This is a genomic window from Flavobacterium aquaticum, from assembly GCF_003259835.1.
GTDB classification, from domain to species: Bacteria; Bacteroidota; Bacteroidia; order Flavobacteriales; family Flavobacteriaceae; genus Flavobacterium; species Flavobacterium aquaticum.
Genome location: NZ_QLMI01000005.1, coordinates 115,344 through 230,686 on the forward strand (window position 1 = coordinate 115,344; position 115,343 = coordinate 230,686).

Here is a 115,343-nt window from a genome sequence, read left to right on the forward strand (position 1 = left end):
CAAACAGCTTCTCCATTGAAAGATAGAGAGATTGTAGCGTTGATTGCATATTTACAAAGATTAGGTACAGATACTCAAGTTAAAAAATAAAAAGTTATGCTAAAGTTCATTAAACATAATTTGGAAACTATTACAGGAGTAGATATTTATCCAATCATTTCGTTGACTATTTTCTTTACAGCGTTTGTATTGTTCACAATTTGGGCATTTACTTACAGCAAAGAAAAAATCAAAGAAATTAGTGAAATGCCTTTAAACGACGAGTAGTTATAATTATAATTAGCGAGAAACTGAAACAACCATGATGTTTGTAAATATTGGGTAGTTTCATGGTTGTTCAGATTCTCATAACATCAAAATTTTCAACAAATGAAAAAATTAATTCCATCATACGTAAGAGTTCCATTACTGTTTGCAGTAGTATTTGCAGCTTTGGAATATTTTATCGATTCAGGAGACAGGCCAGCATTTATAAAGTTTCCTATGGTAGCTTTATTTTTAGGAGTATTCCTTTTCTTATTAATCGCAATCGAAATTGTAATCGATGCCGTTGATAAAGTAACATACCATTTATTAACAGACGAACAAAAGAAACAATTAGCAGATGCTCAGTCGGTTTCTTTTACAGAGAGTTCATGGTATCAAAACATAGTTAGTAAATTAACTCGCTCTAAAGAAATAGAGAGAGAAGAAGATATCATGTTAGAGCACGATTACGATGGTATCAAAGAGTTAGACAATGTATTACCACCATGGTGGGTATATTTGTTCTATGGAACCATTATTTTTGCTTTAGTTTATATGGTTCGTTTCCATGTAATGAATGAGTACGATCAAGAACAAGAGTTTAAAAACGAAGTAGCATTAGCAGAATTAGAAAAATCTAAAATGCCAAAAGATCCAGCTGATGAAGTAAGTTACGAAACCGTTGTTGCAGTTACAGATGCTGCAAGTTTAGCAAAAGGAAAAGAAATTTTCAATAACGCTTGTGCTGCATGTCATAAAGCTGATGGTGGAGGTTTAGTTGGACCTAATTTAACGGATAAAAACTGGATTAACGGTGGAGGAATTAAAAATGTCTTCAAGTTAATTTCTGAAGGAAGTAAAAATAACCCTTCAATGGTAGCTTGGAAAGCAAATTTATCTTCTAAAGATATTCAAAGTGTAGCAAGTTATATTTTAACATTAGAAGGTTCTAATCCTCCAGGAGCAAAAGCCGCTGAAGGAGAAATATGGACAGAAACTGCAGCTCCAGCAGCTGAAGCAGTAGTAGACTCTACTAAGGTAGAAGCTCCTGCAGAAAAATAAAATTATGAAAAAGGTTTTGGGAAATTCTCAAAACCTTTTTTAAACTAAAAATTGCATAATTATGTCAAATTTACCAGACGAAAGTTTTAGAGATACCATTGCAACTATTAATGCAGAAGGAAAAAGAAATTTTATCTATCCTAAAAAGCCTTCTGGACCTTTTTATGATAAAAGAAAATTATTGAGTTATTTTCTTTTGGTATTCTTAATTGCTTCACCATTTATTAAAATTGGAGGAAATCAATTCTTGATGTTTAATGTAATGGAAAGACGTTTTAGTATTTTCGGATTTGCATTTTGGCCTCAAGACTTTCATTTATTTGTTATTTCAATGATTGTTGGAGTAGTAGGGTTGACTTTATTTACAGTAGCATTCGGACGTATATTTTGTGGTTGGTTTTGTCCGCAAACTATTTTTATGGAAATGGTTTTCAGACGTATCGAATATTGGATTGATGGTGACAGAGGAGCTCAAATGCGATTAGCAAAACAAAAATGGGATGCTGAAAAAATAAGAAAAAGAGTTACAAAAGGGACTATCTTTTTTATTTTTTCATTCTTCATTGCCAATGTTTTTCTAGCGTATTTAATTAGCAGCGATGAACTTATCAAAATGATTACCGAAGGACCAACAAGTAATTTAAGTACGTTAATTGCCTTATTAATTTTTACAGGAGTATTCTATTTTGTATTCGCGTGGTTTAGAGAACAAGTTTGTATTATTGCTTGTCCTTACGGAAGAATGCAAGGTGTTTTATTGGATAACAAATCCATTAATGTAACTTATGACCATGTAAGAGGAGAAGGAACAAACGGAAGAAAAAAATGGAGAAATGGTGAAGATAGAGCCGCATTAGGTCACGGAGATTGTATCGATTGTAACCAATGTGTGGTAGTTTGTCCAACCGGAATTGACATTCGTAATGGTACTCAGTTAGAATGTATCAATTGTACTGCTTGTATTGATGAATGTGATGTGATTATGGAAAAAGTAGGATTACCAAAAGGATTAATCCGTTATGCAAGTGAAGATGAAATTGTCAATAAAGAGAAGTTCAAATTAACACTTCGAATGAAAGGTTACATCGCTGTTTTAACATTGTTAGTCGGCGTTTTAATAGGAATGTTGTTTTTACGAAATGATGTAGAAGCTAATTTCTTACCAATGTCGGGGCAATTGTTCCAACACAATAGAGAAAACATTCGAAATTTCTACACGTATAAAATCGTTAATAAAACAGAACAAGAATTTGATAATGTGACGGTTAAAATAGTCAATTACAAAGGAGAAATAAAATTAGTAGGAAGTCCAGTAATTAAAGTACCAAAACAAGGTTTAGTAAGTGGAACATTATACATTGATATTCCTGAAAGTTTGCTAAAAGAAGAAAAGGTACATTTAAAATTAGAATTATATAATGGTGATAAGTTGATAGAAGAAACTTCAACTAATTTCCAAGGACCAAGAAACTTTAATTAAAAAAAATACAGCTATGAAATTTAATTGGGGAACCGGAATCGTTATTGCTTTTGCACTTTTTATGACATTTATTTTGTCGTATGTGTACAAAGTACAATCTAATGATAAATACGATCACGAACTAGTTGTTGAAGATTATTACAAAAAAGAAGCATTAGTTCAAGGTGATATTGAAAAACAAGAAAATGCGAATGCGTTAACAAATAAAGTAACAATCGAAAAAACAGCAGACGGAGTTAAAATTCAATTCCCAGCCGATTTCGATTATTCAAAAATTAATGGAAAAGTGTCCTTATATAGACCGTCTAGTCAGAAATTAGATTTTGAAATTCCGATTTCACTATCTAGTCCACATTTGCTCATACCTAAAAGTAATTTGGCTGACGGTCTTTGGGACATTTCTATCGATTGGGAATATGATGGTGTGAAATATTTGAACAAAGATTCGTTTAGAATGGAATAATTCTTATTTACACAGAGATTCACAGAGATAAATTTTTAACTTTATGTTGAGTTGAGTTTCACAGAGTAATTTTTTTAAATTTTTGTTTCACAATTTGAACTTGAACTTATTCTTGAATTTGTAATTGATGTTATATTCAGCTTTTATATTTGGTTTAATCAGTAGTTTTCACTGCATAGGAATGTGCGGTCCAATTGCTATGATGTTACCCGTAGATAGAAGTAATGAAGTCAAAAAAATCGCACAAATTATAACGTATCATATTGGGAAATTAACGGCTTACGGAACATTAGGTTTAATATTCGGACTTTTAGGAAGAAGTTTTTATTTAGCCGGAATGCAACAACAACTATCTATAATCGTTGGGATTTTGATGATTTTAGTAGCAGTAATTCCGGAACGAGTATTTGCCAAATACAATTTTTCAAAACCAATTTATAGAATCATTACAAAAGTAAAATCAAGTTTAGGGCAACAGTTTAAAAATAAAAGCTATAAATCGTTATTTACTATTGGATTATTGAATGGTTTTTTACCATGCGGAATGGTCTATGTAGCACTGTTTGGAGCTATCGCAATGCAGAATGTTTCTTTAGGAATTGGGTATATGATACTTTTTGGAATCGGAACAATTCCTATGATGGTAGCAGTTGTTTACGCTTCTGGATTGATTTCATTTTCATTCAGAGGAACGATTCAAAAAGCAATACCGTTAGTAGCGGTAATTATTGGAATGTTATTTATAATAAGAGGTTTAGGGTTAGATATTCCATATTTATCACCAAGTAATATGAGTTTATTTGTGCAACCCGAAGCCAATTGTCATTAAATATTTTAGTTAATAGGGTAGAAGAGTGATGGAGTTTTATACTTTATCACTCTTTTTGTTTTTCTGATTTACTGAATACTTTTTGAAGAAAATAAGACATACTAATTGTTAGTAACGCTCCAATAAAATTCAGCCATAAATAACTAACTACATCTAAGTAAAAGATGTAAAAAATAGTTAGTTGACTAATGCAAGCCCCAATAAAAGCAGCTTTTCCTTTGATATATTTGATATAAAATCCAATTAAGAAAATACCTAAAACAGTTCCGTAGAAAATCGAACCGATGATGTTAACTAGCTGGATTAAATTTTCAAATAAAGAACTTATACAAGCAAATCCAATCGCTACAATTCCCCAAAATACCGTGAAGTATTGAGTAGCTAACACATAATGTTTGTCTGATTTATTGCTAACATTTCTTTTGTAAATATCAATAGCAGATGTAGCACCAAGAGAGTTTAATCCAGATGCGCTAGATGACATAGCTGCGCTGAAAATTACGGCTAACAATAATCCTAAAAGGCCTTTAGGTAAGTAATTTAAAATGAAATATAAGAAAACATAATCCTTATCATTGGTTTCGGTTTTTCCATCAGCTTTTTTAATCACATCTTTTGCGTCTTCTCGTAAATCTTTTTCTTTTAAGGAAAGTGTGACCATTTGTTTTTTCAAGATTGGATTATCAAATTCGTTGTGCTTTAATTGTTCAATATAAATTTGATTTACAATCTTTTTATCCGTGTTGATTTGGGATAGTTTTTGTTCCAAATTTTCATAATCGACTTTGTATTCCGAAGCTTTTACTTTTTCAACATTCGTTGGGTTAAAATGCAATGGAGCATCATTAAATTGAAAGAAAACAAACACTAAAACTCCAGTTAAAAGAATAAAAAATTGCATTGGAACTTTCAACAATCCATTCATTATTAATCCCATTTGGCTTTCTTTAATTGATTTTCCTGATAGATAGCGTCCAACTTGAGATTGATCAGTTCCAAAATAGGAAAGCATTAGGAAGAATCCTCCTGTGATTCCACTCCAAAACGTGTAACGTGTTTCAGGGTTGTAAGAGAAATCTAAAATATCCATTTTGCCATTAGCTCCAGCAATATGTAATACATTTGAAAAATCAACTTCTTGAGGCAAATTCGCTAAAATGTAAAAGAAAATGATAAACATTCCCGACATAATCACGAACATTTGTTGTTTTTGGGTAACGTTCACGGCTTTTGTTCCGCCAGTTACGGTGTAAACAATTACTAAAATTCCAATGATGATATTCAGCATATTCAAATTCCAACCCAAAAGTGCTGATAAAATGATAGAAGGAGCATAAATTGTAATTCCAGTTCCTAATCCTCTTTGAATCAAGAATAAGATAGCGGCTAAAGTTCGGGTTTGAACATTAAAACGTTGTTCTAAATATTCGTAAGCTGTATATACTTTTAATCGATGGTAAATTGGAATAAAAGTATATGCAATTACAATCATCGCTAATGGAAGACCAAAATAGAACTGCACAAACCCCATTCCGTCATGATAGGCTTGTCCAGGCGTAGACAAAAAAGTAATCGCACTTGCTTGCGTAGCCATGACTGAAACACCAACCGTAAACCAAGGTGTTTCGTTGTTATCTAACAAATAGTCTTTTACATTGGCGCTTCCTTTGGTTTTCAAAGCACCATAAATCACGATAAAAAATAGGGTAGTGGATAATACAATCCAATCTAAAATTTCCATATTAGTTGTATATTTCCATTAGTAAATAGAAAATTAAAATGTATATAGCATTTAGTATCAATACGATGCTATAACTTTTTTTCCATTTGTGTTTTTGTTTATCCATCTCTATTTTATTTGTCTAAAGCAATCATATTTGCTAATAATCTATAAGCGCCACTAACGCCTTCTGGTAATTCTCTAAAGAAACTCAAACCTGTATAAATATAATTTCCTTTACCAAATTTGGCAATTACTAAACCACCTGTTTTTGAAGATTCACCTTCGTCATTGGAAGCTAAAATAGGAATAAATTCTGGACTCCATTTGTTTGGATAATATAAACCTTGTTCTTGTACCCAACCTGTGAAATCTTTTTCAGTGATTTTGTTGGGTTGATTAAGAACTTTATGATTTGGTGCTAAGAAAGAAACTTTTGCATTTTCATCAGTAACTCTATCTCTTGATAATTCTAAATTGTACGGTGCTATTTCTTTGGTAACCAAATTATTAGTAGTGTTGTATTGAATGATTAAATTACCACCTTTTTCTACATATTGAAATAAAATTTTATTCTTGTATTTTAATTCATCAACTACATTAAAAGCTCGAATTCCTAAGATTACAGCATCAAATTGTTGCAGTTTTTCTGTTGAAATTTCGTTCGGATTAATCGTAGAAACTTTAAATCCGAGATTTTCTAAATTCTTGTTTACTTCATCGCCAGCGCCCATAATGTATCCAATATTTTTGCCTTTAGTTTCAATGTCTAATTTTACTAATTTAGATTCAGAAGGCACTAAAATGGTTTGTTTTGGAATATGTGGATATTGAATCGTAATTAATTTATTATCGAATGTTTGATTGCCTATTTGAGCTTTTGCACTCAACTTTGTAGCAATTTCAGCTTTTGTTGGATAAAGTGTAAATGTGAACTTTTTCTCTTCGTTTTTGGTGGTAATTTCAAACGGAATTTCTTTTGGATTTACTTTCCAATCATTCGGAATATTCAACGATAAAATACCTTTTGCATTGGCTTTATGCGCTTTTACAGAAACTGTAATTTCTTTTGCTTGTGTTCCATTGAAAATAATTACTTCAGGTTCAATTTTAGTAGTAACATCAGGTAAAACTGTAAACGGAACATAAGTTTCTCCATCATCAGGATTATTGAATTTGTAGCAAATATTTTTTACGAATTCAATTGTTTTTCCTTCAATTTCGATGGTGAAAACAACTGGAAAATTAGATGAAACTTCAGGAAGAATACGAATTGATTTATCCGAAACACGATACATTCCTTCAGTTTGTTTTTCTTTTAACCAAAATAAATTGGAATAATCAACACTTTCGCCAATGACCACATTTTTAAGTTGGAAACTTGTTTTCTCGTTGTTTTTTAAAACAGCATTTTTTGTTTCTATTGGAAGTTGTAAGGCTTTCACAGAAATCAATTTTGCATTCGATTGACTTCTGTTAATGACTTCAATATTGATGTTGAAATTACTATCTTTTGTTGTGGTTTCAGTATCGGCAACGGCTTCCATAAACAAACCGCTACACGCTTCAATAATCTTAATAATTTGTTTTGATTTAATTTCTTTCCAATGCGAATCTTCTAAATTCTGAATCAAATCATACGCTTTAATTAAATTCGGAATATGAACTGATGGATTTCCAAAGTTGAAATTCTTTTCAATTTCGTACAGAATTTTTCCAATTTCATTACCGCCTTTTACTCGATTCCAAGACGTATCAATTCCTTCAAAAAGATTGGTATTACTTGGTAAATTGCCTTTTAGCAATTCTAAATATTCGGTTTCATCGCCACGACTTCCAAGCGTTCCAAAGCCTTGACATTTGTGCTGACTGCGGCTCAAAGCAGCAATTTCGTTATTGCTTTTTCCTTTCAACGGATAAAATACATTGGAATTAATAGCCAATAATTTTGATTTATCGGCAGCATCAAACGCTTCTTGACTTCCGTAAAACCACCAAGACGTGTTGAAAAAAATGCGTTTTGGTTGGTGTTTTACTAAATCATACGCTTCTAAACTCAACATAGCCGAAGCCGTGTGATGTCCGTGTGTAGTTCCCGGCGTATTGTGACTAAAACGATTTACAATAATATCTGGACGGAAAGTTTCAATGACTTGAATAACATCTTCCATAACTTCGTTTTTGTTCCAAATAGCGAAAGTTTCGTTCGGTTCCTTTGAAAATCCGAAGTCGTTTGCACGGGTAAAAAACTGTTCTCCACCGTCGATTCTTCTGGCTGCTAATAATTCTTGAGTTCTTATTGCTCCTAATTTTTCTCGTAGTTCGGTTCCAATTAAATTTTGTCCGCCATCACCACGAGTTAACGATAAATAAGCCGTTTGTGCGTGATAATGATTTGAAAAATAGGTGATAAGTTTCGTGTTTTCATCATCGGGATGTGCAGCAACATATAGTACTTTTCCTAGGAAATTTAGTTTTTGAACTTGTTCATAAATTTCAACTGAATTCAGTTTTTGTGGCGCTTGAGCGAATGCTATTATTGAAATAAAAAATATAAAAATTGAAGTAAAGCTTCTGTTCATTGCAATGGTTTTGTTTCAAAAATAAGGAAATAAAAAAAAGGAAGTTTTAATTACTTCCTTTTTAACAGATTTTTATCAATTGATTTAATCAAAAAACTCTTTTTCTTCTACAGGTTTATTTACTACTGAAATTCCTTTTTGCATCAAAAGGTTGTTGGGATACGTAATTAATTCACCATCACTAGTTTTTAATACCACGTAAAATGCTTTAATATCTTCAATTTCGCCTTCAATTGGATATTCTTTGTCGTGAATTTTTATTTTATCACCAATTTTAAACGGATAAGAAAAAAAGATGATAATTCCAGCGGTAATATTACTTAGAATCGACCATTGGGCAAACGAAGCCACACCAACCACCGCAAAAACCGAAGAGATGAAAAGTAAAATTTGGTCTTTCTTAACTCCCCAAATGATTGTTATAGAAATCAAAGCTAAAATGCCAAGTAGTAAATTTATGTATTTGATAATCAGGTTGGTGCGATGTTCTAAAACTTCATTTAGTCGAGCAAAACGTCTAACAACTTTAGCAATACTAATTCGTAGAATTACATATAATAGAATAACTACTAATGTTGCAATTTCTTCGTGTAAATACGGATTATCAATTAGTTTCAGCATAATTCATTAATTTTTGAAATAACATTTCGGTTGGTAAACCTACTACATTCGTATAAGAACCTTCAATTTTTGAAATTCCAATTAAACCTATCCAATCTTGAATTCCATAGCTTCCGGCTTTGTCAAAAGGTTGGTAATTATCTAGATAATATTTGATTGCTTCATCAGATAAATTGGCAAAAGTAACCTTAGTTGTACAATGAAAAACATCAGTTTTATCAATCGATTTCAAGCAAACCGATGTGATTACTTCATGCGTTTGGTTGGCTAATTGCTGCAGCATTTTAAACGCATCTTCATAATCTTTTGGTTTGCCTAATGCTTTTTCATTCAGCCAAACAATAGTGTCACTCGTAACTAAAACATCGTTTTCTTTCAATTCATTTTCGAAAGCACTTGCTTTTAATTCGGCTAAGAAATTCGTGATTTCTTCCGCTTGTAAATGTTCGGGATAAATTTCTTCAATTTCTTTTAGGCGAATGGTATAATGCAAATCCATTTCCTTAAAAAACTGCTGTCTTCTCGGCGATCCTGAAGCTAAAATAATATTGATTTTATTTAGTTTTTCTTTAAGCATTGGCTAATTTTAAATTGAAAACAATTACCGCAACTGATAAAATTCCGAAAAATAATATGATTTTCAAAACCAAACTCAAGTGATGGAATTCTTTTTTAGTTGTAGCATTTAGTAATTTCACTCCGAAATAAATTAGTGGTCCAACAATTAAAATCATCGCATAATACACTACGTAATCCAATTCGAATAAATTAGAATTTACATAATAGGCCAAAATTCCAATTGAAATTACAGTTAAAACTCCAACAATTATTTTTGTTTTTTGAATTCCTATAGCTATAGGTAAAGTATTAATTCCTGATTGATAATCGCCATCCATATCTTCCATGTCCTTAACGATTTCTCGAATTAAATTAATGATAAAAGCAAAAATGGCATAATGCATTAAAATATCGAAAGCTTCTTTCATTCGGAAACGATTATCCATATCAATTGCTGGTAAAATATCAAATAATCCAATGATAATAATGCTTGTAGAAAGCATCAATGCCACTACAACATTTCCAAGAACTGGAATTTGTTTAAAACTCGTAGCATACATATAAAGCAATGTAGCTACTAAGATAAACATCGAAGCAAATGTAGCTTTGTAAATAACATTTGATAAATAAAATCCAATTCCAACACCAACAATGGTTAACCCAATGTACCAATTATAAGCCATTGTTTCCGAAATAGAAACACCAACCACACGATTTTGAGGTTTTGCAATTTCGTCGGTATCTTGATCCATAATATTATTTATGACATAACCTCCTGCGGCAATACAAACCGTTGCAATGACTAACAAAATGTAATTAAAATCGGTTAAAGCTAAATCTACATACGATTGTGCTAAAAATAAATAACGAAATACCAATTGCATAAAGGCTAGCATTAGTAAATTTTGGAATCGAATTAGTTTTAAGTATTTCATGTTTGTTTTTTTGTTTCAAGTTTCAGGTTTCAAGTTTTTTACACAGAGATTCACCGAGTTTTTTGTCCCGATGCTTCGGGATTTATTGTGTTGAAAGAGATACACTGAGTCCGAAGCGTCGGACGTTTCACTTTTTTAAGAAAAACTTCCATCTTCCAGCATCCAACTTCCATCACTTAATCAAATTTGGCATCAAAATGTTCCATCCATTTGCCTTGTACTTTCATCACTTGTTCGATGACATCACGAACGGCTCCTTTTCCGCCTTCTACGTGCGAAATGTATTTGGATATTCCTTTGATTTCTGGAACTGCGTTTTGTGGACACGTTGGTAAACCTACTAATTGCATTACGTGATAATCTGGAATGTCATCACCCATATATAACACATTTTCAGGTTGGATATTGTAAATGTCTGTGAATTCTTTGAAGGTTTCTACTTTGTTTGGAACGCCTAAATGGATATCTGTAATTCCTAAATTTCTCAAACGAACACGAACACCTTCGTTGCTTCCGCCTGATATGATACAAACAGTGTAGCCATTTTCAACAGCGGCTTTCATAGCATAACCATCTCTAATATTCATATTACGAAGCATTTCGCCTGTTGGGGTTACGTGAATAGTTCCGTCAGTTAACACTCCATCTACGTCGAAAATGAAAGTGGTGATTTCGTTCATGAGTTCTTTATAACTTTTTGACATGTTGAATCGATTGTGTAAGTAATTGATATAGGTTTTTATATTCAGGATTTTCTAAGAAATCCAAGTGTTTTTCAATGGTTTTGGTATCGTTTCGTAAGGCTGGTCCCGTTTGTGCTTCTTTTGGAGAAAGTTCCATGATCTTGTGAGCCGTTTCCTGAATTAACGGATGTAATACTTCAAACGGAACGTTGTTTTCTTTGCAAATTTCATTTCCAATTTGGTACAAATGATTCACAAAATTACAAACAAAAACAGCAGCTACGTGTAAGCTTTTTCGTTGTTCGGAAGAAATATGAACAACTTTTTGTGAAATGCAATTGCCTAATTTTTCTAAAATTTGGTAATCTGATTCCTTTTCAGCTTCTAAACAAATGGGAATAGGAGCGAAGTCGATTTCTTTTCCTTTAGTAAACGTTTGTAATGGATAAAAAACGCCTTTTCTGTTCTTGTCATTCAAAACAGAAATATCTGAGGAACCCGAAGTATGCACTACCAAACGATTTTCAAATGGTAATTGCGCAGAAACTTCCGTAATAGCATTATCCGAAACTGAAATAATATACAAATCTGCTTCTGTAATTTTTTGATAATCAGCTGTGATTTTAGTTGCAGGAAGTAAATACGATAAATGACTTGGGTTACGAGCAAACGCTTGTACCAAATCCACTTCTTTAGCCTGCAACAACACCTGAATTAAGTGTTGTGCCACATTTCCTGAACCGATTAAAACGACTTTTATCATGGGGTAAAAATAGTGAAATTTGAGGAATTTTCCTTCTTAAAATATTTTTAGATTATGCTTTGATATTTAGTGATTTATCTTACTTTTACTTCTTTAATTTCTTACAAATGAAAAAACTTTACTTTTTGTTATTTTTGATAATTGGTTTTTTAGCTAATGCACAGATTGTGAATATACCTGATGCTAATTTTAAAGCGAAGTTGTTGAGTGCGAGCCCGAGTAATCAGATTGCGTCAACAAGTTCATTAGTTTACAATTCGATGAATGGTACTTGGGGTGTTTATAGTTACAATGTTATTGATTCAAATAATGATGGTGAGATACAAGTGAGTGAGGCTCAGGCTATAAAATGGCTAGATGTTTCAAATTCAAATATTTCAAATATTTCAGGAATAGAAGCATTTATTAATTTGGAACATTTATCTTGTTTAAGTAATCAATTAACTTCAATAAACATTCAAAATTTGACTAATTTAGTACAGTTTAATTGTTCTAACAATCAATTAACTTCATTAAATTTACAATCTTTAACTAATCTAAAATCTGTATGGTGTTCTGATAATCAAATTTCAAACTTAAATCTTCAAGGATTACTAAATCTACGATTATTAAACGCAAATAATAACCAATTAGCACAGATTAATATAGAAGATTTAGAAAGTTTGGAAATCCTTTTTATTCAAAATAATTTACTAACGAATTTTAGTGCTCATGATTTAACCAATTTGAACTCTATAATATGTAGTTATAATCAAATTAATTCTATTTCTGTTCAAGGATTGTTAAATTTAGAATATTTTAGATGCAATTCAAATCAATTAACATCATTAAATGTTGATGAATTAACAAAACTTAAAGAATTGGATTGTGATTCAAATTTTATTACAACTTTAAATATTGAAAACTTGTCAAAGTTAGAATATTTAAAATGTAGTTCAAATCAATTACTAAGTTTATTTTTAAAAAATGGAAATGAAAGTTCGTGTACTTTAGATTTTTTTAGTAACCCAAACTTAAATTTTATTTGTGCAGATGCTGAAGAAATTGATTATGTGCAACAACAATGTTTATATTCATTTATTCCTGATTGCAACGTAAACGATTACTGCTCTTTCACACCAGGAGGAACATTCTATGAAATTTCAGGAAATACCAAATTAGATTCAAACAACAATGGTTGCGATGCTTCGGATATCAATTATTCCAATTTAAATTTTTCAATTACTGATGGAACTAATGCTGGTTCTTTAATTGTAAACCAAACAGGAAATTATAATATACCAGTTTCCGCAGGAAATCATACTATAACTCCAAACCTTGAAAACCCTAGCTATTTTAATATTTTCCCAACTAGTTTTACTGTTGATTTTCCAACACAAACAAGTCCGTTTACGCAAGATTTTTGTGTAACAGCAAATGGAGTTCATCATGACGTTGAAGTAGTGTTGATTCCAACAGTTCCAGCTCGTCCAGGTTTTGATGCTAATTATAAACTGATTTATCGTAACAAAGGAAATCAAGTTGAGAATGGTAGTATATCTTTAACATTTGATGATGCTAAATTAGATTTTGTTTCTTCTAATCCGGTTTTTAATAGTACAGCTGTAAATAATTTAACCTGGAATTATACTAATTTACAACCTTTTGAAACCAGAGAAATTGCATTAGTATTAAACGTAAATTCTCCAATGGAAATACCGGCAGTTAACAATGGAGATCAAATAAATTTTTTAGCTGAAATTACTCCTTTTACCAATGATGAAATACAATACGATAATATTTTTGCTATAAAGCAAATTGTAGTTGGTTCATACGATCCAAACGATAAAACGTGTTTAGAAGGTACAACTATTACACCTAGCGAAGTGGGTAACTACGTTCATTATGTAATTCGTTTTGAAAACACAGGAACTTTCCCTGCAGAAAATATTGTGGTGAAAGATATGATTGATTTGGCTAAGTTTGATATTACAACGTTAGTTCCATTAAAAAGTAGTCACGATTTTTATACGAGAATTAATGGAAACAAAGTGGAATTCATTTTTGAAAACATCAATTTAGATTTTAATGATGCCACTAATGATGGTTATGTGGTGTTTAAAATTAAAACGAAACCTACGTTAGTTGTTGGAAATACTTTCACTAATAATGCTAACATTTACTTTGATTACAATTTCCCGATAACAACGAATACGTACACAACAACTGTTGCTGCTTTAAGCACGCAAGATTTTGATTTTGGAACTTATTTTACTTTATATCCAAATCCAGCAAAAGATGTTTTGAATATTCAAGCTAAACAAGGTTTAAAAATCAATTCTATTGAAATTTATAATCAATTAGGGCAAATTGTTATGGCAAGTACAAATACTTTAAATACAATAGACGTTTCTAACCTAGCTTCAGGAACGTATTTCGTAAAAATAAATACCCAAAAGGGTAGTGCTAATGTGAAATTTGTGAAGGAATAGTTTTTAGATAATAATATAAAAACAAAAACTCCCGATTCAAATGAATCGGGAGTTTTTTATACTGTAAACTGTGACTGTAAACTGAATACTAACGCAAGCTTGCTCCTAACTGACTTTCAAAATTACCTTGTAACTTACTCATAATTTTATCAATTTGAGTGTCGGTTAAGGTTTTTGAATCGTCTTGTAAAATGAAACTTACAGCGTATGATTTTTTACCTTCAGGTAAGTTGTTTCCTGTGTAAACATCGAATAAATTTACGTCTTTTAACAAGCCTTTTTCAGTTTGTTTGGCGATGTTATAGATTTGTTCGAATGGGACGTTTTCGTCTAATAATAACGCTAAATCTCTACGAACTTCAGGATATTTTGGAATATCGGTAAATTTAATTTTCGTAGAAACGTATTTTTGAATTTTATCCCAAGCAAAATCAGCGAATAACACTTCTTGTTTGATATCGAAATGTTTTAAAACTGATTTTTTAACTGTTCCAAATTCTACAATTACTTCTTTTCCAACTGCTAAAGCTAAACCTTCTGCGAAAATATCATTTTCAAATGGTAATGAAGTCACTTTTTTATCTAATCCTAAACGACTTAAAATCGTGTTGATATACCCTTTAAACAAGAAGAAATCAGATTTCGTTTGTGCGTTTGTCCAACTTTCGTTTTGTCTATTTCCAGTTACTAATAACGTTAAGTGTTTGTTTTCATCGTGACCATTAGCCGTTTTGTGATAACTTTTTCCAAATTCGAAGAATTTTAAATCGCTTCTTTTTCTGTTGATGTTGAAAGAAACCGCTTCTAATCCAGAAAACAATAACGATTGACGCATCGCTGATAAATCGCTACTCAACGGATTTAACATCATTACATTGAATTCTTCTTTCAAGTTTTCCGAAAGTTTCACGTAATCTGGCGTAGTTAGTGAATTCGCCATCATTTCGTTGAAACCTAACGAACACAATTGGTTGGCAATGATATTTTGTACTTTATATTCTTCCGTTCTTGATGAATAAGCTGTTGTTGCATTTACTTTTGAAGGGATTTTGATATTGTTATATCCGTAAACACGTAAAATTTCTTCAATAACATCTATTTCGCGAGTAACATCTACACGGTAAGAAGGAATGGTTAATCCTAAACCTGCTTCGGTGATACTGTTAACTTTGATATCTAATGAAGCTAAAATTTTCTTAATCGTTTCTGGTTTAATTTCTTCACCAATGATTTTATTCACTTTGTTAAAATGAATAAATACACTGAAATCCTCAATCTTTTTAGGATAAATATCTACGATGTCCGAAGTAATTTCTCCACCCGCTACTTCTTGAATCAATAAAGCAGCACGTTTTAAAGCGTATTCTGTAATACTTGGATCGATTCCTCTTTCAAAACGGAAAGAAGCATCAGTACTTAACGTATGTCTTTTCGCAGTTTTTCTAACTGAAACGGGATTGAAATAAGCACTTTCTAAGAAAATAGCCTGAGTTTTTTCAGATACTCCTGAAGTTTTTCCTCCGAAAACACCTGCAATACACATTGGACCACTTTCGTCACAAATCATTAAATCTTCTTCGTGAAGTGTACGTTCGATATCATCTAAAGTAACAAATTTAGTTCCAGCCGGAACCGTTTTTACTACTACTTTATTTCCTTTAATTTGAGCCGCATCAAAAGCGTGTAACGGTTGACCTAATTCATGTAAAACGTAATTCGTAACGTCAACAATATTATTTTTTGGAGTTAAACCAATTGCTTTCAAACGGTTTTGTAACCAATTTGGAGATGGTTTCACTGTAACTCCAGAAATCGTAACCCCACAATATCTTGATGCTAATTTGTCGTTTTCAACTTTTACATCGATTTTTAACGTACGTTTTTCTACTTTAAATTTACTTACCGATGGCGTAATTAATTCAGAAGTAGTTCCTTTTTGAAGGATACCAGCACGTAAATCGCGAGCCACACCCATATGTGACATAGCATCAGCACGGTTTGGCGTTAATCCAATTTCGAAAACTTCATCGGTTTCTATTTCGAATACTTTTGAAGCTGGAGTTCCAGGTTTTAAATCTTCGTTCAAAATCATAATTCCGTCATGACTTTCGCCAAGACCTAATTCGTCTTCAGCGCAAATCATTCCGTGACTTTCTTGTCCGCGGATTTTTCCTTTTTTAATTTCGAATGCGTTTCCTTCTTTATCAAATAACTTGGTACCAATAGTCGCCACAGGAACTTTTTGTCCAGCCGCCACGTTTGGAGCACCACATACAATTTGAACAGGCGCGTTTCCATCACCTAAATCAACTGTTGTGATTTTTAGTTTATCAGCATCAGGATGTTTTTCACATGTAAGTACATGACCAATCACAACGCCTTGTAAACCTCCTTTTAAACTTTCGTATTTGTCAACGCCTTCTACTTCTAAACCTAAGTCGGTAAGAATGTCGGCAATTTCTTCAGATTTTAAATCGGTTTTAATGAATTGTTTTAACCAATTGTAAGATATACGCATTTTGTATCGAATTTTAAACGGCAAAGATACTTTATAAAATTAGAATTTAGAAATTAGAATTTAGAAATTTTGAACAGCCTTTTGGTGATAAGTTTAGAAAGGAAATATTATTAATTCGATAAATAATTGAGTAAAAAATTAATAGAAATGTAATTTTTAGATGTTAAAATTGAGACAATATCAGTTTTGTGCTATTAAATGAAATAATTGTGCTATTCTATGATAAGAATTGAATCTAATTTTGAGAAACAAACCAAAAATCAAAATTATGAGTAATTTAATTCAAAGACCACAACTAAAAGAAAAGTACGATAATTATATTAACGGAAAATGGACAGCGCCTTCAACAGGGCAATATTTCGAAGTACTTTCTCCAGTAGATGGAAAATTAATGGCAAAAGCAGCGCATTCGGCTAAAATGGATGTTGAAATGGCTGTAAATGCAGCTGACGAAGCCTTCAAAACATTCAGTCAAACTTCGGCTACAGAAAGAAGTATAATGTTGAACAAAATCGCTGATAGAATTGAAACTAATTTAGAATACATCGCTGCGGTTGAAACGTTAGATAACGGTAAAGCCATTCGTGAAACTATGGCTGCCGATATTCCATTAGCAATTGACCATTTTAGATATTTTGCAAGTGTAATTCGTGCCGAAGAAGGTTCAATTACCGAATTAGATAAAGATACGGTTTCTATCATCGTTCATGAGCCAATTGGAGTTGTAGCACAAATTATTCCTTGGAACTTCCCAATTTTAATGGCCGTTTGGAAATTAGCTCCAGCTTTAGCCGCAGGAAACTGTGTAGTGTTGAAACCAGCAGAAAGCACGCCAATTTCAATTATGGTTTTGATGGAAATTATCGGAGATTTAGTTCCAGCAGGAGTTATCAATGTTATCAATGGTTTTGGAGCGGAATTAGGAAGAACTTTGGTAACCAATCCAAAAGTTTGTAAAGCAGCATTTACGGGTTCGACAGCGACAGGTAGAATGGTAATGCAATATGCTACAGAAAACATTATTCCGGTTACGTTAGAATTAGGTGGAAAATCACCAAATATTTTCTTCCCATCGGTAATGGATGCTGACGATGAGTTTTTAGATAAAGCTCTAGAAGGAGTTGCTCTTTTTGCCCTAAATCAAGGAGAAGTTTGTACCTGTCCATCAAGATTATTAATTCACGAATCGATTTATGATAAATTTATCGAAAGAGTATTGGAAAGAGTAAAATCAATCAAAATGGGTAATCCATTAGATCCAACGGTGATGATGGGAGCTCAAGCTTCACAAATTCAAAAAGACAAAATTCTTTCGTACATTAATTTAGGTAAAGAAGAAGGTGCTGAATTGTTATGCGGTGGTGATGTAAATCATCTAGGTGGCGATTTAGAAGGCGGTTATTACATCCAACCAACTTTATTCAAAGGGCACAACAAAATGCGTATTTTCCAAGAAGAGATTTTCGGACCAGTTTTAGCGGTTACGACTTTTAAAACTACAGAAGAAGCTTTAGAAATTGCTAACGACACCATGTACGGATTAGGAGCAGGTGTTTGGACGCGTGATGCACATGAATTATATCAAGTACCAAGAGCTATTCAAGCAGGACGTGTTTGGGTAAACCAATATCATGCTTATCCAGCTGGAGCGCCATTTGGAGGTTACAAACAATCAGGAATTGGTAGAGAAAATCACAAAATGATGTTAGACCATTACCGTCAAACTAAAAACATGTTGATTTCTTATAACAAGAACAAATTAGGTTTCTTTTAGTAGATGATAAACGAACCCAGTGTAATGCTGGGTTTGTTTTTTATAAACACATAGACACAATAGATTTGCTTTGGGTTAAGTTTTAGGCGTTTCACTTTACATAGTACGCATAGAATTTAACGTAAATGGTAAAAAAACTTCGTGTTGTACTTTGTGAAACTTTGTGTAATCTTTCAAAATATGGAAAAAATAAAACGATTAGAAGCTACCGAAAAAGCTATAGAATTAATCAAAATCCTTTCGGATAAATTTGGCGATTTGATGTTTTATCAAGCAGGCGGTTGTTGCGAAGGAACGCAACCACAATGTTTTGAAAAAGGCGGATTTTATTTGCGCTATGGCGATGTTTGCATTGGAACCCTTCAAGGATTTGAATTTTGGGTGGACAAAGATTTGTTCGAATATTGGAAACACGCTCATTTTACTTTAGATGTAACCGATGGAATAGGCGCAGGTGGTTTTTCATTAGAAACCCCTTACGGAAAAACATTCAAAGTAAATTATAGATTATTTACAGAAGAAGAAGTTCAGAATTTAGAAGAAATTAGGTTAAATGAGTAAAAATCAACTTGAAACCTGAAACTAAAAATCACCCATTATAATTCATCAACTGATATTGCTTCGGAGTAACACCTTCATATTTTTTAAATAACCTTATGAAGTAATTGCAGTCTTCAAAACCGGTAGCATATGAAACTTCATTGACTTGAATGTTGGGATTGCTCAATAGTTTTTTGGCGTATTTTATCTTTTCGTTCAAGATATATTCAATTGGGCTCATGCCTAATTCTCTTTTGAAATAACGATAAAATGAAGTGGTGCTCATACACGCTTTATCGCTTAAATCTTTCAAATTGATGGTTTCTCGAATATTACTTTTAATATATTCAATCGCTGGTGTAATCGGACTATTGCTATCGATAAATCTTTCGTTTTCAAAACGTTTTGTGGTTTGCGTTTGAATAATTCGGATTATCAATTCTTGAAGCGTTAAATCGGCAAGAACGTCTTTGGTTAGCGAATTGCCCATGCATTCTTTAATCAACTTGTTGATGGTTCCAGCTAATTCTACATTGTTGTAAAAGAAATAATTTTCGTGGTCTAATTTCCACAAATTACTTTTTCCTTCTTTCGGATATTTCTCGTTTAAAAAATCCAAAGTATTCGTAATAATTTGATTGTCGATTGCCAAAGCGATACACTGCGTCGGATTCTCTTTTGAAGCTTCGGGAAAATCGATTTTCATTTCGGCATTAGAAGGTACAATTACGGTTTCGCCGGGTAAATATTCAAAACTTGGATCTTCAAATAAATGCATCACTTTTTTTCCACGCAACATACTTGTTACCACCAAATCATTAAACTTCAAAGGAACCAAATCTGATTTTTGATAGGTTTCAAAAATATTCAATTCGCAATGATCTAAAGAAAAAATGGTCCGATTTTCCACCAAAGTTTTTAACGACTTTTCGTGGGTTAAAGCAGGAGTAAAAAGTAACGCTTTGTTCGCCATTTTGAATTTTGAAATAGAAATCTAAGATACAAAAAAAGCAACTACTAAGAGTCGCTTTTTGTTTATTTTTTCAAGAACGAAATCAATCCACTAAAATACGTTTTTTGATCGTCGTAAAATGCCATGTGACTTCCTTTTGGACAGAATAAATACGAACCATTTGGTAAGATTTTTGAAATCTCTTCCATGTGTTTTGGATCCATTGTATCGTGTTTTGCTCCGATTACTAATGTTGGAATTTTTACGTTTTTCAAATCGGCTTTTCTATCCCATTTTTCTAATTTTCCTGAAATTCCAAATTCACTCGGACCTTGCATGGTTACATATAATGATTGATTCATCTTTGCAAACGAACGATTTACAGGTTCTGGCCAGTCTTTAGCAGGGAAACGAAGAATGTGTTTTTCATAGAAATTTGGAAGCAATAATTCCATGTATTTTGGATTGGAAAAATCGTTATTAGCTTCTATTTTCATCAATTCTGCCAACACTTCTGGATTCATTTGTTTGGCTAATACTTTATTGGCGTATTTATCATATTCTGGGCAACTTGCCATCATGTTGGAAATGATTAAGCCTTTCATATTGTTTTGATATTTCAAACTGTATTCCATCGCTAAAATGCCGCCCCAAGAATGTCCTAACAAATAAAAATTGGTGTTGTCTAGGTTCAAAGCTTTACGAACTTGTTCTACTTCTTCCACATATCTTGGCAAATCCCACATTGAAGTATCGTTAGGATTATCTGCATTTCCGCAACCTAATTGATCGTAATAAATGAACTCGATGCCTTCTGCTGGTAGGAAATTCTCGAAACATTCAAAATATTCGTGCGTAGCACCTGGACCACCATTTAAAAGCAATACTTTAATTTTTGGATTGTTTCCAATGCGCTTCGTCCAAACATTAAAAGTACCTTTTGGAGTTGTAATTGGAATGACTTTTACCCCACCATTTTGAATGCTATCAGCAGATTGTGTAAAATACTCGTTTTGAGTAGCTACCGTTTCTTGTTTACAGCTTGTTAGTAAAGCTATAGTGAAGAGTAGGAGTGTGGCTTGGAATAGGTTTTTCATGATATAATTTTTTTAAAGAATAGTAAAAGTATTATTTTCAAATATACCAAATTTCCTCGAAACCCTTATAAAATCTCTTCCACATGCTTCTTAATATTTGAAGCTATTTTCGTCATCGGTAAATCGTTGGCATCGTTGCCAAATGGGTCTTCGATTTCTTCGGCGATTAATTCTAAACTCGCTAAAACATAAAAGATAAAAATCACCACTGGAATTACGTAGTAACCCAAACTAAATACAAATCCGAAAGGTAATGTCATTACAAAAAAGAAGATGAATTTTTTAATAAACGAACTGTAAGAGTAGGGAATTGGCGTGTTTTTAATACGCTCGCAAGCACCACAAATATCGGTAAACGATTGTAATTCGGAATTGATGATGTAAAATTGGTCACCCGTAATTTTTCCTGATTTATACAAATCATTCGCTTTTTGAAACAACATTTTTGCCACTTGATTCGGGCGGTGTTTGTGATGATCGATTTCCAAATCTAAACCTTCAAACAACATTTTACTTACCTCTTCATTCAATAAATGTTTCGCAAGCACCGAAGCATAAGCCGGAATCACTTTTCTGTAGAAATTTCTATCATTTTCATCAGACAAATAAGCGGAAAGTTTTAAGGCTAAATTTCGACTATTGTTTACTAATGAACCCCATTGTTTTCGACCTTCCCACCAACGGTCGTAAGCCGTATTGGTTCGGTAAGCCAATAATAACGACAACACAAAACCTACGGTGGTGTGCATGATATTCAGGTTCTTTACATGACTAGTTTCGGAAAGTTTCCAATATTCTATTTCCAGATACGCTATTCCGTAGGAATATAATCCAATGAAAAACATCATAGGAATTAGTTGACGAAACGTATCCGATTCGTGAAAACGAAAAATAAAAGTAATCCAGTCTTTTGGGTTGTATTGGACCATTTTTTAGTGATTAGTGAAAAGTGATTAGTGAAAAGCGGATTCTCAATTTCACAGTTTGACAATTAAACATTTTAACAAATCTAAAAATATTAATTCAATTTTAATGTACCGGCTAATTCTTTTAAGTTAATTTCTGAAAGTTTGGTTACATATTGTGCATTTGAATAACGAACAGAAGCTTCTACAAAGTTTTGTTGAGCGGTTCTGAATTCGATAGTGGTAATGGTTCCAATTTTGAATTTAGCTAACGTAATATCTAAGTTTTGTTTGGCGATTTCTAAGTTTTTTTCTTCCACTTTTACCAACTCTAAATTGGTTTGATAACTCGCAAATAAAGAAGATAATTGTGAGCTTAGCGATAATTTTTGTTGTTCTAAAAGTAAACCTGCATTCTCTACTTGATATTTCGCTACTTTTTCGTTTCTGTTTTGAAGAAAGCCATTAAAAATAGGCACAGAAGCCGTTACTCCATAAACAAAACCTTGTCCAGAAGATTGCGTGATGAATCCTAAAGAAGCTTCTGAACGTGTGAAATTATAACCCGAAGTAATTCTAACTGTAGGATAGCGATTCCCCTTAACTTGTTTCAAATTCAAATCGGCTACTTTTTTAGAGAGAATTTGCGCTTGTAATTGCGGATTTTGTTTTTCGGCTGTCGATTTTAAATCGTTGAAATCTAAATTTTGTTCGAATGTAACTTCGTTAGCGACTTTAAAATCAGTCTGAATATCACGAACTAATAATTCATTAAGTCTTATTTTACTGATTTTGATGAGTTCTTTTTGCCTCAATTGCAAACTTAAATCACTGTTTAAATCTACTTGTGCATTCAAAACTTCTAATTTCGAAGCTTTTCCAATGCTAAAACGATTTTGAGCTGTTGTCAATCTTTGGTTTGAAATTACAATCGCCGTATCAATCGAAGCCAAAACTTGTTGTTGTTGCACTAAATCGAAATACGTTGTATATACATCGCTAATTCGGGTTAAAATGGCGGTTTGTAATTCGGCTTTTCCTTGTTGTTCCAAAACGTTTAATTGCTCTTTTCTTGCAAACATGCTTAAACCGTCGAAAATCGTCCAATCTAAACCAATTCCATAAGTTAAATTCATGTTTTTGGCATTGTCTAATTCACGAACAGTTCCATCACCTTGCGTTTGTTTGGTGTCTAATTGACTGTTATTGTTGGTAAAATTCGCATTCAATGATGGCAACATTCCGGCATTGGCTAAATTGTTATTGGTAGCATCAATTTTGGAATTATTTTCAGCAATTTTAATGTCGTAATTGTTTTCTAAAGCAATTTTTACCGCGTCTTCAAGCGAAAGCAATTCTTGTGCTTGTGCTGAAAATCCAATGATGAAAAGGAATACTATTTTATATAAATTTTGCATAATATTATTTTTCTAAAGCGTCTAAATTATCAAATTCTGGTCGGTGTTTTTTGGCTCTTGACCACATTAAATAAATGGCTGGAATTACGAATAAAGTTAAGATTAACGAGAACATCGTTCCACCTACAATAACAACTCCCATTCCCATTCTACTTGCCGAAGCAGCTCCAAGTGACAAAGCAATTGGTAAAGCTCCTAAAGCAATGGCTAAACTCGTCATTAAAATCGGTCGTAAACGAGCTTCCGAAGCTTCTAAAATGGCATCGTATTTCGATTTTCCTTGTTCTCGAAGTTGGTTGGCGAATTCGACTATTAGAATTCCGTTTTTGGTAACGAGTCCAATCAGCATAACGGTTCCAATTTGACTAAATATATTCCATGTTTGCCCGAATAGCCATAGTGAGAATAACGCTCCAGCTACTGCCATTGGTACGGTTAAGATGATAATAAAAGGGTCAATGAAACTTTCAAACTGAGCGGCTAAAATCAAATAAATCAATAGTAAAGCCAATCCAAAAGCAAAAGAAGTATTCGAACTACTTTCTACGAAGTCACGAGATTCTCCACCTAAATCGGTTGTGAAAGTATCGTCTAACACTTTTTCTTTGATTTCGTCCATTGCATTGATACCGTCAATCATACTTTTTCCAGGTGCTAAACCTGCAGAAACCGTTGCCGACATATAGCGATTGTTATGGAATAATTGTGGCGGATTACTTTGTTCTTCTACCTCAACTACGTTGTCTAATTGAATTAATTCGCCCGCTTTGTTTTTTACAAACATCGAAGTTAAATCTAATGGAGCATCGCGGTCTTTTTCGTCAAATTGTCCAATAACTTGATATTGTTTTCCATTTTGCATGAAATAGCCAAAACGTTGTCCACTTAACGATAACTGTAATGTTTGTGCAACATCTATCACAGAAATTCCTAAACTCTCTGCTTTTTCACGATTAATTGTTACGTTGATTTCAGGTTTATTGAATTTTAAATTCACATCGACATTGGAGAAAGTTTCGTTTTTACTTGCTTCTTCCATGAATTGTGGAATTTTTTCTCTTAATTTTTCAAAATTCGGAGCTTGAATAATGTATTGAATTGGCAAACCACCACGTCTGTTTACAGAAATAGTAGGTTGTTCCGAAACATTTACTTTGGCTTGTGGATATTTTTTAGTCCATTTGTTTAAATCGTCAACAATTTCTTTTTGCGATTTTTCTCGTTCACTTGGGTCAACCAAAGCTAAACGAACTCTTCCTGCATTTACTGAGGAAGATAAAAATCCTGGTGAAGTAATTACCAATGCTACTTTCTTTTCAGGAATCGAATCGTTGATTAATTTAGATAAATCGTCCATAAAACGATCGGTATATTCGTAAGTAGAACCTTCTGGAGTAGTTACGCTGACAATTCCTAAACTTCTATCGTCGTAAGGAGCGGTTTCTTTTGGAAGAATCGCAAAGAACAATACAATTAATCCCAAACAAATAATGATGATTGGAAAACTTAACCATTTTCTTTTTAGGAACTTAGTTAAAGAATTTGCATATCCGGTATTTAAACTCACAAAGAAAGGTTCTGTGGCTTCATAGAATTTTGTTTTCTTTTGTTCGCCACCTTTCATTAAATACGCATTCAACATTGGAGTCAACGTCAACGATACAAAGGCAGAAATCAGTACGGCGGCACCTATGACAACTCCAAACTCTCGAAACAATCGTCCAACGAATCCTTCTAAGAAAATAATCGGTAAGAAAACGGCAGCTAACGTTACTGAAATCGAAATTACAGCAAAGAAAATTTCATTAGAACCTTTGATGGCTGCTTCGATTGGAGACATGCCTTCTTCGACTTTTTTGAAGATGTTTTCGGTAACAACAATTCCGTCATCGACTACTAATCCAGTGGCTAAAACAATTGCTAAAAGTGTTAATACATTGATGGAAAAACCACACAAATACATGATGAAAAAAGTAGCTATCAACGAAACTGGAATATCAATTAAAGGTCGGAATGCAATGGACCAATCTCTAAAGAATAAAAAGATAATGATGATTACCAAAACTACCGAAATGGCTAATGTTTCAGCAACTTCAACTACTGATTTTTTAATGAAAACAGTATTATCCAAAGCAATATCTAATTTGATGTCACTTGGTAAATCTTTCTTTAATTTATCAACTTCGGCATAAAATTGTTCGGCAATTTCTAAGTAATTCGTTCCAGGTTGTGGAATAACGGCAACAGCCACCATCGGATTTCCTGATTCTGTGAACTTGGTTTCTAAATTTTCAGAAGCTAAAACTGCATAACCAATATCGCTCAAACGAACGGTTTTATTCGCATCAGCTACAATGATAATATCGTTGAATTCCTTTTCTGTAGATAAATTTCCAAGAGTTTTTACCATTAATTCGGTATTGGCACCTGTTAATTTTCCTGAAGGTAATTCTACATTTTGTTTGTCTAAAGCATTTCGAACATCGGCAACTGTGATTCCGTAAGCATTTAATTTGATAGGATCCATCCAAATACGCATCGAATAACGTTTTTGTCCCCAAATCTGTACGCTACTCACACCAGGAATCGTTTGAATTCTCTCAGAGATTACGTTTTCAGCATAATCACTCAACTCCAAAGCATTTCTAGTTTGACTCTGAACGGTCATCGAAATAATGGCATCTGAATCGGCATCTGCTTTTGAAACAACTGGTGGCGCATCAATATCTTGAGGTAAACTTCTAACAGCTTGCGAAACTTTATCACGCACATCGTTAGCAGCTTCTTCCAGGTTTTTCTCTAATTTGAATTCGACTGTAATATTACTCGAACCTTGATTACTCGAAGACGTAATATTTCTGATACCATCAATAGAGTTAATAGCTTTTTCAAGTGGTTCTGTAATTTGCGATTCAATAATATCGGCATTAGCACCAGTGTAATTCGTTCGAACATTAATTACGGCAGGATCAATCGAAGGGAATTCGCGAACACCCAAATAACTAAATCCTAAAATACCAAAAAGGATAATCAATAAGTTGATTACAATGGTAAATACGGGTCTTTTTATACTTAAAGTAGATAAACTCATTTTAAATTTAGAAGTTTGAAATTAGAATTTAGAAAAGCTTATTTTACTTTTACTTTGATATCAGCTTCGTCTTTTAAAGCCATAACGCCAGAAGTTAAAATCGTATCTCCTGATTTAACGCCTTGCGTAACAATTACATCTTTATCCGTTCTAGCAATCGTTTCTATTTTTACTTCTTTTGCTTTTCCGTTATTAGCAATATAAACTACTTTTCCATTTTGAACAGGAACAACAGCTTCTGAAGGAATTTGAATAGCGCCTTTGATATTTTTTAGAGGAAGTTCTATAGTAGCAAAAGTCCCCGCCAAAAGTTTTCCATTCGGATTTTCAGCAATGGCCCTGATTTTTAAAGTTCGAGTAGAAGTTTCAATTTCAGGTTCGATAGCGTAAATTTTTGCTGTAAATTTTTCAGGATTATTCGGAATCGTAAATTGAATTGCAGTATTATTTTCAACTTCCGAAGCATATTTTTCAGGAATTGAAAAGCTAATTTTAACTTGATTTGAGCTTACTAATTTGGTGATTAGAGTCGTAGGAGTTACATACGTTCCAGGAGAAATGTTTCGTAATCCAATTTTTCCAGAAAAAGGCGCTCTTACAGTTGTTTTAGCAATTTGTGCTTGAATTAATTGCGTTTGTGCTTTAAGACTTCTGTATTCAGCACTTGCAATATCATATTCTTCTTGAGAAATCGCTTCTTTTTGTAATAGTAATTTAGCTCTTCTTTCGTTTTCTGAAGCTAAACTTTGACGGGTTTGGGCTTGCGAAAGTTGGGCACGAAGTTCAATATCGTTTACTTTAAATAAAACTTGACCTTTACTTACGTTTGTTCCTTCTGTGAAATAGATTTTTTCTACGATTCCCGAAACTTCACTTCTAATTTCTACATTTTCATTGGCTTCAATAGAACCAGAAAGTGAAATAGTATTCGCAAAATTAGTTTCAGAAACTACAATGGCATCAACCATCATTGGAGGTTTTTTATCTCCTTTTCCACCACCATTTTCAGATTCGGCACTGTTTTTTGTAATTCGATATCCAATTAAACCAACAAGAGTTAAAGTGATTAGCGTGATGCTTATAGTTTTTATTTTCATAATTACGGGACTAAACTTAAGATTTTATACAAAACTAAGTTTTACTATATAATTATGCCAAAACCTTACCATTTATTTAACATTGTTGTAGGTACAAATGTTTTAAAAATTTGAGATTTATTTAAAAAAGTTACGAAATAGGTGTTGAAATTTACTTTTTGTTATAATTTTTCTAAGCTTCGTTACATTAAATGAAATTTAGCTAATGTAATTCCAAATTGTCTTCTTTTTGCTTAATTCAATAAAAGCTTCTCTTAATTTAGCGTGTTCTGATTTTTCCATTGGAGCATCATCTTTTAATAGTTTTATGGCATGATGTCTTGCCAATTGTAGAATGTCTTTGTCTTTAACTAAATCCGCAATTTGAAGATTTAAAACGCCACTTTGTTGTTTGCCCATAATGTCACCTGGACCACGCAATTTTAAATCGACTTCCGAAATTTCGAAACCATCATTGGTACGCACCATCGTTTCCATTCGGATTTTACTATCGTTACTTAGTTTGTGACTCGTCATTAAGATGCAATAACTTTGTTCGGCACCACGACCTACGCGACCGCGTAACTGATGCAATTGTGATAAACCAAAACGTTCCGCACTTTCTATAACCATTACAGAAGCATTCGGTACATTTACCCCAACTTCAATCACAGTAGTCGCCACCATTATATTGGTTTTTCCTTCCGCAAAACGACGCATTTCTTCGTCTTTATCCGCTGGTTTCATTTTTCCGTGAACTATTGAAATTGAATATTGAGGTAAAGGAAAATCTCTTGAAATACTTTCGTAACCGTCCATCAAATCCTTGTAATCCATTTTTTCCGATTCTTGAATCAACGGATACACAATATATACTTGACGACCTTTTGCAATTTCATCTTTTAAGAATTTCCAAACTTTTAATCGGTTTGAATCATAGCGATGTACGGTTTGAATCGGTTTTCTGCCAGGTGGCAATTCATCAATAACAGAAATATCTAAATCGCCATACAAACTCATGGCTAAAGTTCGAGGAATAGGAGTAGCGGTCATTACCAAAACATGAGGTGGAACATCATTTTTCTTCCAAAGTTTAGAACGTTGTTCCACACCAAATCTGTGTTGCTCATCAATAATCGCTAGGCCTAAATTATGAAATTGTACTTTGTCTTCTAATAACGCATGCGTTCCAATTAAAATATCCAAAGTACCATTTTCAAGTTCTTCATGGATGATTTTTCTATCTGAAGTTTTAGTTGAACCAGTTAATATTTTTATATTGATATTAAGTTCTTTAGCTAATTCAGTAATTCCGTTAAAATGTTGATTGACTAGAATTTCAGTTGGCGCCATTAAGCAACTTTGAAAGCCATTATCTTTTGCCAAAAGCATGCACATTAAAGCAACAATCGTTTTTCCAGAACCAACATCACCTTGCAACAAACGATTCATTTGGGCGTTGCTTCCTAAATCATTTCGGATTTCTTTTAATACTCTTTTTTGAGCATTCGTTAAATCGAAAGGCAAATGATTTTTATAGAAATTATTGAAGTTTTCACCCACTTTTTCAAAAGGCATTCCTTTGATTTTGTGTTTGCGAATGAGATTTTTCGTAATCAATTGCAATTGAATGAAAAACAACTCTTCAAACTTCAATCGGAATTGCGCTTTTGCCAATAAATCTTGACTTTTCGGAAAATGAATATTGAACAAAGCAGCATTTTTTGGAGTCAATTTCAATTCGTCTAAAAGATAATTCGGTAAATTTTCAGAAAACAAAGCTTGCGTTTCCATAAACAATTGTTGCATCATTTTATTGATGACTTTGTTCGAAATTCCTTTATTGGCTAATTTTTCCGTACTTGGATAAACTGGTTGCATAGCCGAACGAAGACTGGCTTTGTGTTCTTCTAACAATTCCATTTCTGGATGTGCCATGTTATATGTAGCGCCAAATTGGGTGACTTTTCCAAAAATCACATAAGGAATATTAATTTTGATGCTTTCGCGAATCCATTTTTGACCTTGGAACCAAACCAATTCCATTTGGCCAGTATCATCTACAAAAGTGGCTACTAATCTCGATTTTCCTTTGCCTTGTTCAACCGTTTTGATGTTGATGATTTTCCCAACAATTTGTACTTCGGAATTGCTGTTTTGCAGTTCGTTTATCTTGTAATAACGCGTTCTATCAATATAACGATTTGGAAATAAATTTAGTAAATCGGCATATTTATGAATACCCAACTCCTTGCGCAATAAATCGCCACGCTGCGGACCAACGCCTTTGAGATATTCTATGGGAGTTTCGAGTAAATTCAAATTCAAGTGCAATTACAAGTTCAAAATTTAATTTTGGAACACTGATTTAAGAAATTTTAAAAATTTATATAATTACTTTAATCTGTGTTCCTAATGTAAAAGCGAAGATAGTTTATAATTTGTTAATTTAGAAATTAGAGAAATTGAAAATGTTTATATTCGTACCTTATTAAAATCCATCAAGATGTTTCGTATTCTTTTAGCCTTGTTTTTTATTAATGTATCTTTTGCTCAACAAATTGATAAAGTTGATTTTATAAGTTGTGAAGCTTTATTATTTCCGGATGCTTCTAATCAATCGATTACTGGAAATGTTACTTACATATTTGAAATTAAAAATGAGATAGATTCTATTAAAATTGATGCAAAAAATATGGAGTTTTTTGCTGTTTATTTGAATGACTCTAACAATAATCAGTTGAAGTATACTCACACCAATACTCATTTGATTTTACATGATGGATTAAAAAAAGGATTAAATGCTGTAAAATTAAAATACTCTGCAAAGCCGAAACAAACACTTTACTTCACAGGGAAAGATGAAAGTTTACAGATTTGGACACAAGGTCAAGGACGTTATACGAGTCATTGGTTACCAAGTTTTGATGATGTAAATGAAAAAATAATTTTTAAAATAAGTGTTTATTTTGATAATAAATTTCATGTATTGTCTAATGGAAACTTAGTAAATAGAGTAGCTCCTGTAAAATCGGATGAAAAGAAAATACTATGGGAATATGAAATGCAAAAACCAATGTCATCTTACTTAGTAATGTTGGCTATTGGAAATTTTGAAAAACAAACTGCAAAAACTAAATCAGGAACGCCATTAGAATTTTACTTGGATGAAAATGATGTTTCGAAATTTGAACCAACATATCGTTATTCCAAAGAACTATTCGATTATTTGGAACAAGAAATTGGCGTCAAGTATCCTTGGGGCATTTACCGACAAGTTCCGGTTCGTGATTTTTTGTATGCGGGAATGGAGAATACCACTTCTACGATTTTTGCACAAGATTTTGTAGTAGATGAAATTGGTTTTAATGATAGAAATTATGTAAATGTCAACGCACATGAGTTGGCGCATCAGTGGTTTGGGGATTTGATTACGGCGCAGTCTGGAAAACATCATTGGCTACAGGAAGGTTTTGCGACTTATTATGCGTTATTAACAGAACGTCATTTGTTTGGCGATGATTATTTCTACGAAGAATTAAACGATTATGCCGAACAGTTAAAACGTGCTTCTAAAACCGATACGATTCCAGTAATGAATGAAAAGGCGAGTTCGTTATCGTTTTACAAAAAAGGCGCTTGGACATTGCATGTGATGCGAGAAGATATTGGAGCAAAGAATTTCCAAAAAGCGGTTAAAAAGTATTTAAAGAAACACCAATATAAAAACGTAAATACTGATGATTTCTTAAAAATTGTAAAACAGGTTTCGGGTTATGATGTGGAAAATTTCAAAAGGATTTGGTTAGAAAAGCCTGGATTTGAAATGGAAATCGCTCAAAAATATCTATCTAAAAACAAATTCATTCAAGACTATTTTGCTCTAAGGAAAAGTAAAAAATCATTATCTGAATTAACAGAAATTTTAAAATCAAATGCCTATTATCCTATCAAACAATACATAGTATATCAAACGCGAAATGTTCCTTTTGATGAACGAAAAGTGATTTTAGAAAACGCTCTAGCTACAAACGATATTTTAGTTCGAAGAGCGGTTGCAGAATCCACACCAGTAATTCCAGAAGCTTTTAAATCGCAATATGAAACATTGTTGGATGACAATTCGTATCAAACGAAAGAAATAGCTCTAACTAATCTTTGGAAAAACTTTCCTGATGAGCGTTTGCATTATTTGGAACAAACAAAAGAAATTGTTGGGAATAATGATAAAAGTTTTCGCTTGACTTGGTTGGCCTTGGCTATGAATACGGAAAATTTGCCTGAGCAAGTGAAAGCTACTTCGTACAATCAATTATTAGATTTTGCTTCTGAAAACTATGAAAGTTCTGTTAGACAAAATGCTTTAGAATTGCTATTGCAGCTAAATCCAAATGATGAAAAAGTGATTGAATTATTGTTTAAAGCAACGGTGCATCACAAGTGGCAGTTCACTAAGTTTGGAAGAGATAACGTTCGTTTATTACTTAAAAAACCGGAATACAGAACACTAGTTGAAAAATTAGCATCAACTTCGGATGAAACCATGAAAGAGTTGTATTGGAAGTTTTTAAACGAAAAATAAAAAAATCCCGAGCTTCAACTCGGGATTTGTATTTAAAAAACTCTTTTCAATTCTTCTTTCAAATAGCTAATTGCAATATTACTTGGCGCTTCGGTTTCGGTTAACTCAATCATAATGGCTTCTCTTAGTTTATCTGCATCAGCTACATCATCGCGAAGTGCATTTTTTCGAATCATTTGAACCGTACTATTTTTAGCTTTCAATATGATATCCCAAGTTTCTGCTGTTAAATAAATTTGTTGCGTCAAATTATGCTCAAATTCAGTTTGAATGTGGTGCGATAATAAAGTTGCATAATCATCTTTACTTTTTCCTGTTGGTGCCACACGAATTAGTAATTGTGTTGGATTGATTCGTTCCAACAATAAAACCATTCGCTCATACGCTTGCAAACGAATTGGTAATGCTTGTTTTTGATTTTCTCTTAGTAATTCAAATTTGCGTTTGCTTTCTTCGCTATTATAAAATTTTTGCATCATTACAAAAGCTACACCACCCGTAATAAAAGCAGGTAAAGTGTAAGCAGCAATTTCTAATAATTTATCTTCGATTGTCATTTTTAAGTTGGTTTAATTTCATCGCAAATTAAGATTAAAATTATCAAATATCAAATTCAATTTCAAAAATCAAATTCAAATTTCTAAACGCCTTCACCCATCATCCATCATCCGACATCCATCATCTAAATTTTTTAAAAACTTGTATTAACCCTTTTCATGATGTATTTTTGTAAATTAGTTAAAAGTTATCGAATCCTATGAAAGAAATGCAGCGATATATCAGCCAATTAAACGAAGCACAGCAAGCACCTGTTTTGCAGAAAGACGGTCCCATGATTGTAATTGCAGGCGCTGGTTCTGGTAAAACACGTGTGTTAACCGTTCGTATAGCTAACTTGATGAGTCAAGGGGTAGATGCATTTAATATTTTGGCCTTAACTTTTACCAACAAAGCCGCACGTGAAATGAAAAAACGTATTGCAGATATTGTTGGAAATAATGAAGCTAAAAACCTTTGGATGGGAACTTTTCACTCGGTTTTTGCTAAGATTTTAAGAAGTGAAGCCGATAAATTAGGTTATCCGTCTAATTTCACAATTTACGATTCTCAAGATTCTTTACGTTGCTTAGGCGGAATCATCAAAGAAATGCAGTTGGATAAAGATATTTACAAACCAAAGCAAATCTTAGGGAGAATTTCATCCTATAAAAACTCGTTAATCACAGTAAAAGCATATTTCAATAATCCCGAATTACAAGAAGCCGATGCGATGAGCAAAAAACCACGCATGGGGGAAATTTATCAACAATATGTAGAACGTTGCTTTAAATCGGGTGCGATGGATTTTGATGATTTGTTATTGAAAACCAATGAATTATTGAATCGTTTTCCAGATGTGTTAGCGAAATATCAAGATAGATTTCGATACATTTTAGTAGATGAGTACCAAGATACGAATCATTCACAGTATTTGATTGTTCGTGCGTTGTCGGATAGATTTCAGAATATTTGTGTGGTGGGCGATGATGCGCAAAGTATTTATGCTTTCCGTGGAGCGAATATCAATAATATTTTGAATTTCCAGAAAGATTACGAAAACGTACAATTGTACCGTTTGGAGCAAAATTATCGTTCGTCTAAAAACATCGTAGAAGCTGCGAATAACGTAATCGATAAGAATAAAACCAAGTTAGATAAAATCGTTTGGACATCCAACGATGACGGACCAAAAATAAAAGTCCACCGAAGTTTAACCGATGGTGAAGAAGGTCGTTTTGTAGCAGCAACTATTTTCGATCAGAAGATGCAAAACCAAATGTTAAACGGACAATTTGCTATTTTGTATCGAACGAATGCGCAATCTCGAGCTATGGAAGATGCGTTGCGTAAACGCGATATTCCGTACCGAATTTACGGTGGTTTGTCGTTTTATCAACGTAAGGAAATTAAAGATGTTTTAGCGTATTTGCGTTTGGTGATTAATCCAAAAGATGAAGAAGCCTTAGTTCGTGTCATTAATTATCCAGCAAGAGGAATTGGTGATACGACGGTTGAAAAATTAACAGTTGCGGCCAATCATTACAAGCGTTCTATTTTTGAAGTGATGGAACACATTGATAAAATCGATTTGAAACTAAACGCAGGAACAAAAGCAAAATTGAATGATTTTGTGACGATGATTAAGAGTTTCCAAGTTATCAATGAAAATCAAGATGCATTTTTCTTAACTGATCATGTAACTAAGAAAACTGGATTAGTTCAAGAACTCAAAAAAGACGGAACTCCAGAAGGAATTGCGAAGATTGAAAATATAGAAGAACTTCTAAACGGTATCAAAGATTTCACTGAAGGTCAAAAAGAAATTGACGGAGCAAGAGGCGCGTTAGCTGAATTTTTAGAAGACGTAGCTTTAGCCACCGATTTAGATAAAGATACTGGCGATGACGATAGAGTAGCTTTAATGACGATTCACTTGGCAAAAGGATTAGAGTTTCCGCACGTGTTTATTGTGGGATTAGAAGAAGACTTGTTTCCAAGTGCGATGAGTTTGAATACTCGTAGCGAATTAGAAGAAGAGCGTCGTTTATTCTACGTAGCCTTAACTCGTGCCGAACATCAAGCGTATTTGACGTATGCGCAATCGCGTTACCGTTGGGGAAAATTAGTAGATAGTGAACCTTCGCGTTTTATTGAAGAAATCAACGACCAATATTTAGAATATTTGAATCCAGTAGATTCAGGTTATCGTTACAAACCGGTTATGGATATTGATGTTTTTGGCGATATTGATAAATCAAAATTACGATTAGCAAAGCCAACCGCAGGAACACCACCAAAATATTTAACACAAGACCAACCAAGTCCAACAGCAAATATTAGACGATTAAAACCTGTTTCAAGCAATTCAGGAAGTTCTAATGTTGTCGATGCGAATTTAAATGTTGGAAATATCGTAATGCACGAACGTTTTGGAAAAGGACAAATCGTAAACATTGAAGGAATAGGAGCGGACAAAAAAGCAGAAATTCGCTTTGATGTAGGTGGTTTGAAGAAGTTGTTGTTGCGTTTTGCGAAGTTGGAAGTGATTGGGTAAAAAAGTTTCAAGTTTCAGGTTTCAAGTTCTTCTTGTTAACTTGAAACCTGAAACAAAATTAACTTTAAACAAAAATTAAGATGTCAGAATTCATAAAAATATACGAAGACAAACCAAGTGAAGCCGCAATTAAAAAAGTGGTTGAGGTTTTAAAAAATGGAGGTTTAGTCATTTATCCAACCGATACGGTTTATGGTTTAGGTTGTGATATTACCAATTCTCGTGCGCTTGAAAAATTAGCTAAAATCAAAGGAATTAAGTTGGAAAAAGCGAATTTCTCTTTCGTTTGTTCGAGTTTGAGTAATCTTTCTGATTATGTGAAACAAATTGATACTTCGACTTTTAAAATTTTAAAACGCGCTTTGCCTGGACCATACACGTTTATTTTACCAGGAAATAACGATTTACCAAAAGAATTCAGAAAGAAAAAAACAGTCGGAATTCGTGTTCCAGCTAATAATATTGCATTGCAAATTGTAGAAATGCTTGGAAATCCTATTGTTTCCACATCCATCCATGATGAAGATGAGGTAATTGAATATTCAACCGACCCAGAACTAATCTTCGAAAAATGGAATAACAAAGTAGATTTGGTTATCGATGGTGGTTACGGAGACAATGTAGCTTCAACAATCATTGATTTAACAGGACATGAACCTGAAGTCATTCGTGAAGGAAAAGGAAGTTTGGATGTAATATAAAAAAAACGCCTCAATCACTTGAGGCGTTTTTTTTATATTTTAAAGGTAAATTATTTCCCTTCTAAGTTTTTCATTTCCTTTTCTAACATATCGTAGAATTGGTCAATTTTTGGCATAATGATAATACGAGTTCTTCTGTTTTTTGCTCTGTTAGCAGGAGAATCGTTTTCCACTAAAGGAATATAAGAGCTTCTTCCAGCTGGAATTAATTGTTTTGGACTAACGCCTAAATCTTTATGTAAAACTCTTACGATTGATGTTGCTCTTTTTACCGATAAATCCCAGTTGTCTAATAAAACGGCATTTTTGATTGGCACATTATCGGTGTGACCTTCAACCATACATTCGAAGTCTGGTTTGCTATTGATTACTTTAGCCACTTTAGCTAAAACACCTTTTGCTTTATCACTTACTTCGTAACTTCCTGATTTGAATAATAAATTATCAGCAATCGAAATCATCACGACTCCTTTTTCAACATTGATGTTAATGTCCGGATCATCGATTCCTACTTCGCGTTTTAAACTTGTAACTAAAGCCAATGTTACACTGTCTTTTTTAGTTAAAGCGTCTTGTAAACGTGTGATTTTTAAATCTTTCTCTTTTAAACTTTCTAAAGATTTTTCCAGATTTTCAGCACCTTTGGTAGTTAACGTTGTTAAATTTCCCATGTTGTTAATTAAATCGGTATTGTTTTTCTTTAAGAAGTCAACTTGTTGTGCTAAAGCTTCTCTTTCAGTCAAACACGTATTTAATTTTACGGTTGCTGTGTTTAATAAATCTTGAATTTCTTTGTTTTTAGCTTCTAATTCCGTGTATTTCTTTTTTGAAACACAAGAACTTAATGAAATAGCAGCTACTGTGGCGAATAACATTACTCTTCCCATACGATAATTATTTTTTTACAAAATTAAATGGAAATTGTTAAAAAATAGCTTTTTTAAACCTAAACTATTGTTAAAAAAGGTCAGCAAAGACCTTGCCATTCTTGATAAAGTAACGATAAACGATGCTGTTTATTTTATAGTAATTTGATTTTTGAATTACACCTCGTTTTTTATAAAATTGATTTACAACACCATAAAAAGCAAAATGTGCCTGAATAATAGCAAAACAATGTTTGAATTTTCCTTTCAAAATAAATTGAATTCCCGCCAATCCATCTAAACACAATCGCATAAAAATGATGGGGAACAATTTATTTTTCGGTAAATTCTTAGTTAACATCAACAATGAATTTCTGAAATTCAAAAAGGTTTTTCTTGGATTTCCTTCGTTTAACGTCGCACCACCAACGTGATACACTATTGATTTTGAAGTGTATTTTATTTTATAGCCCAAATTAAAAGCTCTCCAACACAAATCAATCTCTTCTTGGTGGGCAAAGAAATCATCATCAAAACCATTTAATTTGCGATAAACATCTTTTCGGATAAAGAAACAAGCTCCGGTTGCCCAAAAGATTTCGATTTCATCATCGTATTGATTATTATCTTCTTCAACCGTATCGAAAATTCTTCCACGGCAAAACGGATAACCAAATTTATCAATAAAACCACCAGCACCACCAGCATATTCAAAATGCGTTTTCTTTTTGAAGTCTAATAATTTAGGTTGTATGATTGCAGTTTCAGCTTGATTTTCAAAAATTTCTAAAATAGGGGCCAACCAATTTTCGGTAACTTCAATATCCGAATTTACTAAAGCGTAATATTCTTCTTCAACAAATTTTAATGCTTCATTATAACCTTTTGCAAAGCCAAAATTACCTGTATTTTGAATGATTTTAACCGAAGGAAATTGGTTTTGAATCACTTCAATAGAAGTGTCAGTAGAAGCATTATCAGCAACATAAATCGTAGCTTCATCTGAAAAAGCAATTACTGAAGGCAAAAACTGTTCTAACAATTTGGCTCCATTCCAATTTAATATGACTACTGCTATTTTTTTCAAGTGATTTTTTGTTTCAGGTTTCAAGTTTCAGGTTATTTGGAGTTTCAAAGAATAAATTCTTTCATCATCCAGCTTTCATCATTTATATTCTGGAAGTTCTTTCAAGAAAACATATTTCTCATTTTCAAAATCCATTTGGCAAAAATAATGATTTAGTCCGTTGGTAACCATTAAATATTTAGCTTTCAAAACTAAATTATAACGCGCAATTTGATCAAACGTTTGTTGGGAAATGGGAACTTCTGGAGCTTTGCACTCAATTAATAAAAATATTTCACCATTAGGTTGAAAAACAACACCATCATATCGTTTGCTTAAATCGTTAATTTTGATTAATTTCTCAACGTTTATATAGGATTTTGGATAATTTTTATCCTGTAACAAAAAATGAATTACGTGTTGACGTACCCATTCTTCTGGTGTAAGAAGAATAAATTTTTTTCTAATTTCATCAAAAATAGACACTTTATTTTCACTATTTTTGAACCGAAAGGAATACGTTGGAAAATTCAATTTTTGCATAGTTCAAAATTAGTTAAATATTACAAACTGCCAACTATTTACTGACCACTGAATACTAAATTATGGATGAAGTAATTCAAATTACAAAAGATATAAAAGCCGGAAACATCAAACCCATTTACTTTTTTATGGGCGATGAACCTTATTATATTGATAAATTAACTGAATTTATTGAGCAAAATATCTTGCAAGAACACGAACGCGATTTCAATCAAACGATTTTATACGGTCGTGATGTTTCTATGGAAGATGTGGTTGGAAATGCAAAACGTTATCCAATGATGGCTGACCGACAAGTAGTGGTGGTTAGAGAAGCTCAAGAATTATCAAGAACTATTGATAAATTAGAAGCTTATGCCGAAAATCCACAACCAACAACCGTTTTAGTTTTTGCATACAAATACAAAACGTTAGACAAGCGTAAAAAAATCACCAAACTTTTAGATAAAGTCGGAGTAGTTTACGAAAGTAAAAAAATGTACGAAAATCAGGTGGGCGATTGGATTAAGCGTGTTTTATCTGGACAAGGTTATAGTATTGAACCTAAGGCAGCTGCTATTTTAGTAGAATTTTTAGGAACGGATTTATCTAAAATCAATAATGAATTAGAAAAACTAAAAATTATACTTCCAAAAGGACATACGTTTACACCAAAAGATATTGAAGAAAATATCGGTTTTAGCAAAGATTATAACAACTTCGAGTTACGAAAAGCCATAGGTGAAAAAGACCAACTGAAAGCCTACAAAATCATCGATCATTTTTCGCAAAATCCAAAAGATAATCCGTTGGTGGTTACTACGGGATTGGTGTTTGGTTTCTTTTCACAATTATTACAATATCATGGATTAAAAGATAAATCGCAGTTCAATGCGGCTAAAGTTTTAAAAGTGAGTCCGTATTTTGTTAAAGATTACGAAGTAGCATTTCGAAATTATCCAATGAAAAAAGTGAGTGCTATTGTTGCAGCTTTGCGAGATACGGATGTAAAAAGTAAAGGAGTAGGCGCTTCCTCTATGACACAACACGATTTATTGAAGGAAATGTTGATTAAAATTTTCAATTAATACAAAGCATAAAAAGTTTTAAAATTTGTACCTTCGCAGTCCTAAATTTTACAAAACTTTAGTTAAAAATACTTAATTATGGGAATGAATAAAAATACAATTTTGGCTTGGGCAACTTTCATTATGATTTTAATGGGATTACTTTTAATCGGATTAGGAATCTATCGTTATGCCGATGTAGCAGGTTGGGGATTTTCAGCTGTTGGAGTTGGTTTCTTTGCCATCGCTTGGGTTTTCAATGCATTAAAAGGAAGAGTATAACAAGTTACAATACATTTTAACAATTAATAAAACAAACATACGATTATGTCAGATGATAAGAAAGTGATTTTCTCAATGCAAAAATTGAGTAAAACCTATCCAGGAGCAGATAAACAAGTACTAAAAAATATTTATTTAAGTTTCTTTTACGGAGCAAAAATTGGTATTCTTGGATTAAATGGTTCGGGAAAATCTTCATTATTAAAAATTATTGCTGGAGTTGATAAAAATTACCAAGGAGATGTGGTTTTTCAACCAGGTTATACAGTTGGATATTTAGAACAAGAGCCTTATTTGGATGAAACTAAAACGGTAATCGATATTGTTCGTGAAGGTGCGGCTGAAACGTTTGCTTTATTGGAAGAATTTAATAAAATTAACGACGATTTTGGTTTGCCTGAAGTATATGAAGATGCTGATAAAATGGACAAACTAATGGAGCGTCAAGCGGTTTTACAAGATAAAATCGATGCTTGTGGTGCTTGGGAAATCGATACTAAATTAGAAATCGCTATGGATGCGCTTCGTACACCAGATGCAGATACGCCAATTTCAGTTTTATCGGGTGGAGAAAAACGTCGTGTAGCTTTATGTCGTTTACTTTTACAACAACCAGATGTCTTATTATTAGATGAGCCAACGAATCACCTTGATGCTGAATCGGTACTTTGGTTAGAACAACATTTAGCACAATATTCAGGAACTGTAATTGCTGTAACGCACGATAGATATTTCTTAGATAATGTTGCGGGTTGGATTTTAGAGTTAGATAGAGGAGAAGGAATTCCATGGAAAGGAAATTATTCTTCTTGGTTAGAACAAAAATCAAACCGTATGGCGCAAGAAGAAAAAGTAGCGTCAAAACGTAGAAAAAATTTAGAGCGTGAGTTGGATTGGGTGCGTCAAGGAGCAAAAGGGCGTCAAACCAAACAAAAAGCACGTTTACAGAATTACGATAAATTATTAAACGAAGACCAAAAAGAACTAGACGAAAAATTAGAAATCTACATTCCAAATGGTCCTCGTTTAGGAACCAATGTAATTGAAGCTAAACATGTTTCAAAAGCATTTGGAGATAAATTACTATATGATGATTTAAATTTCGTTTTACCACAAGCTGGAATTGTTGGAATTATCGGACCAAACGGAGCTGGTAAATCTACAATATTCAAAATGATTATGGGTGAACAACAAGCCGATTCAGGAACATTTGAAATTGGTGATACGGTTAAAATCGCCTATGTTGATCAATCACACTCTAATATTGATCCAAACAAAACCCTTTGGGAAAACTTCTGCGATGGTCAAGAATTAATTATGATGGGTGGAAGACAAGTAAATTCTCGTGCCTACTTATCTCGTTTTAATTTTGGTGGTGGTGAACAAAATAAAAAAGTAGCTACTTTATCAGGAGGAGAAAGAAATAGATTGCACTTAGCCATGACGCTAAAAGAAGAAGGAAACGTATTACTTTTAGATGAGCCTACTAATGATCTAGATGTGAATACATTACGTGCTTTAGAAGAAGGTTTGGAAAATTTTGCAGGTTGTGCTGTAATTATTTCGCATGATAGATGGTTTTTAGATAGAGTTTGTACGCACATTTTAGCTTTTGAAGGTGATTCTCAAGTGTATAGCTTTGAAGGAAGTTTTACAGAATATGAGGAAAACAAGCGTAAACGTCTAGGAAAAGATGTAACGCCAACTCGTATTAAATACAAAAAATTAACACGATAAACATTTGTTAAAAAATCCTGATTAAGTCAGGATTTTTTTTTACATTAGTAACTCCTTTTCAATGCACTTAAATGATAACGTATAAGCATTTTTATTTAGTTTTAGTATTCTGGCTTTGCTCACTTTCAGGAATAGCACAGCATACTGATTTATCTAATAAAGAGGCGAAACAGTTGTTGAAAAAGGCGGGGCAAAGTTTTTTAAAATTAGAAACTAAAAAATCGCTCGATTTTGCTCAAAAAGCTCTAGTTATTGCTACAAAAAATGATAACGATTTATTAGCTGCTAAGGCTTATAATATTATTGGTTTAAACTTCGAAGAATTTGCTGATTATAAAAAAGCAATAGAATTTTATTCTAAAGGACTTATTTTAGCTAATAAAGTTGATAACGACACTGTAAAAGGTTGGTTAAATAACAATTTAGGTAACCTTTATTGTTACCGAAAAATCGATTTTCGAAAAGGTATTAAACATTATAAAGAAGGCTTAAAATATTCTATTCAACATAAAGATGAATATGAAATTATGTTTTCTAAACTTAATATTGGAAGTGCCTATTTTGCTGTAGAAGACTTTAGTTCTGGAATTCAATATTTTAATGAAATTAAAGATTATGTAGACAAAGAAGGAGATAATGAAGCTAAAATATCATTAAACTCAAATTTTGGTGCATACTACAATCACTTGAATAACAATCAAAAAGCGGAAGAATATTATTTAAAAGCGGTTCATTTTTGCGAACAAAATGATATTGAGTTAATCAAGTCTAACGCAAGTGATGTTTATAATGATATTTCAAATTTTTACTATAAAATTAAAAACTTTGAAAAAGCACACTTCTATCTCTTAAAACATGACGAATTACAAGATAAAATTTATAACGAAGAGCGATTAAGTGATGTTAAAATAGGAGGGTTGCAAATTGAGCATGACGAGATTAATAGAGAGATTGATCAAATTAAAAAAGAAAAAGAAATTCAAGCTGAAAAATTACAGGCCAATCGTGTTTTCGTTATTCTTTTAGCTATTATTTTCTTCATTTTGGTGTTGTTGCTATTGTCTTTAATTAGAAATAACAAGTTCAAAGCAAAAATTAATGAAGAATTAAAACGAACCAATAATGAATTATTAGTTGCAAAAGAAAAAGCTGAAGAAGCATCTCAATTAAAAACCCAATTCATTTCAACTATTAGTCACGAACTAAGAACGCCTCTTTATGGAGTTGTTGGAATTACAGATATCATTTTAGACGAACACAAAGAATTAAAAAACAGTCCGCATTTAAAATCATTAAAATTTTCAGCTAAGTATTTATTGTCATTGGTAAATGATATTTTAAAAGTCTATAAAATTGAAGAAAATCAGGTAGTTCTTGAAGATATGGTTTTTAATATCCATGACGAATTAACGGTTATTAAAGATTCACTTCACTTTTTAGCGATTAAAAATAACAACCAAATTTTTATTGAAGTTGATAATTCAATTCCAGAAGTTTTGGTTGGCGATAAAATTCGATTATCTCAAATTTTTATTAATTTGATGAGTAACTCTCTTAAATTTACCGAAAACGGAAAGGTATTAGTTAAAGCGCATCTGATTGAAAAAATAGGAACAAAATGTTATTTGAAATTTGAAGTAATTGATAACGGAATTGGTATTGCAAAAGAAGATCAAAATAAAGTTTTTGAGAAATTTGTTCAAGTATATCGTAAAGAAGACGATTATCAAGGAACAGGCTTAGGATTAACCATTGTTAAAAAATTAGTTGAATTGTTTAATGGAACCATTCAATTAGAAAGCGAAGAAGGAAAAGGAACAACCATTACTTTTACTTTGCCACTAGAATCAGATGATTCGAAAGCAAAATCAATTATTGATAATTTAGATGTTGATCTTTCGGTAAGAAAAGAATATAAAATTTTAGTGGTAGAGGATAATAAAATTAATCAAGTGGTAACTAAAAAACTTTTGGAAAATAATCGTTTTAAATGTCAAATTGTTGATGATGGTTATGCAGCTTTAGAACTTGTGACTAAAACTCATTTTGATGCTATTTTGATGGATATTAACATGCCTTTAATCAATGGATTTGAAACCTCAAAATTAATTAGACAAAAAGGAATTCAAACTCCAATTATTGCTGTAACGGCTTTTGATAAGCAAGATATTGAAGATAAAATTATTGACGCTCAAATTAATGAAGTTATCGTAAAACCGTTTGAAAGTCATAAACTTTTCGAAACTATAAAAAGATTAGTAGATAAATAAAAAAAACGTTGGCTTAGTACCAACGTTTTTTGTTTTTCTTTGAAGCATCCGACTTTCTTGATTTTGAATTGGGATTCATCTTATTTTTATTTCTTAAGTCAGGTTTTGCATCTGGATTTTTAACTTCATCTTTCCATTCATATGGATGATCTGTGATTACTTTGACTTTCATTCGAATTAATTTCTCAATATCCTGCCAGTATGGTTTTTCGTCTTTTCCACAAAATGAAATGGCTAAACCAGAATTTCCAGCGCGACCTGTACGACCAATTCGGTGAACATACGTTTCCGAAATATTTGGAATATCAAAGTTTATTACAAATGGAAGTTGCTCAATATCAATTCCTCTAGCTGCAATATCGGTAGCAACTAAGATATCGATTTCTTTATTTTTAAATTGCTCTAAAACACGTTGACGTGCATTTTGCGATTTATCTCCGTGAATAGCTTCAGCTTTTATGCTTGCTTTTTTCAACACTTTTACAATGTTGTCGGCTCCGTGTTTGGTTCTAGTAAACACTAAAGCATTACTCAAACTTTCTTGAATAATTAACTGTTTTAAAAGTAAACGTTTTTCGTCTTTGTTTACGAAATATACTTTTTGTGTCACATTTTCTGCTGTACTCGAAATTGGTGTAACCGAAATGTATTTTGGTCTTGTTAAAAATGTATCCGCTAATTCTCTAATCGCTAAAGGCATCGTTGCCGAAAACAACAACGTTTGACGATTTTCAGGAGTTAATTTGATGATTTTTTTTACATCATTAATAAACCCCATATCCAACATTTGATCGGCTTCGTCTAAAACCAAATGATGCATGTGATTCAAATCGATAAAACCTTGTTTGTGCAAATCTAAAAGTCTTCCTGGAGTTGCGATTAAAACATCAACTCCCATTTTTAGTTCATTAACTTGTGGAACTTGATTCACTCCACCAAAAATCACTAATGATTTTACATTGGTATATTTTCCATACGTTTTAAAACTTTCGTCAATTTGAATAGCTAATTCTCTTGTTGGCGTAACTACTAAAGTTCTAATATGTTTTGCTTTTTTTGCCGAACCTACAATTCGATGAATCAAGTTTAAAATTGGAATTGCGAAAGCACCTGTTTTTCCAGTTCCGGTTTGCGCGCATGCAACTAAATCTTGTCCTGCTAATATTTCAGGAATTGCTTGCTCTTGAATTGGAGTAGGGTTTGTGTAGCCTTCTTCTTCTAAAGCTTGTTGTATATTGTTAAATAATTTTAATTCGTTAAATGTCATAAATAGTAAATTTTCCTATCAAATAAGTTTGATAAGGGTACAAAGATAGTGTTATTTTGAGGAATTTGGTTTTACCCAACTTTTGCCTTCATAAAATCAGTAATTAAAGAAGCTATTAATTTACCGGTTAAATGATTGTTTTTTGAATCATCAAGAGCTGGAGCTCCTTCACAAATATGAAAATAAGAAGCGTTCTGATGTTTTCCAAAAAAGTAAGTAAAATGACGCGCTTTATCCACACTAAAACCACTCAAAGTCATAGCACTGGAAGGAATATTAGGAATTGCATCTAAATCTAATTCCACGCCAAAAGGTTCATTTTTAATAAAGTTTAGTGCGTTTTCTAATTCAGTTTCGAAGTTTTTCTCTCGTTTTACTTCCACTTCTTCATAGGTAACGTATTTTACTCTAGAAGTCAATTCTTTCAACGTATTGAAAACACTTTTTGAAACGAAGTTTTCATGTAATCCAAAAACGAAATATTTCTTTAAAAAGCCGTCTTCAAAAGCATAACTGAATCCATTTCCAGAATGTCTTCCTTCTAAAATTCTAAAATCGGTATGAGCGTCAAAATTTACTGCATTTACGGGTTTTCCTTTAGCTAAAGCTAAACCTTTGATGTTTCCGTATGCATTATTATGTCCGCCACCTACAATGATAGGAATTTTTCCTGCAGAACAAATTTGGTGAATAATATGAGAAACCTCTACATCTAATTGTTCTACCAATTTAAAAAGTTCTTTTCTGTCTTCTTTATTAGAAATATTTAAGTTTTGAGCTTTTTCCATTTCATTTGAAACGTTAAGCTGTCCTAAAACGATAAGATTACTTCCTTTACAAAATTTATTATGTTGAATATTTGCTAAACTCTGCAAAGCACTTTCGTATGCCGAAGCAGCTCCAGCACGTCCTAAATTTGCACGAACACCTATGTCTTCTGGGATTCCTAGAAGAACAAACTTAGCTTCACTGTTGGTTATGAAATCAACAATATCTGCATCTTTTGGTATTGTGATGATTTTTTCTCCAAATTTTACTTCACCACTTCTGTGGTTGGTTATTTTGGCTAATTCGTTTTGGCTTAAAAGGGTAATATTCTCCATAAAATTATTAAATGCAATCAAAAGTACTATTTTTAAATAAAATTCGTTTAATATTTAGAAAATACTTTAAAAAGTGTATTTTTGAAAAAACTTATAAATAACCCAATCAAAACTAACCCATGGAAAACAAATCAAACAATTCTGGATTAAAAGCTGCAATAGTTGTTTTAGCATTACTTTTATTAGGAAGTATCGGTTATATTTTTAAATTATCTTCCGATAATAAAGAAACGGTAACTACATTAACTGCTGAAAAAAATACTTTGTCAGAAGAACTAAAAGCTAAAATTGCAGAATATGACACAATGATTGCTGATAATACAGCATTAAAAGAAGAATTGCAAGCAGAACAAGCTAAAATGGTTGCTTTATTAGAGCAAGTTGAAAAATCTAAAGGAGATGAAGCTGCAATGGCAAAGTACAAAAATGAATATTTCCGTTTAAAAAGAGAAATGGATAATTTAGTAGCTGAAAACAAAATTTTAAAAGAACAAAATGTTGCTTTAACTTCAAGTTTAGATAGTACTAATGTAGTTTTATCAGATGCTAAAAAATTCAACGATACTTTGTTAACTCAAAATGAAAGTTTAACAAAAACAGTTGAAAAAGGTTCTAAGTTAGCCGTTTTAAACCTAAAAGTTTTAGCTGTTAAACAAAGAAGTTCTGGAAAACAAATTGAAACAGACAAAGCAAGTAGAGCTGATGTTTTAAAAGTAAGTTTTTTAATTGCTGAAAACCAAATTGCAAAAACAGGAGCAAGAGAGTACTATGTTCAAATTATTGATAGTAAAAACAATATTTTAGGCGAAAAGAAAACAATTCCTGCTGGAGATAAAACATTAACGTATAGCTTTATTTCAACTGTAAAATATGAAAACAAAACAGTTCAGGTAAATGAAGAAGTACCAGGAAAAGATTTTGCAAAAGGAACTTACTTTGTAAATGTATTTGACAAAAATGCAGAATTAGTTTCTAAAACAAGTTTCGAATTGAAATAATCGTTTTATAAAATTTTAAAAGTCCAATGAGAGTAATTTCATTGGACTTTTTTTTATATGTATTTTGATAAGTAACTTCCTAATCCAACAGCTGAAATGGTTAAAATTATGGAAGTTGCCATATAGATGTAAGCTGTAATTTGGTTGTTATTCTGAAGTAAATTGTAGTTTTCTAATGCAAAACTTGAAAAAGTGGTAAATCCTCCGCAAAAACCAACAATCAATAAAAATTTCAAAGGATGATTTTCTGGGAAATATTTTCCTAGGTAACCAATGAATAATCCAATAAGTAAACTTCCTAAAATATTCACTAAAAAGGTACTTAAAGGAAACGAACCTTGAAAATATTTTGTTGTCAACCAATGGGTTAAATATCGAAAAATACTTCCGATGGCGCCTCCAAATCCAACAAGTAAAAGAGTTTTTATCATATTAAATAAATTTGCCTTCAATCATTACTTTATCAATTAAATTCGTTCCAAAAGCATACGGCAATTGGTAAAAACTCATAATTGGTTTTGTGATGATGAGATTTGCTTTTTTTCCTTTTGTGATACTTCCGTGAGATTCAGAAATTCCCATAGCATAAGCTCCGTTGATAGTTGCTGCATTGATAGCTTCTTCTGGAGTCATTTTCATTTTGATGCATGCCGTAGCCACCACAAAATTCATATTTCCTGATGGAGTAGTGCCAGGATTATAATCGGTAGCCAAAGCTAATGGTAAACCTGCATTCATCATTTTTCTTGCAGGTGTGTATGGAATGCTAATAAAATATGAACAACTTGGTAAAGCAACTGGCATTGTTTTGCTGTTTTTCAACACTTCAATGTCTTCATCGGTTACGATTTCTAAATGATCAACCGATAATGCTCCGTTTTCTACACAAGCTTTAATTCCGTCGATAGCGGTGAATTGGTTCACATGAATTTTTGGTTCTAAACCATATTTTCTTCCAGCTTCCATGATTTTTATGGTTTCTTCAACTGAAAAATATCCTGTTTCAAGGAAAGCATCAATATAATCAGCTAAGTTTTCGGAAGCAATTTTTGGTAACATTTCGTTGATAATCAAGTCAATGTAAGCCGAATGATTTTCTTTGTATTCCATTGGAAAAGCATGAGCGCCAAGAAATGTAGCTTTTATAGCAATTGGATAATTTTCTTTTAAACGTTTGATAACGCGCAACATTTTCAATTCGCCTTCAACAGTTAATCCGTATCCCGATTTAATTTCTACTGCACCCGTTCCTTGTTGCATAACTTCTTCTAAACGTAATTTCGATTGCTCATAAATTTCATCTTCTGAAGTTTCGTTTAGTTTTTTAGCTGAATTTAAAATTCCGCCACCACGATTCGCAATTTCTTCGTATGATAAACCGTTAATTCTATCTACAAATTCTTGAATTCGGTTTCCTGCGTATACAATGTGAGTATGACTATCAACCCAAGTTGGTAAAATCACTTGTCCAGTGGCATCAATGATTTCAACATCAGAAAGTTTTGGACAGTTTTCCATCGGACCAAAATTGGAAATAATATTGTTTTCTATTAAAAGATAAGCATTATCAATTTTAGGTAATATTGCCATATCTGATCCCGAAATTTTATCAATTCCTACTTCTCTAATTTGTAATAGTTCTTTTATGTTGATGAATAAGGTTTGCATTGAAAATAAATTTCCGTAAAAATACTTCTCATTTTTAAAAACTCCTATCTTTATATAAAATTTGTTTGTTTTGAGAAAAATTAAATACAAGAAAGGAAGAAAAGTTCATCCAAGTACGTTAGAATATACAGGTATTCACAAAGATACACCAACAGAAATGCAAATGTTTGTGTATGATACTGATGAAGTTATTGAATTTCAACAATGTGAACCTCACGACTTGGATACTAATATTGATGCTTTAAAAGTGAATTGGATTAATATTCACGGATTAAATAATCATGCTTTTATTGAAAAAGTAGGCGCTAAGTTTGGTGCTGACCATTTCATTATTGGTGACATTTTAAATACAACCAAACGAACTAGAATAGAAGAGTATCACGATATTTTATTTTTCAATGTGAAATCGCTTTTACCTCAAAAAGAGTCTGATAATATTAGTGTAGAGCAAATTAGTTTTTTGTTGAAGGATAATGTTTTGATTTCTTTTCAAGAGAAAAGAAGTGATTTTTTTACACACATCAGAGAACGAATTAGAACCAATTCAGGAGTTGTACGAACAAAAAAAGCCGATTATTTATTGTATTTGTTATTAGATGCGATAATTGAAAATTTCTATATAACTATTGAAAGTGAGGAAAATAAAGTAGATGAATTGATTGATTTATCTAAGATTAATACCAATCCAGAAGTTTTAGAATTGATTGAGAAACATCGGGATAATTTTAATTTTTTGAAACGTTCCATTATTCCATTACGAGATTGTTTATATTCCATTAAAAGTATTAAAGACGATAATGTGTTTAATGATATTCAGCCTGAGAATTTTACTTTCTTCTCCAGATTACATCAAAAGTGTTTAGAATTATTGGAACAAATTGATTCTGATTTAATAACATTAGAAAGTGCTTCCAATTATTTCTTCTCGGCACAGAACCATAAGATGAATCAAGTGATGAAAACATTAACAGTGGTTTCGATGTTCTTTTTACCTTTAACTTTTATCGTAGGTGTTTATGGTCAGAACTTTAAGAATTTACCTGAGTTAGAGTGGGAGTATGGCTATTTTATTATTTGGGGAATTATGTTGTCCGTTGTTGCGGTAATGTTTATTTATTTTAAAATCAAAAAGTGGTTTTAGCTAAAAATAATAGCAATTCTATTGTCAAAAATAAATATTACTATTATCTTTGACGTGAATTCATAAATTCCGGAAAATATTATGTTTGAATTTCAACAGTACCTAGGTTTTTTACTTTTCTTAACCATATTAACTATTGGTTTTTGGTTGATGATATTCTTAGTAGGATTTGTTCACTATTGGTTGGGCGGAGCTATCATGGAATTGATTAAAGAGAAAAGAGCAAAAAAACAAGCTGAATTAGAAGGATAATTTTCTTTTAATTTTAAAAATAAAAAGTCCCGATTTAATCGGGACTTTTTTTATTTGTTATGGTTTTTGAAATTATGGTCTTCCCATAAAATCTCCTTCACCACCATTGTCTTCTCTACGAGGTTGTCTGTCTCTTTCGTTTTTCTGTTTGTTGAAACGATATGTAAAAGTTAGCATAACTTGTCTTTCTCTCCATTGCATTTCGCTATATGAACTAACTACATTAGGAATTTCAGTTTCCATGATTCTTTTTCTTGAATTGAAAACATCACTAACATTTAAAGCAATTGTACCTTTATCTTTTAAGATATCTTTACTAAATGCTAAGTTCATTGAGGCAACACCTAATGATTTACCTTGAGCATTTGTTTGAGGTGCATTGTATGTTCCGTTTGTTTGCCAATCTATTTTATAAGGTAATGTTACTTTTGAATTGATTCTTGCAAACCAAGTAAAAGCTACGTTATCAAAGTTTTGATTTATTGTATTTCCTAAATAGTCAACATAAGAATAATCACCTTGAGTTTCGCTTCTGAATGCATTAAAGTTTCCATTCAATCTCCACCATTTGTATGGTGTATAGTTTAAATTGAACTCAAAACCAGCTCTGTATTCCTTAGCTAAGTTAATTGGTGTGCTTAGAATTACCGGAGTTCTAATATCAGTTCCTCCAATAGGTGTTACATCTCCTGTAACTGGATCAACAATATCTTCTCCATCTACAATTGTAGTTGCAAATAAACCAGATTCTCTTCTAATAAATTGGAAAGAATCATTTGTTATATTTATATAAGCCGATGTATTGAATGTTAATTTATTCCATTTTTTCAAATAACCTAAATCAATTGCGTCTGTCATTGAAGGATCTAAATCTGGATTTCCTTGAAAGATATTAATGTTACTTGACAATGAAGAAACTGGATTTAAGAAACGACCTCTAGGACGATTAATTCTTTTACTATAACTTAAACTAACAGAACTTGATTCTGAAAACTCATAGTTAAATGTAGCAGAAGGGAATAAATTGTTATATTTTTTTGTGTTGTAATCATTCTCAGTTAAAGAATTTACTTCAATATTACTATCTTCAAAACGTAATCCAAAGAAATAAGAGAATTTATCAATTTTTGAACCATATTGCATGTAAAGCGCATTTACATTTTCAATATATTCAAGTGTGTTTGAGAAATTTGAATCGTCAGGAGTTACTGTAAAATCAGTTAAATTGTTTAAGAAACTTCCTCTATATCCTGCTTCAAAACGACCGTTTTTACCAATTGGTAACACATAATCAGCTTGAATTAAATTTCTTTGCTGTTTTTGTGTATTAGAAGTTTCTTCTGTATCTAAACTACTTGGGTTTCCTAATATTTGGTCTGAAATAGTTGCAAATTCATTTTCTCTATTTTGAGAAATTGCAATATCAACTGTTAATTTGTGATCGTCTTTTTTGAATTTTTTTACAAAATTAGAGGCATATTCAATACTAAATTCATCACTTCTTTGATCATTAAAACGATTTCTAGTTGATGTTGGGTTAAATCCAGAATCAAAATTATAGAAAAACACATTATCAGGATTTTTTCCTCTGTTTTCTCTGAAAGTTAAAGCATTTGTCCAAGTTAAAGATTTTGAAAGATTAAGATCAATACCAAAATTAGCATTAAAACCTTCGCTTAATCTATCGTTTGTTCTTCTTTCGTTTATAAAGTTTTTTGTAGTTCCATCAGAATTATAATATTCTGCATCTACCATTGAGTTTCCAGGATTGTTTCTGTAGTTGTAACCAAAGTTAGAAAACAAGTTATAATCGTCACTTTTTTTGTTTAAGTTAATGCTTGTTCCATAAGTTTCAGGATCACCAGCGTTTACCATAATAGAACCATTAACTCCATTTGCTTTACCTTTTCTAAGAACAATATTAATGATACCTCCACCACCTTCTGCATCATAACGTGCAGATGGATTTGTGATAACTTCAACTTTTTCTACAGCATCTGCAGGTAATAATTTTAAAGCATCTGCAATATTAATTCCAGCTAATCCAGAAGGTCTTCCATCTATTAAAATTTTTACATTTTCATTTCCTCTTAGTGCTACTGTTCCTTCTGCATCAACAGTTACAGATGGTACATTATCTAAGACATCGCTAACAGTTCCGCCTTTTACCATCATATCTTTACCAACGTTGTAAACTCTTTTATCGAGTTTAATTTCAACTGTTGATTTTTCAGCAATTACTTCAATTTCATTTAATTGAGCCACATCGGCAGCCATTTGAATTACTCCTAAGTTGGTATCCGTATTAAATTCTTTTTGTTGTAATGGTAACGTCTTAAAAGAAATAAATTCGACTCTAACATTGTAGTTTCCAGCCGATACTTCAAACTTAAAATTTCCATTTTCATCGGTAATTCCACCAGAAAGTTGTTTTGTTTTAGCATTTTCAAAAACAATGGTAGCGTATTCTAAAGGAAAATCAGTTCCTTTTTCAATTACTTTTCCCGAAATGGTTACTTTTTTAGCATCTGGTCGTTGTGCAAAGGCTGTTAAACTTAAGAATAACGATAGTGTAGCAATAAGAATTTTCTTGTTCATAAATATTTTTTTTGCAAATAAGACTGCAAAAGTAACTTTTGGTTTAGCCGTTAATTGCTAAATCTTTGTTAAAACTACTAGAGGATTTCGTTAATCTTTTCTTTGGGTCTTGCAATTACGGCTTTGTCTCCATTTACAATTATTGGACGTTCAATTAACTTTGGATTTTCGAGCATTGCTTCAATGATTTGAGCATCACTTAAATCTTTTCCTTTATAATTTTCTATCCAAATAGATTCTTTGGTTCTGATTAATTCTATTGGCTTGATATTGAGTTTTTTAATAATATCTTCAAGCTCTAGTTTTGTAAAAGGCTCATCTAAATATTTTCGAATTTCAAAGGGTTGATTCAAATTTTCAATTTCGCACAAACCTTCTCTCGATTTGGTACATCTTGGGTTATGGTAAATAGTTATCATATTTTCTTTTTTACAAAGAAATAAAAAATAGTACTTTAGTGGCAAACTTAATTCGTTTAAAAGTTATGTATATAGAGCAATTAAAATCTAAAAAAGTTAACTTATTTTCTTATTTACCAATTCCTTTGGGCTTTATTTTATTGATGTTTTTCAACTTTATTATGTCTGATGGAGTAGATACGAATGAAGTTATACAACAGACAATCAAATTAATAGGAGTTAATTTAACTTTTGTAATACTTGTAGGTCCTTTAGCCTTCGGTTTATTGTTAGTTCTTTTTTGGGTTAAATTTGTTCAAGGGCAATCAATAACTAGTTTGACCACCTCACGTCAAAAAATAGATTGGAAACGCGTTTTTTTCTCTTTTTTCTTGTGGGGAAGCATTACGACTTTGATGATTTTAGCACTTTATTTTACCCAACCTGAGAATTTTGTTTGGAATTTTAATTCTGAGAAGTTTTTTGTTTTCTTAATTCTGGCAATAATTTTAGTACCGATGCAAACTAGCTTTGAAGAATATCTTTTTAGAGCTCATATGATGCAAGGAATAGGATTAGCCACTAATAGTAGATTAATTCCTTTGATTATTACATCTGTCTTGTTTGGTTTAATGCACATAGCTAATCCAGAAGTAGGAAAAATAGGTTATATCATTATGGTGTATTACATAGGAACTGGTTTTTTCTTAGGAATTATGACTTTAATGGATGAAGGTTTAGAATTAGCATTAGGTTTTCATGCTGCCAATAACTTAGTAGGAGCTTTACTCTTAACAGCTGATTGGACAGCATTTCAAACTAATTCTATTTTAAAAGATTTATCAGAACCATCAGCAGGTTTTGATGTTTTAACACCCGTTTTTGTAATATTTCCAATCTTGCTTTTAATTTTTTCTAAAGTTTATGGATGGAATAATTGGAAAGAAAAGTTAACAGGAAAATTAATTGATACTAACAAAGAAATCGATTTCAATGATTCCAAATTATAAGAGCATTCACAATCGTTTTAAAATAAATGATTTTCATTTTGATAAAGAAGCGCTATTTCAATTGGCTTACAGTTTAATTAAAGAAGGAAAAGAACATGAAATAGACTTAGGTGTTTTTTTGTTAGATTGGTTAGATGATAAAGAAACGATTGAGTTAACTACTTCAGGAACCACTGGAGTACCAAAAGTTATTACAATTAAGAAGCAATCCATGGTGCATTCAGCTATTGCAACAGGTAATTTTTTTAATTTGCATCCGCAAGACAAAGCATTATTATGTTTACCAGCACGTTATATTGCTGGAAAAATGATGATTGTTCGTGCTATGATGCTAGGTTTAGAATTGGATATTATGGTTCCAAGTTCACACTTAGATGATTTATTGCCTCACAAAGCGTATGATTTTGTTGCAATTGTTCCACTTCAGGCAGAAAATAGTTTAGATAAATTACATCAATTTAAAAAGATAATTATAGGAGGAGCAAAAGTTTCTGATGATTTAGCCTCAAAATTAAAGAATATAAAATCAGATATTTATGAAACTTATGGAATGACTGAAACCATTACTCATATTGCAGCCAAAAAAATAGGCGAGGCGTATTTTAATGTTTTAGAACATGTTTCCATTTCTAATGATGAAAGAAATTGTTTAGTAATTGATGCGCAAAGTGTTTCAGATGAGAAAGTAATTACAAATGATATTGTTGAAATTCTAAATGAGAAACAATTCAAATGGATAGGTCGCTATGATAATGTAATAAATAGTGGCGGAATTAAGTTATTTCCTGAGCAAATAGAAGCCAAATTAGCCTCAAAAATTGACAATAGATTTTTTATAACAAGTCTTCCAGATGACATTTTAGGTTCAAAAGTAGTTTTGGTTGTTGAAGGATCGGAACAAGTAATTGATACAACAATTTTTAATTCCTTAGATAAGTTTGAAAAACCAAAAGAAATTTTGTTTGTGTCTGAATTTGTTGAAACTGAAACAAAAAAGATCAATCGTATCCGAACTTTAAAAAAAATAAAGGTTGTATAAATCAAAAATAATATAATACATATTTTGAATGGATTATGAAGTATAAAGTAAGTACTATATTAAAATTTTTATACAACCTTAAGTAGTTATTCTTCCATTTTTAAATAATAATCTGCAGAATGTTTTCCACTGCCAAAGAAGATAAAAAATACACTAGTAGCAAAAGCTAACAAGGATTGAATAAAATCTGACGGGTTAAAGACTCCAATAAAATTTATTGTAAAAGCACCTAAAAGTATAGGTAACTGTACCCAAATTGACCAACGTGTTAAGAAGCCAATGATAATCATTACTCCTCCTGCCATGTGTGCCATTGCAACATAATGAATTAGCAACATTTCGCTACCAAAACTTCCCACCGAATTTAAAATTTCATGTAAGTACTTTTTGTCTACGATGAAAGAAACTCCTTTTAATAGTAAAAAAGTACCTAAAGAAATTCTAAGAATATCTATAGGAATACATGTGTTTGCATTAGCCCATTTGTTTAATTCTCTAATTCTAGCCATAAATAAACGGATTAAAATTACACAACGCTAATTTACTAAAAATTAACATATTATGATTTTGTGGTGCGTTAATAAAAACATAAATTAATAAAAAAAGAAGACTAATTGTCTTCTTTAATTTTAACAAAAAATTGATTATCATAAATTTGAAAACTTTTTTTACTAAGCTTTTTCAGTTTAATTTTTTGTTCTTTTAATGTAGGATTTAATCTGATTTTTTTGTCTTCAAAACCAATATCTATTGGCATGTTGAAATCTTCGTTTACATTGTCCCAAGAATAGTATAAATAGTCACCTTTAATTTTATAGATAAAAATAGGAAGTTGATTGGTATATAAATATTGTCTAAATATTGGTGTTAAATCTGTATCAGAAGCCTTGTTAAAGTAGTCAATTACCGTATCTGAAGTAATGATTTTCTTTTTGAAAGTTTCTGAATAATCATAAAGCATTTTCCACCATTTTTCGTCATCAGCAATTACGTGTCTTAAGGTGTTTAATAATAACGAACCTTTATAATACATATCGCCAGAACCTTCATTGTTTACACCGTATTGTCCAATAATAGGTTTGTCATTTCTTACATTTCTTGCTTGACCGTTGATGTATTTCATCGCATCATCATATCCTTTTATACACTCTATAAATACGGTTTCTGAATACGTTGTAAAGCCTTCATGAATCCACATATCGGCAATATCTGTACTTGTAATACTGTTTCCAAACCATTCGTGACCCGTTTCGTGAATTGTAATGTAATCAAAAAACATTCCAACTCCAGTTCCTGACATGTCAAATCCCATATAACCTTTTTTGTACTTATTTCCGTAGGCAACAGCACTTTGGTGTTCCATACCTAAGTAAGGCGTTTCAACTAATTTATAACCATCTTCCCAAAATGGATAACGTCCAAACTTCGACTGAAAACATTCCATCATCGGTTTTACTTCTGCGAAATGTTCGCGAGCTTTCGCTTCGTTTTCCCTTAAGACATAATAATCTAAATCCAAATCGGGCATTTTATCCTGAATGTGAACGTAATCAGCAATATTTACCGTTATAGTGTAATTGTTAATTGGGTTTTTCACTTCCCAATCCCAGCGAGTGTATCCATTTTTCAAGTCTTGAGAACCTAAAAAACGTCCGTTAGACACATTCATCAATCCATTTGGAACAGCAACTTTTATTGAAGCACCATTATCAGGTTCATCTGTTTGTGAATCTTTTACCGGATACCACAAACTTGCTCCCGTTCCTTGAACCGCAACTGCGATGAAATCTTTACCCGCTTTGTCTTTTGAAAAAACAAAACCTCCATCCCAAGGAGCATTTCGGGCAATTCTTGGATTACCTGAATAATAAAATTTTAGTTTATGATTCGATTTTGAAGCTAATTTTTCAGGAAAATCGATAAAAACAGCATCGTTATCGCGAACGTATTTCAATTTTTTAGCATTCCAAACAATCGAATCTACTTTCATATTGTCAAATAAATCCAATTGAATTTTTTGAGTTGGAACCATCACTTCAAAAGTAATTTCATTAAAACCTTTTATACTTTTTTGCTCTGGATTTATGGTAATATTTAAATCATAGCGTTTAACATCATAGGAGGTTCTTTCAATGCGTAAACCACCTTGTAAAGAGTCGCGACGGGTAAATTGAGCACTAATTTGTTGGATTCCTAATATCGCTAGGATAACTAAAAAACTGTTTTTCATAAGGATAGTTTTCAAAATCTAAATATAAGAGTTTGAATTTAAAAACTTATAATTTAAATAAAATAAAATCGTAATTATAAAGTAAAAAATAAGAGAACTATGTTTTACCAATAAAGGATAATGAATTGTTAAATTTTTTTTTGTCGTATGAAATAGTTATAAATTTGAAGATATTTATTTGAAATGAATCAGTCTACTTTTTTTAACATACTTATAGTTCGAAGTTTCATTACTTTGAATTATTTGCATGATGATTCTTTTTTAAAAAGTTCAAAAGTCTTCATTAAATAATCCCTGTCAAGCCCAAGACAGGGAAATTTCTATTTTCTTACTCAAAATAAATAATAATTATTTGCCTTTTTTGATGCTTTTGTGCTGAATTCATGCTTGAATTTGGTTGGGTATTTCTTTAGGTTTCATTCAGGCATTTATAAAAAAATAAAAAAATGAATCAAGATATTATATTAACAACAGGAATTTATGATTTAATTAAAGATTTACTAAGAAGAAAAAAAGTGACTCCGTTTGTGGAAGATCAATTAGTAGTGCAATTAAAGCGTGCGAAACAAATTAGACGCAGAGAATTACCAAATAATGTGGTTACCATTGATTGCAGAGTTACTATTAAAGATATTCTAACAAATGAATTGCAAGATTTTACTTTTGTAGCACCATCAAAAGCTAAAAGAAGAAATAATACAGAATCAATTGTTGGTGATGTTGGATTAGCTTTAGTTGGAAATAAAACTGGAGATCAAATAAAATGGGATTTTGGATCTGGTGAGAAAAATTTTGAAATAATTAAAGTAGAAAGATTTTAGAATTAAAATTATAAAGTCTTGATTGTAAATTCAATTAAATAAAAAGTGGGTTTCAATTATAAGAAACTCACTTTTTTAAAATGTTGCTTCTTTTGTAATTGTCATTTTTTCTCTCGAAATCGGATGTTCAAAAGTCAAACTTTCCGCATGTAAGTGTAAGCGATCAGCTTTTTTTCCATACAAATCATCGCCAACAATTGGAGTTTTTAATCCTAATTCGTGTGAAGCATGCACTCGTAATTGATGTGTTCTACCCGTAATAGGGTAGAAGTACACTAAAGTTTGATTGTTTCTTACTTCAATCTTTTCCCATTTAGTTTGCGCTGGCTTTCCGTGTTCGTAGCAAACCAATTGTCTTGGCCTGTCATCTAAATCTACACGAAGCGGTAAATCGATAAAACCTTCATTTTCTTCTAAAACACCATCTAACAAAGCAACATAGCGTTTTTTAATCGTTCTTTTGATGAACTGACTTTGCAGTTTTACATACGTTTCTTCGTCTTTTGCAATCAACATTAAACCTGAAGTCGACATGTCTAGTCGATGTACAATTAATGGTCCTGTTGCATTTGGATATAATTCTTTGACTCTTTGGTAAACAGAATCTGATATTATTTTTCCTGGAACAGATAGAAATTCTGCGGGTTTATTTATTACCGCTAATACTTCATCTTCAAAAACGATTTCAATATTTTTCCCTTCCGCTGGATTTTCCTGAAACGGATTTGCTTCCATATCCAAACCTTTTAGCATGTGTGACATTAATATTGGTTCACATTTACTTTTGCAAGCTGGATAAAATTGTTTATGTTTTCTAATTTCCGATTTTGGCGATTGTCCCCACCAAAATTCAGCCATTGCAATTGGCTTTAATTGGTTTTCAAAAGCGTAATGTAATAACTTTGGAGCAGCACATTCTCCAGCACCAGCTGGCGGATTATTGTTGAAGATTTCTCCAATGCTTTTTCGTTCGCCAAATTGATTTAAAAAAGAATATTCAGCAAATAATTTTTGTTGCAAAGCACCTGATTTTTGACGGCGTTCTTCTTTAAGTTGGTTGATTTCGTCTAAAAGTAAATTAATTTCTTTTTGAGCATTTTCTGTTTGAAAATTCCAATATTTCGTCATTTTTTTGAGTAAAATGCTTTCTTTTTTACTTTCTTCCGAAAGTTCTAATTCTAATTGTTCTATTTCAGAGGTAGTTAAATTGTTGAATGAATTTCGCTTTTCATCGCGTTCAATTTTCAGTTTTTTGATTTTATCTTTTTGATTTTGAATATCGGTTAAAGCTTCTATTTTAGTAACGTCTAATTGATTTTTCTTGTTTTGAAGTTCGTCTGAATTTTCTAAAATTTCAATTTTACGATTGATAGCATTTAAAACTTCTTCCTCTTTTCTGAAAAACCCATCTTCGTGCAACATATCAAAAATCGTTGGAACAAAATAAGGAAGGTGATTCACACCAGCCAATTTCCCAGAAAAAGCCCATAAATAACCTAATTCTCCTTCTTGATTTTGACAAACTAAAACACCAAACATTTTTCCAATTACTAAACCTTCTTGATTTTCTTTCAATCCGAAATTGTGTTCAAAATCGGTTTGTGTTTCTAAATACGATTGCAATTCAGTTGTTGCAATTCTACTTAATTCATTAGGTTCGTAATAAAAAGGGAATGTGAATTTTTCGGGTAACGAAATATCTAAAATATTGGTTTTGAAAGGTTGGAAAAGTGATTTCTTCATTTTGTATTGTTTGAATAAAAAATTTCCCAAACATTTTTGATTAATGAATAACTTATGAATATACTGAAAAGAAGAGTTAAAACTAAATTTAATAAAGTAGCTTCATAATGATAACCTTCATAAAATAAACTAGTATGTTTTCTAATTTTGTAAATCTAAATTCAAATCCAAACGGAGTTTCTTTTATGAAGATTGTTCCTAATGTATAATACAATATGTTAAACATTATTAAACTTGTCAATAATGTCAACATATAAATATTAGTTTTATTTTTCAAAATATTAAACTTGAATCACTCCTAAATTAAATTGTTTCTCAATAGGAGCGTGGTTAGCTGCTTCAATTCCCATAGAAATCCAATTTCTGGTTTCTAATGGATCAATGATAGCATCTGTCCACAAACGAGAAGCAGCGTAGTATGGTGAAACTTGTTCGTCATATCTTGCTTTGATTTTATCGAATAACTCTTTTTCTTTTACTTCATCGATGACTTCGCCTTTTGCTTTTAAAGATGATGCTTCAATTTGTGCTAATACTTTTGCAGCTTGTGTTCCGCCCATAACCGCTAATTCTGCACTTGGCCAAGCGAAAATTAATCTTGGATCATACGCTTTTCCACACATCGCATAATTCCCAGCACCGTATGAATTTCCAACAATTACAGTGAATTTTGGTACAACCGAATTTGCCATCGCATTTACCATTTTAGCTCCGTCTTTGATAATTCCACCATGTTCTGATTTGGAACCTACCATAAATCCGGTAACGTCTTGCACAAAAACTAATGGAATTTTCTTTTGGTTACAATTGGCAATAAAACGTGTCGCTTTATCCGCAGAATCGGAATAAATTGCTCCACCAAATTGCATTTCGCCTTTAGCGTTTTTCACTATTTTACGTTGGTTAGCTACAATTCCAACCGCCCAACCATCGATGCGAGCGTAAGCTGTGATTAAGGTTTTTCCATAACCACCTTTGTATTCATCAAATTCTGAATTATCTACCAAACGTTTGATGATTTCATACATGTCGTATTGATCAGCTCTTGATTTTGGTAAAATTCCGTAAATATCTTTTGGTTCTAAAGCTGGTTTTTCGGCTTTCACACGATTATATCCTGCTTTATCGAAATCACCAATTTTGCCTACGATACTTTTAATTCTATCTAAAGCATCTTTATCATCTTTAGCTTTATAATCCGTCACACCTGAAATTTCGCAATGTGTTGTTGCTCCTCCAAGAGTTTCGTTATCAATTGTTTCACCAATTGCGGCTTTTACTAAATAACTTCCGGCTAAGAAAATACTTCCGGTTTTATCTACAATCATAGCTTCATCGCTCATAATAGGTAAATAAGCACCACCAGCAACACAACTTCCCATAACAGCGGCAATTTGAGTAATTCCCATGCTGCTCATAATGGCATTATTTCTAAAAATACGACCAAAATGTTCTTTGTCTGGAAAAATTTCGTCTTGCATTGGTAAATAAACTCCAGCCGAATCCACTAAATAGATAATTGGTAAGCGGTTTTCCATAGCAATTTCTTGCGCACGAAGATTCTTTTTTCCAGTAATTGGAAACCAAGCACCCGCTTTAACAGTAGCGTCATTAGCTACCACGATGCACTGTTTTCCAGAAATAAATCCGATTTTCACAACAACTCCTCCAGAAGGACAACCGCCATGTTCTTTGTACATACCATCTCCAACAAAAGCACCAATTTCAATGCTTTTTGCCTTTTCATCTAAAAGATAATCAATACGTTCACGAGCTGTCATTTTGCCTTCAGCGTGTAATTTTTCGATACGTTTTTGTCCGCCACCTAATTTAACTTGGGCAAATCGGTTTTTTAAATCGGAAAGTAAAAGTTTGTTATGATCTTCGTTTTTATTAAAATTAATGTCCATTTGGGTTTTGTTGTTTTATTGGTTGGCTAAAATACAAAATCCATCTGAAAAATAAATTCTTTAGATGGATTTGAAATAAATTTAACTAATGTTATTTTTTATTGTTGTGAATTAGTATCTCGAGCTTGACTATCTCTTGTGTTTTTTTGTACTGTTATGGCTCCAAAAATGGAAAGTAGAAATGAAAAGGCATAAAATCCTTTTTCACTCGGAAGTAAAGTGGCATTCCACAATCCTACAATTAGTAAAACAATTGATAATATGGTGGCAAACCAGCAAATTCCATAATATAAATCGGTTACAGGAATATTTTCTAAGCGGTCTCTAACACTTTTTTGTAAAGAAACCACAGCGAAAAGTCCGAACATTAAAACGGTGAAGTAATATCCTTTTTCGTTTAATAGCATATCAGCTCTGAATAATCCGATTAAATAACCAATCATTCCAGTTCCTAATGCAATCCAAGATGCAGCAATAAACGCCGCAGAAGGTTTTTGATACATAGATTTTTGTTTTATAGTTATTACAATATTACTTTATTTTTTTGAATCGTTTACCATTCTTTTTAAAATTGCCCATTGTCTTAAAGCGTCTTTGGCATCAATTGCAGGATATCCTAACACTGTCTTTCCAGCTTCCACATCTGCAGCAACACCAGAACCTGCACCAATCATAGCACCATCACCAATAGTTGTGTGGTCTTTGATAGAAGCGCTTCCGCCAATGATTACACCATTTCCAAGTGTTACAGAACCCGCTAATCCACTATTTCCTGCCATAATACAGAACATTCCTAATTTAGAATTGTGTCCGATTTGAACCAAATTATCAATTTTACAGCCATCACCTAAAATAGTTGAACTGAATTTTCCTCTATCTACAGATGAATTAGCACCTATTTCTACATTATTTCCGATAATTACATTTCCAATTTGTGGAATTTTTACCAAACCTTTTTCAGGATCAGGACGGAAACCAAAGCCATCAGCTCCAATAGTTGCATTTGGATGAATAATACAATCGTTTCCAATATGACAACGTTCTCTAACCACAGCACCAGACCAAAGTGTAGTATTTTTACCAATGGTACATTCGTCTAGAACAGTCACATTTGGATATAGAATAGCGTTTTCTCCTATAGTTACATTTGGACCTACATAACAATTTGCACCTATTTTTGTGCCAGTTCCGATTTTAGCGGATTCATCAATTGTAGCTGTTGGATGAATATCAGTTTTGAAAACAGGTGGAGGAGGAGCAAAAAGCGTTAAAACTTGCGACATAGCTAAATCGGCATTTTTAACTTTGATGAAGGCTCTGTTTTCTCCTGGTTCGATTGAAATATCTTCGTTTACAACTGCTACACATGCTTTTGAAGTAGCCCAAAATTTTTCGTATTTTTTATTCCCAATGAACGATATTTCAGTTTCATTGGCTACTTCTAATTGTTCGGGTGCTGTAATTTTTGTAGTTATTGAACCAACGATTGTTCCTTTAAGAATTTCGTTGATTTCTTCAATTGTAAATTGTTTCATTAGTTGTTTATTGGGTTTAGTTTTGCCTAATATATAAAAAGATTTTAGTTTTTTTAAATATTGTATAAAAAAATCCGAATTTCAACAATTGAAATTCGGATTTTTAATACTCGGATTCATCTGAATTATTCCTCTTTTTGTCCCATCATCATTAAATAGGCTTTCAAGAAATTATCGATTTCTCCGTTCATAATACCTTCAACATCACTTGATTCGTATCCTGAACGAACGTCTTTTACTAATTTATAAGGATGCATTACGTAATTTCGAATTTGCGAACCCCATTCGATTTTCATTTTTCCTGCTTCAATATCGGCTCTTTGTGCTAATCGTTTGTTTAATTCGATTTCGTATAACTGCGATTTTAACATTTGCATGGCACGTTGGCGGTTATCTTGTTGCGAACGCGTTTCCGAACATTGAATTTGAATTCCCGTAGGTTTGTGAAACAATTGTACTTTAGTTTCAACCTTGTTTACGTTTTGTCCACCTGCACCGCTCGAACGAGAAGTTATAATTTCAATATCTGCAGGATTTATTTCTACTTCAATAGAATCATCTACCAAAGGATATACATAAACTGATGCAAATGACGTATGACGTTTCGCATTACTATCAAAAGGAGAAATTCGCACCAAACGATGCACACCATTTTCACCTTTTAAATAACCAAAAGCAAAATCACCTTCAAATTCTAACGTAACCGTTTTAATTCCAGCTACATCACCTTCTTGAAAGTTTAATTCTTTGATTTTATACCCTTGTTTTTCTCCCCACATTAAATACATTCGCATTAACATAGAAGCCCAATCACAACTTTCGGTTCCACCAGCTCCAGCCGTAATTTGTAAAACCGCACTCATGCTATCTCCTTCGTCGGAAAGCATATTGCGAAACTCTAAATCTTCAATGTGATGTAAGGTTTTTTGATATTGTTCTTCGACTTCTTCCTCGGTTACATCGCCTTCTTTGAAGAAATCCATCATAATTTGAAGTTCCTCAGAAAGTTCAACCCCTTTATCATAATCTTCTACCCATTTCTTTTTTGAACGTAGGTTCCTAATAATGATTTCGGCTTCTTTGGCGTTGTTCCAAAAGTCAGGAGCGAAGGTTTTTTCTTCCTCGTTAGTTATTTCAATCGTTTTGGCATCAATGTCAAAGATACCTCCTTAACGCACCAAGGCGATCAATAATATCTCTGACTTGTTCTGTATTTATCATAAATATTGTAGTTTTGTTTTGAAATGGGATGCCCTAGCCCCGATAGTAACGACATCCTTTTAAACCTGACAGGTTTCCAAAACCTGTCAGGTTTGAAAAGATATAGTGCATAGCGGGAATAAGCTCCTAAAAATTTTATCAAAAATAAGGTATCTGATTGATATATGGAAATAAATTTAGTTAGTGATACAGTGACCAAGCCTTCTGTGGAGATGTTAAACGCAATGTTTAATGCAAAAGTTGGTGATGACGTATATAAACAAGACCCAACAGTCAATGAGTTAGAGGAAACTTTGGCAGATTTGTTTGGAATGGAAGCCGCTTTGTTTTTCCCTTCGGGAACGATGGCAAATCAGACGGCGATTAAGTTGCATACACAGCCAGGCGAACAAGTGATTTGCGACAAATATTCACACATTTATCATTATGAAGGTGGCGGAGCTTCTTTTAACAGTGGTGTTTCGTGTTGTTTAGTTGATGGAAATAGAGGGATGATTACGGCTGATTTAGTTAAAAATGGAATCAACGACCCAGAATTTTATCACGCCCCATTAACTTCATTAGTAAGCATTGAAAACACAACCAATAAAGGTGGTGGTGCTTGTTATGACTTACAACCTTTGCAAGAAATTAAGCAAGTTTGTATCGACCATAATTTGAAATATCATTTAGATGGTGCGCGTTTGTGGAATGCTTTAGTAGCTAAAAAACAACATCCAAAACATTTTGGTGAATTATTTGATACGATTTCAGTTTGTTTATCGAAAGGTTTGGGCGCACCAGTTGGTTCGGTTTTGCTAGGAAGTAAGGCGGATATGCATCGTGCTTTGCGTATTAGAAAGATTTTTGGAGGGAATATGCGTCAATCTGGATATTTGGCTGCCGCTGGATTGTTTGCGTTGCAAAATAACATCAGTCGTTTAGAAATTGATCATAGAAGAGCGAAAGAATTAGGCAGTTTATTAGAAAAAATGCCTTGGGTTGCTAATGTGGAACCAGTGGAAACCAATATTTTGATTTTTGGTTTGCAACCTTTTGTAGATGAAAAACTTTTCATGGAAAAATTAAAGCAAAAAGGCATTGCAATTAGTTCGATGGGACATGGAAAACTAAGAATTGTAACGCATTTAGATTACAAAGAAGTTATGCATGAATATGTGATGGAAGTGTTTTCTAAATTGACTTTTTAATTTTTTGGAACACAGATTTGAAAAATAATAGAAATTAAGAAAATCTAATTTGAAAACTGAAACTTCAAACTTGAAACCTGAAACAAAAATTCTATGGAAATCATAATCATATCATTTGTAGCCTTTTTAACCGCCATTCTAACCTTTTTCTCAGGTTTTGGATTGGGAACTTTATTAACCCCGGTTTTTATGCTCTTTTTCCCAGTTGATATTGCCATAGGTTTGTCCGGAATTGTGCATTTTGCCAATAATTTATTCAAGTTTTTCTTGGTTGGAAAGCATGCGAATAAAGAAGTTTTAATGAAATTCGGAATTCCAGCCATTTTTGCGGCTATGATAGGTTCGTGGTTGTTGTTGCAAATTTCGGATTTGCAACCTTTGTTTAGTTATTCGCTTTTTGGAAAAGAGTGGGATGTTTTACCAGTGAAATTCATAATTGCCATTTTATTAGTAATTTTTGCGCTATTAGATTTGATTCCATATTTAAGTAAGTTGGAATTTGGGAAAGATAAGTTGCCTTTAGGTGGAATTCTAAGCGGATTTTTCGGTGGACTTTCGGGACATCAAGGTGCTTTGCGAAGTGCGTTTTTGATTAAAGCCGGTTTATCCAAAGAAAGTTTTATTGCTACAGGAATTGTAGTTTCGATGTTTATTGATTTTACTCGATTGAGTGTTTACGCTTCAAAAATCACAACTTATACTTTGTATGAAAATAAAGTATTATTGATTTCGGCAACGCTTTGTGCTATTGCAGGAGCGTATTTGGGTAACCAACTTTTAAAGAAAGTTACCCTAAAATTTCTCCAAGTTTTTGTCGCTGTTTTATTGCTTTTAGTAGCAATTGCTTTAGGAATGGGAATTATTTAAACATATCCATTCCTGGAATGTTTGGCATGCCTTCTTTGGCAACAGCTGCTAATTCCGTTTCGTGAACGTTTGTTGCTTTTTCGATAGCTTTGTTTAAAACATTAACTAAATAATCTTCAAGCATTTCCTTGTCGTTAAGTAAATCATCACTTACGGTAATGTTTTTGATTTTTCGGTTAGCGGTTAAGGTAACTTCAAGTAAGCCATCACTACTTTTTTCATCGATTAAAACAAAGTCTAAACGCTTCTTTGTTTCTTCAACTTTTTGTTGGGTTTCTTTTAATTTACCCATCATTCCCATAATATCTCCAAACATAATTTTTATTTTTTTATTTCAGCAAAAATAGTAAATTAGCAGTTAATAATTATTGTAAAACTTCATGAAAAAAATCACGTATTTCCTTTTAGGTTGTGTTATTTTTGCTCCAGTTCACAGTCAAAATAAAACAAAAAAAATGTCTGATAAATTACAGCCACCAGTTGCTAAAATTGTTCCAAAAACATTAGAAAAGCACGGTGATAAAAGAATTGATAACTATTATTGGTTAAACGAAAGAGAAAACCCAGAAGTTATTGATTATTTGAATAAAGAAAACGAATATTATCAAAAATCAACAGCTCATACCAAACAATTACAAGACGATTTGTTCTTGGAAATGAAAGGTAGAATTAAGGAAGATGATAGCTCTGTTCCTTATTTTTACAATGGATATTACTACATTACACGTTATGAAACAGGTAAAGATTATCCAATTTATGCTCGTAAAAAAGGCAGTTTAGACGCTAAAGAAGAAGTTTTGTTTGATTGCAACGAAATGGCAAAAGGACATTCTTATTTTAATTTAGGTGGTTTAAATATTAGTGAAGATAACAAATGGGCTGCTTTTGGAGTGGATTTGGTTTCAAGAAGACAATATACTATCCAAATTAAAAATTTAGAAACAGGTGAAATTCTTCCAGTTAAATTAGAAAACACTACTGGTGGTTCTACTTGGGCTGGTGATAACAAAACGTTGTTTTACACGCGTAAAGATGCACAAACCTTACGTTCTGATAAAATTTACAAACATACTTTAGGAACAGAACCTTCGGCTGATGTAATGGTTTATCATGAAAAAGATGATACATTCAATACGTTTGTTTACAAAGAAAAATCTAAAAAATATTTGGTTATTGGTTCGTCAAGTACGTTGACTTCTGAGTACCAAATTTTAGATGCGAAAAATCCGAATGGAGAATTTAAAGTTTTCCAAAAAAGAACGCGTGGATTAGAGTATTCGATTTCTCATTATGGCGATAGTTTTTACATCGTTACTAATAAAGATAAAGCAACCAACTTCAAATTAATGAAAACGCCAGAAACTGCTACTGCTGCTGAAAACTGGAAAGATTTAATTGGACACAGAAAAGATGTTTTATTAGAAGGAATCGAAATTTTCAAAGATTATTTAGTGGTTGAAGAACGTTCAAACGGATTAAATAAGATTCAAATTCGTCCTTGGAATGGAAAAGGCGAGTATTATTTACCATTTGAAAGCGAAACTTATACAGCTTACACAACTACAAACGTAGATTTTGACACTGAAATTCTTCGTTATGGTTACCAATCAATGGCAACACCATCTTCAGTGATTGATTTCAACATGAGAACTCAAGAGAAAAAAGTGTTGAAAGAACAAGAAGTATTAGGTGGAAAATTCGACAAGAACAATTACATTGAAGAAAGAGTTTGGGCAACCGCAACTGACGGAACTAAAGTGCCAATCTCTATGGTATATAGAAAAGGAATTGAAAAAAACGGTAAAAACCCATTGTTGTTGTATGCTTATGGTTCGTATGGTGCTACTATGGATCCTTATTTTTCATCTACTCGTTTGAGTTTATTGGATAGAGGATTTATCTATGCGATTGCGCACATTAGAGGAGGAGAGGACTTAGGAAGAGAGTGGTATGAGAACGGAAAACTTTTAAAGAAAATTAACACTTTTACCGATTTTATTGACTGTTCAAAATTTGTGATTGCTGAAAAATATACGTCGCCAGAACATTTATATGCAGAAGGTGGTTCGGCAGGTGGTTTGTTAATGGGAGCTATTGTAAACATGAATCCAGAATTATATAATGGAGTTATTGCTCAAGTTCCTTTTGTGGATGTCATTACAACTATGTTAGATGATACGATTCCGTTAACAACTGGAGAATATGACGAATGGGGAAATCCGAATGATAAAGTGTATTACGATTATATGTTATCCTATTCACCGTACGACCAAGTGAAAAAGCAAGCTTATCCAAATATGTATGTATCTACTGGGCTTCACGATTCGCAAGTACAGTATTGGGAACCTGCAAAATGGGTAGCAAAATTGCGTGTTATGAAAACAAATGACAAACAATTATTCTTAGATACAAATATGGATGCTGGTCACGGAGGAGCTTCGGGTAGATTTGAAGCATTGAAAGAATTAGCTAAAGAATTTGCATTTTTGTTAGATTTAGAAAAAATTAAGAAGTAGTTAAACTTTTTTTGTTAAATTTGCAAGGTTTTAGAAGTGTCAAATTAGACAATTTTAAGATATTAAATAAGTATAGAATACTATAAATGCTAGTAATGCATAGTATTTTGGAAACATTAAAACAAACAGTATCTTCATATGAAAGAAGAAATAAAAGCCTATAATAGTGTATTAGATTTAATTGGGAATACACCATTAATCAAACTGAATAAAGTTTCAGTTGATTTAACAGGTAATTTCTATGCAAAAGTTGAAGCCTTTAATCCAGGTCATTCTACAAAAGATCGTATTGCGTTATATATTATTGAAGAAGCAGAAAAAAGAGGTATCCTAAAACCAGGAGACACCATTATTGAAACTACTTCAGGAAATACAGGTTTTAGTTTGGCAATGGTGAGCATCATCAAAGGATACGATTGTATTTTAGCGGTGAGTTCAAAATCATCAAGAGATAAAATCGATATGTTACGTTCAATGGGAGCAAAGGTATATGTTTGTCCGGCTCACGTTTCTGCAGATGATGAACGTTCGTATTACAATGTTGCTAAAAGATTGCACGAAGAAACCAAAGGTTCCGTTTACATCAATCAATATTTTAATGAGTTAAACGTTGATGCACATTACAAATCTACAGGACCAGAAATTTGGGAACAAACAGGCGGTCAAATTACACACTTAGTAGCTTGTAGTGGAACTGGAGGAACTATTTCTGGAACAGCACGTTTCTTGAAAGAGAAAAACCCAAACATTAAAATTTTAGGAGTTGATGCTTTTGGTTCAGTTTTGAAAAAGTACCACGAAACAAAAGAATTTGATAACGCTGAAATTTATCCATACCGTATTGAAGGTTTAGGTAAAAACTTAATTCCAACGGCTACCGATTTTGATATCATTGATAAATTTATCAAAGTTTCAGATGAAGAAAGTGCGCACACTACAAGAGAATTAGCTAAGAAAGAAGGTTTATTCGTAGGATATACTTCTGGAGCCGCTTTTCAGGCCGTGAAACAATATGCTGAAGAAGGAGAATTTGATGCTAACAGTAATGTAGTTATCATTTTCCCAGATCATGGTTCAAGATACATGAGTAAAGTATTTAGCGATGATTGGATGAACGAACAAGGTTTCTTTGATTCGGTTAACCAAGAAGAAGCTTTAAAAATTGAAATTATCAAGTAATTGATTTTAGATATAGAAGAAATCCTGAGTGAAAGCTCAGGATTTTTTTATTTGACTAAATTTTATAAAAGTTTTTATATTATATCAAAATAAAAATTGTAAATTTACGCTATTAGTAAAGTAAAATTACAATTATGACAACTAAAACAACTGTTTCAAAATCTAAACAAGTTTCAAAAGGAACTGTTTCGCCGAAAGTTAAATCAACTGATGCTTTTGTCAAATTTTCTCCTTCATGGGTGGTGTATCATATAAAAGATGCTCCAGGTTTTAAATTGGAATTAATTGATAGAATTAGAACTGGTGTAAAAAAAGATGATTGGAAACAATTGATTGAAAGCATCGGAGCCAAAGAAAAAGAGTTTGAATTTATATTGCCAACTTCTATCAGTAGTATGCAGAAGAAAAAAGTGTATGGAAGAGAAACATCTGAAAGAATTTATGAAATTTCACGTTTATTTGGTCTTGGATATGAAGTTTTTGATTCTCCAGAAAATTTTAAAGAATGGCTTTTAACTCCTTCAAAAACTCTTGGAAACAAAAAACCTTTTGAATTGTTAGACAGTAGTTTCGGTTTTGAATTAGTTGAAAATGAAATTGTTAGAATACAATATAACGTTTATAGCTAATGATTGTTTACAGAGTTGCAAATTTAAAGTATAAAGACGCCACACTAACCGGCATAGGGGCTGAAAAAGTAGGTGGTAGGTGGAATCAAGTAGGAACTCGTGCAGTTTATTGTTCAGAAAATATTTCTTTAGCACTTTTAGAATATTATATTCATTCCGAAAATAAAGCCTTTTTACCAAAAAAAATATTAGTAGCAAAAATTGAGTTTCCAGATGAATTTTTAGTAAAAACTTTAGAAATGCTTCCTGAACGATGGAATCAATATCCTTACTCATCCAAAACAACAGAAATTTTTTCAAATTTAGCAAAGAGTAACGATTTTTTTGCTTTGAAAGTGCCATCAACCATAGTACCATTAGAATACAACATTATCTTAAATCCACTATTTAAAGAATTTGGAAAAGTAGAAATCATGGAATTTTTAGAGTTACCAATTGATAATAGATTGAAAACTGATAGTCATGAATAATTTTCAAACATATAAGAAATCCTGAGTGAAAGCTCAGGATTTTTTGTTTTGTGGGCACGGAATGCAATTCCGCGCTATCGTTTTTTTTGTTTTAAACAGCACCTCTTCTTGGGTATTGTGGTTTCCAAGGTTTAATTTGAAGAGATTTTTTAAACATAATTATACTTGTTTTTGATTGAATATTCACCTTAATTTCATACGAATCTGAATCAGTGTATAATGTGTCTACTTTAAGATTAAAAGTTCCATTTAGTGACTTTTCTTTTGATGATAAATGAATCAAATGATTTCCACTTTTATTTTTTTGAATTTGAAAGCTTGAAGTTATTCTTTCTTTTCCATCTACAATATAAAGAGAATCGTTCCATTCACTTATAACAACATGTTTTGAACGAATTCCTCTTAAAAGGCTATCAATTTTGGTCGGAAAAAGAATTTTATTATCTAAAACTATTTTTTCTGGTTCCCAAGTGCCCTCAATATTAACAGTATCTTCTCGATAAAAAGCCAACGCAAAAATTGAAATTATCACAATACTTATGATGATGATTTTTAATGTTTTCATTGGTCAGTTCTTAATTTTTGTTTTTTTAACGCAAAAAGATTTTTACGATTATCAATGTTGTTATTTAGCTGTTTTTATAATTTAGCTTTTAACCATTTGAATAAAATATTTCTTCTTCTATTGTCTACATCATCTAATTGAACACTTGTAATATCTTCGATTTTAAAAATAGACATTCCTAAATCTTCTCCATTTTTTCCAACACAATTAATAATGAAATCAGTTTCAGAAACTTCTAAAATGTAACCTGAATAATATTCATCATTTGAAATCTCAAAACTTGTAATAACATTTTTATTTCCTTTAAGTTGTTTTAATACACTTTCGTAATAGCTTTCTTCTTGAAGAAAAACAAAATTTATTGGGTTTGGTTTGTAAATTTCATCACTATAATCAATAACGCATTCCATTGCTTTAACGTAATCGTCATTAAAATCGATTCTTTCAAAACGTTCTATAGGATGAACTATTATTCCATCTTTTTTACCAAATTTTGTAAAATGTTGTATCGCAACAAAATCTTCTGAATAATCAACAACATAACCACACCAAAATTTGGAATCATCGTTGTAAACTGTAAAATTTAAAAGTTCTTTATTTTGTTTAGATTTTTCTAATTGTTCGAGTAGTAGATTCATTTTTTTATTTATTTGTTTTGTGGGCACGGAATGCAATTCCGCGCTATCGGGTTTTTAGCTACTTTTTTTTTGCTCTACTAATTCATTCATTTTTTCTAAACATTCAGTTGCTTTTTTTATGTCTAAAAAAATTGGATAAAATTTCTTTATAAATTTAATATCTATTTTTCTTAAATAATCAGTAATTATAAATTTACTAATCAACATTGTTGGAGGTGTTAAGCCTAAGAATAAAACTAGGAAAAGTGCTAATGTTTCTTCTTTGCTTTTAGTTTCAAAATGAGTAAAAACATATTCACCGAAGACAGACTTTAATTCATTAGGAAGGTCTTTAGAAATAGAATTTGAAGAAAAATCTGGGGTATACATTATTACTCCATTATCAAGACTAACAATTAAATCAGGAAGTTCATCGATTTTGTATTCACCATTTTCGACTTTTTTCTGAATGAATTCTATCGTTTTTTTAGGTTCTGCTGATTTATGACTAAAAATGATAGAAGGGATCTTTTTATAATAATCAGATTTTTTAGCTTTATTAGTAAACTGATTAAAATCCAAAATATCAGTTTCTCTTGATAATTTTTTAACAGATTTAATTTGAGATAAACCTCTATTAAACTCACTTTTATCTGTTAAAACAGTTATGTCTGGTTTTACTTCGATTGCTGCATATACTCCTTCAGCTAAAATGACTTCTCTTATTGGAGTGTTAAGTGCAGGATGATTTGGAGCTAAAACAACACAATCGATATTTTTAGATGCACCATCTAAAGAGTAAATAATTCCTTTTTTTACTTTGTAATCTGCAGGTAAATATCTTTCAATAAATTGACTAACCGTAAGTTCTTTAGAATCTCCAGTATTAGTTCGGTCTTTTGTGAAAACAGGAATAGTTGAAATTTCAACTATTTCTATTGCTCGAAGATTCTCTAAAATTGTTCCAAATACTGCATTCATAATTTTATTCATTTAATGTATAACTAAATATATAATTATATTATATTTTTTTTTTGATTACGCTAATATATAAAAAAATCCTCACAATTTCTTGCGAGGATTTCGTATATAAGATAGAAAAAGAATTACTCAGCGCTTTCTTGCATTGTGTGATAAACGTTCATTACGTCATCGTCTTCTTCAATTTTTTCTAATAGTTTTTCAACATCAGCTACTTGGTCTGGTGTTAATTCTTTTGTTACTTGTGGTATTCTTTCAAATCCTGAAGATAAGATTTCTAAACCACGAGATTCTAATTCTTTTTGGATAGCTCCAAAGCTTTCAAAAGGCGCGTACATTAAAATTCCGTCTTCGTCAGCAAAGATTTCTTCTACACCAAAATCAATCATTTCTAATTCTAATTCTTCCACATCTTGTCCTTCTGCTGGAATTCTAAAATTGCATGTATGATCAAACATAAATTCCACCGAACCTTGTGTTCCGAACGTTCCGTTGCATTTATTGAAATAACTTCTAATGTTAGCAACCGTTCTGTTGTTGTTATCTGTAGCCGTTTCAATTAAAATTGCAATTCCGTGAGGTGCATACCCTTCAAACAACACTTCTTTAAAGTTAGCCGTGTCTTTATCTGATGCTTTTTTAATAGCGCGTTCTACGTTATCTTTTGGCATATTCGCAGCCTTCGCATTCTGAATCACCGCTCTTAAACGGGAGTTGGTTTCAGGATTTGGTCCGCCTTCTTTAACGGCCATTACAATATCTTTTCCTATACGTGTAAACGTTTTTGCCATTGCTGACCAACGTTTCATTTTACGGGCTTTTCTAAATTCAAACGCTCTTCCCATTTCTATATAATTTCAATATTCTTAATTCGTTGTTCAATATTCAAAATTTCAGTGCAAATGTAAAAAATCAAGTTTAAAAGTCAAGTACAAATTTAAACGCAAAGCTCGCAAAGTTTTTCGCAAAGTTCGCAAAGCGATAATCTAAAAATCTTTTATGAACTTATATTCGCAATCTAAATCAACTTGAAACTTATATGACTTATATGTTTTAAAATTTAAAAGTGAAACGCTCTGAGAATCTCTGAATCAACACAATCTAATTCAAAAACAACTCTGCGAATCTCTGTGTAATTAAACTTGATTATTTCTTGTAAAACGGCATTTTAACCACTTTCGCTTTAATATCTTTATTTCTAATTCTGATGTAAATTTCAGAATCTGGTGTAGCTAAAGCTGTTGGAACATATCCCATTCCAATAGCAATTCCCATAGAAGGTGATTGTGTTCCAGAAGTTACGATTCCAACTACATTACCATCAGCATCCGCAATTTCGTAATCGTGACGAGGAATTCCTCTTTCTACCATTTCGAAACCAACTAATTTACGAGAAACACCTGCTTCTTTTTGTTTCTTTAAGTTTTCTGAATTGGTAAATTCTTTGTCAAATTTGGTAATCCATCCTAAACCTGCTTCTAATGGCGAAGTCGTATCGTTAATATCGTTTCCGTATAAACAGAATCCCATTTCTAAACGTAACGTATCACGCGCTGCTAATCCAATTGGTTTGATTCCGAAAGCTGCTCCAGCTTCAAAAACTTTGTTCCAAATGTATTCTGCATCTTCGTTTTTGAAGTAAATTTCAAATCCTCCCGAACCAGTATAACCTGTAGCAGAAACAATTACATCACTTTTTCCAGCGAAATCACCAATTTGGAACGTGTAATATCCCATATTTGATAAATCGATAGAAGTTAAAGATTGCATCGCTTCAGCAGCTTTTGGACCTTGAATCGCTAATAAAGAATAGTCATCCGAAAGGTTTTGCATGTCCACACCTAAATCATTGTGCGAAGAAATCCAATTCCAATCTTTTTCAATATTAGAAGCATTCACCACCAACATATAGTGATTATCAGCAACTTTATAAACGATTAAATCGTCAACAATTCCGCCTTCGTTATTTGGTAAACAAGAATATTGTGCTTTTCCATCAACTAATTTAGAAGCGTCATTTGAAGTTACTTTCTGAATTAAAGCCAACGCATTTTCTCCTTTTAAGAAAAATTCTCCCATGTGAGAAACGTCAAAAACACCAACGCCATTTCTAACGATTTCGTGTTCTGCATTTACTCCTTCATATTGCACAGGCATATTGTATCCTGCAAATGGAACCATTTTAGCTCCTAAACTTTCGTGAATGTGCGTTAACGCTGTATTTTTCATGATTTGATGTTGTATTATTAGAGAGCGCTAATTTATTGAAAATTCTTAAAAATGCACCCAGATTTCCCTTAAAATTTGAGAGATATTTATTTTTTGTTAATAATGCTGATAAATCTTGCATTTTAACAATTGTTTGCAGAATTTTGGACTTTTAAAATTAACCAAATGGAAACTACACATTATATAAGTTCAGATTTATTGTCGATTGATATGATTAACGAGATTGTTTTTCAAGGAAAACAGTTGGCATTATCAGAGGAAGCTATCGTAAACATTGAGAAATGTAGAAAATACTTAGATGATAAAATGAAATCAAACTCCGATCCAATTTACGGAATTAACACAGGTTTTGGTTCGTTGTGTAATGTGAAAATTTCGAATGAAAATTTATCAAAACTTCAAGAGAATTTAGTAAAATCGCACGCTTGCGGAACAGGGGAGGAAGTACCACATGAAATTGTAAAAATCATGTTGTTATTGAAAATCCAATCGTTAAGCTACGGACATTCAGGTGTTCAATTAGTAACCGTGCAACGTTTGATTGATTTTTACAATAATGATATTTTTCCAGTAATTTACACACAAGGTTCGTTAGGAGCTTCGGGCGATTTAGCTCCGTTAGCGCATTTATCATTACCATTATTAGGAGAAGGCGAAGTTTATGTTGATGGTTTCAGACAACCAGCTTCAAAAGTATTAGCAAAATTTGGTTGGGAACCAATCGTTTTACAATCGAAAGAAGGATTAGCTTTATTGAACGGAACGCAATTCATGAGCGCTTACGGTGTTTACTGTTTGATTAAAGCAGAGAAAATTTCGTATTTAGCAGATGTAATCGGAGCAGTTTCGTTAGAAGGTTTTGATGGAAGAATTGAACCATTTACTGATTTAATTCACTTAGTTCGCCCACATAAAGGTCAAGTGCAAACGGCTGAAAGAATGCGCGATTTGTTAGAAGATAGCGAAATTATTGCACAACCAAAAGTACATGTGCAAGATCCATATTCATTCCGTTGTATTCCACAAGTACACGGAGCTTCAAAAGATACAATTGATTATGTAAAGAAAGTATTCCGTACTGAAATCAACTCGGTTACTGACAATCCAAATATTTTCGTAGGAGAAGATTTGATTATTTCGGGAGGAAATTTCCACGGACAACCTTTAGCATTAGCTTTAGATTTCTTAGGAATAGCCTTGTCAGAATTAGGAAGTATTTCAGAAAGAAGAACGTATCAATTGATTTCGGGATTAAGAAATTTACCAGCGTTTTTAGTAAACGACCCAGGATTGAATTCAGGTTTTATGATTCCACAATATACAGCAGCAAGTATCGCTAGTCAGAATAAACAATTAGCAACTCCAGCAAGTATTGATAGTATCGTTTCATCAAACGGACAAGAAGATCACGTGAGCATGGGAGCAAACGCTGCAACTAAAACATTACGAATTGTTGAAAATGTAGAACGTATTTTAGCTATCGAATTATTAAACGGTTCGCAAGCTTTAGAATTCAGAAGACCATTAAAATCAAGTGAATTTATTGAAGCTTTTGTAAAATCGTACAGAGAAGAAGTTTCGTTTGTTTCAGAAGATCGAATTTTACATTACGATATAGAAAAGTCAGTTTCGTTTTTGAATAGTTTTCAAATAGAAATGGAAGATTAATACAAAGTATATAAAATTAAAAAGCTCAAGAAAATCTTGAGCTTTTTTTTTATAAAAATATAATGGTTATAATAGCTATAATTGCGGGAAGTGCTTGTACATAAAATATTTTCTTAGAAGCGGAATAAGCTCCGAAAATTCCAGCAACAGTAACACAACAAAGAAAAAAGACAGCAATATTTCGGCTCCAATTTTCATCAGAAATAGCTAAAGACCAAAGTAATCCTGCGGATAAAAATCCATTATACAAACCTTGATTGGCTGCTAAAACTTTCGTTTTTTCAAATAAATCTTCGGGAATGGTTCTGAAAACTTTTTTAGCTTTTGTTGTCCAAGCAAACATTTCTAGCCATAAAAAATACAAGTGAAATAAGGCTATAATTACGATTAGTATTTTACTGATGATGTGCATAATTATTTAGTTTCGTTAAAAGTGCGTTCGATTCGTTTATCAGGAATTAACCAAATTAAAGCTACTAAAATATAAATAGCTCCTGAAATTTCGACATAATATTTGGTTAAGAAAACAGCAGTCAAATATAAAACTACGGAAGCTTTTCCTTTATAATCTTTTCCAATAGCCTTTGAAAGCGCTGAGTCTTTTCCGTGGTCGATTAATATTAATTTTTGTAAAATAAAATAAGCTAATGCATTCATTAATAGGACAATTCCATATAACATCATTGGAAAAGGAGCAAAGTGGTGTTCACCAATCCACGCTGTTGTAAAAGGAATTAAGGATAACCAAAACAGTAAATGTAAGTTTGCCCATAAAATTTTCCCATTTACATCTTTTAGTGAATGAATTAAATGATGATGATTGTTCCAGTAAATTCCAACATAAATAAAACTCAAAATATAGCTCAAAAACTTATGCGATAATTTAATAACGGCTTCAAGTGTTGTATCATCTGGAACTTTAAATTCCAAAACCATGATGGTAATTATAATGGCTAAAACGCCGTCGCTAAAAGCTTCTAATCGATTTTTATTCATATTAATTATTTAGTTCTCCTAATGTTTTGTGCGCTTTTCTTTTGTGATGCGTTTGTTTAAGATTTTCATTTCCTGAAATAATACTAATATTCCCATCGATTTCAAACATGGCTAATTTTACATCTTTGTAATATTCAATTCCGTGTTCGCGCATGGCTTCTTCAAGTTCTTCTGATGTAATTCCTAATCGAGCAAGAGTTTTGAATTCAGTTTTACCGTTATGAATTAAAATTTCTGGTTTGTCTTGAACCAATCCTTTAATAAATTTCGATTTCAACATTACTTTCTTAAAAATAAAATTGATTAAGAAAAGTGAAAAAGCAGCGATAATTCCGCCATACAACGAAGTATCAGCTCCAACCATCGCATTTTGCACCGAATTGCTAATTAGTAAAATCAGAATAACATCAGCCGTATTAAGTTGTGAAAGTTCTTTTTTTCCAAATATTCGCAAAGCAATTATCATGAAAAAATAAACAGCAACACTTCTTAATGTGATGTCAATATACGGATTCATTTCGTATTTTTAAGTAAAACTACAATTAACGTGATGATAGCAATTGCTTCGGTAAGCATCCCAAAAGTTAGCATAATTCCAGCTCCAGGCCAATGCATAATTTTAAATAAAGAACCAATTATTGTAATCGCCATCCCTAAAAGGAACAGCACCAAAGGAACTGTATATTGCTTTTTCATATTATTTCCACTTAAAGTTTTTCTCAATCGCTTTAATCATTTCGCCTGCGATGTCTTTTTGAGTAGCGCCTTCAATTCCTTCTAAACCTGGAGATGAATTTACTTCTAACAATAAAGGACCTTTTGAAGAGCGAATAATATCAACTCCAGCCACTTTTAAATTCATAGCTTTTGCTGCTTTAATAGCAATTTTCTTTTCTTCCGAAGTAATTTTCACCACCGAAGCAGTTCCGCCCATGTGAATGTTAGCTCTGAATTCTCCGGGAGCAGCTTCACGTTGCATGGCAGCAACAACTTTTCCATCTACCACAAAAAGTCTCAAATCTTTACCATTGGCTTCTTTGATGAATTCTTGCACTAAAATATTCGCATTTAAACTCTTGAAAGCATTAATTACGGATTCAGCTGCTTTTTTGGTTTCTGCCAAAACGACACCTTTTCCTTGTGTTCCTTCTAATAATTTTACAATCAAAGGCGAACCTCCAACCATTTTAATTAAATCGTCAGTATCTAAAGGTGAGTTGGCAAATCCAGTAGTTGGAATGTCAACTCCGTTGTTTAATAATAATTGTAATGAAAACAGTTTATCTCTCGATTGCGTAATAGCAGATGCATTGTTTAAAGCAAAAACTTTTAAAGCTTCAAATTGACGCGTTAAAGCACAACCATAATAGGTCATACTAGGACGAATTCTAGGAATTACGGCATCAAAATCGTTTAGAACTTTTCCTCCACGGTAATGAATTTCAGGTTTTGTTGCGTCTAATTTCATGTAGCAGTATTTCAAATTTAAGAAATGCATTTCATGACCTCTTAATTCGCCTGCTTCTAAAATTCGTTTGTTGCTATATAATTCTGGATTGCTTGCTAATAAACCAATTTTTAAACCTTTTTTAGATTCATTAGAAGCGTAGTAATATTCTTTTAGTTTTTCGGTTGTAGGTTGGCCCAATAAATAACGTTGCTCTGGATCGACCAAAACACGTCCCGACATCGCTTCACGACCTAATAACATTCGGAAACCCATCGAATCACGGTTGGTAAGTGTAACTTCGATTTCCCAAGTTTTTCCACCAATCTCAAGTTTGGTTTTGATAACGTAGCGTTGTTCTCTAAAACCACTCGAACTTTTGACAACTCTTTTGTCTACCAATGGTGCTTCGCAATGAATTACTGCTTTAGCATTATTTTGAATAGGATTTACGTCAAATTTAACCCAACTTTCACTGTCTTTTTCAAAAGTAACAATATTGATAGCGTGAAGAGCAGAAGTTTTTGCTCCTGAGTCAACACGTGCTTTAATTGTTGGGATTCCTAAAGTAGGGAAGGAACACCATTCTTCGCTACCTACAATAACTTTGTCTAACATTTTTAAACGAATAAATTAAGAATCTAATGTAGTATTTTTTTTAATATAATTTTAAAATTGCATAAAATAAAAAAACCAAGCTATGAGCTTGGTTCTTCTAATTTCTTAATTTCTATTTTGAGTTCTTGAGCTGTCTCATCTAAATCCATGAAAATCTGATCGCCTTCATGTATTTTGTGTGTGATGATTTCCTCTGCAAGTGCATCTTCAACATATTTTTGAATTGCTCTTTTTAAAGGTCGTGCACCAAATTGCTTATCGAAACCTTTTTCAGCAATATAATCTTTTGCGGCTTCAGAAAGTTTTAAAGTGTATCCTAATTCTTTAACTCTTAAATATAATTTATCCATTTCAATATCGATAATTTTATCAATATCGTGTTTCTCTAAGGCATTGAAGACAATTACATCATCAATACGATTTAAGAATTCTGGAGCGAATGCTTTTTTCAAGGCATTTTCGATAATTCCTTTAGAATGTTCTTCGGTTTGTGCTTGTTTTGAAGCGGTTCCGAATCCAACGCCTTGACCAAAATCTTTCAATTGACGCGCTCCAACGTTAGAAGTCATAATGATAATCGTATTTCTAAAATCGATTTTACGTCCTAAACTATCTGTTAAATGTCCGTCATCTAAAACCTGAAGCATCATGTTGAAAACATCTGGATGTGCTTTTTCAATCTCATCTAAAAGTACTACGCAGTATGGTTTTCTTCTTACTTTTTCCGTTAATTGTCCGCCTTCTTCATATCCAACGTATCCTGGAGGAGCTCCAACTAATCTTGAAATCGCGAATTTTTCCATGTATTCACTCATGTCGATACGAACTAGTGCATCTTCTGAATCGAATAGTTCTTTTGCAATAACTTTTGCTAATTGTGTTTTACCAACTCCGGTTTGACCTAAGAAAATAAACGAACCAATTGGCTTGTTCGGGTCTTTCAATCCAGCACGATTTCTTTGGATAGATTTTGCAATTTTTAATACTGCTTCGTCTTGTCCAATCACCTTACCTTTAATAAGTTCTGGTAGGTGAGCTAATTTATTACTTTCAGTTTGAGCAATACGATTTACTGGAATTCCTGTCATCATAGAAACCACATCGGCAACGTTATCTTCTGTAACTGTTACTTTGTTGTTTTTTGAATCTTCTTCCCATTGTTCTTGAGCAATTGCTAAGTCTTTTTCGATACGTTTTTCATCATCACGAAGTTTAGCAGCTTCCTCGTATTTTTGTTTTTTAACAACTGTGTTTTTAAGCTCACGAACTTCTTCCAACTGACGTTCTAATTCCAAAATTTGTTTCGGAACATCAATATTAATAATGTGAACACGAGAACCTGCTTCATCTAAAGCGTCAATAGCTTTGTCTGGAAGGAATCGGTCGGTCATGTATCGATTTGTTAATTTCACACAAGCTTCGATTGCTTCTGGTGTATATAAAACGTTGTGATGGTCTTCGTATTTTGGTTTGATGTTGTTTAAAATGGTAATCGTTTCTTCAACAGATGTTGGTTCTACAATTACTTTTTGGAAACGTCTTTCTAAAGCACCATCTTTTTCAATATATTGACGGTATTCGTCCAAAGTAGTTGCTCCAACACATTGAATTTCACCTCTTGCTAATGCTGGTTTGAACATATTTGAAGCATCAAGCGAACCTGTTGCACCTCCAGCACCAACAATAGTGTGAATTTCATCAATGAATAAAATGATGTCGTCGTTTTTCTCTAATTCATTCATTACCGCTTTCATTCTTTCTTCGAATTGTCCGCGGTATTTTGTACCAGCTACTAAACTTGCTAAATCAAGTGTAACCACACGTTTGTTGAATAAATTTCTAGATACTTTTTTCTTAATGATTCGCAATGCTAAACCTTCAGCAATTGCTGATTTTCCAACTCCAGGTTCTCCAATTAAAAGTGGGTTGTTTTTCTTTCTTCGACTTAAAATTTGAGAAACACGCTCGATTTCTTTCTCACGTCCCACAACTGGGTCTAGTTTTCCTTCTTCTGCCATTTCGGTTAAGTCACGACCGAAGTTATCTAAAACTGGAGTTTTTGATTTTTTATTGGTTTTTCCACCTGATGGCGGATTGTTAAATGAGCTTTCTTTTAAACTGTCATCTTGTCCTGAATCGTCATTGAACGACTCCGCTTTTGGCAAGTTTTCTAAATAATCGTCTTCGTTTGTCATCATGGCTGTATACTGTTCTTTAACGGTTTCGTAATCGATTTTTAATTTACCCATCAATTTAGTTGTTGGGTCGTTTTCATTGCGTAAAATGCATAGTAATAGGTGTGCGGTACTTATTTCAGAGTTGTTAAAAAGTTTCGCTTCTAAAAAGGTTGTTTTTAATGCGCGTTCCGCTTGGCGTGTAAGATGCAAGTTCTTCTTTTCAATATTTTGAATACCATTTGGATTTGCAGGGCTAAGTATCTCTACTTTTTTTCTTAAGTGAGATAAATCCACAGCTAAATTATTCAAGATGTTAATTGCTTTTCCATTGCCATCTCGAAGTATTCCTAGCATTAAGTGTTCGGTACCAATAAAGTCGTGACCTAATCGTAAAGCTTCTTCTTTACTGTAGGTAATTACGTCTTTAACTCGTGGTGAAAAATTATCGTCCATAGCATTAGTAATATAAGTAAAAGTACAAAATTCTATAAGGAAATACAAAAATCATACCTTATAAAAAGTACAGATAGGCTAAATGACAAAAAATATTTGAAAAATGAAAGAAAGTAGGATAGGATTTATAAGCAATTTGTAAACAAAATTGTTAATAAATAGTCGAAATAAGTGTTTTAAAATTTGTGCTAAAAGTTCAAAAAGCCGTATATTGGCACGTTTTAGTACTAATATATAATTTTAATATAAATACTTATGTCAGAAGGAGAAAAGTTAATTCCTATTAACATAGAGGAAGAAATGAAATCAGCTTACATCGATTATTCGATGTCTGTTATTGTATCAAGAGCACTTCCTGATGTTAGAGATGGTTTAAAGCCTGTTCACCGAAGAGTACTTTATGGAATGTATGATTTGGGAGTTAACTCAAGATCTGCCCACAAAAAATCGGCGAGAATTGTCGGAGAGGTTTTAGGAAAGTATCACCCACATGGAGATTCCTCAGTATACGACGCTATGGTACGTATGGCTCAGGAATGGAGTATGCGTTATTTATTGGTTGACGGTCAAGGTAACTTTGGTTCTGTCGATGGAGATAGTCCAGCAGCAATGCGTTACACGGAAGCCAGAATGAAAAAGATTTCGGAAGAAATGTTGGCTGATATCGATAAAGAAACAGTTGATTTTCAATTAAACTTTGACGATACATTACAAGAGCCAACAGTTATGCCAACTAAAATACCAACTTTGTTAGTAAACGGAGCTTCGGGTATTGCAGTAGGTATGGCTACAAATATGGCGCCTCACAACTTAACTGAGGTTGTTGATGGTACTTTGGCTTACATTGATAACAATGATATTGAAATTGATGAGTTAATAAATTATATCAAAGCTCCAGATTTCCCAACAGGAGGAATTATCTATGGTTACGAAGGAGTAAGAGAAGCATTCAAAACAGGTAGAGGTCGTATTGTAATGCGTGCTAAAGTTGGTTTTGAAGAAGTAAATGGAAAAGAAGCGATCATTGTAACTGAAATTCCTTATCAAGTAAATAAGGCAAATATGATTAAACATACTGCCGATTTAGTAAATGATAAGAAAATAGAAGGTATATCAAACATTCGTGATGAATCGGATAGAAATGGTATGCGTGTGGTTTATGAATTAAAACGTGATGCGGTTCCAAACGTAGTTTTAAATACATTATATAAATATACTCAATTACAGGCTTCATTCAGTGTAAATAATATTGCATTGGTAAAAGGGCGTCCGCAAATGTTGAATCTTAAAGATTTGATTTACCATTTCGTGGAACACCGTCATGATGTTGTAGTTCGTAGAGCACAATATGATTTAAGAAAAGCTGAAGAAAGAGCTCATATTTTAGAAGGTTTAATTATTGCTTCTGATAATATTGATGAAGTAATCAAAATCATTAGAGCTTCTAAAGATGGTGACGAAGCAAGAACAAAATTAATTGAGCGCTTCAAATTATCTGAAATTCAAGCACGTGCAATCGTAGAAATGCGTTTAAGACAATTAACAGGTCTTGAGCAAGATAAATTACGCGCTGAGTACGAAGAAATCATGAAATTGATTGCATATTTGAAAGAATTATTGGCAAGCAAAGAAATGAGAATGCAAGTAATTAAAGACGAATTAACTGAAATCAGAGATAAATATGGTGATGAGCGTCGTTCGCAAATCGAATATTCTGGTGGAGATGTTAGTATCGAAGATTTAATTGCTGATGAAAGTGTTGTAATTACTATTTCTCATGCTGGTTATATCAAACGTACTTCGTTATCAGAATACAAAACACAAAATAGAGGAGGAGTTGGACAAAAATCGGCTGGAACTAGAGATCAAGATTTCTTAGAGCATTTATTTGTAGCAACAAATCACCAATATTTAATGTATTTCACGCAAAAAGGTAAATGTTATTGGATGCGTGTTTACGAAATTCCAGAAGGAACAAAAACAAGTAAAGGTCGTGCTATTCAAAACTTAATCAACATTGAAAGTGATGATAAAGTAAAAGCATTTATCTGTACGCAAGACTTAAAAGACCAAGATTACATCAATAGTCACTATGTAATTATGGCTACGAAACAAGGTCAAGTTAAGAAAACACCATTAGAACAATATTCACGTCCACGTCAAAACGGAATCAACGCAATTACAATTAAAGAAGACGATGAATTAATCGAAGCAAAATTAACTACAGGAAACAGTCAAGTTTTATTGGCAGTTAAGTCTGGTAAATTAGTTCGTTTTGAAGAAGAGAAAACGCGTCCAATGGGAAGAACTGCTTCAGGAGTTAGAGGTATTACCTTAGCCGATGAAAAAGATGAAGTTATTGGAATGGTTTCTATCGATAAAGATCATGTTGCAGATTCTCAAATTTTAGTGGTTACCGAAAACGGTTACGGAAAACGTACCAAATTAGTTGATGACGATGGAGAAGATGTTTACAGAATCACGAATCGTGGTGGAAAAGGTGTTAAAACACTTAACATTACTGAGAAAACCGGAGCTTTAATAGCAATTAATAACGTTACCGATGCTGATGATTTAATGATTATCAACAAATCAGGATTAACTATTAGAATGATGGTTTCTGATTTACGTGTGATGGGAAGAGCAACTCAAGGAGTTCGACTAATCAACATCAAAGGAAACGATTCAATCGCTGCAGTAACTAAAGTACTTCGCGAAGATGAAGAAGTTGAATTAGACGAAAATGGAGATATTTCTGATGCTGAAACTGGTACAGATATTGATTCATCAGAAGAAGAAACACAAGAATAAATAGAATAAGGCCCAAATTTATTTTGGGCTTTTGTTTAACCCAGATTTTAAAACAATGAAAAAATTAGTATTAAGTGCAACACTTTTATTGTCAGTTGCCACATTTGCTCAAAAAGATGAGCTAAAAACATTAAAGAAAATTTATAGTAAAGAAACTATTTCTGAAAAAGATTTAGAAACATATAAATCTACAAGCGATGCATTACAAACTTTAGCTACTGAAGAATCTGATAAAGTGTATGCAAAGTTTTACAAAACTATGTATCCAACAGTAGTTTTAGCTTCTAAAGGAGCAAAAGCAACTGTGCAAGATCAAATGAATTTGTATAAGCCAGAGTTTATTAAAGAATATGGAGAAGTAATTGATGAAACTTTAGAATTCGAAAAAAAATCAGGTAAAAAGATTTATACTGATGAATTAATTCAAGAGAAAACCGAATTTAAACAAGGATTATCTGCTATTGCAATGAATTTAAATAATACATCTAAATTTAAAGAAGCTTCAGCATTGTTTTATTCTTTATATGTATTTGATCCCAAACAAGAAGGTAAATCACTTAAAAATGCATGTATTTTAGCTGTTCAAGCTGAGGATTTTAAGTTGGCTCAAAAGCTATATGAAGAATATGTAGTTAGTGATTATTTGAATAATGGAGTTACTTTTTATGCGGTTAATAAAGCAAATGGAAATGAAGAAGAATTTAATACAAGAGCAGATAGAACACATTACATAACTTTAGGATCTCATGAAAAACCAAAAGATGTTAAAAATTCAACAAAAAAACCAGATGTATTAAAGTTGTTAGCTCTAATTTATTCTCAAAATTCAGAATTAGAAAAAGCTAAAACCGCTTATGCCGAAGCAAGAAAATTAGCACCCAATGATGAAGAATTAAAACAAGGAGAATTTCAAATTTATTATAATGCAGGAATTTCGCATTTAGCTGACGAAGAAAAGTTGATAAATGAAATTAATAGTTCAAGAAATGATGCGAAAAAATTTGATGAGTTAATGAAAAAGAGAAAAGAAATGTTTCTAAAAGCTTTGCCAGATTTTGAAAAAGCATATTCTATTAATCCAACTGATGCTAACACTAAAAGTTTATTAAAATCAGCTTACGATATTACAGGCCAGCCTGAAAAAGCAAAGGCTATCAACTAAAACAAAAAGTCCCGATTTAATCGGGACTTTTTATATTACTTTTTTAATAACTCTTAGTTTATGAGTGTGTCGATTGGTTTCTGCATTGTATATTCCCAAATGATCTAATCTGTCAATTCGTACTTTTCCTGAAGCGTGAATGATGTAGTTGTTTTCCATCATAATTCCTACGTGAATGATATTGCCTTCTTCGTTGTCAAAAAAAGCTAAATCACCAGGTTCACTTTCTTCAATAAAACTTAAAGCTTCTCCTTGTGTAGCTTGTTGCGAAGCATCTCGTAAAAGTTTGTGACCATTTAGTTTATACACCATTTGAGTAAATCCAGAACAATCAATTCCAAAAGGAGTTTTTCCTCCCCATAAATAAGGAGCATTCAAATACATGAAAGCCGTTTTGATTAAATCTGATTTTGGTTTTTCACCACAAACTTTAATACCTTCAAAACTATATTTATTGGTGTTAATTTCTTCAATATCTAAAAATGATAGAGAAGCGCCCAATGTAATTGAAGTTAATTGATTGTTTGGAGTAGTAATATATTCCACCAAATCAGCATTTAAAACAATTGGAGTATCATTTAAAATTTGGTATTGCTCTTCTGAAATAGCTTGATATTGCTTCGAGTCAATCCAACCGATGTAGTTATCATATGCCAATTCCACCTGCACCCATTTGGCAGTCATTTCTAAAATTTTAAAGTGTTCGCCAAAGAGCAATTGCGAAACTTGTTCGCTTCGGTCACTAGCTTCTGCTCTTACGGGTACTATGGCTAAATTACAAATTCCAAACATGTTGGTTCAAAATAAGAAATGATGAATTAAGAATTTAATTACAAATGTAATTAAAATTCAAAATTCACCATTAATAAAAGTTATAAATTATGCTTTTTCAATAACAATTGCCGAAGCACCACCACCACCATTACAAATAGCAGCCGCACCAATTTTAGCATTGTTTTGGTTTAAAACATTGATTAAAGTAACGATAATTCTTGCTCCAGAACATCCTAGAGGATGACCTAAAGAAACCGCACCACCGTTTACATTGATTTTATCATTGTCTAATCCTAAGATTTGCGCATTTGCTAATCCAACTACAGCGAAAGCTTCATTGAATTCGAAGAAATCAACATCAGCAACTGTTAAACCAGCTTTGTCTAATGCTTTTGGTAATGCTTTTGCAGGTGCAGTTGTAAACCATTTTGGTTCTTGAGCCGCATCAGCGTATGATTTAATGTAAGCTAATGGAGTTAATCCTAAAGATTGCGCTTTTTCTTCGCTCATTAATACTAAAGCCGCAGCACCGTCATTAATAGTGGAAGCGTTAGCAGCAGTAACTGTTCCTTCTTTTGTGAAAACAGCAGTTAATGAAGGGATTTTATCTAATTTTACGTTAGTAAATTCTTCATCTTTAGTAACTACGATAGCGTCACCTCTTCTTTGAGGAACTTCTACTGGAACAATTTCTGCATCAAATTTACCAGCTTCCCACGCAGCTGCAGAACGCTCATACGATTGAATTGCGAAGTTATCTTGCGCTTCTCTTGTAATGTTGTATTCTGATGCACATAAGTCGGCACAAACACCCATAGCGTTGTTATCGTATGCGTCAGTTAAACCGTCTTTTTGCATTCCGTCAATTAAAGAAGTTGGTCCGAATTTAACTCCGTTTCTTAAATGAACGTAATGAGGAATCAAACTCATGTTTTCCATACCACCAGCAACAACGATTTCAGCATCGCCAGCCATGATAGCTTGAGCACCTTGCATAACAGCTTTCATACCACTAGCACAAACTTTATTTACAGTAGTACAAGCTACACTTTCAGATAAACCAGCGTATAAAGCGGCTTGTCTTGCAGGAGCTTGGCCGTTACCAGCTTGAACTACGTTACCCATTAAAACTTCGTCAACTAATTTAGGGTCTAAATTGATTTTATTTAAAGCGCCTTTGATGGCAGCAGCACCTAATTTTGTAGCAGGTACACTAGATAAAGCTCCCATGAAACTTCCAATTGGAGTTCTTACGGCAGAAACGATAACTACTTTTTTATTCATATATTTAAATTTTATTTATTAGCGGTAATATATGTTATCGCCTTTCTATTTAAAGGTATTTGCTTTGGCAAACTTTTAGTTAGTGGCGATTTCATGATAGAAAGGTTTTTATTTGAATTGCGAATTTACTATTTTTATTCGAATTGAGGCAAGGTTTTTGTTGATATTCTAAGTTGAAATCGAATTTTATTTTGATATTACTAATTTGATTTCATTTTTATTGAAAAGCTATTGTATTGATTGTAAGCGTTTTTTTAGAAATAAGAAAAATATATTGAAAAAAACTCCCTAAAATGTTGTATAATTAAGAATGAAAATATACATTTGCAACCGCAAAAAAGATAAGTTCTTACAACAATAATAGGAGAGGTGCCGGAGTGGTAACGGAGCAGATTGCTAATCTGTCGACGGGTAACCGTCGCCAGGGTTCGAGTCCCTGTCTCTCCGCTTTTTTGTTTTCGGGGTGTAGCGTAGCCCGGTTATCGCGCCTGCTTTGGGAGCAGGAGGCCGCAGGTTCGAATCCTGCCACCCCGACGATAATAAAATAGGTTGCGTAGCTCAGCTGGATAGAGCAACTCACTTCTAATGAGTAGGTCCCAGGTTCGAATCCTGGCGCGATCACAAAAAGCCTTGCAAACGCAAGGCTTTTTTGTTTTTATACTTTCCTGAAATGTTTTTATTTTGGTTAAAAAGTTTAGTATATTTGATGATATAAGCAAGTTGGCAGTAATTGTAAACAGACACGATGACAAAAGAAGATTTTCAGAAATTATGGACTTTAAATTACCCTGACACAGTTCCGATTTCATATCTGTTCAAACACGACTATACTGACAGGTGGTTTAGAATTCATAGTTTACCTGAATCAAAGCGTTATCCAGAAGGTGAAAACGAATGGCAAGTTCTTCTTTCACGACAAAATGAGATTATTACAAACTTATTCGGACTTGAAACTCCAATATTAATTGTGACAGGTGAATATAATTGGGGAGGCGACCGACAAATTCACATAACTGACGAGGAAGAAATCTTTAAGCAATTTTCATTTGTTCGACTTGACAACATTGAGTTGCATAAAATTGACGCTGAACAATATGACGAGCCTGACATTTATAGACCAGCATTTGCACAGACAATTTGGAAGCCAAATTATCACGACAAACTTTTAAGGGAAATTGCAAATGACAACACAAGAGCATTTTTTATTTCATTTGACAAAAAAATTATAGTTGCACCTTATGACGGTGGCGTTGACTTTGTGCTTAAAGACAGTTTGACAAAGGAAAACTATAAAAACAAATATAAACAATGGTTATCGGAACGAGAAGATGGATATTAAACACGAAATAAAAACAACTACTGCCAACATCGGTTTGGCAATATGGCGGCTGAAGTGCTTCTATGAAAAATTTGTGCATGGTTCAACAGCAGTAATTCTAATGAGCTTTTGTGCGAAAAATCCGCCACATCGCCAAGCCGAAAACCGTTGGCAGCATTAGTGAAAAACTTGACTTATAAAAACTTAATGAAGTTTAAAACCTTTGAAATTTTGATTAGCAAAATAATAAATTTTATTAGAAACCTTAACCTAGCATTTTTAATTTCAATTTTATATGTTGGACTTGGTACATTTACAGTTTGTTCTGTTTATGGTTCTGACACTTTCTATGGTGAATGGACAGTTTTTGCACTTCTTGTTACTTTTCCAGTATCAATAATTAGTTTTGGGTACAGATATGCTGAGCCTAATAGCTTTCTCCCTGTATTCATTATTCAATTTATAATGTTCATTATTACATTTTTAATCTTAAGTTCATTAATAAAAAATAAAACTTTGCGATAACTACAAAAGCCAACAACGGTTTACTAAAATGCCCACTTCCAGATTTCCCTTAGGAAAATCAGCTGTTCAATAGAATTTTAGTTCTATTTATAAAGGCTTATTGTCAGTTTAACATCACTGAAATAAAGACTCAAAACGACTTACTCCACACACTTCAAAAACTGCACAAAATAACTATCGGGTTTAGAAGTTGTTTTTAATGTTTCTGAGTTTAATTCGCTTTTAAGCACGTAATCTTTAGTTTCTCCTGAAAATTGAATGCGCATTAAACTTATTGGACTGTTTTTTAGTTCTTCGTAATTTGTTTTGGTAAAATAAAAATAACCCGTTAAGATTCTTATATTGTTGTTTTCTCCTGAATCGTACATTAATTCACTACAAATTTCTTCATCAGTATTTATTAATGTAATAATTTTTCCATTCATTAATTGTAAAATGATTTTTGAGTTTTTGGCAATACAACTCGTTTTAATAAAATCTTTACTTTTTTGTAATTGTTGAATGCTTAATATTGGAATTCCATTGTTGTTTAAAAGTCCAAAAAACAAATATTCATTCGTGTTTCCAAATATTTTTTCGTGCATTAAAACATTTGGTAAGACTTTTAATGAAGTTGAATCGGTTTTTTCTTCAATGTCATAAATGCAGTCTTTTTTTTGAGCATTAACACTTAGTGTTAGTAATAATAGCAGCGATAAAAGGTGTTTCATTTGGATTATAATTTGGTGCAAAGTAAAATTATTTTTTCATTATTCATATTTGTGGTGAAAAAAGCAAAAACTGTTCCACCATCGGTAATCTTGTATTTTTTCTTAATTTCTTCTGGTTTTATAGGGAAATTTCGAGTGGAAACATTCATTTTTTTGCCTTGTATGAATTGTGAAATTTCTTTTTTCTGAAACGGAATAATCGCATCAATTTGAAATTTTCTTCCCGGAAAATCAATAAGTTCATCCGAAGTGTATAAATGCGAATGTTGGTGCAATTTTCCAACAGCGAACAATTCGGAAACCGCTTCAAAACCGCCTGATTTCATTAGAGATGCGTTTGGTTCGTACAGATATTTTTTGGGTAAACTAAAAGATGCAAAATACGATTTTGTGCTTTCAATTTTGGTAATTACTTGCTTTTCTTTTTCTAAATTAACCGCAATAATTTCTGGAGATGCGTCGAAATTTTTCTCAATTTTCCAGAGCAATTCTTTTACTTCATTATCAACTGCAACAATGTGAATTTCAGCCACATTTTTCAATTCTAATAAACCCGCATGAAGATCTAAAATAGGAGCAGTTTTGATTAAAATCGTATCGGTAAATTGATAATAAAAATCTTGTAATTCAACTACATTGGGTAAACAATCGGCTAACATAAAAACTTTGCCTTTAGCATCATTTCTTCTGGAAGGATCGATGTAAATGCAATCGAACTTTTGATTCAATTGTTCTAAAATTTGAGTGCTATCACCTTGATAACATTCAATATTTGTGGATTTTAAAACTTCAAAATTATGTTTTACGATTTGAGATAAATCCGCATTCAATTCGCAATGAATAACCGATAGGAATTGTTTTGAAAAGAAATAATCGTCAATGCCAAATCCTCCAGTACAATCAATCAAATTTTCTCCTGAAACTAAGGAAGCTTTATATTTAGCTGTAGTTTCTGACGAAGTTTGTTCGATGGAAATTTTCTCAGGATAAATGATATTTTCAGCAGAAAACCAGGTTGGAAGTTTATCTTTCGCTTTCTTTTTTGCAATTATTTGATTGATGAGAACCGAATAATTAACTTCAGGAAACGGATTTTTCTTCAAAGCCAACTTTGAACTATCCGAATTCAGATTTTGATTGATAAAATCTTGTATTTCAGTTTGTAAAAGAGATTCTAAATTCAAAACTATAAGTTTTTTGTGAGGGCTTTGATGATTTTATTTTCGGGTAAAAATTCTTTTCCAATTACTTTTAATGAGGTATAAAACGGAACGGCGATAATCATTCCGGTAATTCCAAATAAAATTCCAGCAATTAAAATCACTAAGAAAATTTCCAAAGGATGAGAATTAGTGCTTTTTGAAAAAATTAAAGGCGAACTAATATTGTTGTCAATCAATTGTACAACAAACATTCCAATTAAAACATAAATCGTTGTTGGCAAAGTTTCTGAAGCAAAATCAGCACCAGTTCCAATACTGCTAATCATGATTAATATTCCGGCTACAAAAGTGGCGATAATTGGACCTACATAAGGAACAATATTGAAAACTGCACATAAGAGCGCAATGATTAAAGCGTTTTCTACTCCAAAAATTAGAAATACAATGAAGTATAAAACTAAAATAATAAATAATTGTAAAAGCAATCCTAAAAAGTATTTAGAAAGCATTTCGTTTATTTTTTCTACAGAATTTAAAACTTTTTCTTTTTGATTTACAGGTAAAATATTTTTGAAAGCTATTGAAAATGAACTTCTTTCTTTCAGAATAAAGAATGAAATAAAAAGAACAGAAGCTAAACCCATTCCGATATTTCCAACGGTACTAACTATATTATTCAAAAAGTTTGGAATGAATTCAAAATTAGAGAATGAGGTAAGGTTTGAACTTTTTGCAATTTGTTGTAAATCTATATTGTGTGAATTTAAATATATAGTGACATCATTAAGTAGTCTATTGTAATTGTTTTCTAGGGAATTAATGTCTAAAAGTGATAAATTTTCACCTTGCGAAATAATTAATGGAACAAATAGTAAAACGATTCCAGATATTAAAAAAATAACTAATAGTAAAGAAACAACGACAGCTAATGTATTTCTGAATTTTAGTTTTCGTCTTAAAAATAATACTAAAGGATAAAGTAAAAGCGAAAATACAACTGAAACTATACAGTAAACAATAACGGTTGCAACTTTATACAAGAAAAATAACAGAAGTAAAATAGATGCAATTATAGCAACCGCTCTTACAATTCCGAAGGATAATTCTTTTGAAGTCATTTATTTTCTTTTTTGCTAAAATAAAAAAAACTCACCACATAATGGTGAGTTTTGCAAATTAACTCAAATGTTTCATTTGATTTATGGCTGAGCAAATGAAAATCTTGATCCTCCAGAAGCAAAAATGGCTAACATTCTGCTTTTTTGTCCGTTTGAAAACATGTACATACCTGCATCATCTGTATAATCCATGTAATTCATAGTCATTTCAATTGGTGTTCCTGCACATGTAGAGTAGTGAGGGAAAGCTGGCATTCCATAATTAGCTGTATTGTGAGTAGGAGTATCGCTTACTAAATCGCTTCCGCAAGTAGCATCTCCCCATATGTGTCTTAAATTCATCCAGTGACCTACTTCGTGAGTTGCTGTTCTTCCTTTGTTGAAAGGAGCTGTAGCAGTACCAGTAGTCCCTAAATATTTAGAATCGATAACAACTCCATCAGTTGCTGATGAACCACCTGGGAATTGTGCATAACCCAAAATTCCTCCACCAATAGTACAAACCCATAAGTTTAACTTAGTTGTTGGAGATGTTGGTGCAATTCCTCCTTGATTTGCTTTTTTCATGGCATCACGAGTTCCCCATGATGTTTTTGTTGTTGATTTTCTGTAAACAGCGTCTAATACAAATGTAATTCCAACATTAGCTTTAACGCCTGAGAAAGTTGTAGGTACTTGGTTAAAATCGCTATTTAAAGCATTAAAATCTTTATTAAGCACATCAATTTGAGATTGAATTTGAGTCAAAGAGATGTTTTCAGCAGCTGTTCTATATAATACGTTTACAACAACAGGGATTTCAATTCTGCCATTAACTAACCTTCCGTTTGTAATTGCATTTTGAGTGAAATTTTCAATTTCTTGCATTTTTGCAGCTAATTCGGGATTTTCTCTTAGCTGTTGCTCATGAACTTCATGAGAAGCACAACCTCTGTGTCTGTGTGCCGTTGTTGTAGATTCGCTTGAAGTGTTTGATTCATCATTACTACATGAAACTAATAACAGTAAAGAAACTGCTGATAAAAGGATTTTTTTCATAAATAATACATTTTAGTTAGTTGATATGGTTAGTTAACATTTTTATAACGATTTTTTTATTTTTTTAGTATAATGTTTGTGTTTCTTTACATTAAATCAAAGTTTATGTAAAAATTATGTAACACTATTTTTCGTTTAAAAATGATAATAAATCAAAATTAAAAGGTATTGAAAAATAAATTGCTGTAGTTTTTCTGCATATTTTAATAAAAACTAATTTTTTTCTTCAAAATAAAGAATTAATTTTTAAATGCATAATTTAATATGTTAGCTCCCATTTTTAGGGCTTTTTCTCTAACACTTTGAGGATTGTTATGAACTTCTGTATCTTCCCAACCATCACCTAAGTCAGTTTCGTAGGTGTAAAGAAGTACAATTCTACCTTCGATAAAGATTCCAAAAGCTTGTGGTTTTTGATTGTCGTGTTCGTGGATTTTAGGTAATCCACTAGGAAAATTAAAAGGTTCTTGAAATAAAATGTGGTTGGAAGGAATTTCTGTAAACGGATTATCAGGAAATATTTTTTTTATTTCTTTTCGAATGTATTCATTCATTCCGTAATTGTCATCAATATGTAAAAATCCTCCTGAAGTAAGGTAATTTCTTAGATTAATTACATCATTAGCGCTAAAAACTACGTTTCCGTGACCCGTCATGTGCACAAAAGGATAGGAAAATATCTCAGCACTTCCCACTTCAACTGTTGCGATTTTAGTGTTTAAATTAGTTTTGATATTTTGATTGCAAAATTTAGCCAAATTAGGTAAAGAAGTCGGATTCGCATACCAATCGCCACCACCAGAATATTTAGCAACAGCAATTTCTTGGGTAAAACCCAAATTCCAAACTAATATTATAAGGACTAAAAATCTATTCATTTATCAAAGCAATTGTATGACAAGCTACTAAAGCTGCGGTTTCTGTTCGCAATCTTGTGTTTCCCAAAGTTACAGGAATAAATTCATTTTCAATAGCTAAATTGATTTCTTTTGTAGAAAAATCGCCTTCCGGACCAATTAAAATTGTAACTTTTTTGTCTTTGTTGACTTCGTTCTTAAACGATTTTTTATCCGTTTCTTCACAATGTGCGATAAATTTTTGCCCGTTGATATTTGATTTTACAAATTGTGAGAAAGAAATAGGTTCGTTGATTTTTGGAATATAATAATGTAGCGACTGTTTCATTGCGGCTTGAATGATTTTTTCAGCTCGATCAATTTTATATACTTTTCGTTCGGAATGATCGCAAATTATTGGCGTGATTTCGTGAATGCCAATTTCGGTTGCTTTTTCTAAAAACCATTCTAATCGGTCGTTCATTTTTGTGGGAGCAACAACAATATGAGTGTAAAATTTATCAGCTTCCTGAAAGGTTTCTTTTGTGATTTTAACTTCGCATTTTTTCTCGGAAGCTAAAATAATTTCTGATTCAAATAAAAAACCTAATCCATTAGTAATAAAAATTTTATCACTTTCTTTTTTGCGCAATACTTTAACTATATGCTTGCTTTCTTCTTTGTCGAAAAAGAAAGTTGTATCGCCTTGTTTTATATCCGAATTATAGAATAGTTGCATAGGATTTAAAATTCAATTCGTGCTTTAGAAGTCACATCAGCTTGACTGAAATTTTCCTCTAAAAAGTTATAATAACCTACAATTCCAATCATTGCAGCGTTATCGGTTGTGTATTCAAATTTTGGAATATAAGATTTCCAACCGTATTTTTTTTCTGCTTCTTTTAATGTGGTTCTAATTCCTGAGTTTGCCGAAACACCACCACCAATCGCAATTTGATTAATTCCAGTTTCAGCAACCGCTAATTTTAGCTTGTCCATCAAAATATTAATGATAGTATATTGGATAGAAGCACAAATATCCGCTTTGTTTTCTTCAATAAAATTGGGATTTAGCGCTATATTTTTTTGGATGAAATATAAAATTTGGGTTTTTAAACCGCTGAAGCTAAAATTTAATCCGTCAACTTTTGGTTTAGTAAACGGAAAAGCTTTCGGATTTCCTTCTTTTGCAAATTTATCAATCAAAGGACCACCAGGATAGGGTAGTCCTAAGATTTTAGCCGATTTATCAAAAGCTTCGCCCACCGCATCATCAGTAGTTTCGCCAATTATTTCCAAATCAAAAAAACTATTTACTTTCACAATTTGCGTATGCCCACCCGAAATCGTTAATGCCAAGAAAGGAAAAGTTGGTTTGTCAAAACCTTCTTCATCAATAAAATGGGCCAAAATATGCGCTTTCATGTGATTCACAGCAACCAATGGAATATCCAAAGCCATACTCATCGATTTCGCAAAAGAACCACCAACTAACAACGAACCCATTAAGCCAGGACCTTGTGTGAAAGCGATACAATTCAAGTCGTTTTTGGTAATTCCTGCTTTTTTAATTGCCACATCTACTACCGGAACAATGTTTTGTTGGTGCGCTCTAGAAGCTAATTCTGGAACAACGCCACCATATTCTTCGTGAATCGCTTGTCTAGCCACAATATTTGATAAAACAACATCGTTACATAGTACGGCTGCAGACGTATCATCACACGAACTTTCGATAGCTAAAGTATATATTTTTCTTTCTGACATTTTAGGCATGAAATTTGAATTAAAGATATTGTAATTATCCTACAAAATTCCTTATTTTTGTTGGGTTATACTCCAAGTTAAATAATTGGTAGCAAATTTAAAACAAAAGAACGTATCAAAAAATTTAAAAAAATACTATTTCGTTCCCTAATCGCAATTTTATTGCTGTTTCTATTATTGGGTATACTTTTGTCGTTACCTTTTGTGCAAACTGCTTTAGGAAAGTACGCTACAGATAGTTTAAATGAATCATTTGGAACTAATATTTCTATTGAAAAAGTTGCCATTACGCCTTTTGGAAGTGTAAAATTTGGCGATGTTTTAGTTTTAGATCATCATAAAGACACCCTTTTTTACATCAAGAAATTAAATACGTCAATATTAAGTTTCAAGAAAATCTACGATCCAGGTCATCCGTATTTGAAAGATGTGGTTTTGCATGGAATGGATGTTCGCATTGTAAATTACAAAAACGAAGATTATACGAACTTAGATAAATTCATTGAAGCTTTTGATGATGGTTCGCCTTCTTCGGGAAAATTTAGAATGAAAGCGAATAAGATGACGGTTTATAACAGCCGTTTTCAATACATCGATTACAATCTTCAAACTCCAAAAATGCTTGATTTTACTCAACTTAATGGTAAAATTGAAGATTTTTTAATCAAAGGTCCAAATGTTTATACGTTTATAGACAAGTTGTCTTTCAAAGATCATCGTGGGTTGTTGGTAGAGAATATCACGGCTGATTTCACTTACACTAAGAAAAATATTCTGTTAGATCAATTGGCAATGAAAACGCCTTCATCCGAAATGAAAGGTAGAGTAGAATTGAAGTACAATAGAAAAGATTTTTCAGATTTTAATAACAAAGTTATTTTTGATGTTCAGTTTGATAAAGCTACGATTGCTTCAAACGATTTGAATTATTTTTACAATGAATTCGGAAAAAATAATGTCTTTTATGTTGATACGCATTTAATAGGAACATTAAATAATTTCACGACTCATAATCTTAAATTAGTAGATAAGAATCAATCAGAAATTATTGGAACTGCCAATTTTAGAAATCTTTTTGGAAAAGGAAATCAAGAGTTTTATATGAAAGGAAACTTTGATCGAATTACTTCCAATTACGAAGATTTGAAATCAATTCTTCCTCGAATTTTAGGAAATAATTTGCCTTCAGTTTTAGCCAAATTAGGAAATGTAAATATTGCTGGAGATGTTGAATTAACTCAAAAATACATCAACGCCGATGTTTCGATGTTGTCGCAATTAGGTTATTTAGAAGGTAATTTAGCAATGCAAAACATCAATAATATTGATAATGCTTCATATCAAGGAAATATTAAGTTAGATGCTTTTGATTTAGGAACACTTTTAAGTGAAAAACAGATTGGAAAAACTACTTTAGATTTAGACGTTGACGGAAAAGGATTCACTCAAAAATTATTGAATACTGCCATAAAAGGAAAAATTGATAAGTTTTATTATAACGGATATAATTATCAAAACATTTCGGTTGATGGAAGCATGAAAATGCCATATTACAAAGGTTATTTCAATAGTAATGATCCTAATTTAAAAATGGATTTCGATGGAACTATCGATTTGAGTTTGAAAGCTAAAAACTACGATTTTAAAGCCCAAATTGACTATGCCGATTTACATATTTTAAACTTCTACAAATCAGATTCCATTTCCATTTTCAAAGGAAATATCGATTTTAAAGCTAATGGAAATTCAATTGATGATTTAGCGGGAGTACTTCATGTAAATAATGTTTCGTATCAAAATAGTAAAGATTCGTACTTTTTTGATGATTTTCAAGTAACTTCTTCTTTTGATGCTGAACGAATTAGAACCATTGAAATTAATTCTCCAGATATCATTACAGGTCAAATTGTAGGGAAATACAAAGTAAATCAAGTGCAAAAAATGGTTGAAAACGCACTCGGAAGTTTATATGCCAATTATTCACCAAATAAATTAGAAAAAGGGCAATTCATAAATTTTGATTTAACAATCTATGACAAAATTGTAGAAGTTTTTATTCCCGATGTAAAAATATCGGAAAACACTAAAGCAAAAGGAAAAATAAATGGTGATGAAGGAAAGTTTGTTTTCGATTTTACCTCGCCAAATATTATTGTATATGAAAATACAATTGAAAATATTAGTATTGATATCGATAATAAGAATCCACTATATAATGCTTACATAACTGTCGATTCTATTAAAAATGATAAATATAAAATTGCAGATTTCAATTTGATTAATCTTACTTTAAATGATACTTTATTTGTTCGTTCCGAGTTTAAAGGTGGTCCAAAAAGCGAAGATTCGTATGATTTAAACTTGTATCACACAATTAATGAAGACAAGCAATCCATTGTAGGTATTAAAAAATCGGAGATTAAATTCAAAGACTATGTTTGGTTTATCAACGAACAAGAAACAGAAGACAATAAAATTGTATTTGATAAAAAGTTTAAAGATTTTAATTTCGAAAAGTTAACATTATCACACAACAATCAAAAGATTGATTTCTTTGGAACCATGCGTGATTCTACCTATAAAGATTTTAAATTAACCTTTGATGATGTTGATTTGAATAAGGTAACGCCTGCATTAGATAGTTTATCATTTGGCGGAAAAATTAACGGAAACATTATCTACAAGCAAGATAGAAATAAGTATGAACCTGTCTCGAATTTAACCATAGATAGTTTAAAAATCAATCAGTTTTTATTAGGTGATTTAGATTTCAAAATTGAAGGAAACGAAAATTTCAATCAGTTTAAAGTGAATTCGAGTTTAAAACAAGATGGTCAAGAACACTTTTTCTTAGATGGAAATGTAAATTTTGTTGGGCAACAATCAAGTTTGGATTTAGTTGCTGGTTTTGAAAAATTTAATTTAGCTCCATTTGGCTCTTTATTAGGAAGTGTTTTATCGGATGTTAGAGGAAACGCAACAGGTAGAACCACTATTGGAGGTTCTTTAACTAAGCCTGAAATCGATGGTCGTTTATATTTAAATGATGCTGGAATGCGTGTTCCATACCTAAACGTTGACTATGCCTTTGAAAAAAATGCTATTGTAGATTTAACCGAACATCAATTTAGTTTGAGAAAAATTGAAGTAACCGATACTAAATACAAAACAAAAGGTGTAATTGATGGTACAATTCGTCACGAAAATCTTGGCGATTGGGAACTCGATTTACATTTAATTTCGGATAATATTTTAGCTTTAGATACTAAAGATTCAGAAGATGCTTATTATTATGGAACTGCTTTTATGAAAGGTAAAGCTAGTATCACGGGTTCAGTAGATGCATTAAATATCAAAGTAGCGGGTGAATCTGAAAAAGGAACTTCAATAAAAATTCCGGTTAATGATGAAGAAGATTTAGGAAACAATTCCTTTATTAACTTTATGACAACAGAAGAATATCAGAAATCGCTATTGGGTAAAATTGCAAAAGAAAATAAATATCAAGGATTAGAACTCGATTTTAATTTTGATATAGATACCGATGCTGATATTGAGATTATTCTAAACCGCGAAACAGGTCATGCCATGAAAGGAACTGGTGTAGGATCTATGCAAATGAATATAAACACACTGGGTAAATTTGAAATGTTTGGAGATTTTATTGTTCAAGAAGGGCAATATAATTTTAAATATGGAGGAATTATCGATAAAAAATTTAATGTAGAAAAAGGAGGAACTATTCGCTGGGATGGTGAACCAATGGATGCCGTTTTAGATTTAAAAGCAACTTATAAAACGTTAGCAAATCCAGCAGTTTTGGTAGAGAGTGCTTCATTTAATAGAAAAGTAGATACAAACGTAACTATTTTACTAAACGGAAATTTAAGCAATCCACAGCCTGATTTTAATATTGATTTCCCAACGGTAAGTTCCGTTTTAAAAAGTGAAATTGATTACAAATTACAAGACAAAGATACACGTCAAACACAAGCTTTTGCTTTAATGGCTACGGGTTCATTTGTAACTGCTGAATCAACTGGAAATGCAGCTTATGGTTCGTTAATTGAAGGCGCAAGTTCTATCATTAATGGCTTATTTGCTGATGCAGATAGTAACTTACAATTAGGTTTAGATTATTCGCAAGGAAATAGACTAACGGAGGTTTCGGATAGAGTTGGTGTAACAATGAATACACGAATTAACGACCGAATTTCGATAAACGGAAAAGTCGGTGTTCCTGTTGGAGGTGTAACAGAATCGGTTATTGTAGGTAATTTAGAAGTCTTAATTCAAATTAATGAAGACGGAACTTTAAATGCACATGTTTTCAATCGTGAAAACGATATCAATTATGTAGGAGAAGGTATTGGTTATACACAAGGATTAGGAATAACCTACAATGTGGAGTTCAATACTTTCAAAGAAATGATGCAAAAAATATTTAGTAAAAACAAAAAGAAAGACGATACATCAAAATCACAAGATGAATTGCCAGATTCTGAGTTTCCACCTGAATTTATTGAGTTCATTAATCAAAGAAAAACAAAATCTAACGATGCTACAAAACAAGAGCAAATTAGAGTTCCTGAAATCGATTAATTCGTAGTTTTTTAGTAGAAAAATCAAAAAGTTATTAACGAAAACGTTTGAATTTGCAACTATAATTAAATAGTTTGCAAGAATCGCTGTTTTTTAATTTTTCGTTTTATAACTTTACATAAACAATCAAAAATAATATGTCGACAAAGATTAAAAGAGTAGGTGTTTTAACTTCTGGAGGAGATTCTCCTGGAATGAATGCTGCTATTCGTGCTGTGGTTAGAGCTTGTGCTTATTATAATGTAGAATGTGTTGGTATTTACAGAGGATACCAAGGAATGATAGAAGGTGACTTTAAAGAAATGGGACCTCGTGATGTGAAAAACATTATTAATAAAGGTGGAACTATTTTAAAATCGGCACGTTCGGCAGATTTTCGTACAGCAGAAGGAAGAAAAAAAGCTTATGACAATTTAGTAGCGGCTGGAATTGATTCATTTGTAGTAATTGGTGGCGATGGTAGTTTTACTGGAGCTGAAATCTTTAATGAAGAATACGGATTTCCTGTAATTGGAATTCCTGGTACTATTGATAACGATATTTTTGGAACAAGTCATACTTTAGGATACGACACCGCTTTAAATACTGTAATTGATGCGATTGATAAAATTAGAGACACCGCAAATTCACACAACCGATTATTCTTTGTAGAAGTAATGGGAAGAGATGCTGGTCACATTGCATTAAATGCAGGAATTGGAGCAGGAGCAGAGGAAATTCTAATTCCTGAAGAAGATTTTGGTTTAGACCGATTAGTAGAATCGTTAAAAAGAAGTAAAGGTTCAGGAAAAACTTCAAGTATTGTCGTAGTTTCTGAAGGAGATAAAATTGGTAAAAACGTTTTTGAACTAAAAGATTATATTGAAGAGAATATGCCAGAATATGACGTTCGTGTTTCGGTTTTAGGACACATGCAACGTGGCGGTTCTCCATCTTGTTTTGACCGAGTTTTAGCTTCTCGATTGGGAGTTAAAGCTGTTGAAACTTTATTAGAAGGAAAATCAAATTTCATGGTAGGTTTATATCAAGATAAAGTAACCTTAACACCACTAGAACAAGCCATAAAAGGACAAAGTGAAATCGATATGGAATTGGTAAAAGTATCCGATATCGTATCATCATAACAAAATAGTAAATTAAAGAAAAGAAAAATGTCAAAAGTAAAATTAGGAATTAACGGATTCGGAAGAATCGGAAGAATTGTATTTAGAGAAACGTTCAACAGAGATAATGTAGAAGTAGTAGCCATCAACGATTTATTAGATGTAGAGCATTTGGCTTATCTATTAAAATACGATTCAGTTCATGGTCGTTTTAATGGAAAAGTAGAAGTAAAAGACGGAAAATTATATGTTAACGATAAATTTATTCGTGTAACAGCAGAAAGAGATCCCAAATTAATTAAATGGGATGACAAAGATATTGATGTTGATGTTGTTGCAGAATGTACAGGAATTTTTACCACTTTAGAAACCGCTCAAGCTCATATTGATGGTGGTGCGAAAAAAGTTGTAATTTCTTCTCCTTCGGCAGATGCACCAATGTTTGTAATGGGAGTAAATCATACCGAAGCAAAAGCTACAGATACGATTGTTTCAAATGCTTCATGTACAACAAACTGTTTAGCACCATTAGCAAAAGTTATCAACGATAATTTCGGAATTGTAGAAGGTTTAATGACAACAGTTCACTCATCAACGGCAACACAAATGGTAGCTGATGGTCCTTCTAAAAAAGATTGGAGAGGGGGTCGTGCAGCTAGTGTAAACATTATTCCATCTTCAACAGGAGCTGCAAAAGCGGTTGGAAAAGTAATTCCAGAATTAAACGGAAAATTAACAGGAATGTCTTTCCGTGTACCAACAGTTGATGTTTCTGTAGTTGACTTAACAGTTAAATTAGCTAAAGAAACTACTTATGAAGAAATCATGAAAGTGCTTAAAAATGCTTCTGAAACTTCAATGAAAGGTATTTTAGGATTCACAGAAGACGATGTGGTTTCTCAAGATTTTGTGGGCGATTCAAGAACTTCTGTAGTAGATGCTAAAGCTGGAATTGGATTAAACTCGACTTTCTTTAAATTGGTTTCTTGGTACGATAATGAATACGGTTATTCAAGTAAATTAATTGATTTATCAGTACATGTTGCTGGTTTAAAATAATATTTCTTTTAAAAAATCCCGTTACATTTGTATGCGGGATTTTTTGTTCCCAAAACTAAACTAACACCAACCAAATGAAATTACTTGTTGACAGTGGTTCTACTAAAGCCGATTGGATTGCAATTGATGATAACGGAAAAGTATTATTCACTACTCAAACTTTAGGATTAAACCCTGAAGTATTACAAAAAGAAGAAATCATCAATCGTTTAGACGATAAATTTGATATTTCGCACAACAAAGACAAAGCAACACACTTATTCTTCTACGGAGCAGGTTGTGGAACCGACCGAATGAAAGACTTCTTAACCTTGGTTTTTCAAGATTATTTTACAAATGCTTCTGTTGTGGTTCATGAAGACACGTATGCAGCCGTGTATGCTACAACACCAAAAGACGAAAAAGCTATTGTTTGTATCTTAGGAACGGGTTCAAATTGTTCTTATTTTGATGGAAAAGTGTTGCATCAAAAAGTACAATCGTTAGGCTATATTGCGATGGATGATTGTTCTGGAAATCGTTTTGGACGTCATTTGATTCGTGCGTATTATTTCAATAAAATGCCGAAAGAATTAGCGCAAGAATTTGAAGAAGAATACAATTTGGATGCCGATTATATCAAACACAATTTATACAAAGAACCAAATCCTAATGCGTATTTAGCCACTTTTGCGAAGTTTTTAATTCGTCATAAAGACACCGAATTCTGCCAAAAATTCATTCAAAAAGAAATGGAAGCTTTTGTTGAAAATTATATTGAACAATTTGAAAATTGCAAAGAAGTTCCCGTTCATTTTATTGGTTCAATTGCCTTTTATTTGAAAGATGAATTAACCAATGTTTTAGAAAAACGCGGAATTACAATAGGAAATGTGTTACGAAGACCAATCGATGGTTTAATTGAATATCACATTTTAAACAAATAAAAAATAAATTTAAAGTAGTTGAAATCTCAAATCAGAAGCTATCGATTTGGGATTTTTTCTTTTTATCTTTGTAAGGAAATTAGTTACTCATGGAAATAGCCATTATAGCACACGACGGAAAAAAAGCCGATATGGTGCAGTTTTTAAATAAGAACAAAACCATTTTATCGAAAGAAAAAATAAAAATCATTGCTACCGGAACCACAGGTGGAAGGGCAGAAGCAGCCGGTTTTAAAGTAAAGAAAATGCTTTCTGGACCTTTAGGTGGCGATGCCCAAATTGCAGCACGAGTAGCAGAAGGAAAAACAAAAATGGTTTTATTCTTTAAAGATCCAAACTCCAGCCACGCTCACGAAGCGGATATTAACATGCTTATTCGTATTTGCGATGTACACAACGTGCCATTAGCAACAAATGAAGCGACAGCTCAGTTGTTGTTATTGGGTTTGGATGAAGTTTAGAGTTTATTTAATAAACACTTATACGTTATCTTAAAAAATGCAAAACAAAAAAAGCCTCATCATTTTTTGATGAGGCTTTTTTTGTTTTATAATTTGAAATCTTAGTTTACAATAACTTTCTTAGTTGCTACTCCATTTTCAGAAGCTAATTGCACTAAATAAAATCCACTAGATAAGTTATTCACTTTGTATGAATTATCAACTCGCGTAGGGTTTTTAATTTCTTGGATGATTTGTCCGTTGATGTTGTATAAAACGATTGATTTTAACTCTGTTTCAGAAGAAATAGTTACTTCGTTATTGATTGCAGGATTTGGGTAAATTGAAATTGTGTTTTCGAATGCAAAACTTTCAGAAGAAAGAATATCAACAGTATTACATTGAGTGATCCAAATATCACAAACATAATTAGGATTGTCAATAAAAGGATTTCTATTTCCTTGAAAATTATAAATTGCATTGTTTTGTGCAATTTCTTTAGCAGAAACAGGATCTTGTTTGTGCCACTTAATTAATAATAATATAAATGAATCAGAGAAAACTTTATTTGTAGAACCATCAAACATGTTTTTTGCTTCACAAGAACTTGCGTTAGCACCAATGTAAAAATCATCCATTAAACTCTCATATCGTGTAGCAAAATAAAAATAAGAACGAGCAATATCACCTTTAAATTCATCTATTGGTTCAAATACTGTTCCGGCAAAATCAGAAAATGGAGAAATAGTATTACTCCCTTTTTTAGAATTATTTATTGAATTACAAGGAATATTAGTAGCTCCAGTATTGCAAGGACTTGTAGAACCTGATACAATGCCAAATGGTAAATTATTTCTCCATCCATTTACTTTTCCATCAGCTGGGACAACATGAAATGGATCATTTTTCATTGGATTATCACCATAATGATCGAAGTAAGATTGAGGAACTAAATGTTCTCTGTTATAACAATCTCCTTCATTATTATAACTACCACATTGATCTGTAGACGGTGTAAAAGGATAACTTCCTGTTTCTGGGCTTCCAATTATCTCAGAGTACATATCGTAAATACTATTGTCATTATCATCATATTGATCGTGAAATGTATTATTGTTTGCATATAAAGTCCATAATGCTCCGTAACCTTGATCAACATGACCTGAGGTAATTATTGTACTTAACTGTGTCTTTAATGTATAACCACTTCCCGTTGCAGTACTATAATATCCAGCTGGAATTTGTGTCCAACCCATTAATGAACACAATAAAAACGTTAGTAGGTAATGTTTTTTCATATCAATTTTATTTTTTTCTTTCTAATAATGCCATGTAAAATCCGTCGAAGCCACTTTCGTGAGCTAATACTTTTTGGTCTTTTACAAAGTTAAATTCTTTTCCAATTTCGGTGCTTAAGAAATGCTTAATTTGTTCTTGATTTTCTGAAGGTAATACCGAACAAGTTGCATAAACTAATTTTCCACCTGGTTTTACAATTTTTGAATAATTTTCTAACACTTCAGCCTGAACTTTTCGAATATTATCAATAAATTCTGGTTGTAATTTCCATTTGCTATCAGGGTTTCTTTTTAAAACTCCTAATCCACTACAAGGTGCGTCAATTAAAACTCTATCGGCTTTTTCGTGTAATTTTTTTATCGTTTTAGTACTTTCAATAACTCTAGGTTCAATGTTGAAAGCACCGTTTCTTTTAGCTCTGATTTTTAATTGCTTTAATTTACTTTCGTACAAATCCATTGCAATTAATTGGCCTTTATTTTCCATTAAAGAAGCCAAATGCAAGGTTTTTCCACCCGCACCCGCACAAGTATCCACAACGCGCATTCCTGGCTGAACATCTAAGAAATAAGCTACTAATTGAGAAGAAGCGTCTTGTACTTCAAATAAACCATCTTTAAAAGCATCTGTTAAAAAAACATTAGCTCTTTCTGTTAAAATTAAAGCATCTGGATAATCTTTATGAAACTCGGTTTCAATATTCAAATCCATTAAGATAGCTCTTAATTTTTCTTTAGTTGTTTTAAGTTTATTTACTCTTAAAATTACTTTTGCTTGTTCGTTTTGAGCTGCTAATTCTTTAGTCCAAGTTTCTTCACCTAATTCCTTAACACCCAATTCGTCCATCCAATCTGGAATAGATTCTCTGAATTTTCTGGTTTTGGTTAATTCATCAAATTTTCCTTTGATTCTTCTAACCGGTGTATCTTCAAAATATTTCCAATCGGGTAGGGTATAACCTCGTAATACTGCCCATACGGCAAATATTCTCCAAATTTTATCTCTATCAAAAGGTTCTTTTACTTCTGCAATTTCGGTGTATAAACGTTTCCATCTTACGATTTCGTAAATGGTTTCAGCTACGAATTTTCTATCGTGACTTCCCCAACGTTTGTCTTTTTTTAAAGCTCTAGCAACAACTTTATCAGCGTATTCACCTTCGTTAAAAATCGCCATTAGCGAATCGATTGTTGTGAATACTAAATTTCTGTGTAATCTCATTATTTATTTTAAATCAGCCTGCAAAGATACGAATAAAAATAAAAAAAGCTGCCAAAATTGACAGCTTTAATATTTATCCTCTTCCGCTTCCTCTTCCTTCGGAACCTCTTGAGTTTGAATTGCCTCGTGGAGCACTATTTCTTGGTTGAGAGTTACCTCTTGAAGAATTTCCTCGATATTCAGAATTTCCTCTGTTTCCCGAACTTGAAATAGTTCCTCTGTCTTTAGAAGAATTACCTCTGTTTTCAGTATATTCTCTGCCACCATTTGATCTTGGACCTTCGTTTCTTCCTCTATTTTCGGTAGTAACTCTTGGAGAATTCCCTCTGTTTTCAGTTACAACTCGTGTACCAGAATTTCCTCTTGTTCCGTTACTTCTTGGAGTACTTGTTTCTGTTCTAGTTCTTGGCGTAGTTCCGTTAAATTCTCTTGTTTCACGATTTCCTCTTGGTGAGTTTGAAGTTATTTCGCTTCTATTTCGTGGCGAATTGATGTTTCTTCTTGAATCTAATTCATAACGGTTTGAATATCCTGAATTTCTATGTGCAAATGAACGATTTGGATATCTTCTTTCATAACCATTTCCTCTTCTACCATAATAGTTGTTATAAACTGAAGCACATCTTCTGTGTGAAACATAGTGATAGCTGTGACCAAAATTAATATGAACATGAATGTGATTTCTGTATCTAAAAATTGGGAACGGATTCCAGTAATAGTAGTAACTTGGATAATAACCCCAATACCATGATGAATAATACGGACGATAGTTTCCTACCCAAAATGTATTATAAATTACCGGAGTATGAACATAAACGGGCTCATAAATATAATTCGTACCATACATATAAACATCACCAACAACCTGAACTTGAACACGGTTATTGCTATCGCGTTCTACTTCAATGGTAGCTACATCTTGAAAAACATCTTTTTCTAAAACCGCTTGCACTACAACTAAATGTACATTGCCTTCAACCGTTTCAATAACTCTTAAATAATCAACGTAATTATCGTTATTCAAATCTAAATTAGAGATTTGAGTTTTTGGATCATTCAATCTTCTTTCAAAATCTTCTAAGTCTTTTGCATCACCAAAAACAGTTGCAACCGCTCTTAAATCTAAGTTGTCGCTGATATCCGAATTTTTTGCTGTAACCGTAGTTTTTTCTTGTGCAAAAAGTGAACCTATCGTCAATGATGCCAGTAAGCTCAGATGTATCAATTTCGTTTTCATAATATATTCTTTTAAGGGTTCTTATTTCTATTTTAAGTTAACCAATTACTGTGCCAAAGTTTTTCAATACTAATCAATTTATTGATAATCAAATGTTTGTAAAATATATTTTTGCTTTGAAACATTTCCACTATATTTGAAAATAAAACCTATCCAATGAAGAAAATAGTTGTATTTCTGTTATTCATAAGTATTTCAGTAGTAGCTCAAAGCAGAAAATTTAAATCGGAAGTAATTCTCGAAACGAAATTGAGTTGCAGAGCCATTTTTGTTGATGATGAAAAAGTATGGATGGGAATGGATAAAGGTCGTTACGGATTTTACGATAAGAAAAAAGATACTACCATTTTAAAAGAAATTCAATCCGTTCCCCGAACTACCGAATTTAGAAGTATTGCAGGAACCAAAGAAGCTATTTTCATTCTAGCGGTTGGAAATCCAGCGATGTTGATTCGTATTGATAAAAAAACGTTGGAAGAAACTGTTGTTTATAGAGAAGAACATGAAAAAGTGTTTTATGATAGTATGCAATTTGTGGATGATTTAAACGGATTTGCCATGGGTGACCCAATCGAAAACTGTTTAGCATTCATAAAAACTAACGATGGTGGCAAAACGTGGCAAAAAGTAAATTGCGATGTTTTACCAAAAGTTGCCGAAGGTGAAGCCGCTTTTGCAACTAGTAACACGAATTTAACTATAAAAGGGAAATCGATTTTTATGGTTTCTGGAGGAAAGAAATCGAGAGTTTTTGTTTCTAAGGATTTTGGTGCAACTTGGAAAGTATATGAAACGCCAATTGTTCAAGGCGAAATTATGACAGGAATTTTTACTGCTGATTTTTATAACGAAAAAATCGGAATTATTGCAGGTGGAAATTACGAAAAACAAGACCAAAATTGGGCAAACAAAGCCATCACAAAAAACGGTGGAAAAACTTGGAAACTAATCGCCGAAAAAGAAGCTTTTGGTTACGCATCTTGTGTTCAATTTGTTCCGAATAGTAAAGGGAAACAGTTAATTTCTGTTGGTGGAACTGGAATGTTTTACTCGGCTGATTTTGACAAAACTTGGACAAAATTCTCTGATGATAAAGATTTTTATACTTTTAGATTTGAATCAGAGAAAGTGTTTTATGCTACTGGAAGAAATAAGTTGGTTCGATTTCAAATGGAATAAAAAAAAGCGCTCAACTTATGTTGAACGCTTTTAAGATTTATAACTAACCTCTTCTTTTTTCGCGCATTTGTTTTAATAATTCTCTATTAAAATCTTCTTCGGCTTTTTTTAGTTTGATGATTTTTTTGGCACTAATTACGCCTTGTAAATCTTTGATGAATTTCTTTTTTAAATTGAATAAATCTTCTTCAATTTTTTCCATTTGTGCTAATGAATTAGACGCATCTTTTTCACTTAATTTTTCAACATTTCCAGGCTTGAATCGGTCTAAAATGCTTCTCATTTTTTCATGACGTAGCTCTGCCTGATTATCATCAAAAGCATTATAAATAGGCCAAAATTTTTGAGCTTCATCTGTAGTTAATTCTAATTGCTCAGTAATATAAGCCACTTTTAGTGCTTTTACTTTTTCTCTTTTTTCTTTAAACCCTTGAGAAAAAGATAACGATGTAACTAAAAGAAATATAATTGGAAGTATGATTTTCGTTTTCATAATGGGTAAATTTTATTCGTTAATGTAATATTCTAGGTTTTCCGATTCGGAAAGATAATCTTCAACAGCATCAGGATTTGATTCGTTTAAAGATAAATTATTTTCTATTGCTGTAATATCTTCATCGGTTAAGTGTTTGGATAATTCTGTGATGCCAATTCCTTGTTGTTGAGATAAATAACTTTCAATGGTAGAAGCATCAAGCGAACTTTCCTTAGCCATATTGAAATAAACCGGAATGGCGATTGCGATTAAAAAAACAGCAGCAATAGCGCTTATCCAAACTTGTTTTCTGTAGAATAAGGAAACTACTTTTGTTTCTTTTTCTATTGGAATTTGGGCCATCATTTTAGCTTCGAATTGCTCAAAGTAATTTTCTGGAACTTTAAATCCCGATTTTATTTCGTTTTTATTTTCTAAATCAAAAGGTTTCATATCTATTGGACAAAAATTATTGGTAAAGGTTTAATGTGAATGTAAAAAATCTTCAATTTTCTTAACTGCAATGTGGTAACTCGCCTTTAAAGCACCCACCGAAGTTTCTAGAGTTTCCGACATTTCTTCGTATTTTAATTCTTCAAAATAGCGCATTTTAAAAACCAATTGTTGCTTTTCAGGTAAAGTGGCAATTGCTTTTTGTAATTTCAGTTGAATTTCATCGCCATCAAAAAAAACATCACTTTCTAGTTTGTTTACGGCTTTTTGTTGGGCTTCTTCATTTGAAATCCCTTGTTTCTTTGCTCGCTGTTGCATAAAAGTAATGGCTTCATTAGTTGCAATTCGGTACATCCAAGAATATAATTTGCTATCGCCTTTAAAATTTTTTAGATTTCCAAATACTTTTATAAATGTGTTTTGCAGCACATCATCAGCATCATCGTGACTCAAAACCATGTTTCTGATGTGATAATACAAGGGTTTTTGATACAATTGCAATAGCTTTCTAAACGCTTCATTTTGCGTTTTCGGGTTTAGTAATTCGGAAATGAAAGCTTTTTCGTCTTGCAAAATGCTGAATTTGATTATAAGACTAAAGATATTCAAAAAGGTTTAATTTTAATTTTTGTTTTAGTAAAAAAACGAGTTTCCCTTTGTAACTTTGCTTTGTTGAAACAACTGTTATTATGAAAGATTTAAGCAATTATAGAAAATCATACGAAAAGAGCGAGTTATTGGAAAACCAAATTCCGGAAGATCCTATTAATTTATTCCATCGATGGTTTTACGAAGCGGAAGAATTAAATGCTGCAGAAGAAGTGAATGCGATGACCGTAACGACTATTGGTTTAGACGGTTTCCCGAAAGCTCGCGTGGTGTTGCTTAAGAAATTTAATGAAGAAGGTTTTATTTTTTACACCAATTATAATTCCGAAAAAGGAAAAGCTATTTTAAATAATCCGAATGTGTGTTTATCGTTCTTTTGGCCAACGGTGGAACGTCAGATTATTATAAAAGGAATTGCTGAAAAAACGGCTGAGAATATTTCCGATAATTATTTTGCATCACGACCAGATGGAAGTAAGCTTGGTGCGATTGTTTCGCCACAAAGTGAAGTAATTCCGAATCGTGAATTTCTAGAAGAAAATTTAAAACAGTTAGAAAAAGAGTGGGAGGGAAAAGAAATTTTGCGTCCGGCACATTGGGGTGGTTTTTTAGTACGACCAGTAGAAGTGGAGTTTTGGCAAGGAAGACCTAACCGTTTGCATGACCGAATTCGCTATCAATTAACCAATGAATACGATTGGAAAATAGAACGATTATCGCCTTGATAATCAATATTTTATATTTTTAATTCAAAATCCTAAGTTTTTTAACTTGGGATTTTTTTATTCCTGTAAGTAAAGTTTTAAGTAATTGATATTCAAATGTTTAAAACGTTAAATTTTAATGCATTTCATCGATTTTTTTTGCAAGTTACCGATGATTTTGTACATTTGTCCTGTTAATCAATCACTTAATCGATTTTTAGTATTTATTAACACAACAACTTAAAACTCTCTACTTATGAAAAAATTAATGATTACTCTTTTTGCCCTAACAATTAGTTTATCATCTTTAACATCATGTTCATCTGACAGTGAAAGTGTAAGCGAACCAATTGAAACTGCTAAAAACTACACACACAATGCTGGTGAGTTAGAATTATTAGATAAAGTTAATGAATACAGAGTTTCTATAGGATTAAATCCATTGCAAATTATAGAGCATATTTCTTATAAATCTTCAGAACACAATGCTTATATGTTAGCTACACAAACGGTAACACATGAAGGTTTTGATCAAAGAAAATCAAATTTGCAATCGGTTTTAGGAGCTTATAGAGTAGGTGAAAATGTTGCTTTTGCTTATGCTACGGCACAATCTACAGTTAATGCTTGGGTAAATAGTCCAAGTCATAAAGCAAATTTAGAAGGCGATTACACGCATTTTGGAGCTTCGATAAAAATGGATGAACAAGGTAGAAAATACTACACGAATATGTTCATTAAAAAATAAAATTTCATGTTTGTTTATAGAAAAAGCAGCTGTTTTGAGAGAAATAGCTGCTTTTTTGTATGTTTTAATTTTAACGTTCCGAAGCTATTGCTGTAAACATGTGTTAGCGGTTCGGTTTTATTTTTCATTTTCTGTTTTAACTTCCGCAATTTTAATGAATTCAAACTTTTTATTTGCTTCGTTCCAATTCCAATATTTTTCAAGAGCTTCAATTCCTTCACCTAAATTCATTCCTGAAAGGCTTGTTATTAATAATGTACTTTCTTTGTCTGAATTAACCGAATTTCCAATTCCTTCCCATTCGTCATCATTTGGTAAATCATAAACTTTTCCATCTCTGACATCTACCATTGCTCCAGAAATACAAGATGTTCCACATCCCCAAGTTACAATAATGTAATTACCTGCAAAATTTACTTTTTCAATTTTATAAATTTCGGAAATAACTGTTTTATAACTTTTTGCAGTTGGATTGCTATTAAAATCTATTTTAGCTTTTTCTGTTGTTTCTTTATATTCGGTTTTGTAATCTTTGAAAGTTATTTCAGATTTTTTTTCTGTAATCGTATCTTTCATTTCTGATTTCACTTCATTTTTTTCAGCTGAAGATTCTTTGCTTATTTCGGTTTTTTCTTTACAAGCAATTATAGACATTGCAATTATTACAGACAGAAGAATTTTTTTCATAAGTGATAAGTTTTAGATTTTCTTTTTAAACGTTGTAAAATTTGTTTTATTATCGAGTTTTTCCAAGTTCCGATGAACTGACGGCTAACGTTCTGCGGCTTAAAAATGTGGCGAAAATGCAACACCAAGCCTTCACAAATATAACCAAAACTTTAAATTAAACAACTGCGCCATTTCGGATTTTACCGAAACTAGCCATATTTTTAAACCGCTGTTGTATACAGTATAATATTTTCGGAACTTAAAAACTCAACGCAACGTTTATCCGCAAAGTTCGGATTGTCACGCAAAGTTCGGATTGTCACGCAAAGCATATTTTCACGCAACGTTTAGTTTCAGGTTTTAGTTTCACAGCGAATTTTCCCGAAAACGTAATTTCAACACAAAGTTTATCGTCAAAGTTCGGTTCGGATTTCAATTATCGAATAAGATTTTTCGGTTGCAATTTCATTAAATTTCTTTCGAAAAAATAGGAGAGAAGCTTTCAGCGTAAGTTCGGAAAATATATTGTATACAACTAACAAATAACATCAAATATATAAAACTTTTATTACATAAAAAAGCAGCTATTACGAGAATAACTGCTTT

At 32.2% G+C, this 115,343-nt stretch carries 100 protein-coding genes and 3 tRNA genes (1 of these 103 only partly in view); 43 read left to right on the forward strand and 60 right to left on the reverse strand.

Translation table 11 applies throughout. The features are described from left to right. From ccoN to B0I03_RS09170, 6 genes are all read left to right on the forward strand, one after another. Nucleotides 1-90, forward strand: partial view of a cytochrome-c oxidase, cbb3-type subunit I gene (ccoN, locus tag B0I03_RS09145; RefSeq protein WP_111567135.1) — the 3' end only. 2,088 nt of this gene lie to the left of the window's left edge; only the last 90 of its 2,178 coding nucleotides appear in the window; its start codon lies off the left edge, out of view; its stop codon occupies nt 88-90. Nucleotides 91-96: 6 nt separating this feature from the next. Continuing rightward, nucleotides 97-267, forward strand: a complete 171-nt coding sequence (locus B0I03_RS09150) for a CcoQ/FixQ family Cbb3-type cytochrome c oxidase assembly chaperone (protein ID WP_111567136.1) — start codon at nt 97-99, stop codon at nt 265-267. A 102-nt stretch (nt 268-369) separates the two neighbouring features. Then, entirely contained in the window at nt 370-1,308 is a 939-nt protein-coding gene (locus tag B0I03_RS09155; protein WP_111567137.1) for a cbb3-type cytochrome c oxidase N-terminal domain-containing protein, read from the forward strand. A gap of 61 nt (nt 1,309-1,369) precedes the next feature. After that, a complete protein-coding gene (ccoG, locus tag B0I03_RS09160) occupies nt 1,370-2,788 on the forward strand; it encodes a cytochrome c oxidase accessory protein CcoG (RefSeq protein WP_111567138.1) in 1,419 nt (472 codons plus the stop codon). Between the two features lie 13 nt (nt 2,789-2,801). After that, nucleotides 2,802-3,251, forward strand: a complete 450-nt coding sequence (locus tag B0I03_RS09165) for a FixH family protein (protein WP_111567139.1) — start codon at nt 2,802-2,804, stop codon at nt 3,249-3,251. A 127-nt stretch (nt 3,252-3,378) separates the two neighbouring features. Next, entirely contained in the window at nt 3,379-4,080 is a 702-nt protein-coding gene (locus B0I03_RS09170; protein WP_111567140.1) for a sulfite exporter TauE/SafE family protein, read from the forward strand. Between the two features lie 46 nt (nt 4,081-4,126). Here B0I03_RS09170 and B0I03_RS09175 read toward each other — a convergent pair whose 3' ends face one another. From B0I03_RS09175 to B0I03_RS09205, 7 genes are all read right to left on the reverse strand, one after another. Then, nucleotides 4,127-5,821 (reverse strand): sodium:solute symporter, encoded by a 1,695-nt coding sequence (locus tag B0I03_RS09175; RefSeq protein ID WP_111567141.1) that lies wholly within the window; start codon nt 5,819-5,821, stop codon nt 4,127-4,129. Nucleotides 5,822-5,934: 113 nt separating this feature from the next. Further along, nucleotides 5,935-8,382, reverse strand: a complete 2,448-nt coding sequence (locus B0I03_RS09180) for a PIG-L family deacetylase (RefSeq protein ID WP_111567142.1) — start codon at nt 8,380-8,382, stop codon at nt 5,935-5,937. Nucleotides 8,383-8,466: 84 nt separating this feature from the next. Further along, complete coding sequence (locus tag B0I03_RS09185) at nt 8,467-9,003, reverse strand: mechanosensitive ion channel domain-containing protein (protein WP_111567143.1); 537 nt, start codon at nt 9,001-9,003, stop codon at nt 8,467-8,469. After that, nucleotides 8,987-9,580 carry a Maf-like protein gene (locus tag B0I03_RS09190; RefSeq protein WP_111567144.1) on the reverse strand — a complete coding sequence of 198 codons (594 nt, stop codon included), beginning with the start codon at nt 9,578-9,580 and terminating at the stop codon, nt 8,987-8,989. The genes B0I03_RS09185 and B0I03_RS09190 overlap by 17 nt, the downstream gene beginning before the upstream one ends. After that, nucleotides 9,573-10,496 (reverse strand): geranylgeranylglycerol-phosphate geranylgeranyltransferase, encoded by a 924-nt coding sequence (locus B0I03_RS09195; RefSeq protein ID WP_111567145.1) that lies wholly within the window; start codon nt 10,494-10,496, stop codon nt 9,573-9,575. The genes B0I03_RS09190 and B0I03_RS09195 overlap by 8 nt, the downstream gene beginning before the upstream one ends. 176 nt (nt 10,497-10,672) lie before the next feature. Beyond that, on the reverse strand, nt 10,673-11,200 hold the full coding sequence (locus tag B0I03_RS09200; protein ID WP_111567146.1) for a KdsC family phosphatase: 528 nt from the start codon (nt 11,198-11,200) through the stop codon (nt 10,673-10,675). Continuing rightward, a complete protein-coding gene (locus B0I03_RS09205) occupies nt 11,184-11,942 on the reverse strand; it encodes a Rossmann-like and DUF2520 domain-containing protein (RefSeq protein WP_111567147.1) in 759 nt (252 codons plus the stop codon). Before B0I03_RS09205 ends, B0I03_RS09200 begins: the two co-directional genes overlap by 17 nt. Nucleotides 11,943-12,049: 107 nt before the next feature. On the opposite strand from B0I03_RS09205, the gene B0I03_RS09210 reads away from it, so the two are divergent. Beyond that, on the forward strand, nt 12,050-14,413 hold the full coding sequence (locus tag B0I03_RS09210) for a T9SS type A sorting domain-containing protein (RefSeq protein ID WP_111567148.1): 2,364 nt from the start codon (nt 12,050-12,052) through the stop codon (nt 14,411-14,413). 88 nt (nt 14,414-14,501) lie between these two features. Here the strand turns inward: B0I03_RS09210 and pheT are convergent, their stop codons facing one another. Further along, nucleotides 14,502-16,931, reverse strand: a complete 2,430-nt coding sequence (gene pheT, locus B0I03_RS09215; protein ID WP_111567149.1) for a phenylalanine--tRNA ligase subunit beta — start codon at nt 16,929-16,931, stop codon at nt 14,502-14,504. Nucleotides 16,932-17,199: 268 nt separating this feature from the next. Here pheT and B0I03_RS09220 point away from each other — a divergent pair, with 268 nt between their 5' ends. Both B0I03_RS09220 and B0I03_RS09225 read left to right on the forward strand, forming a co-directional pair. Then, on the forward strand, nt 17,200-18,705 hold the full coding sequence (locus tag B0I03_RS09220) for an aldehyde dehydrogenase family protein (protein ID WP_111567150.1): 1,506 nt from the start codon (nt 17,200-17,202) through the stop codon (nt 18,703-18,705). Between the two features lie 180 nt (nt 18,706-18,885). Beyond that, entirely contained in the window at nt 18,886-19,266 is a 381-nt protein-coding gene (locus B0I03_RS09225) for a DUF779 domain-containing protein (RefSeq protein ID WP_111567151.1), read from the forward strand. A 28-nt stretch (nt 19,267-19,294) separates the two neighbouring features. On the opposite strand, the gene B0I03_RS09230 is transcribed toward B0I03_RS09225, so the two are convergent. The 7 genes from B0I03_RS09230 to recG form a co-directional block, all read right to left on the reverse strand. Further along, complete coding sequence (locus B0I03_RS09230) at nt 19,295-20,218, reverse strand: AraC family transcriptional regulator (RefSeq protein WP_111567152.1); 924 nt, start codon at nt 20,216-20,218, stop codon at nt 19,295-19,297. A gap of 62 nt (nt 20,219-20,280) precedes the next feature. Continuing rightward, a complete protein-coding gene (locus B0I03_RS09235) occupies nt 20,281-21,294 on the reverse strand; it encodes a proline iminopeptidase-family hydrolase (RefSeq protein WP_111567153.1) in 1,014 nt (337 codons plus the stop codon). A 65-nt stretch (nt 21,295-21,359) separates the two neighbouring features. Then, the gene (locus B0I03_RS09240) at nt 21,360-22,223 is read right to left on the reverse strand and encodes a bestrophin family protein (RefSeq protein ID WP_111567154.1); all 864 of its coding nucleotides are present in this window, start codon (nt 22,221-22,223) and stop codon (nt 21,360-21,362) included. Nucleotides 22,224-22,312: 89 nt separating this feature from the next. Then, a complete protein-coding gene (locus B0I03_RS09245) occupies nt 22,313-23,617 on the reverse strand; it encodes a TolC family protein (protein WP_111567155.1) in 1,305 nt (434 codons plus the stop codon). 4 nt (nt 23,618-23,621) lie between these two features. Next, nucleotides 23,622-26,708, reverse strand: coding sequence for an efflux RND transporter permease subunit (locus B0I03_RS09250; RefSeq protein ID WP_111567156.1), 3,087 nt, complete (start codon nt 26,706-26,708; stop codon nt 23,622-23,624). Nucleotides 26,709-26,746: 38 nt separating this feature from the next. Beyond that, complete coding sequence (locus tag B0I03_RS09255; protein ID WP_111567157.1) at nt 26,747-27,805, reverse strand: efflux RND transporter periplasmic adaptor subunit; 1,059 nt, start codon at nt 27,803-27,805, stop codon at nt 26,747-26,749. A 198-nt stretch (nt 27,806-28,003) separates the two neighbouring features. Then, nucleotides 28,004-30,112, reverse strand: coding sequence for an ATP-dependent DNA helicase RecG (gene recG / locus B0I03_RS09260; protein ID WP_111567158.1), 2,109 nt, complete (start codon nt 30,110-30,112; stop codon nt 28,004-28,006). A 178-nt stretch (nt 30,113-30,290) separates the two neighbouring features. Between recG and B0I03_RS09265 the strand changes: the two genes are divergently transcribed. After that, nucleotides 30,291-32,366, forward strand: a complete 2,076-nt coding sequence (locus B0I03_RS09265; RefSeq protein ID WP_245902995.1) for a M1 family metallopeptidase — start codon at nt 30,291-30,293, stop codon at nt 32,364-32,366. 32 nt (nt 32,367-32,398) lie between these two features. Here B0I03_RS09265 and B0I03_RS09270 read toward each other — a convergent pair whose 3' ends face one another. Next, nucleotides 32,399-32,923: a DUF7935 family protein gene (locus tag B0I03_RS09270; RefSeq protein WP_111567160.1), complete on the reverse strand. Its 525-nt coding sequence runs from the start codon at nt 32,921-32,923 to the stop codon at nt 32,399-32,401. A 209-nt stretch (nt 32,924-33,132) separates the two neighbouring features. On the opposite strand from B0I03_RS09270, the gene B0I03_RS09275 reads away from it, so the two are divergent. Together B0I03_RS09275 and B0I03_RS09280 are read left to right on the forward strand one after the other, a co-directional pair. Beyond that, nucleotides 33,133-35,460: an ATP-dependent helicase gene (locus B0I03_RS09275; protein WP_111567281.1), complete on the forward strand. Its 2,328-nt coding sequence runs from the start codon at nt 33,133-33,135 to the stop codon at nt 35,458-35,460. 80 nt (nt 35,461-35,540) lie between these two features. Further along, entirely contained in the window at nt 35,541-36,161 is a 621-nt protein-coding gene (locus B0I03_RS09280) for an L-threonylcarbamoyladenylate synthase (protein ID WP_111567161.1), read from the forward strand. Nucleotides 36,162-36,211: 50 nt separating this feature from the next. On the opposite strand, the gene B0I03_RS09285 is transcribed toward B0I03_RS09280, so the two are convergent. The 3 genes from B0I03_RS09285 to B0I03_RS09295 all read right to left on the reverse strand — a co-directional run bounded on the left by B0I03_RS09285 (nt 36,212) and on the right by B0I03_RS09295 (nt 38,636). After that, the gene (locus B0I03_RS09285; protein WP_111567162.1) at nt 36,212-37,048 is read right to left on the reverse strand and encodes an OmpA/MotB family protein; all 837 of its coding nucleotides are present in this window, start codon (nt 37,046-37,048) and stop codon (nt 36,212-36,214) included. 70 nt (nt 37,049-37,118) lie between these two features. Further along, nucleotides 37,119-38,114 (reverse strand): glycosyltransferase family 2 protein, encoded by a 996-nt coding sequence (locus B0I03_RS09290; RefSeq protein ID WP_111567282.1) that lies wholly within the window; start codon nt 38,112-38,114, stop codon nt 37,119-37,121. Between the two features lie 78 nt (nt 38,115-38,192). Further along, nucleotides 38,193-38,636, reverse strand: a complete 444-nt coding sequence (locus B0I03_RS09295; protein WP_111567163.1) for a type I restriction enzyme HsdR N-terminal domain-containing protein — start codon at nt 38,634-38,636, stop codon at nt 38,193-38,195. 62 nt (nt 38,637-38,698) lie between these two features. Between B0I03_RS09295 and holA the strand changes: the two genes are divergently transcribed. The 4 genes from holA (at nt 38,699) to B0I03_RS09315 (ending at nt 43,971) form a co-directional block, all read left to right on the forward strand. Continuing rightward, nucleotides 38,699-39,703 carry a DNA polymerase III subunit delta gene (gene holA / locus B0I03_RS09300; RefSeq protein WP_111567164.1) on the forward strand — a complete coding sequence of 335 codons (1,005 nt, stop codon included), beginning with the start codon at nt 38,699-38,701 and terminating at the stop codon, nt 39,701-39,703. Between the two features lie 78 nt (nt 39,704-39,781). Next, on the forward strand, nt 39,782-39,964 hold the full coding sequence (locus B0I03_RS09305; protein WP_026725732.1) for a CAL67264 family membrane protein: 183 nt from the start codon (nt 39,782-39,784) through the stop codon (nt 39,962-39,964). Between the two features lie 45 nt (nt 39,965-40,009). Next, nucleotides 40,010-41,701 (forward strand): energy-dependent translational throttle protein EttA, encoded by a 1,692-nt coding sequence (ettA, locus tag B0I03_RS09310; protein WP_111567165.1) that lies wholly within the window; start codon nt 40,010-40,012, stop codon nt 41,699-41,701. A 71-nt stretch (nt 41,702-41,772) separates the two neighbouring features. After that, entirely contained in the window at nt 41,773-43,971 is a 2,199-nt protein-coding gene (locus tag B0I03_RS09315; protein WP_111567166.1) for an ATP-binding response regulator, read from the forward strand. Nucleotides 43,972-43,984: 13 nt separating this feature from the next. Here B0I03_RS09315 and B0I03_RS09320 read toward each other — a convergent pair whose 3' ends face one another. Together B0I03_RS09320 and B0I03_RS09325 are read right to left on the reverse strand one after the other, a co-directional pair. Continuing rightward, nucleotides 43,985-45,238, reverse strand: coding sequence for a DEAD/DEAH box helicase (locus tag B0I03_RS09320; RefSeq protein WP_111567167.1), 1,254 nt, complete (start codon nt 45,236-45,238; stop codon nt 43,985-43,987). A 71-nt stretch (nt 45,239-45,309) separates the two neighbouring features. Then, a complete protein-coding gene (locus B0I03_RS09325; protein ID WP_111567168.1) occupies nt 45,310-46,341 on the reverse strand; it encodes a formimidoylglutamase in 1,032 nt (343 codons plus the stop codon). A gap of 119 nt (nt 46,342-46,460) precedes the next feature. Here B0I03_RS09325 and B0I03_RS09330 point away from each other — a divergent pair, with 119 nt between their 5' ends. Next, nucleotides 46,461-47,339, forward strand: coding sequence for a hypothetical protein (locus tag B0I03_RS09330; protein WP_111567169.1), 879 nt, complete (start codon nt 46,461-46,463; stop codon nt 47,337-47,339). A 53-nt stretch (nt 47,340-47,392) separates the two neighbouring features. Here the strand turns inward: B0I03_RS09330 and crcB are convergent, their stop codons facing one another. Next, nucleotides 47,393-47,770, reverse strand: a complete 378-nt coding sequence (gene crcB / locus B0I03_RS09335) for a fluoride efflux transporter CrcB (RefSeq protein WP_111567283.1) — start codon at nt 47,768-47,770, stop codon at nt 47,393-47,395. 1 nt (nt 47,771) lies between these two features. Beyond that, on the reverse strand, nt 47,772-49,007 hold the full coding sequence (gene hutI / locus B0I03_RS09340; protein ID WP_111567284.1) for an imidazolonepropionase: 1,236 nt from the start codon (nt 49,005-49,007) through the stop codon (nt 47,772-47,774). A gap of 70 nt (nt 49,008-49,077) precedes the next feature. Between hutI and corA the strand changes: the two genes are divergently transcribed. Beyond that, nucleotides 49,078-50,148, forward strand: a complete 1,071-nt coding sequence (gene corA, locus B0I03_RS09345; protein ID WP_111567285.1) for a magnesium/cobalt transporter CorA — start codon at nt 49,078-49,080, stop codon at nt 50,146-50,148. An 81-nt stretch (nt 50,149-50,229) separates the two neighbouring features. Beyond that, the gene (locus tag B0I03_RS09350) at nt 50,230-50,400 is read left to right on the forward strand and encodes a hypothetical protein (RefSeq protein WP_111567170.1); all 171 of its coding nucleotides are present in this window, start codon (nt 50,230-50,232) and stop codon (nt 50,398-50,400) included. A 72-nt stretch (nt 50,401-50,472) separates the two neighbouring features. On the opposite strand, the gene B0I03_RS09355 is transcribed toward B0I03_RS09350, so the two are convergent. Together B0I03_RS09355 and arsC are read right to left on the reverse strand one after the other, a co-directional pair. Then, nucleotides 50,473-52,998, reverse strand: coding sequence for an outer membrane beta-barrel family protein (locus tag B0I03_RS09355; RefSeq protein WP_111567171.1), 2,526 nt, complete (start codon nt 52,996-52,998; stop codon nt 50,473-50,475). A gap of 77 nt (nt 52,999-53,075) precedes the next feature. Further along, on the reverse strand, nt 53,076-53,417 hold the full coding sequence (arsC, locus tag B0I03_RS09360) for an arsenate reductase (glutaredoxin) (protein ID WP_111567172.1): 342 nt from the start codon (nt 53,415-53,417) through the stop codon (nt 53,076-53,078). 65 nt (nt 53,418-53,482) lie between these two features. Between arsC and B0I03_RS09365 the strand changes: the two genes are divergently transcribed. Together B0I03_RS09365 and B0I03_RS09370 are read left to right on the forward strand one after the other, a co-directional pair. Beyond that, nucleotides 53,483-54,406, forward strand: coding sequence for a CPBP family intramembrane glutamic endopeptidase (locus B0I03_RS09365; RefSeq protein WP_111567286.1), 924 nt, complete (start codon nt 53,483-53,485; stop codon nt 54,404-54,406). After that, entirely contained in the window at nt 54,390-55,445 is a 1,056-nt protein-coding gene (locus B0I03_RS09370) for an AMP-binding protein (RefSeq protein WP_111567173.1), read from the forward strand. Before B0I03_RS09365 ends, B0I03_RS09370 begins: the two co-directional genes overlap by 17 nt. An 86-nt stretch (nt 55,446-55,531) precedes the next feature. Here the strand turns inward: B0I03_RS09370 and B0I03_RS09375 are convergent, their stop codons facing one another. Next, complete coding sequence (locus B0I03_RS09375) at nt 55,532-55,954, reverse strand: DoxX family protein (RefSeq protein ID WP_111567174.1); 423 nt, start codon at nt 55,952-55,954, stop codon at nt 55,532-55,534. A gap of 101 nt (nt 55,955-56,055) precedes the next feature. Further along, nucleotides 56,056-57,675 (reverse strand): M1 family metallopeptidase, encoded by a 1,620-nt coding sequence (locus tag B0I03_RS09380; protein WP_111567175.1) that lies wholly within the window; start codon nt 57,673-57,675, stop codon nt 56,056-56,058. Nucleotides 57,676-58,121: 446 nt separating this feature from the next. Here B0I03_RS09380 and B0I03_RS09385 point away from each other — a divergent pair, with 446 nt between their 5' ends. Continuing rightward, nucleotides 58,122-58,496, forward strand: a complete 375-nt coding sequence (locus B0I03_RS09385; RefSeq protein ID WP_111567176.1) for a GreA/GreB family elongation factor — start codon at nt 58,122-58,124, stop codon at nt 58,494-58,496. Between the two features lie 75 nt (nt 58,497-58,571). Here B0I03_RS09385 and B0I03_RS09390 read toward each other — a convergent pair whose 3' ends face one another. The 5 genes from B0I03_RS09390 to prfB all read right to left on the reverse strand — a co-directional run bounded on the left by B0I03_RS09390 (nt 58,572) and on the right by prfB (nt 64,905). After that, nucleotides 58,572-60,239, reverse strand: coding sequence for an RluA family pseudouridine synthase (locus B0I03_RS09390; protein ID WP_111567287.1), 1,668 nt, complete (start codon nt 60,237-60,239; stop codon nt 58,572-58,574). Between the two features lie 281 nt (nt 60,240-60,520). Further along, nucleotides 60,521-62,149 (reverse strand): acyl-CoA carboxylase subunit beta, encoded by a 1,629-nt coding sequence (locus B0I03_RS09395; RefSeq protein ID WP_111567177.1) that lies wholly within the window; start codon nt 62,147-62,149, stop codon nt 60,521-60,523. A gap of 98 nt (nt 62,150-62,247) precedes the next feature. Beyond that, on the reverse strand, nt 62,248-62,652 hold the full coding sequence (gene yiaA, locus B0I03_RS09400) for an inner membrane protein YiaA (RefSeq protein ID WP_111567178.1): 405 nt from the start codon (nt 62,650-62,652) through the stop codon (nt 62,248-62,250). A gap of 33 nt (nt 62,653-62,685) precedes the next feature. Continuing rightward, entirely contained in the window at nt 62,686-63,684 is a 999-nt protein-coding gene (gene lpxD, locus B0I03_RS09405) for a UDP-3-O-(3-hydroxymyristoyl)glucosamine N-acyltransferase (RefSeq protein ID WP_111567179.1), read from the reverse strand. 125 nt (nt 63,685-63,809) lie between these two features. Beyond that, a protein-coding gene (gene prfB, locus B0I03_RS09410; RefSeq protein ID WP_111567180.1) for a peptide chain release factor 2 occupies nt 63,810-64,905 on the reverse strand; the annotation gives its coding sequence in 2 pieces (ribosomal slippage) (nt 63,810-64,841 and nt 64,843-64,905; 1,095 coding nt in all). Nucleotides 64,906-65,069: 164 nt separating this feature from the next. On the opposite strand from prfB, the gene B0I03_RS09415 reads away from it, so the two are divergent. Both B0I03_RS09415 and B0I03_RS09420 read left to right on the forward strand, forming a co-directional pair. Beyond that, complete coding sequence (locus B0I03_RS09415) at nt 65,070-66,095, forward strand: threonine aldolase family protein (protein WP_111567181.1); 1,026 nt, start codon at nt 65,070-65,072, stop codon at nt 66,093-66,095. Nucleotides 66,096-66,188: 93 nt separating this feature from the next. Then, nucleotides 66,189-66,962, forward strand: coding sequence for a sulfite exporter TauE/SafE family protein (locus B0I03_RS09420; RefSeq protein ID WP_111567182.1), 774 nt, complete (start codon nt 66,189-66,191; stop codon nt 66,960-66,962). Here the strand turns inward: B0I03_RS09420 and B0I03_RS09425 are convergent. Beyond that, complete coding sequence (locus B0I03_RS09425; protein ID WP_111567183.1) at nt 66,955-67,278, reverse strand: YbaB/EbfC family nucleoid-associated protein; 324 nt, start codon at nt 67,276-67,278, stop codon at nt 66,955-66,957. The two genes, B0I03_RS09420 and B0I03_RS09425, sit on opposite strands and share 8 nt — an antisense overlap. A gap of 64 nt (nt 67,279-67,342) precedes the next feature. Between B0I03_RS09425 and B0I03_RS09430 the strand changes: the two genes are divergently transcribed. The 4 genes from B0I03_RS09430 to B0I03_RS09445 all read left to right on the forward strand — a co-directional run bounded on the left by B0I03_RS09430 (nt 67,343) and on the right by B0I03_RS09445 (nt 71,756). Next, nucleotides 67,343-69,478 (forward strand): S9 family peptidase, encoded by a 2,136-nt coding sequence (locus B0I03_RS09430; protein WP_111567184.1) that lies wholly within the window; start codon nt 67,343-67,345, stop codon nt 69,476-69,478. A gap of 138 nt (nt 69,479-69,616) precedes the next feature. Then, a complete protein-coding gene (locus B0I03_RS09435; RefSeq protein ID WP_111567185.1) occupies nt 69,617-70,657 on the forward strand; it encodes a PLP-dependent cysteine synthase family protein in 1,041 nt (346 codons plus the stop codon). A gap of 134 nt (nt 70,658-70,791) precedes the next feature. After that, nucleotides 70,792-71,286 (forward strand): antitoxin Xre/MbcA/ParS toxin-binding domain-containing protein, encoded by a 495-nt coding sequence (locus B0I03_RS09440; RefSeq protein WP_111567186.1) that lies wholly within the window; start codon nt 70,792-70,794, stop codon nt 71,284-71,286. Then, nucleotides 71,286-71,756, forward strand: coding sequence for an RES family NAD+ phosphorylase (locus B0I03_RS09445; protein ID WP_111567187.1), 471 nt, complete (start codon nt 71,286-71,288; stop codon nt 71,754-71,756). Before B0I03_RS09440 ends, B0I03_RS09445 begins: the two co-directional genes overlap by 1 nt. Nucleotides 71,757-71,847: 91 nt before the next feature. On the opposite strand, the gene B0I03_RS09450 is transcribed toward B0I03_RS09445, so the two are convergent. From B0I03_RS09450 to gcvT, 5 genes are all read right to left on the reverse strand, one after another. Continuing rightward, entirely contained in the window at nt 71,848-72,321 is a 474-nt protein-coding gene (locus B0I03_RS09450; protein WP_111567188.1) for a hypothetical protein, read from the reverse strand. 74 nt (nt 72,322-72,395) lie between these two features. Further along, nucleotides 72,396-72,959 (reverse strand): hypothetical protein, encoded by a 564-nt coding sequence (locus tag B0I03_RS09455; RefSeq protein WP_111567189.1) that lies wholly within the window; start codon nt 72,957-72,959, stop codon nt 72,396-72,398. Nucleotides 72,960-73,013: 54 nt separating this feature from the next. Next, entirely contained in the window at nt 73,014-73,919 is a 906-nt protein-coding gene (locus B0I03_RS09460; RefSeq protein ID WP_146603287.1) for a DUF6602 domain-containing protein, read from the reverse strand. A gap of 125 nt (nt 73,920-74,044) precedes the next feature. Then, the gene (locus B0I03_RS09465; protein ID WP_111567191.1) at nt 74,045-74,764 is read right to left on the reverse strand and encodes a YebC/PmpR family DNA-binding transcriptional regulator; all 720 of its coding nucleotides are present in this window, start codon (nt 74,762-74,764) and stop codon (nt 74,045-74,047) included. Between the two features lie 301 nt (nt 74,765-75,065). Then, complete coding sequence (gcvT, locus tag B0I03_RS09470; RefSeq protein WP_111567192.1) at nt 75,066-76,148, reverse strand: glycine cleavage system aminomethyltransferase GcvT; 1,083 nt, start codon at nt 76,146-76,148, stop codon at nt 75,066-75,068. A gap of 165 nt (nt 76,149-76,313) precedes the next feature. On the opposite strand from gcvT, the gene hutH reads away from it, so the two are divergent. Then, nucleotides 76,314-77,816, forward strand: coding sequence for a histidine ammonia-lyase (gene hutH / locus B0I03_RS09475; protein WP_111567193.1), 1,503 nt, complete (start codon nt 76,314-76,316; stop codon nt 77,814-77,816). Nucleotides 77,817-77,865: 49 nt separating this feature from the next. Here the strand turns inward: hutH and B0I03_RS09480 are convergent, their stop codons facing one another. From B0I03_RS09480 to B0I03_RS09505, 6 genes are all read right to left on the reverse strand, one after another. Next, the gene (locus tag B0I03_RS09480) at nt 77,866-78,228 is read right to left on the reverse strand and encodes a DUF1304 domain-containing protein (RefSeq protein WP_111567194.1); all 363 of its coding nucleotides are present in this window, start codon (nt 78,226-78,228) and stop codon (nt 77,866-77,868) included. Nucleotides 78,229-78,230: 2 nt separating this feature from the next. Continuing rightward, a complete protein-coding gene (locus tag B0I03_RS09485) occupies nt 78,231-78,812 on the reverse strand; it encodes a TMEM175 family protein (protein WP_111567195.1) in 582 nt (193 codons plus the stop codon). A gap of 1 nt (nt 78,813) precedes the next feature. After that, nucleotides 78,814-79,329, reverse strand: coding sequence for a DUF421 domain-containing protein (locus tag B0I03_RS09490; RefSeq protein ID WP_111567196.1), 516 nt, complete (start codon nt 79,327-79,329; stop codon nt 78,814-78,816). Beyond that, nucleotides 79,326-79,508 (reverse strand): GldL-related protein, encoded by a 183-nt coding sequence (locus tag B0I03_RS09495; protein WP_111567288.1) that lies wholly within the window; start codon nt 79,506-79,508, stop codon nt 79,326-79,328. Before B0I03_RS09495 ends, B0I03_RS09490 begins: the two co-directional genes overlap by 4 nt. A gap of 1 nt (nt 79,509) precedes the next feature. Next, nucleotides 79,510-80,877: a 30S ribosomal protein S6--L-glutamate ligase gene (gene rimK / locus B0I03_RS09500; protein ID WP_111567197.1), complete on the reverse strand. Its 1,368-nt coding sequence runs from the start codon at nt 80,875-80,877 to the stop codon at nt 79,510-79,512. An 80-nt stretch (nt 80,878-80,957) separates the two neighbouring features. Continuing rightward, nucleotides 80,958-83,507 carry an ATP-dependent Clp protease ATP-binding subunit gene (locus B0I03_RS09505; RefSeq protein WP_111567198.1) on the reverse strand — a complete coding sequence of 850 codons (2,550 nt, stop codon included), beginning with the start codon at nt 83,505-83,507 and terminating at the stop codon, nt 80,958-80,960. A 255-nt stretch (nt 83,508-83,762) separates the two neighbouring features. Here B0I03_RS09505 and gyrA point away from each other — a divergent pair, with 255 nt between their 5' ends. Next, complete coding sequence (gene gyrA, locus B0I03_RS09510) at nt 83,763-86,318, forward strand: DNA gyrase subunit A (protein ID WP_111567199.1); 2,556 nt, start codon at nt 83,763-83,765, stop codon at nt 86,316-86,318. Between the two features lie 55 nt (nt 86,319-86,373). After that, nucleotides 86,374-87,480 carry a tetratricopeptide repeat protein gene (locus tag B0I03_RS09515; protein ID WP_111567200.1) on the forward strand — a complete coding sequence of 369 codons (1,107 nt, stop codon included), beginning with the start codon at nt 86,374-86,376 and terminating at the stop codon, nt 87,478-87,480. A 30-nt stretch (nt 87,481-87,510) separates the two neighbouring features. On the opposite strand, the gene B0I03_RS09520 is transcribed toward B0I03_RS09515, so the two are convergent. Both B0I03_RS09520 and B0I03_RS09525 read right to left on the reverse strand, forming a co-directional pair. Further along, on the reverse strand, nt 87,511-88,272 hold the full coding sequence (locus B0I03_RS09520; protein ID WP_111567201.1) for a C40 family peptidase: 762 nt from the start codon (nt 88,270-88,272) through the stop codon (nt 87,511-87,513). A gap of 87 nt (nt 88,273-88,359) precedes the next feature. Continuing rightward, entirely contained in the window at nt 88,360-89,538 is a 1,179-nt protein-coding gene (locus B0I03_RS09525) for an acetyl-CoA C-acyltransferase (protein WP_111567202.1), read from the reverse strand. A gap of 363 nt (nt 89,539-89,901) precedes the next feature. Here B0I03_RS09525 and B0I03_RS09530 point away from each other — a divergent pair. From B0I03_RS09530 to B0I03_RS09545, 4 genes are all read left to right on the forward strand, one after another. Beyond that, nucleotides 89,902-89,985: transfer RNA gene (locus B0I03_RS09530), tRNA-Ser, on the forward strand. 12 nt (nt 89,986-89,997) lie between these two features. Beyond that, nucleotides 89,998-90,072, forward strand: a tRNA-Pro gene (locus B0I03_RS09535). A gap of 13 nt (nt 90,073-90,085) precedes the next feature. Next, nucleotides 90,086-90,159 (forward strand) — tRNA-Arg (locus tag B0I03_RS09540). 124 nt (nt 90,160-90,283) lie between these two features. Beyond that, a complete protein-coding gene (locus B0I03_RS09545) occupies nt 90,284-90,877 on the forward strand; it encodes a DUF3885 domain-containing protein (RefSeq protein WP_111567203.1) in 594 nt (197 codons plus the stop codon). A 644-nt stretch (nt 90,878-91,521) separates the two neighbouring features. Here the strand turns inward: B0I03_RS09545 and B0I03_RS09555 are convergent. From B0I03_RS09555 to tsaD, 7 genes are all read right to left on the reverse strand, one after another. Further along, on the reverse strand, nt 91,522-92,091 hold the full coding sequence (locus B0I03_RS09555) for a hypothetical protein (protein ID WP_111567205.1): 570 nt from the start codon (nt 92,089-92,091) through the stop codon (nt 91,522-91,524). 5 nt (nt 92,092-92,096) lie between these two features. Next, nucleotides 92,097-93,275, reverse strand: coding sequence for a class I SAM-dependent methyltransferase (locus B0I03_RS09560; RefSeq protein WP_111567206.1), 1,179 nt, complete (start codon nt 93,273-93,275; stop codon nt 92,097-92,099). Nucleotides 93,276-93,277: 2 nt separating this feature from the next. Beyond that, nucleotides 93,278-94,372, reverse strand: a complete 1,095-nt coding sequence (locus tag B0I03_RS09565; protein WP_111567207.1) for an AI-2E family transporter — start codon at nt 94,370-94,372, stop codon at nt 93,278-93,280. An 81-nt stretch (nt 94,373-94,453) separates the two neighbouring features. Beyond that, nucleotides 94,454-95,410: a zinc metalloprotease gene (locus B0I03_RS09570; RefSeq protein WP_111567208.1), complete on the reverse strand. Its 957-nt coding sequence runs from the start codon at nt 95,408-95,410 to the stop codon at nt 94,454-94,456. 239 nt (nt 95,411-95,649) lie between these two features. Continuing rightward, complete coding sequence (locus B0I03_RS09575) at nt 95,650-96,288, reverse strand: DUF4159 domain-containing protein (RefSeq protein WP_111567209.1); 639 nt, start codon at nt 96,286-96,288, stop codon at nt 95,650-95,652. Continuing rightward, the gene (locus tag B0I03_RS09580; RefSeq protein ID WP_111567210.1) at nt 96,281-96,985 is read right to left on the reverse strand and encodes a 16S rRNA (uracil(1498)-N(3))-methyltransferase; all 705 of its coding nucleotides are present in this window, start codon (nt 96,983-96,985) and stop codon (nt 96,281-96,283) included. The genes B0I03_RS09575 and B0I03_RS09580 overlap by 8 nt, the downstream gene beginning before the upstream one ends. 5 nt (nt 96,986-96,990) lie before the next feature. After that, a complete protein-coding gene (gene tsaD, locus B0I03_RS09585) occupies nt 96,991-98,013 on the reverse strand; it encodes a tRNA (adenosine(37)-N6)-threonylcarbamoyltransferase complex transferase subunit TsaD (RefSeq protein WP_111567289.1) in 1,023 nt (340 codons plus the stop codon). Between the two features lie 162 nt (nt 98,014-98,175). On the opposite strand from tsaD, the gene B0I03_RS09590 reads away from it, so the two are divergent. The 5 genes from B0I03_RS09590 (at nt 98,176) to B0I03_RS09610 (ending at nt 106,164) form a co-directional block, all read left to right on the forward strand. After that, nucleotides 98,176-102,615 carry a translocation/assembly module TamB domain-containing protein gene (locus tag B0I03_RS09590; RefSeq protein WP_245902998.1) on the forward strand — a complete coding sequence of 1,480 codons (4,440 nt, stop codon included), beginning with the start codon at nt 98,176-98,178 and terminating at the stop codon, nt 102,613-102,615. Nucleotides 102,616-102,752: 137 nt separating this feature from the next. Then, complete coding sequence (pfkA, locus tag B0I03_RS09595) at nt 102,753-103,739, forward strand: 6-phosphofructokinase (protein ID WP_111567212.1); 987 nt, start codon at nt 102,753-102,755, stop codon at nt 103,737-103,739. 27 nt (nt 103,740-103,766) lie between these two features. Further along, nucleotides 103,767-104,777, forward strand: a complete 1,011-nt coding sequence (gene gap / locus B0I03_RS09600; protein WP_111567213.1) for a type I glyceraldehyde-3-phosphate dehydrogenase — start codon at nt 103,767-103,769, stop codon at nt 104,775-104,777. 74 nt (nt 104,778-104,851) lie between these two features. Continuing rightward, nucleotides 104,852-105,703, forward strand: coding sequence for an N-acetylglucosamine kinase (locus B0I03_RS09605; protein ID WP_111567214.1), 852 nt, complete (start codon nt 104,852-104,854; stop codon nt 105,701-105,703). 89 nt (nt 105,704-105,792) lie between these two features. Then, complete coding sequence (locus B0I03_RS09610; RefSeq protein WP_026725788.1) at nt 105,793-106,164, forward strand: methylglyoxal synthase; 372 nt, start codon at nt 105,793-105,795, stop codon at nt 106,162-106,164. A gap of 101 nt (nt 106,165-106,265) precedes the next feature. On the opposite strand, the gene B0I03_RS09615 is transcribed toward B0I03_RS09610, so the two are convergent. The 3 genes from B0I03_RS09615 to B0I03_RS09625 all read right to left on the reverse strand — a co-directional run bounded on the left by B0I03_RS09615 (nt 106,266) and on the right by B0I03_RS09625 (nt 109,900). Then, nucleotides 106,266-107,441 (reverse strand): endonuclease, encoded by a 1,176-nt coding sequence (locus B0I03_RS09615; protein ID WP_111567215.1) that lies wholly within the window; start codon nt 107,439-107,441, stop codon nt 106,266-106,268. A gap of 7 nt (nt 107,442-107,448) precedes the next feature. Beyond that, nucleotides 107,449-108,663: an RsmB/NOP family class I SAM-dependent RNA methyltransferase gene (locus tag B0I03_RS09620; RefSeq protein ID WP_111567216.1), complete on the reverse strand. Its 1,215-nt coding sequence runs from the start codon at nt 108,661-108,663 to the stop codon at nt 107,449-107,451. Nucleotides 108,664-108,736: 73 nt separating this feature from the next. Beyond that, nucleotides 108,737-109,900: a hypothetical protein gene (locus B0I03_RS09625; RefSeq protein WP_111567217.1), complete on the reverse strand. Its 1,164-nt coding sequence runs from the start codon at nt 109,898-109,900 to the stop codon at nt 108,737-108,739. A gap of 156 nt (nt 109,901-110,056) precedes the next feature. Between B0I03_RS09625 and B0I03_RS09630 the strand changes: the two genes are divergently transcribed. Beyond that, the gene (locus B0I03_RS09630) at nt 110,057-111,079 is read left to right on the forward strand and encodes a WD40/YVTN/BNR-like repeat-containing protein (RefSeq protein ID WP_245903000.1); all 1,023 of its coding nucleotides are present in this window, start codon (nt 110,057-110,059) and stop codon (nt 111,077-111,079) included. A 43-nt stretch (nt 111,080-111,122) separates the two neighbouring features. Here the strand turns inward: B0I03_RS09630 and B0I03_RS09635 are convergent, their stop codons facing one another. From B0I03_RS09635 to B0I03_RS09645, 3 genes are read right to left on the reverse strand one after another with little or no spacing between them, the layout of a single operon-like run. Next, complete coding sequence (locus tag B0I03_RS09635) at nt 111,123-111,572, reverse strand: sensor of ECF-type sigma factor (RefSeq protein ID WP_111567218.1); 450 nt, start codon at nt 111,570-111,572, stop codon at nt 111,123-111,125. Between the two features lie 12 nt (nt 111,573-111,584). After that, nucleotides 111,585-112,007, reverse strand: a complete 423-nt coding sequence (locus B0I03_RS09640) for a hypothetical protein (RefSeq protein WP_111567219.1) — start codon at nt 112,005-112,007, stop codon at nt 111,585-111,587. 30 nt (nt 112,008-112,037) lie between these two features. After that, complete coding sequence (locus tag B0I03_RS09645) at nt 112,038-112,580, reverse strand: RNA polymerase sigma factor (RefSeq protein ID WP_111567220.1); 543 nt, start codon at nt 112,578-112,580, stop codon at nt 112,038-112,040. Between the two features lie 116 nt (nt 112,581-112,696). Here B0I03_RS09645 and pdxH point away from each other — a divergent pair, with 116 nt between their 5' ends. Both pdxH and B0I03_RS09655 read left to right on the forward strand, forming a co-directional pair. Further along, complete coding sequence (gene pdxH, locus B0I03_RS09650) at nt 112,697-113,341, forward strand: pyridoxamine 5'-phosphate oxidase (RefSeq protein WP_111567221.1); 645 nt, start codon at nt 112,697-112,699, stop codon at nt 113,339-113,341. A gap of 235 nt (nt 113,342-113,576) precedes the next feature. Next, on the forward strand, nt 113,577-114,068 hold the full coding sequence (locus tag B0I03_RS09655) for a CAP domain-containing protein (RefSeq protein ID WP_111567222.1): 492 nt from the start codon (nt 113,577-113,579) through the stop codon (nt 114,066-114,068). Between the two features lie 117 nt (nt 114,069-114,185). Here the strand turns inward: B0I03_RS09655 and B0I03_RS09660 are convergent, their stop codons facing one another. After that, a complete protein-coding gene (locus B0I03_RS09660; protein WP_146603288.1) occupies nt 114,186-114,755 on the reverse strand; it encodes a hypothetical protein in 570 nt (189 codons plus the stop codon). Nucleotides 114,756-115,343 lie beyond the last annotated feature (588 nt).

Excerpts from the sequence above, each read along its gene's own strand:
- B0I03_RS09415 (WP_111567181.1), top strand. The coding sequence starts at position 65,070 with ATGGAAATAAATTTAGTTAGTGATACAGTGACCAAGCCTTCTGTGGAG.
- B0I03_RS09150 (WP_111567136.1), top strand. The coding sequence starts at position 97 with ATGCTAAAGTTCATTAAACATAATTTGGAAACTATTACAGGAGTAGAT.
- B0I03_RS09505 (WP_111567198.1), bottom strand. The coding sequence starts at position 83,507 with ATGGACGATAATTTTTCACCACGAGTTAAAGACGTAATTACCTACAGT.
- B0I03_RS09375 (WP_111567174.1), bottom strand. The coding sequence starts at position 55,954 with ATGGCTAGAATTAGAGAATTAAACAAATGGGCTAATGCAAACACATGT.
- B0I03_RS09545 (WP_111567203.1), top strand. The coding sequence starts at position 90,284 with ATGACAAAAGAAGATTTTCAGAAATTATGGACTTTAAATTACCCTGAC.
- B0I03_RS09635 (WP_111567218.1), bottom strand. The coding sequence starts at position 111,572 with ATGAAAACGAAAATCATACTTCCAATTATATTTCTTTTAGTTACATCG.
- gcvT (WP_111567192.1), bottom strand. The coding sequence starts at position 76,148 with ATGAAAAATACAGCGTTAACGCACATTCACGAAAGTTTAGGAGCTAAA.
- lpxD (WP_111567179.1), bottom strand. The coding sequence starts at position 63,684 with ATGAAACAATTTACAATTGAAGAAATCAACGAAATTCTTAAAGGAACA.
- B0I03_RS09210 (WP_111567148.1), top strand. The coding sequence starts at position 12,050 with ATGAAAAAACTTTACTTTTTGTTATTTTTGATAATTGGTTTTTTAGCT.
- B0I03_RS09395 (WP_111567177.1), bottom strand. The coding sequence starts at position 62,149 with ATGGACATTAATTTTAATAAAAACGAAGATCATAACAAACTTTTACTT.
- pheT (WP_111567149.1), bottom strand. The coding sequence starts at position 16,931 with ATGCGTATATCTTACAATTGGTTAAAACAATTCATTAAAACCGATTTA.
- gap (WP_111567213.1), top strand. The coding sequence starts at position 103,767 with ATGTCAAAAGTAAAATTAGGAATTAACGGATTCGGAAGAATCGGAAGA.
- gyrA (WP_111567199.1), top strand. The coding sequence starts at position 83,763 with ATGTCAGAAGGAGAAAAGTTAATTCCTATTAACATAGAGGAAGAAATG.
- B0I03_RS09455 (WP_111567189.1), bottom strand. The coding sequence starts at position 72,959 with ATGAATCTACTACTCGAACAATTAGAAAAATCTAAACAAAATAAAGAA.
- B0I03_RS09620 (WP_111567216.1), bottom strand. The coding sequence starts at position 108,663 with ATGAGATTACACAGAAATTTAGTATTCACAACAATCGATTCGCTAATG.
- B0I03_RS09385 (WP_111567176.1), top strand. The coding sequence starts at position 58,122 with ATGAATCAAGATATTATATTAACAACAGGAATTTATGATTTAATTAAA.
- B0I03_RS09205 (WP_111567147.1), bottom strand. The coding sequence starts at position 11,942 with ATGATAAAAGTCGTTTTAATCGGTTCAGGAAATGTGGCACAACACTTA.
- B0I03_RS09450 (WP_111567188.1), bottom strand. The coding sequence starts at position 72,321 with ATGAAAACATTAAAAATCATCATCATAAGTATTGTGATAATTTCAATT.
- B0I03_RS09195 (WP_111567145.1), bottom strand. The coding sequence starts at position 10,496 with ATGAAATACTTAAAACTAATTCGATTCCAAAATTTACTAATGCTAGCC.
- tsaD (WP_111567289.1), bottom strand. The coding sequence starts at position 98,013 with ATGTCAGAAAGAAAAATATATACTTTAGCTATCGAAAGTTCGTGTGAT.
- B0I03_RS09320 (WP_111567167.1), bottom strand. The coding sequence starts at position 45,238 with ATGACATTTAACGAATTAAAATTATTTAACAATATACAACAAGCTTTA.
- B0I03_RS09285 (WP_111567162.1), bottom strand. The coding sequence starts at position 37,048 with ATGGGAAGAGTAATGTTATTCGCCACAGTAGCTGCTATTTCATTAAGT.
- B0I03_RS09230 (WP_111567152.1), bottom strand. The coding sequence starts at position 20,218 with ATGGCGAACAAAGCGTTACTTTTTACTCCTGCTTTAACCCACGAAAAG.
- holA (WP_111567164.1), top strand. The coding sequence starts at position 38,699 with ATGGATGAAGTAATTCAAATTACAAAAGATATAAAAGCCGGAAACATC.
- B0I03_RS09325 (WP_111567168.1), bottom strand. The coding sequence starts at position 46,341 with ATGGAGAATATTACCCTTTTAAGCCAAAACGAATTAGCCAAAATAACC.
- B0I03_RS09625 (WP_111567217.1), bottom strand. The coding sequence starts at position 109,900 with ATGAAAACGAAATTGATACATCTGAGCTTACTGGCATCATTGACGATA.
- B0I03_RS09605 (WP_111567214.1), top strand. The coding sequence starts at position 104,852 with ATGAAATTACTTGTTGACAGTGGTTCTACTAAAGCCGATTGGATTGCA.
- B0I03_RS09420 (WP_111567182.1), top strand. The coding sequence starts at position 66,189 with ATGGAAATCATAATCATATCATTTGTAGCCTTTTTAACCGCCATTCTA.
- B0I03_RS09250 (WP_111567156.1), bottom strand. The coding sequence starts at position 26,708 with ATGAGTTTATCTACTTTAAGTATAAAAAGACCCGTATTTACCATTGTA.
- B0I03_RS09235 (WP_111567153.1), bottom strand. The coding sequence starts at position 21,294 with ATGAAAAACCTATTCCAAGCCACACTCCTACTCTTCACTATAGCTTTA.
- B0I03_RS09175 (WP_111567141.1), bottom strand. The coding sequence starts at position 5,821 with ATGGAAATTTTAGATTGGATTGTATTATCCACTACCCTATTTTTTATC.
- B0I03_RS09435 (WP_111567185.1), top strand. The coding sequence starts at position 69,617 with ATGAAAGAAGAAATAAAAGCCTATAATAGTGTATTAGATTTAATTGGG.
- B0I03_RS09200 (WP_111567146.1), bottom strand. The coding sequence starts at position 11,200 with ATGTCAAAAAGTTATAAAGAACTCATGAACGAAATCACCACTTTCATT.
- B0I03_RS09490 (WP_111567196.1), bottom strand. The coding sequence starts at position 79,329 with ATGAATCCGTATATTGACATCACATTAAGAAGTGTTGCTGTTTATTTT.
- B0I03_RS09655 (WP_111567222.1), top strand. The coding sequence starts at position 113,577 with ATGAAAAAATTAATGATTACTCTTTTTGCCCTAACAATTAGTTTATCA.
- hutI (WP_111567284.1), bottom strand. The coding sequence starts at position 49,007 with ATGCAAACCTTATTCATCAACATAAAAGAACTATTACAAATTAGAGAA.
- B0I03_RS09305 (WP_026725732.1), top strand. The coding sequence starts at position 39,782 with ATGGGAATGAATAAAAATACAATTTTGGCTTGGGCAACTTTCATTATG.
- B0I03_RS09330 (WP_111567169.1), top strand. The coding sequence starts at position 46,461 with ATGGAAAACAAATCAAACAATTCTGGATTAAAAGCTGCAATAGTTGTT.
- ettA (WP_111567165.1), top strand. The coding sequence starts at position 40,010 with ATGTCAGATGATAAGAAAGTGATTTTCTCAATGCAAAAATTGAGTAAA.
- yiaA (WP_111567178.1), bottom strand. The coding sequence starts at position 62,652 with ATGTATCAAAAACCTTCTGCGGCGTTTATTGCTGCATCTTGGATTGCA.
- B0I03_RS09465 (WP_111567191.1), bottom strand. The coding sequence starts at position 74,764 with ATGGGAAGAGCGTTTGAATTTAGAAAAGCCCGTAAAATGAAACGTTGG.
- B0I03_RS09265 (WP_245902995.1), top strand. The coding sequence starts at position 30,291 with ATGTTTCGTATTCTTTTAGCCTTGTTTTTTATTAATGTATCTTTTGCT.
- B0I03_RS09155 (WP_111567137.1), top strand. The coding sequence starts at position 370 with ATGAAAAAATTAATTCCATCATACGTAAGAGTTCCATTACTGTTTGCA.
- B0I03_RS09485 (WP_111567195.1), bottom strand. The coding sequence starts at position 78,812 with ATGAATAAAAATCGATTAGAAGCTTTTAGCGACGGCGTTTTAGCCATT.
- B0I03_RS09575 (WP_111567209.1), bottom strand. The coding sequence starts at position 96,288 with ATGAATAGATTTTTAGTCCTTATAATATTAGTTTGGAATTTGGGTTTT.
- B0I03_RS09380 (WP_111567175.1), bottom strand. The coding sequence starts at position 57,675 with ATGAAAAACAGTTTTTTAGTTATCCTAGCGATATTAGGAATCCAACAA.
- B0I03_RS09240 (WP_111567154.1), bottom strand. The coding sequence starts at position 22,223 with ATGGTCCAATACAACCCAAAAGACTGGATTACTTTTATTTTTCGTTTT.
- B0I03_RS09515 (WP_111567200.1), top strand. The coding sequence starts at position 86,374 with ATGAAAAAATTAGTATTAAGTGCAACACTTTTATTGTCAGTTGCCACA.
- B0I03_RS09280 (WP_111567161.1), top strand. The coding sequence starts at position 35,541 with ATGTCAGAATTCATAAAAATATACGAAGACAAACCAAGTGAAGCCGCA.
- B0I03_RS09570 (WP_111567208.1), bottom strand. The coding sequence starts at position 95,410 with ATGAAAAAAATCCTTTTATCAGCAGTTTCTTTACTGTTATTAGTTTCA.
- B0I03_RS09480 (WP_111567194.1), bottom strand. The coding sequence starts at position 78,228 with ATGCACATCATCAGTAAAATACTAATCGTAATTATAGCCTTATTTCAC.
- B0I03_RS09370 (WP_111567173.1), top strand. The coding sequence starts at position 54,390 with ATGATTCCAAATTATAAGAGCATTCACAATCGTTTTAAAATAAATGAT.
- B0I03_RS09350 (WP_111567170.1), top strand. The coding sequence starts at position 50,230 with ATGTTTGAATTTCAACAGTACCTAGGTTTTTTACTTTTCTTAACCATA.
- B0I03_RS09180 (WP_111567142.1), bottom strand. The coding sequence starts at position 8,382 with ATGAACAGAAGCTTTACTTCAATTTTTATATTTTTTATTTCAATAATA.
- B0I03_RS09520 (WP_111567201.1), bottom strand. The coding sequence starts at position 88,272 with ATGTTTGGAATTTGTAATTTAGCCATAGTACCCGTAAGAGCAGAAGCT.
- B0I03_RS09245 (WP_111567155.1), bottom strand. The coding sequence starts at position 23,617 with ATGCAAAATTTATATAAAATAGTATTCCTTTTCATCATTGGATTTTCA.
- B0I03_RS09660 (WP_146603288.1), bottom strand. The coding sequence starts at position 114,755 with ATGAAAAAAATTCTTCTGTCTGTAATAATTGCAATGTCTATAATTGCT.
- rimK (WP_111567197.1), bottom strand. The coding sequence starts at position 80,877 with ATGTTAGACAAAGTTATTGTAGGTAGCGAAGAATGGTGTTCCTTCCCT.
- B0I03_RS09390 (WP_111567287.1), bottom strand. The coding sequence starts at position 60,239 with ATGAAGAAATCACTTTTCCAACCTTTCAAAACCAATATTTTAGATATT.
- ccoG (WP_111567138.1), top strand. The coding sequence starts at position 1,370 with ATGTCAAATTTACCAGACGAAAGTTTTAGAGATACCATTGCAACTATT.
- crcB (WP_111567283.1), bottom strand. The coding sequence starts at position 47,770 with ATGATAAAAACTCTTTTACTTGTTGGATTTGGAGGCGCCATCGGAAGT.
- B0I03_RS09275 (WP_111567281.1), top strand. The coding sequence starts at position 33,133 with ATGCAGCGATATATCAGCCAATTAAACGAAGCACAGCAAGCACCTGTT.
- B0I03_RS09565 (WP_111567207.1), bottom strand. The coding sequence starts at position 94,372 with ATGACTTCAAAAGAATTATCCTTCGGAATTGTAAGAGCGGTTGCTATA.
- B0I03_RS09630 (WP_245903000.1), top strand. The coding sequence starts at position 110,057 with ATGAAGAAAATAGTTGTATTTCTGTTATTCATAAGTATTTCAGTAGTA.
- hutH (WP_111567193.1), top strand. The coding sequence starts at position 76,314 with ATGGAAACTACACATTATATAAGTTCAGATTTATTGTCGATTGATATG.
- B0I03_RS09170 (WP_111567140.1), top strand. The coding sequence starts at position 3,379 with ATGTTATATTCAGCTTTTATATTTGGTTTAATCAGTAGTTTTCACTGC.
- B0I03_RS09445 (WP_111567187.1), top strand. The coding sequence starts at position 71,286 with ATGATTGTTTACAGAGTTGCAAATTTAAAGTATAAAGACGCCACACTA.
- B0I03_RS09225 (WP_111567151.1), top strand. The coding sequence starts at position 18,886 with ATGGAAAAAATAAAACGATTAGAAGCTACCGAAAAAGCTATAGAATTA.
- B0I03_RS09365 (WP_111567286.1), top strand. The coding sequence starts at position 53,483 with ATGTATATAGAGCAATTAAAATCTAAAAAAGTTAACTTATTTTCTTAT.
- pfkA (WP_111567212.1), top strand. The coding sequence starts at position 102,753 with ATGTCGACAAAGATTAAAAGAGTAGGTGTTTTAACTTCTGGAGGAGAT.
- B0I03_RS09425 (WP_111567183.1), bottom strand. The coding sequence starts at position 67,278 with ATGTTTGGAGATATTATGGGAATGATGGGTAAATTAAAAGAAACCCAA.
- B0I03_RS09640 (WP_111567219.1), bottom strand. The coding sequence starts at position 112,007 with ATGAAACCTTTTGATTTAGAAAATAAAAACGAAATAAAATCGGGATTT.
- B0I03_RS09190 (WP_111567144.1), bottom strand. The coding sequence starts at position 9,580 with ATGCTTAAAGAAAAACTAAATAAAATCAATATTATTTTAGCTTCAGGA.
- B0I03_RS09430 (WP_111567184.1), top strand. The coding sequence starts at position 67,343 with ATGAAAAAAATCACGTATTTCCTTTTAGGTTGTGTTATTTTTGCTCCA.
- B0I03_RS09185 (WP_111567143.1), bottom strand. The coding sequence starts at position 9,003 with ATGCTGAAACTAATTGATAATCCGTATTTACACGAAGAAATTGCAACA.
- B0I03_RS09165 (WP_111567139.1), top strand. The coding sequence starts at position 2,802 with ATGAAATTTAATTGGGGAACCGGAATCGTTATTGCTTTTGCACTTTTT.
- B0I03_RS09440 (WP_111567186.1), top strand. The coding sequence starts at position 70,792 with ATGACAACTAAAACAACTGTTTCAAAATCTAAACAAGTTTCAAAAGGA.
- B0I03_RS09315 (WP_111567166.1), top strand. The coding sequence starts at position 41,773 with ATGATAACGTATAAGCATTTTTATTTAGTTTTAGTATTCTGGCTTTGC.
- B0I03_RS09220 (WP_111567150.1), top strand. The coding sequence starts at position 17,200 with ATGAGTAATTTAATTCAAAGACCACAACTAAAAGAAAAGTACGATAAT.
- B0I03_RS09580 (WP_111567210.1), bottom strand. The coding sequence starts at position 96,985 with ATGCAACTATTCTATAATTCGGATATAAAACAAGGCGATACAACTTTC.
- arsC (WP_111567172.1), bottom strand. The coding sequence starts at position 53,417 with ATGATAACTATTTACCATAACCCAAGATGTACCAAATCGAGAGAAGGT.
- B0I03_RS09525 (WP_111567202.1), bottom strand. The coding sequence starts at position 89,538 with ATGAATAAAAAAGTAGTTATCGTTTCTGCCGTAAGAACTCCAATTGGA.
- B0I03_RS09355 (WP_111567171.1), bottom strand. The coding sequence starts at position 52,998 with ATGAACAAGAAAATTCTTATTGCTACACTATCGTTATTCTTAAGTTTA.
- B0I03_RS09555 (WP_111567205.1), bottom strand. The coding sequence starts at position 92,091 with ATGAAACACCTTTTATCGCTGCTATTATTACTAACACTAAGTGTTAAT.
- B0I03_RS09270 (WP_111567160.1), bottom strand. The coding sequence starts at position 32,923 with ATGACAATCGAAGATAAATTATTAGAAATTGCTGCTTACACTTTACCT.
- B0I03_RS09610 (WP_026725788.1), top strand. The coding sequence starts at position 105,793 with ATGGAAATAGCCATTATAGCACACGACGGAAAAAAAGCCGATATGGTG.
- B0I03_RS09460 (WP_146603287.1), bottom strand. The coding sequence starts at position 73,919 with ATGAATGCAGTATTTGGAACAATTTTAGAGAATCTTCGAGCAATAGAA.
- B0I03_RS09295 (WP_111567163.1), bottom strand. The coding sequence starts at position 38,636 with ATGCAAAAATTGAATTTTCCAACGTATTCCTTTCGGTTCAAAAATAGT.
- B0I03_RS09615 (WP_111567215.1), bottom strand. The coding sequence starts at position 107,441 with ATGAAAAAACATTACCTACTAACGTTTTTATTGTGTTCATTAATGGGT.
- B0I03_RS09255 (WP_111567157.1), bottom strand. The coding sequence starts at position 27,805 with ATGAAAATAAAAACTATAAGCATCACGCTAATCACTTTAACTCTTGTT.
- B0I03_RS09495 (WP_111567288.1), bottom strand. The coding sequence starts at position 79,508 with ATGAAAAAGCAATATACAGTTCCTTTGGTGCTGTTCCTTTTAGGGATG.
- pdxH (WP_111567221.1), top strand. The coding sequence starts at position 112,697 with ATGAAAGATTTAAGCAATTATAGAAAATCATACGAAAAGAGCGAGTTA.